This is a genomic window from Streptomyces sp. YGL11-2 (assembly GCF_050054615.1).
GTDB lineage: Bacteria > Actinomycetota > Actinomycetes > Streptomycetales > Streptomycetaceae > Streptomyces.
The window spans coordinates 19,847-123,690 of record NZ_JBNHIN010000024.1 but is presented as its reverse complement, the minus strand read 5'-3'; the positions used below and the strand labels follow the sequence as shown (position 1 = coordinate 123,690).

Below are 103,844 nucleotides of genomic sequence, written 5' to 3'. Positions count from 1 at the left end.
GGCCCCAGCGCAGCGGCCGCAGCTGCCGGGTGATCTCCCCGGTGTCACGCTCAACGCGCTCCAGGACCGACCACACGTCGTTGGTCGGAGCCACGTTCCAGTTCGGGGCGAGATCCTCGGCAGGGTCCCAGAAGGTGACGTCGAACATGCCCGCAAGATCCTGCGGGCGGCGGGTAGAGGCGTATCGGCCGCACATACCCCCACCCTGCCATGCGGCGGGCCGTCGGCGGCAGCACGCTCCGCGGAACGGTGTGTGGGCCGCGCGGAACGGCGTGTGGGCCGCCGTTGGCAAAAACTGGCGCAACCCGCATGGAGCGCCGCGCGGGGCCCTAACGTGGCGCCTCGTGAACATCCTGATCGTAGGCGGAAGCGGTTTCCTGGGCCGCGAGTTGGCCCGGCAGGCGCGGGCGGACGGGCACGCCGTGACGGCGACCTTCGCCACCCGCGCCGGTGACGTGCCCGGGATCCGCTGGCTGCCCTTGGACCTGCGTCGCGGGGAGGAGATCGCGCCGACGCTCAGGAAGGCCCGGCCGGACGTCGTCATCAATGCGGCGTACCGCAAGGCCGACTGGGCCACCACGGCCGACGGAGCGATCTGCCTGGCGATGGCCGCCGCGCAGCACGGAGCCCGGCTGGTGCACGTATCCAGTGACGCCGTCTTCTCCGGCTCCGACGTCCACTACGGCGAGTCCGCCCTGCCCGATCCGGTCACCCCCTATGGGGCCGCGAAGGCGGCGGCCGAGACCGCGATCCGCCTGTTCGCCCCGGCCGCCGTCATCGCTCGCACCTCGCTGATCATCGGCGACGGCGGCTCCGTGCACGAGGCGTTCGTCCACGATCTGGCCGCCGGGCGGCGCCATGGCGTGCTGTTCACCGATGACGTCCGGTGCCCCGTTCACGTCGCCGACCTCGCGCGGGCCGTTCTTGAGCTGACCGCCGCCGGCCGCGCGGGCGTCTGCCACCTCGCGGGGTCCGACGCCGTCAGCCGACATGAACTCGGTGTCCTGATCGCCGACCGCGATGGACTGGACGTCGCCATGCTGACCGCCGGAAGCCGCGCCGGCACCGGTTTCCCGGGGGCGCTGGACGTCCGCTTGGACAGCACTCGGACGCAACGCTCGTTGCGCACCACACTGCGCGGCGCGCGGGACTTCCTCCGTCGCGAGAGCTGACAGGCATCTTTCCCTTCCCACGAAACCGCCGAGTCGGCGCCAGCCGTCGTCGACCGACTGCTGGTCTCACAGGGGCAGGGTGCCCGGCTTTCCGGCGAGAGCCTTTCCGACGTACCGGTTGATGGCCGGAAGGCTCGTCGCCCTGAGCGCCGCGCGGCGGACGTGGAGCTGCCAGGCGGAGTGGGGGACGAACCAGCGGGCGGCGTTCCGTGCGGTGCGCTGCCGGTCCGCGACGACCGGCCGCCAGGACTGCTCGTAGTGGTCCAGTGCGGTCTCGATGGTGGGATCCCGGTCGAGGCGTTGGGCCAGGAGGTAGGCGCCGGCGATGGGCAGGGAGGCGCCTTGGCCGGCGAGGAGGGAGACCGCCTGGCAGGCGTCGCCGACGAGGGTGACATGGCCGCGGCTCCAGGACGGCAGGTCGATCTGTGCGACCTGGTCGTAGTAGACATGGTCGGCGGCCGGGCATCGATCGAGTGCCTGTGGGGTGATCCAGCCGAGGCCGTCGTAGTGGCGCAGGAGTGCGGCGCGCGGGTCGGGCGGCAGCGTGGGGTCGGGGGTGCGGTGCACGGTGAAGACAGCGACCTGTCCGTCGCACAGACGGTAGAACCCGATCTGTCGGCCGGTGGATTCCGTCAGGCAGAACCTGTCCCCGATCCGGTCGTGGGCTTCCGGGGCATCGAAGGTGAACGCGGCCGTGTGGAAGCCGAGATGGCGCAGGAACCGTTCTTCTGCTCCTTCGCCGAAGCGGCGGACGAGCCCGCCGTACCCACCCTCGGGCACGATGCCCATCCCCTGGGCCGGGCCGACAGCGCCCACCGCTGACACGGCGAGAACCCACCGGCCGTCGGCGACTCCGACGCCGGTGGCTCTCCACTCATTGCGCCGGTGAGCCGCCAGGCCGGAGGCCGAACGCCGTGGCCACCCGCTCGGCGAGATCGCCCTCGGTCATGGTGGTGTCGACCTCGATGGTGCGCAGTCGAAGCCGCTCGGCCTCCCGCTGGAGTCGGTTGGTGAACATGCGGTCGCGTTCGGCCATGTTGCTGTTGGCCTTGTCCGGATCGCTCGTCTTCGCGGTGAACCCTCCCCCATGCATGGCCCGGCTCCGGATGACTGCCTGGCGGAACCGAGGCGTGGGCAGGAGCCAGACGGCCTGGCCGGGGACGGTGAGCAGAGGTTCCACGAGATGCGGCAGGAGCCGGAAGCCCTCGACGACGACGCAGGGCTCCTGCGGTAGTTGGAGGAGGTCTTCCAGGATCAGAGCGAAGCCCTCGCCCCGGAACCAGTGGAACGTTTCCAGCATGGTCTCGGGAGATCGGTTCACCCATCGCTCGTCCAGGTCCATGGCGATGAACTCGTGTAGGAACGGGGCCTCTTCAGGGGTGGTCCGGCGTGCGTGATCCCCCATCACGTCGTCGGTCGCGTAGAGATGCCAGCCGTACCGATCCGCAAGTCGGCGGGCCGTCGTCGACTTGCCCGCACCACTGCCGCCACCGATCCAGTGGACATGCCGCAGCCGCTGGGCCGGCCGCACCGCGCCCCCGTGGCCGCCGTCACCGTCGTTCACCGCGCGACTCCCTCCGCCGTCGACCGCGCCAAACGGAACGAGGTTCCGTATCACTAGCCGAACATTGTTTCGCTTTGCCTGGATGTCAGGTCGAAGCCGGCAAGCAGCCGGCCGGCGCCCGGCGGGCCGGACGTGCCGAGCCCGCCGCGGGTGCCGCCTGCGATGTCTTCGCTGTGATCCTGGCGGAGATCTCCGCGGCCGTCGACCTCGCCTCCGGCGGTCGGCTCGACTTCACCGCCGGCCCGGACCGGCGGTGCGGACCCGCCCGGTATGCCGTTGCCGCTGTCGTCGTCGCCGGACGCCCCCTGCCGCGCGCGCACGACTGGCAGTCGCCATCCGGCCCGAGGATGCTTGAGGTGTGGTACAGCGCGACAGAGCGGGAGCGGGGACGTGAGGGCGCTGGGCGCGGTGCGCGCCACCGTCGGACGCTGGTGTCTGCGCCACCTTCAGCTGCTCCCCGTCCTCCTGCTGGCCGGAGGCGCCCTGGTTGACTACCTCACCCCTCCGCATGTCAGTGCGGAAGCCTTCTACTCGGCGGCGCCGATGACCGCTGCCGCGCTGCTGTCACTGCGCGCGACCGTCCTGGCGGGCATCGGAGCCTGTGTCACCGACATGGTGCTGCTCGCCCACTTCGGCTTCCTGTGGGATTCCGGTGGGCTGAGCGAGCTGGCGGCGGTCGTGACCGTCTCGGGCCTGGCCGTCGTCGTCAACCGCCTCATGTACTACAGCTACGTACGGCTGCAATCCGCACGCAGGATCGCGCTGGCCGCGCAGCGCGCCGTGTTGCCGCAGCCGCCGGCCTCGATCGGGCCGCTGCGGATCGCGGTGCGCTACCAGGCGGCCGTGAAGGACGCACAGATCGGTGGGGACTTCTACAGCGCGCAGGACACTCCGTACGGCGTGCGCTGTCTGGTCGGCGACGTACGGGGCAAGGGGCTGGACGCGGTCAAGGCGGTGGCGGTGGCCATGGGGGTGTTCCGGGAGGCCGCCGAGGAGGAACCCACGCTCGTCGGGGTCGCGGCCCGGCTGGAGCGGTCACTGCTGCGGGAGAGAGAGCGGCGGACGGGGCCCGAGCGGACCGAGGGGTTCGTCACCGGCGTGCTGGTCGAGATCCGGCCCTGCGACGACGAACTGCGGCTGGTCAACCGCGGCCACCCCGCGCCACTGCTGCTGCACGCCGGACGGGTGCACAGCGCGGAACCGTCCGAGCCGGCGCTTCCCCTGGGGCTGGCGGAGCTGGCAGCCGGCCAGGACCGGGTCGACACGGTGCCCTTCCCCTCAGGGGCCACTCTCCTGCTGTACACCGACGGCCTGAACGAGGCGCGCAACCGCGCCGGAGACTTCTACGACCCGGCAACCGGGCTGACCGGCGGCGAGTTCGCCGGGCCGGATGCGCTGCTCGACGCCCTGCTCTCCGAAGTGAACCACCACACCGGTGGCCGCAGCAGCGATGACATGGCGCTGCTCGCGGTCACCCGTGCACCGGCCGCGCCGGGCGACGAGCCTGGACGATGGACCGTGAACGGTGCGACGTGACGCCCGTACGCCTGCTGCGTCAGCCCGCCTTCGTCAGCCCTGCGCGGGGTGCTCCCGTTGTCTGCCCTCCGCTACAGGCGGAAGGTCTGCGTCCGGGACAGTGACGGGTCGCCGGGCCGTACGTGCAGTTCGCCGCGGTCGGGGAACATCACGACGGCCGCCACGGTGCGCTCGGCGCGGATGTCGCCGCGGTCGGGGACGCAGATCGGCGGCTGCGCCATGAGGGCGAAGTGCTCCTCCGCGCCGGCGTCGGACGGCAGTTCGTCCAGTCCGGCGGTGGCCGCCTTCAGTCTGCGTACCGAGGAGTTACGGGCGAAGACGTTGATCTCGTCGCCCGGCGCGAAGTCGGGGTGCAGGAAGTGGTTGGTGTGGACGGCGTGGGGTCGGGCCGGGTCGTCGCGCTCGATGACCCGGAGGTCGTCGCCGAGGATCTCGACGCAGAGCGCTCGCCGCCGGTCGCACAGCACGATGGTCCGGGAGCTGGCGAGCGGGAGGTTGCGCAGGATCTCCAGGGCTTCGGTGACATCCCGTGCGGTGTCCAGCAGGTGGCGGATGGCGAGGTAGGGCGGTACGCCGGGGTGCCAGTCACCGCCCAGGACCAGGTTGAGCCCCACGGCGAGGCCGTCGCTGTTCAGGCCGAGGTAGCCGAGCAGGCCGCCGAAGCTGAGCACCAGCGAGCGACGGGGTGAGGCGGTGCGGGCGATCTCCAGGACGCCGAGGTGGTCGTCCAGGTTGCCGTTGAGGTCGACGGTCTGGGAGAGGACCGGGACGGTGTGCCCGGTGCGGGCGTAGGTCGTGCAGTCGCCGGCGGTCGGGATCCGGTGGTAGCCCATGATCTCGCGGCGCAGTTGCAGCAGCCATGCCTCGTCCTGGGTGATCCCGGCACCCGCCGCGAGCCCCGCGACCTCCGCCGCCTGGTCCGGCAGGGCCGCCGCGACCGCCGCCCGGTAGGCGGCGATCGACGGCAGCAGCCCCTCCCAGCCGACCGGCTCCTGCAGGACCTTGTTCAGGCGGCAGAGCGAGTCGTTGAGGAAGGCGCGCAGCGGACCGGCGAGGGCCTCGCCGTGGGCGCGGCCGACGGCGAACGGGTCGCCGGACGCGCGGACGAGAGGGATGCCCCCGCCCCCGGTCATCCGACGGCGTCCAGCTGGGTGACCTTCGGCTTGGTGGCCAACTCCTGCTTCACCCGCGGCCATTCGGCGCGCAGGACGCTGTAGAAGATGGCGTCGCGGCGGCGTCCGCCGGGCATGAAGTTGAAGCTGCGCAGGGTGCCTTCCTCTACGGCTCCGATGTTGCGCAGGCCGCGGCGGGCCTGGGTGTTGAGGATGTCGGTCTTGAACTCGACGCGTTCCGCGTGCAGTTGCTCGAAGGCGTGCTGCAGCAGGAGGTACTTCGCCCAGCGGTTGATGCCCTGGCCGCGGAAGTCGCGGCCCAGCCACGACCAGCCGATCTCCAGCCGGGCGTCGGCCTCGGCCATGTTGCCGTAGCTCATGCTGCCCGCGACCCGGCCGTCGGCCTTGTCGATGATGACGAAGACGACGCGCCGGCCGGCCGCCTGGTCGGCGAGGCAGGCGTCGAAGAACTTCTCGAAGTCGGCGTCGGTCTCCACCGCGGAGACGAAGTAGCGCCAGATGTCCGGGTCCATGGCGATCGCCCGGACGGGCTCGCGGTCCGCTTCGGTGACCGGCCGCACCAGGAGGTGTGCGTTCTCCAGGACCGCTGCTGCGTGCTGTGCCCAGGCCATGGTCAAGCCGCCTTGTTGGTGTGTCGGGTCAGGGACTCGGCGACGCTGCGCAGGGTGCGCATCTCGGCGAGGTCGTGCTCGGTGAAGTGCGCGAGATCGGTGTCGGTAGCCTCGCACACCTCGGTCAGGAAGAGGACCTTGTTGAGCGAGGTCAGGCCGTAGATGCCGGCCATGTCGGCGTCGAGGTCGAGTGCGTCGGGGGCGACGGGCGGGTTGAGCACCGCGGAGAGGTGTTCCCTGGTGGCGTTTTCGATGTCAGACCGCATGGATGCCTTCCTTGCTGTCGTGGATCCCGGCCCGGTGTGCGGCGAGGATCTGCTGGCGCCTGGGCTTGTACTGCGAGGTGAGCAGGCCGTTGTCGATGCTGAACGGGGTGGTGGCGACGACGACCCGGCCGATCCGCTGGTCGGCGGTCAACGAGGCGTTGGTGAGGGCGAGTTGGGTGACGATGGCGTCCCGGTCGGCGGGCACCGAGGACGGTGAGACGACGGCGACCAGCTCGGTCTGCGCCGGGCAGTAGAGCACGCACTCGGCGATGGCCGGGCTGGTGCGCATGCTCTCCTCGATCGGCCGGACGATGACCTTCTTGCCGTTGTCCAGGACGATGACGTCGTCGGCGCGTCCGCGGATGAAGAGGAAGCCGTCCGCGTCGAGATGGCCGAGGTCGCCGGTGCGCACGGTGCCGTCAGGGCCGAAGATCCGCTCGGAGTCGCCGGGGGCCGCGTACGCGTAGTGGTCGTTGACGGGGTGGTCGCTGCGGACGGTGATGACACCGTCCTCGTCCAGCAGCACCTGCTTGCCGGGCAGGACCTGTCCGACGCTGCCCTCCCGGTTGGCGCCGGGGTGGTTCTTGGTGACGATGCAGGTCTCGTTGAGCCCGTAGCCCTCGTAGATCGGCAGGCTGGCCTCGGTGAAGAACCGCAGCATGCTGGTGTCGGCGGGCGCGGATCCGGTCCACAGGTAGCGGATGCGGTCGCCGAACATGCGGCGTGCCGCCTCCGGGACGGTCTGGGTGCCGTCCGCGCGGCGTACCCGTGCCTCGATCTGCCGCTTGGCCGTTTCGAAGAAGGCGGGGACGCCCATGACGACGGTCGGCCGGGTGCGGCGCAGTGCGGCGAACGCGGCCTCGTAAGTGCTGATGGTGACGTCGTGGCCGTGGAGGAGCGCCGAGTAGACCCAGTAGCGCTGCTGGAGCAGGGACAGCGGCAGGAAGACGAACAGGTCGTCCCCCGGCTTGTGTTCGAAGATCTCCTGGACCGCGGCGAGCGAGCCGTCGATGCTGCCGACGGTGGCGCCGAGGCCCTTGGGGGTGCCGGTGCTGCCGGAGGTGAACTTGACGGTGGTGACCTCGCGCGGCGCCCAGTGGACGGGGGGCAGCGGCTCGGTGCCGGGGGCCTCCGGCTCTTCGGCGAGGGCCCGGACCTCGCCGATCGGCACGGCCCGGGGGTCGTCGGCGGGCCGGTCGGTGAAGAGGACGGTGACGTCGTAGCGGCTGATGAGCCCGTCGTCGGGATCGAACTTGCCGGGTTCGAAGCCGGCGGTCTCGGCCTTCAGACGCAGCGCCGCGAGGTCGAGCAGCACCCACTCCAGGCAGTTGGCGGCCAGGATGCCGATCCGGTCGCCGGGTCCGATGCCGCGGGCGCGCAGCCGCCGGGCGAGGCGGCCGGCGCGCTCGTACAGCTCCGGGAGCCCGAGGGTTTCGGTGCCGTCGAGGCGGGCGAAGGAGATCTGCCCGCCGAGCGGTGCGGTGGATACGAGGTGGTTGATCGCGGAGTGGTCGCTCACGGTGTCTCCTCGTCCGTGGTCAGGGCCGCGGCCATGGCCCGGACGGTGTCCATGTCCGCGAAGACGTCGAGCGGGATGGTGACCCCGAAGCGCTTGCGGACGGCGGTCAGGATGCGGGCGGCGGCGATGGAGTCGCCGCCGAGGGCGCCCAGGCTGTCGTCGAGGCCGACCCGGGTGCCGCGCAGCACCCCGGACCAGATGTCGACGAGGGCCTTCTCGGTGTCGGTGGTGGGTTCGCCGCCGCTGGGGGCGCCGGCGGCGGGGGCGGCCTCCTCGACGGCGACGTCGGCGAGTTGTGCCCGGTCGACCTTGCCGTTCTTCGTCAGCGGCAGGCGCTCGTGCCAGACCACGGCGGTGGGCACCATGTAGTCGGGCAGGTCCCGGCGGAGGGCGTCGCGCAGTTCGGCCACCGCGGGCCGTGCCTCGCCGGCCGCCACCAGGTGGGCCACCAGCCGGTCGCCGCGGGCCCCGGGGCGACCGGCGACCACGGCCTTGGCGACCGCGTCGAGGGCGACCAGCCGGGTCTCGACCTCGCCGGCCTCGATGCGGTAGCCGTTGACCTTGATCTGGAAGTCGCTGCGGCCGAGGATCGCGATGTCGCCGCTGGGCAGGTAGCGGCCCAGATCGCCGGTGCGGTAGAGGCGTTCACCGCGCCGGACGTCGTGGACGAAGCGTTCGGCGGTGCGCCGGGTGTCGCCCCAGTAGCCGCGGGCCAGGCCGGTGCCGGCCGCGCAGATCTCGCCGGTGACCCAGTCGGGACAGTCCAGGCCGTCCCGGTCGAGTACGTAGGCGCGGTTGTTGGCGTTGGGGCGGCCGTAGGGGATGGACTCGCCGCCGTCCTCCTCGGGCGCCACCGGGTGCAGGATGTTCCAGATCGTCGTCTCGGTGGGGCCGCCCAGCGAGACGACGTCCAGGCCGGGCTTGAGGCGGCGCAGCGCGTCCGGCAGGGCCGGCGGGATGCGGTCGCCGCTCATCATGACCAGGCGCAGCGCCGGCGGGGCGGTGGCGTCGGCGACGGCCTGGTCGTGCATCAGGGACACGATGGCGGGCACCGAGTTCCACACCGTCACCCCGGCGCCGCGGCACAGCTCCAGCCAGTGGGCGGGGTCGACGGCCTTGTCGCGGTCGGGCATCACCAGGGCCGCGCCGACCGACAGGGCGCCGAAGACGTCCCAGACGGACAGGTCGAAGTTGAAGGCGCTGATGGCGAAGAACCGGTCCCGGGGGGCGATGCCGAACCGCTTGTGGCAGTCGGCGACGACGTTGGCGACGCTGCGGTGGCTGACCATGACGCCCTTGGGCTCGCCCGTGGTGCCGGAGGTGTAGAGGACGTAGGCGAGGTCGTCGGGGGCGGAGCCGGGCAGCCGTTGCGGGAGGTCCGCGGCGGTGTCGGCGGGTGCGGTGACGTCCAGGCGCAGCACCTCGCATGCGCCGTCGGGGTCCTGCCAGTCCGTGTTGGTGAGGACCCGGCGCACCCGGCCGTCGCGCAGCATGTACTTCTGCCGTTCGGCGGGCAGGGACGCGTCGACGGGCAGGTAGGCGCCGCCGGCCAGCACGGCGGCGAGGATGCCGACGATCTGCTCCGGGCCGCGGTGCATCACCAGGCCGACCAGTTCGTCCCGGCCGACGCCGCCCGCGCGCAGCCAGCGGGCGGCCGCGGCTGCGCGGCGGAGGAGTTCGCCGTAGCCGATCCGCCGGTCCGCGGTGATCAGGGCGGGCGCGTCGGGGGTGCACGCGGCCTGCGCGGCGAACGCGTCGCCGAGCATCTCCTCCGGCAGGGGGGTGGCGGTGTCGTTGGCTTCGCGGCGCCGCTCGTGCTGGGCCGCGGGCAGCAGGTCGAAGGTGTTGCGCTGCCAGGCGGCCTCGTCGACGAGGATGCCGAGGAGGGTGCGGTAGCCGTGGGCGAGGTCGTCCAGCAGCCCTTCGGGGAACAGCTCGTCCACGCCGTCGAGTTGGACGACGAGGCCGCCGTGCTGCTCCATCGCGAAGGCGTTGAGCCACACCTGCGGGGTCTGGCTGACGGTGAAGACCTCCGGTCCGAACAGTTCCAGCGCGGAGCCGTCGGCCTCGCCGCCGGCGAGGCCGAGGGCGCTGTTGAACGTGAACGGCATCCGGGCGCCCGCCACTCCCCCGCGCCGCCGGGCCAGTTCCTGCATGACGTCGCTGCCGGAGAAGTGCCGGTGGTCCAGGTCGCGGCGCAACCGGGTCTGCAGGGCGCGGGCGCGCTCTTCGAAGCTGCGGCCGCGGTCGACCTCGGCCTCGACGAGCAGGGTGTCGGAGAAGTTGCCGATGGCCTGGAAGATCCGCGGGTGGAGCGGCGGGCGGTTGGCGACGGTGGTGTTGATGGTGAACCGCGGCCCGGCCCCCCAGGTGGCGAGTGTCTCGGCGTAGGCGGCGAGCAGCAGCGCGGAGGGGGTGAGGCCGGCGAAGGAGGCGCGTTCCTTGAGGGCGGTCCACTCCCGCTCCCCCAGGCGCACCGCCCGCTGCGAGAAACGGGTGCGGGTGAGCGCCGCCGGGCTGGTGCGCAGCGGCAGGTCGGGGTGCGGGGGGAGGTCGTCGATGCGGGAGAGCCAGTAGTCGCGCGAGCGGAGGGCCGGGGCCCGGTCGCGGCCGGCTGCCAGGGCGGCGACGTACTCCTCGTACGACAGCTCCTCGGGTGCCTCCTCGCCGGCGCCCTCGCGGTAGCGGCGCCACCATTCCCGGAAGAACAGGAACATGCTGATCCCGTCCATGACCAGTCCGTCGTGGCTGACGTGGAGCACCATCCGGTCGTCGGCGAGGAGGGTGACCTCGGCGGCGAGCAGCGGCATGTGGTCCGCGGCGAGCACCCGGTGGGAGCGTTCCGCGCGCAGGTCGTGGCGGATCCGCTGCTGCTCCTCGGGGGTCTCGCCCCGCAGGTCGAGACGGGGGATGCGGGGCCGGTACTGGCGGAACTCGGTGACCTGGCGGTCGTCGCCGACGAAGCGGGAGCGCAGCGCGCTGTGCGCGTCCACGACGGCTTCCAGCGCGGACTCCAGCCGGTCGACGTCCCAGGCGCCTTCGATCTCGTGGTAGACGTGGCTGGCCACGTCACCGATCTCGAAGATGCCGCTGCGGCCCAGCAGATAGGCGCGCTGCAGGGGGGTGAGGGGGAAGCCCGGGCCGTGCCGCTCCTCCTCGGCGAGGTGAGCGATCAGCTCCTGCTTCACGTTCTTGATACGGGCGATGAACTGGGGGTCCATGCGCTCGCGGCCCCCCTGGAGCCGCAGGTCGTTTCCGGACAGCGAGACGGACAGACCGCGGCTCTCTATCTCGCGCAGCACTTCGCGGTAGCTCATCGGTCCTCCACTTCGGCGAGGGCGGCCAGTGCGGCGTCCTCGGCGCGCTCCTCGATCGTCGAGGCGAGCGTGGCGACGTCCTGGCTGCCGAGGAGTTCCTCGACGCTGATGTCCACGTCGAGGGCGTCGAGGATCTGGTACTGGAGGGTGACGGCCTGCAGCGAACTGGTGCCCAGCTGGGTGAGGTTGCGGTCGCGGACCGCTTCGTCGTCGGAGAGCTGGAGCACGGTGCGCACCAGGCCGCTCAGCCACGGCACGAGCTGCGGGCCGGCGTGGGCGGGGCGGGGCGCGGGCGCCGCGGAAGGCCGGAAGAACACCGCGTCGGCGAGGCCGATCCGGCGGCCGGGGGCGACGAGTTCGACGGTCCGCGGCCAGACGGACGGCTCGGGCAGGCCGAGGGCTTCGGCGAGCCGGGCGGCGAAGCGGGGCATGACGGGGGCGGCGGCGTGGGCGAGGAGGCGCGCCGCGGCCAGTTCCAGGGCGATGGCGGTACGGGCCTCGTTCTCCCAGCCGGGGGTCTCGGCGACCAGGGCTTCCTGGCGAGTGAAGCGGAGGGTGTCGGTGACGATGCCGTCGAGTTCGGCGGCGGCCTGGTTGAGGGAGAAGGCGTCGGAGCTGAGGGCGCCGGTGACCGCGGCGAGCCGGGCGCCGAGCCGGCCCAGGAAGGCGGAGTGCTCCGGGGTCCAGTTCCCGGCGTCGGGGGCGGTGCCGTCGTGGCGCTTGGCGACGCGGGCGCCGAGGTCGTTCAGCCAGTCCTGCCACGTTCCGATCAGGGTGTCGTTGAGGGTGGTCTCGTAGACGGCGCGCTGGAAGTTGGTGCGGGTGCCTTCGGGGCGGGTGGCGGCCAGGAAGTAGCGCACCGCGTCGACGGAGTCGGGGCCGAGGATCTCCTTGCCCCAGATGGCGTGGCGCCGGCTGGTGGAGAACTTGCTGCCTTCGAGGAGGTAGAACTCGTTGACGTGGTAGTCGATGTCGGGGGTCCAGTGGGGGAACGCCAGTCGGTACAGGGCCGGGTAGAGCACCGCGTGGTAGAAGCTGTTGTCGTAGCCGAAGAAGTGGACGATCTTCCAGTCCTGGTCGGGTGCGGCGGCCCGCCAGTCCTCGCCCAGGCGGGCGCCGAGTGACTGGATGCCGTGCAGGAAGCCGTAGGACATCTCCGGCCACACCCAGATGGCCTGGCCGTCGACGTCCGTCTCGGCCGGCGGGACGCCCCAGTCGGACGGGTGGCTGAGGGGGATGTCCAGGGCCGGGCGGCTGAAAAGACGGTCGGCGAGTTCCCGCAGCCGGGCCGGGACCCGGCCGAGGTGGTGGTGGGCGGCGATGTCGTCGCGGAGGGAGTGCAGCGGCAGTGTCCAGCGGGCCAGGGGGGCGCGGCGGGGCGCGGCCGCCGAGTGGGCGGAGACCGGTTCGGCGAGGTCGGTGACGGTGTTGGGCTCGCCGCACTCCTCGCAGATGTTGCCGCTGGTGCCCGAACCGCAGCCGGGGCAGCCGCCCCTGACGTCCACCTCGTACAGGTACTGGCCGCTCTCCGCGTCGAAGAGGGCGTCCGCCTCGGTGGCCCGTACGGTGCCGGAGGCGACCACGCGGGAGAAGTAGTCCTGGAGACCGAGGCGGTAGGCCGGGTCGTGGTGGGTGGCGGTGTACTGGTCGGGGGTGATGTCCATCAGCGCGAGCGTCGCGGCGATCTCGGCGCTGTAGTGGGCGGCGGTCTCGGCGGGTTCGCGGCCCTCGGCTGCGGCGGCGGCCGGGACGTAGCTCTGGTAGTCGTCGCTGCCGGTCAGGTGCCAGGCGGCGGTGCCGTTCATCCGCTGGTGGCGGACGAAGGCGTCGGCGCCGAGGTAGGGGCCGGAGAGGTGGCCGAGGTGCAGGTCGCCGTTGGGGGTGGGCGGGGTGGAGAAGACGAAGACCGGGCGGTTGCCGAAGGTCTTGCGCCTGGTGTTCCGTGCGGAGACCAGGGCGCGTCCGGCGTCGCGCCAGTACTGGGTGAGGAAGACCAGGTCCTGGTCGCCGGTGTTCCGCAGGACGTGGGACTCGAAGGGCTCGAAGAGCGCCACGGTGCCGGGGGCGGCCGGGTGGCGGTGTCCGTCGACGAGGAACTCGCCGCGGCCGGCGACGATCACGAACATCTCGGTCTCGTCGTGCTGGTGGCTGTCGGAGGCCCGGCCCGGGGCCACCCGGCCCCAGCCGGCGCCGGTGCCCAGGCCCTCGATGCTGCTCATGTCGATGCCGAACGCCTCGGAGAGGGCCGTGCTGTCGTAGGTGTTGATGATCACGCCGCGTCCTTTCGCTGGGACGGAAGGGGGAGGAGATCCGCGGCCGCCGCCGCGATGGCCGGGGCGAGCCGGTAGCCGGAACCGTTGGCGGCACCGGCGAAGACCACCCGCCGGTCCTCGGTGACCGCGCGGATCAGCGGTTCGTGGTCGGGTCCGTAGGCGTCGCAGAAGACCCGGCCGGAGGCGCAGTGCTCGACCAGTTGGGGCGCGTAGCGGAGGAGGGTGGCGAGCGCCGCGTCCCGGTCGGCGGGGGTGAGGGCGGCGGGGACGGTGTCGGGGTCGACGTCCCACTCCTGGCAGGTGTAGCTGAACAGCCAGTGGCCGCGCTCGTGGTACGGCAGCAGGAAGGCGTCCTCTTCCTGGAAGACGACGGCACGGTCGTCGGGGCCGGGCGGCACTTCGATGTGCAGGGCCACCACCTTCTTCACCCGGGCACCGAGCGGGGCGAGGAGGTCCCGCCAGGCCGGGGCGGCGAGCCAGGGGCCGGGGGCGAGGACGGTGTGCCCGGCGAGGAGGGTGTCGCCGGTGCCGAGGGCCAGGCGGACGCCGGCCGCCTCGGGGGTCACCGCGGTGACCTCGACCCCTTCGCGGAACTCCGCGGTGCGGCGCAGGTCGCGGGCGAGGTGCTGGGTCAGCGCATGGACGTCCGCGTACTGGCAGCCGTCGCCTTCCCAGGCACCCATGCCCTCGGGTAACTGCCGGACAACCGGGGGAAGTTCGGTGACGGGCCGCAGTCTGGCCTCGGGCAGATAGGTACGCAGCAGCCGTAACCGGTCCGGTTCGGGGGCGATGACGGTCATCGGCAGGCGGTGGATGGGGACTTCGGGGCGGGCCGCCCGGAGGTCGGCGTACCACTGCTGGCTGTACGCCGCCATGCGGCGGACCCGCGGCGAGGCACCGCGCGGGAAGTGCAGGCCGGCCGAGCGCCGAGTGGCGCCGCTGCCGATCGCGTCCCGCTCGACCAGGACCACGTCGGCCTCCGGGGCGCGGGCGAGAATCTCCCGGGCGATCTGGCAGCCGAGCACGCCGGCCCCGATCACCGCGTAGTCGGTGCGCCGGGTGGCCATCACGCCCCCCACGGAACGTTCACGCGGGTCTTGGTACCCCACTCGATGAAGGACGCGAGCTGGTCGACGGTGCGGGCGCCGCGGAGCCGGTCGGCGATGCGCTGGCTGCGCCAGGCGTTCAGGCTGAGGTTGGGGTCGGCGAGGCCGCGCTGGGCGCGGGCGGCGTTCTGCACGAAGACGCTGCGGTCGGCCGGGCCGTCCCAGCGCACCGCGAAGTCCTCGTCGATGCGCAGCTCGTCGCCGTCGCGCTCCAGGCGGTCCGCGATCGGGGCGAGGAAGTCCATGGCGGCGGGCCGGAATCCGGTGGCCCAGACGATGACGTCGGTGTCGAAGTGCTCCAGGGAATCGGGCTCGTCGTTGTGGCGGACGCTGAGGTCCCAGCCGCCGGCCGATCCGGCCTCGACCCCGGTCACCTCGCGGTTGGCGTACAGCTCGACGAGGTCGGGGTTGCCGTCCACGAAGCGGTGGAGGTAGATCCGCTGGTAGATCTCGCGCAGGGTGGACTCGGAGATGCCGTCGCTGCTGAGGACGTGGTGGGCGTTGAACGCGGCCCGCGCCTGGGGGCTCAGTCGGTAGAAGTAGTCGGAGTGGCAGGGCATGTAGAAGTCGTTGGTGAACGGCGAGTCGTCGATCGGGAAGAAGTTGCGGCGCCGGGATATCCACGAGACGCGGCGCGGCAGTTCGGCTCCCGGGCGTGAGATCAGGTCCGAGAACGCCTCCGCGCCGGACTGTCCGCCGCCCACCACGACGACGCGTTTGCCGCCGAGGTCCTTGGCGGCGTGCACGAAGTCGTTGACGTGGAACTGGGTGGCGCCGAGGTGGTCGCGGCCCTGCGGCGGGACCCAGGACTGGTTGCCGACGCCGATGACGACGTTGTCGGCGGTGACGGTGCGGTCGTCGGTGCGGACGGTGAAGACGTCGTCGAAGCCGATCTCCTGGACGGTCTCGCCGAAGACGATGTTCTTGTTGCGGCGGCTGGCCCAGGCAAGGTAGTTGCGGAACTCCAGCCGCGGTACGTCCTCGAACCGGGCGTTGAGGTAGTGGTACACCCGGCCCTGGTCGTGGAGGTAGGCCAGGAACGAGAACGGGGACGTGGGGTCGGAGAGACTGACCAGGTCCTTGAACATGGAGACCTGGAGGGTGGTTCCGGGTATCTGCTGGCCGTCGTGCCAGCCGAAGGACTCCTTGCGGTCGATGAAGAGGTTGTCCACCTCCGGGTAGCCGTGCAGCAGTGACGCCAGACTCAGGTTCGCCGGTCCCACGCCGACTCCCACGCAGCGGTAATGCGCGGTGCCGGGACTGGTGTGCTCGTGCCCCATTGTTCGGACCTCTCCTTCGGGCGGGTGCCGGCGGTTGCCGGCTCGGGTCGTGCCGGATAGGGGATGCGCGGGGGAAAGTGCGGAGGTGCGGTGGGTCGGGCCGTTGAACAGGCGGCCGGGCGGGATCGCCGCCGGCCGTCGCACGAGCCGGCCGCCGGTTGCCCGTAGCGGGCGGCCGGCTCGGGGTCGCGGCGGCCGTGCCGGTGGTCACCGGGGGGCGGCACGGCGTCGTGAGCGGTGTGGTGGCCGGGACCTGTCCGGTGGGTCATGGCCGGGTCCGACCCACCGGACAGGGACTAGAGCACCGGGATGCGGGCGTTGGCAAGCGGGCGGTAGGTCGGCTGGGCGGGGAGCTTCGCCAAGACGGCGCCGGCGGTGAGCAGTTCGGTCAGGACGGCGGCTGCCACGGTGACGGCCAGGGACTCCCCCGGGCAGCGGTGGGCGGCGGCGCCGAAGGTGAAGACGGCGGGGTTCTGGCGGCCGGGCCGGAAGGCGTGCGGGTCGGGGTTGACCGCCGGGTCGCGGTTGGCGGCGGCGAGCACCACCAGCACCGGCTCGCCCGGCGCGATCTCGGCGCCCTCGTGGCGGAAGGGTTCGGCCGCGAAGCGGCGGGTGTTCTGGACCGGTGCGTCGTGCCGTGCGACCTCCCGGACCAGTGCTTCGGCCGCGGCGCGGGTGGCCGGTGGCTCGACCCCGCGGGCCAGCGCCAGCAGGGAGTTGCCGAGGAGTCCGGCCGTGGCGTCGAACGTCTGGGACAGGAAGCCCACCGCGTTGGCCAGCAGGGCCGCCGTACGGGGCCAGGAGGCGCGCTGTGCGGCCCGCACCAGCTCGGCGAGGAGCCCAGTGCCGTCCTCGCCCTTCTCGATGCCCGGGCCGAGCAGTTCACGGAGCCGGGCGGCGGCCCGGGATGCCGCCCGGTACTGCTCCGGGCCGGCCGAGGCGGGGATGCACTGGACGAAGTCGCCCGTCAGCCGGGCGGCTTCGGCGTCCAGTCCCCGGTCCAGCCCGCACAGCGCCGCCACGACGCGGGCCGGGACGGCGAACATCAGCTCCTCGTAGGGCGGACGGCCGCCGGCCGCCAGGCACTCACGGGTGCGTTCGGCGGCCAGGCGGGCGGTGTGCGCCGGGTCGAGGTGGCCCAGCGCCTCGACGACCACGGACTTCAGGCGCTGTTGGAGCGGGCCGTCGGTCATCCGCACCAGGTCGCCGAAGACGTCGCCGGCCGGGGTGCCGACGATCCCGCCGGGCACCGGTTCGGCCGCCGGGCGCACCCGCAGGCGGTCGGCGGCCAGCACGGCTCGCACCGCCGCCGCATCGCACGCCACCCAGGCGCCCAGGCCCGCGTCGAAGGCCAGGGGACGCTCGGCCACGAGCGTCGCGTAGTAGGGGTACGGGTCCGGCAGCCGGACCGCTTCGATCACTGTGGTCACCCGGGGGCTCCTTGCTCGGTGGAACGGTCGAACGGTGAGACGTGGAACGGTGGTCATTGGGGGGAGGTGCCGTGGCGGTCCCTCAGACGTCGTGGCGGGCGCGGTCCGCGCGCCGTATGTCGAGAGTGCCGGCGATGGTCAGCCGCATGACCTCCGACGTTCCCTCGTAGATGCGCAGCGAGCGGATCTGCCGGTACAGCCGCTCGGTCACGCTGTCCTTGACGAGGCCCGACGCACCGAGGAGTTGGACGGCGGTGTCGACGATGCGCTGGGCCTCTTCGGTGGCGTAGAGCTTGGCGATGTTGGAGTGGCGGGCGAAGCGCGGGGCGCCACGGTCGGCCTCCCAGGCGGCCCGCGCCACCAGCAGGGCGGCGGCGTTCAGTTGGACGTCCATATCGGCCAGGGTGACCTTCGTCAGCTGCTGGTCGATGAGCGGGCCGCCGCCGATCCGCCGCGTGCGGGCCCGCGCCAGGGCGGTGTCGGCGGCGCGGCGGGCGAATCCGAGTGCCGCGGCGCCGACGGTCATCCGGAAGCGTTCGAGCAGGTCCATGGCGATGACGAAGCCCTTGCCCGGCTTGCCCAGTACGGCTTCCCGGGGCACCCGGCAGTCCTCGAAGGCGAGATGGGCGAACGAGCGGGGAGCCACCGCGCCCAGCCGGTCCCGGACCCGCACGCCGGGGGTGTCGGCGGGCACGAGGAAGGCCGTCAGCCCGAGCGGGCCGGGGCCTTCGCCGGTGCGGGCGATGACGACGTACACCTCGGCGACGGTGCCGTTGGCGATCCATGCCTTGTGCCCGTTCAGGACGTAGCCGCCGCCGTCGGTGCGGTCGGCTCGCAGTCCGACGGCCGCGATGTCCGACCCCGCCTCCTCCTCGGAGACCGCGAAGGCGCCGACCAGCGAGCCGGTGGCCATCCGCGGCAGGTAGTGCCGCCGCTGTTCGTCGCTGCCGAAGCGGAGGAGCGGGGTCGCCGCCAGTGCCTGGATGGAGAAGGCGAAGTCGGCCAGGTCCTCGGCGTAGGCCAGCGCTTCGCGCATCAGGCACAGGGAGCGGAGGTCGCCGGGGACCGGGCCGGGCTCGGCGGCCGGGTCCAGGAAGGAGAGCCAGCCGTCCGCGCCCAACTGCCGTACCAGGCACAGTCCGACCTTGTCCGGGTCGTCGTCGCGGATCTCCGCCCACTGCGCGGTCCGCTGGTCGCACCAGGCTCCGAAGGTGTCGGCGAGGCGGCGGTGCGCGTCGTCGTAGAACGGGAGGTCGAGGATGTCGGGGTCGAAGCTCGTGAGGGGTTCCAAGGCGGGTCTCCGTGCGGGCGGGAGGGCGGGTGGCGGCGGGGCAGGGTCAGATGACGAGGTCGACGTCGTCGGCCCGGTCGGCCGGGAGCGGCGCGGGCGGGGGCGGGGGCCACTCCCGGGCCGCTTTCACGAGCTGGTGCTCGATGAAGTAGGCGAAGGAGGCGTAGCCGCGCCAGATGCGCCGCCATTCGCGCTGGACGGCCTCCTCGCCGGAGCTGCGCCGCACCTCGTCGAGGTAGGAGACGATGATGTCGGCCGACTGCCGGGCGTGGCCGGCCGAGAAGTTGTCGATCGACAGGTGCGCCTCTTCGTAGGACACGTCGAAGTGGTGCCGGCGCAGCTTCTGTATCTCGTGCAGCCGCATCTCCCCCAGGCCGAACATCTCGATGCCCAGGTTGTAGCCGAGGATCTCGTTGTAGAGCGTGTCGGGGAACAGCGACAGGCACACCTGGTGGATGGAGAAGCCGTAGAGCCCGTCGGGGAGGTCGCCCTGGTCGCGGAATTCGTCCTGGCGGATGTGCGGCAGATGGATGTCCATGCTGGCGAGTACGTGGTGGATGAGCGTGATGTGGTTCTTGGCGATGTCGCCGCGGCCCATCTCGTCGGCGTAGATGGCGAAGAGCATGGCGTCGCTCTGCCGGTGGTTGCGGCCGAGGTTGCCGACGCGGTGGGCCCAGCTGCCGTCGATGAGGCTGCCGAGCGCGTAGGTGGACTGGTGGAAGACGACCTCGTCGCGGTCGGGGATCTCGGTGAGCGGCTGGTAGGGGTCGACGAGCTTGTCCCAGTAGATCCGGTCGACGCGCTCCATCAGCGCCTCGGGGGTGTAGTCGAAGTACTCGGCGTCGGTGAGTCTGCCGCCGGCGCCGTGGGTGAAGAGGAGTTCCGCCTCGGCGAGGCCGACCTCGGCCCGGTCCCTGGCCGCGGCCAGGATGTGCGGGAAGTGCTCGACGTTGACGATGCGGTGGAAGAACTCGCGGTCGTCCAGTGCGCTGTCGGCGGTGCGCAGCACCACGTCGTCGGGTGCGGTGGTCCGCAGTGCGCGGGCCCAGTGCTCGGCGCTCAGGTCGCCGGCCGTGTTGGGGGCGAAGTCGAGGTCCGCCGGCTCGCCGGCGGCGATCGCCTCGGCCCACGCCGTGAACGTGGCCGCCTCGCGCTCGTCGAAGATGCCGAACATGGGACCGCCGAATTTGATGGACCGCAGGAATCGGCAGCTGCCGTCCCCGCGCACCTTCAGCTGCCGGGACTCGCGCAGCGCGGCGACGAAGGCGGCCAGGTCGGGAGTGTCCCCGTCGAGCCAGTCCGACAGCCGTCGGTCTCCCATGCGGACGCTGCGGTGCTGCCGGCCGGCGAACGGCGCGTGCCGGGCGACGATCTGCGCGACCTTGGCGTCGAGAGTCAGGCCGTCGTGCCAGGCGGCCAACTCGCCGAGCATGCCGATGTGTTCGGTCTCCAGCCGCAGCATCAGCGCGACGGCGGCGAGCAGCCGGCGCCGGTCCTCGGGGCCGGTCGGCGAGTCCTCGGTGAAGGCGAGGTACTCGGTGAGGACGGCACGCACCTCGGTTTCCGGCAGCAGCGGCTCGGTGCCGAGGAGGAGGTCGTCGATGCCCAGTGCGAACACGGCGTAGTGCACGCCGATCAGTTCCGGCAGGAAGGACGCGGGGAGCCGGGAGAGCGCGAGCGGGAAGGTGGCGTGCAGGGCGGTCAGCGGCCGGGCCTCGGTGCGGGCGAGGAAGTCCGCGGCCTCGATCTCGGGCAGGTGGACGCCGAGTTCCACCAGGGCCCGCCGGCGCCTGGCGAGCAGGCCGCGCTGCGGGATGCCCTCGCCCTGAAGTCGGAAGTGCTGCCTGAAGAGGCGGTTGACGATGACGGAGGGCTGGGTGGCGGCCTGCGAGACGGTGTCCAGCCAGCAGCCGGCGAGCAGCGCGAGGGGCGCGCGCTGGCGCAGGACGAGGTCGCGGGTCTCGGTGCCGGCGGTGCGCAGCGCGGTGACGGCCGGTTCGAGGGCGCGGCGGGTCTCGCGGACCTGGGCGGCGATCGCCTCGGCGTCGGTGCCCGGCTGCGGCTCGGCGGTGGTGAGGAACGCCGCCAGGACCCGGCGGGCTGTGAGGAACGTGGTCTCGCTCTCCTGGTCGGCGAGGAGCCGCCGGAAGAGGTCGGCGGGCTCACCTTCGAGGACCGCCGTCGCCTCCTCGGCGGCGTACGGACTGAAGTGGAAGGGGGCGCGGGGCAGGGAGGTGGTCCGGTCCGGCAGGGGGAAGGCGGTGCGGGGGTTCATCGGGGCTCCCGGGTTGCGGTGGCCGCGGGCGCGGCGGGCGGAGCGGCGGGCAGCTTGCGCAGCAGGATCCCGACCCGTACTCCCGGGACGCTGGCCGCCAGGAGGTAGTGGCCGCCGTCCCGCAGCCCGCCACAAGCGGCGCGGTCGGCGAGGTTGATGAGCGGATCGGCGGCGAAGCAGTGGCCGAAGCGCGTGATGTTGTCGAGGAACAACTGCGTCGCGGAGAACCCGGCCTGGCGCTCTTTCAGGACAACGACGGGGCGGTGGAGGTTGAGGTGGAGCACTCCGTCGATGTCGCCGATCTTCATGTCGGCGGACCCGAGGATCCGTTCGTTGACCTCGCGGGCGAGGTCCACGCTGATCTCGTGCGTCCACTCCAGGGACCGCGTCTCCTGGGCCGACGCCCCGGCGACGATCTCGTAGGCGTCCGGCCCCTGGGGCTCGGCGCTCACCAGGGCGGCGGCGGCCCCGTCGCTGAACAGGGCGAAGCTCTCCATCCGCGTGGCTTCGTCGGTGATCCGGTCGGTGGTGACGACCAGCACTGTGCGGTGGTGTCCGGCGGCCACCAGCGCCTGTGCGGTACGCAGACCGACCAGGAGGTTGGTGCAGCGGTTGAGCGAGACGCCGGTGAAGGCGGCGTTCGCCAGGCCGATCCCGTCCAGCACGGTCTGCACGAATCCGCCGTGGGTGCGCGGCCCGCCGGGGAAGCGGGTGGAGCACAGCACCAGGCAGTCCACGGACGACGGGGCGGTCCCGGCGGCGTCGAGCGTCGCCCGGCCGCTGCGCACGGCCAGGGTCTCCAGGCTCTCGGCCGTGCGCCGGACGCTGCCCCAGCCCCACAGGGATGCCTGGGGTGGCATGCCGAACTCGCGGGCTTTGCGGGGCAGGTCCTCGATGGAGGTGTGGTCGGCCTCGGACTCGCCGAGGACATAGCGGGGGGCCGACAGGTATACCGGGGTCGCGTTCACGGTGCGGGTTCACTCTCCGGGTCGGCTGGGTGGGCCGGCGCCAGCAGGGCGTTGGCCTCGGGGTACGGAAGGGCGTCCGCGCCGAAGCCGAAGGTGCCGTGCTCGCGGATCTCCGTCGCCGCGCGGACGACGGCGCCGAGCGCGGCGCGGGACAGTGCCGAGCCGACGCTGATCCGGCGTACGCCCAGGGCGCCGAGTTCGGCCACGGACAGCCGCAGCGCGGGCGAGCCCATCAGGACGTTGACCGGGCGGGTGACGGCGGAGCACACCGCGCGGATCGCGTCGGCGTCGGGGAGGGCGGGCGCGTAGAGCACGTCGGCGCCGGCCGCCTCGTACGCCTGCAGTCGCCGGATGGTGTCCGGCAGGTCGGGCCGCCCCTGGAAGAAGTTCTCGGCGCGGGCGGTGACCGTGAAGGGGAAGTCGAGTTCCCTGGCGGCGGCGACGGCCGCGGCCACCCGCTCCACCGCCTCCTCCAGGGGCCGTACGGGGTCCTCGTCCCGGCCGGTGGAGTCCTCCACCGACCCGCCGACCAGGCCCGCCGCGGCGGCGTGCCGGATGGTCTCGGCGACGTCCTCCGGCGTGTCGCCGAATCCGCTCTCCAGGTCGGCGGTGACCGGCAGTGGGGTCGCGGCGACGATCGCCTCGGCGTTGGCGAGGAGTTCCGCGCGGCTGACGAGGTTCGCCCCGTCGGACCGGCCGAGGGCGTAGGAGAGGCCCGCGCCCGTGGTGGCGAGCGCGCGGAAGCCGTGCTGGGTCAGGATCCGGGCGGTGCCCGCGTCCCAGGGGTTGGCGACGACGAACGGCTCGGAACCCTCGTGCAGTGTGCGGAAGGTGACGGCACGTCGGTACTGGTCGGTGGCGGAGGTGCGCATGGTGGTGTTTCCCCTCTGCGGTGCTCTTGAGGTCGGCGTCGGTACTGCTCAGATAACCTCAATGTGGGTGCGCGCAAGAGGATTTGCGCCATGTTCCGCACGGACGAGCGGGCGCAGCAGGTCGGTGACGGCGCCGGGCCTGCCGTCGAAGTAGAAGTGGCCGCCCTCGGCCCAGTGCCGGACCGGTTCGCCGGCGCATTCGCGCGCCCACGGTTCGAGGCCGGCTTCCTTGACGTGGGGGTCGTCGACGCCGTTGACGAGGGTGACGGGGACGTCCAGCGGGGCGGCGGGCCGGTAGGTGTACCCGGCGACCATGCTGAAGTCCGCCTTCAGGTGCGGGAGCAGCAGTTCCTGCAGCGCCTCGTCGGCGACGACTTCGGGCGGCAGCCCGCCGAAGAAGCCAACGGCCTCGGTGAACGCGCGCCCCTCCAGCCGGGCGGCCGCCACCACGCGCCGGGTGGGCAGCAGAGAGGGGGCGGAGCAGCCGGAGGCGACGAGGTGGCGGAAGTCCGGGAGGGCGCCGATGCGGCGGGCGACCTCGAAGGCGAGGACCGCGCCGAAGCTGTGCCCGAAGAGGACGAACGGGCGGTCGGCGGTCTCGGCGATCGCCGCCGCGGCCCGCTCGGCGAGCTCCGGCACGTCGACGGCGGCGGTTTCCTTGTAACGGGGGCCGCGGCCCGGGGGGCAGACCGCGACGATCTCCGCGTCGTCCCCCATGTCGTGCTGCCAGCTCAGGAAGGAACGGGGGTTGCCGCCCGCGTGGGGGAAGCAATAGACGCGGGCCGCACGCTCGGGGCCTTGCGCGTCGCGGAGGAACCAGGGGGAGGAAGTCACTGGGAATTCACCGATCTCTCGGGCCGCCGGCTGATCATGCAGCTGATCGGGAAGGGGCCGCATTCCAGCCGACATCGGCCAGCGTGACGGTTCCGGACGGCGCCCGGGAGACGGAGTGCGAGAGTGCGCCGACACCCGGCACACTCATCAGAACACTCGCGGCCACGGCGAATCCGATGGGAAGTACGGAGGAGGGACGTCCGGACACCCTGAAGCGTAAGGAATTCTTCCGCATTTTGGCATGCCTCTCGTATCAAGTGCGTGTCTGCGACTGGGGAAACGGGTCCCGTGACGGGGCGGAGTAGCTGCCCCTCACTGCCCGGTAAGGCGAGTGCGGATCGCGTTCTCGCCTGCCCTCTCAATCTCCCTTGCCTCCGGCCCAGATTGAAGATCTAAGATGGTTCAGGTTTCCGCACTGCGAGAAACCGAAGGCACTATGCCAGTAGAAATCGCCTTATAGCGGATACTCGGAGGCGGGATCATGGATTCGACCGACCGTGTAAATGGCGAGAAATCAGGACAGAAGCCCGCAGGGGTGGCAGAACGCCTGGAGGGGCTGGAGACCGAGCTCCGCATCATGGCCGAGCAGCTGAATACGCTCTCCCGGCTTGCCGTGGAATGCCTCGTCGACATCGACCCGGACGAGGAAGGAACCGTTCCGGAAGAACCCCGGCTCTGCTACCTCCACGGGCTGGATGCCATCAACATCGCGATCGAGGAGGCACTGGGCGGCGCACGCAGGGAAATCCTGACGGCACAACCCGACGGACCGCGTCCCGGACCGGTTCTGGATCAGGCGCTGAATTCCGTTCGCCGGCACATCGAGGCAGGAGTTTCCATGCGCACGCTGTATCAGCACACCACACGCTTCGACGCGGCCACCAAAAAATACGTGCGGGCGGTCACCGAATACGGAGTCCGGGTGCGCACACTGGCGGAATTCTTCGACCGCCTCATCATCGTCGACGACACCGTGGCATTCATATCCGCCAACGAGAGCCGCACCGATGGCTTGGCCATAAGAGAGCCGGCGATCGTGCAGTTCCTCAAGGACACGTTCGAGCGCTCCTGGGACCGCGCGAAGTCCTTCCCGTTCGTCCCGTTACATGCCGCGAAGGCGGCGGACGACGTCATACCGTCGTTACGCGAATCGATCAGCAGGCTGCTCGTCGCCGGCTACTCGGACAAGCGGATCGCGCGCCGGCTCGGCATCAGCGAACGGTCGCTGCAGGCGCATATCGCCGCGATGAAGCAGGAGTTGGGGGCGAACACCCGGGCCCAGCTCGGCTACCTGCTGGGCCGCAACGAGACCACCCTCGTGCTGTAGCCGTCCTGCCACGAGCCCCGCCGGACGGCTCGGTCCGCGGGGCCGGAGGTACCCGCGGCGGGGCCGGAGCGGTGCGCCCGGCACCCCTCGGCTCCCGCCGCTGCGACGGCGCCGCGCGTCAGCCGGTGGTCTCCGTCGAGGGCACCGGTGCGTCGCCCGCCGCCGGACGGTCCGCGTCGGACGCCGTCGGCTGCGGAGCGGGCCTGCCGCGCAGTCGGGAGACCGCGACCCCGCTCAGGCAGATCAGACCGCCGAGCAGTGTGACCCACCCGGGCACCTCGTCCAGGGCGGCCCAGGAGATGACGATGACGACCGCGGGCACCGCGTAAGTGGTCGCCCCCATCTTGCCCGCGGTGGTCCGCGAGAGCGCGTAGGCCCAGGTGCTGAAGGCGAGTGCGGTCGGGAACAGGCCCAGGTAGACGACGTTGAGCGTCGCCGAGAGCGGAGCCTTGGACAGCTGCGAGATCAGCTGCCCGCTGAACGGCAGGCAGGCGACGGCGCCAATGAGGCAGCCGAACGTCGTCACCTGGATCGGTGTCGCATGCCGCAGCGCCGGCTTCTGCGACACGACCCCGGCTCCGTACGTCACGGCCGCCAGCAGGCACAGCAGTACGCCGAGGACCGAGGACGAGCCGCCGCTGGACGTCGAGAGCCCGACCACGCCCGCGCCGACGAACGACACGGCCATGCCCACCAGCAGCAGACGCGGGAATCCCTCCTTGAGCAGCCAGCCGCCCAGCAGCGCGATCACGATCGGTCCGATGTTGACGACCATGGCGGCGGTGCCGGCATCGACCTTCTGCTCACCCCAGTTCAACGCCACCATGTAACACCCGAACCAGAGCACCCCGGAGCAGATGATCCCGGGCCATGCCTGCCGCGGCGGTAAACCGCCCCGCCGCACCACGAACACGACCAGCAGCGCCACGGCACCGGTCAAAAGCCGGCCCAACGCCAGGGCGCCGGGCCCGAAATGACTCGCCGACGCACGAATGGCGACAAAGGCCGAAGCCCAGAGCAAGACCGTGACCGAGGCGGCAATAAGGGCGGGAAGGTCAATACGGGAATGTTCCGTCGAACGATTCATACTGCCAATCCAATCACTCGCAAGTGCACTGCGTCTTCTGGAAGTTGTGGCACGTGCGCCGGTTGAGGGGCCATATTTCGGGGCAACCGGGCGACCCGACAACCGCCTTCCGGGCGGGCAGCGCGCCACTTTCCCGCCCCAGCCCTCCCCTCCCCATTCCCTTGCTGTCAGGGCCCCTTGCACCATCCGACCGGGAATCGGCGTGGCCGACGGCGGACATCGGCCGACACCCGCTCGCCCCCAGGGCAGCCGCAGCGCAGGCACGCACCGCCCGTGTTGCCGCGCCGCGAGAGCGTCGTAGGACACGACCCGTCAAGGGTGCGGGGCCGCTCCCCCGCACTCCGCCGTACCGCCCCGATGCGCTCGCCACGCGCGGGACGCCGATACCTTGCCACACCCCGGCAATCCACCGGAAGGGTGATCGCGGCCAGTTCCGGCGGACGAGGCGGACGACGGCGAGTGGGCGGCACGTGAGTCCGTGCCGCCCACCGGCCAGGGGCCGCAAGTAACCTTCCCTCAGAGGCGGTTCAGCGCCGGACCGCTACGGCCGGGCCCGTCCGGCGCGGACGCTCAGCAGCCGTGCCGGTCCTCCGTCAGTTCGCCCTGGGCCGTGGCCAGCGTCCGGTCGTAGCAGGAACCCGGGCCGTGGAGGCGGTAGCGCTCGCGGGAGACGCCGGTGGCGTGCCGCTGTTCGCGGGGCACGTTCTGGTGGTACGCGGCGTCGCCCGTGTAGGTGTCGTCCAGCCACGACCAGTCGGTGCGCCGTCCGCCCCGCAGCGTGGCGATGTCCGCGCGGTCACCCATGGTCATGGTCGTCCGCAGCCGGTTGCCGGAGTCCACGGTCGTCGCACCGTCCATGGTGTAGGTGCGCCGGGTGCGGGTCGTGGTCGCGGGTCCCCCGCCGCGAACGGTCACCGCCTCGTCGTCGTTCCAGCGCGCTCGGAGCGCGTCGGCGGATTCGTCCGCGTTCCAGCGGTGCACGGAGTCACCGGCGAGCCTGCGGGTGACCGTCGTCGTGACCCGGCCGTGCGAGGTGTCGACGTATCCCGACACCGTGAGGGAGTGCCCGCCCTCGGCCGTCAACCGGCGCTCGGCGCCCGGCTGGTACGCCGTCTTGTCGACGAGGTCGCCCGGCCGGCTGGTGACGAGCGCACCGGTCACCTGCGCCGCCCCGGCGTCCTGCCAGACGAGGATGTTGGTGGGGGTGCTCCAGCCGCTCTGCCCTGCGGGCAGGCCGGTGACCGACACCGCGATCCGGTGCGGGCGCCCGTCGTTCAGCTGCCCGGCGAAGGGGGTGAGGTCGTACTGCACCGGCCGGACGTCGAAGGCGCGCGGGCCCGGGATCACGTACCAGAGGAAGGGGTTGGACCAGCCGCCCGTCCACACGGTGGGGAACGGGGCCGCGATACCGGCGAGCCTGCCGTCCACCGTCACCTGCACCTCGCGGTACGGGCCGTCCTTGGCCTTGCACGAGTACGGTACCGCGGCCGGCACCGTCAGGTACCAGAACTCCTCGCAGCCGCCGCCCGATCCGGTGGCGTACACCTCGGCGACGATCCGTTCGCTGTTGCGCGGTGTGGTCAACTGCCCCTCGTCGGACGGGCCGTTGCTGTGGGCGCCCTGGAGGGTGAGTACCTTGTCGGGGGTGCGGGCCTCCTTCGCCGTTCCCCACGCCGCGTAGAAGGTCAGCGTCGCCTTGACCTTGATGACGCCGGTGTACGTCCCGTCCACGGTGTTGCCGATGAGCATCTCGACGGGCTGCCGCTCGCGGAGCGTGGCGGCGTATCGGGTGACGTCCTTCTCCACCTTCCAGGTGACGCCCTGGGGCGAGGGTTCCGGTGTCGACGTGCGCAGGACCTCCACGCCGCCGATGTGGAGATATCCGAGGCGGTCGAACTGCCGCCCGGCCACGGACCCTTGGAGTTTCAGGACGACCTTGTTCCAGCGGTGCCCGCACGGTCCGGTCCTTGCGGGCGGTATGTAGGTTCCCTTGTAGGGCGTGTAGTCGCGGAATGCGGTGTCGGCGACCGTCACCTGGCACGACGGTGTGTCCGGGACGGACACCGGCGGACCGGCGGTGACCGGATCGTGCCAGTGGGTACCGAATTCGGTGGGCGGCTCCGCTGCGAGGGCCGGGCTCGCGCCCAGCACCAGGCCGGCGACAGCGGCGCACACGGTGAGAAGCACTCGTCTCATGGGTCAGGAGTGAAGCGCTTCGTACTGCCGTGCACCAGTGCCCGGTTGGCCTGATCCGCCGCCCGGCGCGGGAATCCGGTCGACTTGGCTCCGCCGGTGACGCGACGCCGGCACGCCCCTCTCCCCCTCCCCCGATGACGGGCGGAGCGGGCGGAGCCCGCGAAGCGCTGCACGCCCGGACAGCCACTGGCACACTCGGATGGATCGTGATCACCAACCGCCGACGGAGGACGAGTTGAGCAATGACACCCCGCGCGAACGCGACCGTCTGGAAGCCATCCAGCGCAACGTCGACGCGTTCACCACCGGCATCCTTGACGGCCTCCCCCTCCAGACGTCCTGGGACTGCCTGGAACTGGGCGCGGGCGCCGGCTCCATCGCGTACTGGCTCGCCGAGCGCTGCCCGGACGGCCGGGTCGTCGCCGTCGACCTCGACACCCGTCACCTCGACGCCGGCCGGGCCCCGAACCTGGAGATCCAGGAAGCCGACATCACACACGACGCCTACGCGCCCGGCGGCTTCGACCTCATCCACGCCCGTTACCTCTACTGCCATCTGCCGGCCCGCGACGCGATGGTGGAACGGGCCGCCCGCTGGCTCGCCCCCGGCGGCTGGCTGGTCATCGAAGAGCCGTACCACCTCCCCGCGGAGACCTCCCCCTTCCCCGCGGTGCAGCGACTCCTGGCCGCGTATCAGCGCAGGTACCGCGACCACGGGGTCGATATGACCTGGGCGCGCGGCCTGCCCGCCCACCTCGCCCGCAGCGGACTGAGCGAGGTGTCCTTCACCGGGAACCTCGGCTGTATGGGAGGACTCGACAAGGACCGCTGGCGTCCCCTCATCGCCCAGGCGGCCCCCGCGCTGCTCGCCGAGGGCCTCGTCACCGAGGCCGACCTGAACGAGTTCGCCGGTCTGCTGGACGATCCCGCGTTCATCGACATCCCCCAGGTCACCGTCTCCGCCTGGGGGCGCCGCCCGTCACGGGTTCCGGACGCGGAGGCGCCAGTCGACAACGCCGTTTGCCGTCACGGCCGGTGACCACGGGTGGCCACCGGCCGTCCGGCGCACGGGAGAAGGTCAGTCCTCGTTCCCGGCCTCGCCCTTGCGGTGGGTGTTCAGGCACAGCGCCCAGCCGTCGGTGTAACTGTTCGGCGCGGGCGATCCCCCGGCGTGGGCGGCGGCTGTCCAGTAGGCCGGCCCGGCGGCGCCGTCGCGGACCGGGTTTCCCGCGGAGTCGCTGGGGAAGCTGCCGTTGAGGTGGGGGCCTCCCGAGCCCGTCTTCGTGAAGTCGGTCGTCGTCACCCCGCCTCCACTGATGGCCGCTCCCCCACTGATCAGGCTGCCGTCTTCGCGGCGGCAGCCGACGGTCACGGTCTGCCCCGTGGCGGCCCCGTCGGGCCCGCTCACCTCCCGGAAGTGGACCGTCGTGACCGCGTGGCGGACGTTGTCGTGCCCGGCGGTGCAGATCGCGTAGGCGTAGGTGGCGTTGTTCATGTCGCGGCCGCCGCCGATCCCGCCGACGGCCGTCCAGGAGTCGGGGTTGGTCTCACCGTCCGCCGCGGCCTTCTTTCCGAAGTCGTGTGCGGCGTTGTTGAAGGTGGGGAAGCCGGCGATGGGCTTGAGGCTGCCCACGCTCGCCGGGGTGGTGCGGGCGCCGCCGCCGAGCAGGACGGTGCCGGTCGGGCAGGTCGCCGTGACCAGCCGGTCCGACAGGCCGGTCGAGGGACCGGCGGTCTTGTTCATGACCACCTGGGTGTGCCGGATCCGGTGGCCCTGGACGCACATCGCGTAGGGGGTGGTGGAGAACGCGGGGCTGCTGTGGCTCCCGCTCCCGCCGAACGCGAGCCAGTGGGTCACGTCGTGACCGACGACGCCGGGTGTGCCGGTGTACTCGGTGGTGCCGTCGGGACTGGGGGCGATGCCCATCACGTGGTTGCCGTTGGAGTCCGGGCCGGTGCCGATGGCCTGGTCGACGCCGCCGCCGGTGATCAGACCGTGGGCGCAGTCCGCGTGGGACGCGACCCCGGTGAAGGCGGTCGCCGGGCCGACGGTGGCCCCGGGAGTCCGCACGGTGATGCCGGCGGATTCGGCGTCCGCGGTTCCCGGCACCGTGACGACCAGCGCGGCGCCCAGGACCGCCGCCGCCCGCGCGGCGGAGCGCAGCGAGTTGTTGTGCCTCATGGGTTGTTCCTCTCCGAAGTCAGCTGTGAAGTCAGCTGTCAGACACCGTCGTTGGCGCACAGCGCCCAGGCGTCGGTGTGGGTCCCGGCCGATGCCATGCCGCCGGTGTGCCCGAAGGCCGTCCAGTACGCCGCCGTGGTGGTCCCGTCCGAGACCGGGTTGCCCGCGGAGTCGCTGGGGAAGCTGCCGTTGAGGTGGTCGCCGCCGGAACCCGGACCGGTGAAGTCGGTGGTCGTCACGTTGCCTCCACTGATGGCGGCACCGCCGCTGACCATGTTCCCGTCGGTGCCGCAGCCGACGGTCGCCGTCTGGCCGGTGCTTGCCGTGGTCGGGCCGGCCACCTCGGTGTTGTGGACCTTCACCGTGACACCGCTGACGTTGATCCCCGTACCGCTGCAAATGGCGTACGCGTACGTCTCGTTGGAGGTGTTGCCGGAGCCGGCGTCCCACCCGACGGCGGTCCAGGAGTCGGGGTTGGTCTCACCGTCCGCCGCGGCCTTCTTACCGAAGTCATGCGCGGCGTTGTTGAAGGTGGGGAAGCTCCCGATCGCCTTGAAGTTCCCGACACTGGCCGGGGTGGTCCGGACACCGCCGCCGAGCAGGACCGTGTTGGTCGGACAGGTCGCCGTGACGAGGCCGACCGTCGAGGCGGTGGTGGGCGCGTTGACCTTGTTCATCACCACCTGGGTGTGATTGATCAGGTTGCTGCTGAAACACATGGCGTAGGGGGTGGTGGAGTACGCGGGGTCGAGCCTGCCCCCGGTTCCGCCGATGCCGAGCCAGTGCGCCGCATCGGTGCCGACGACGCCGGGTGTGCCGGTGTACTCGGTGGTGCCGTCGGAGCTGGGCGCGCTGCCCATCACGTGGTTGCCGTCCGCGCTGCCGTTTGTCTGGTCGATCCCACCGCCGGAGGCGAGGCCGCTGGCGCAGTCCGCGTGTGTCGATATCTCGGAGTCGATGGCGGTGGGTCCGCTGGTGGCTCCGGGGGTCTTCACGGTCACGGCAACGGTGTTGGCGTACGCGGTTCCTGACACCGTCACGGTCAGCAGGGCCCCCAGGACCAGCGCCTTCCCCATGGCGGAGCGCAGCTGGATTCTCTTCCTCATCGGAGTCTCCCTCCTTTGTCGCCGACCTGGCGAACGAGCGCACACTCTGCCGCAGATGTGAGGTGGAAGTCTCCTGTCGCATGGCACAAGCGAGGGGATTGCCGTCTGTGCGAGGGCACATCAGGCGGCGCTGCGCCTCCCGGGGCGCCGTGCGCGCCCGCACGGCGCAACCCCCGGCGAAGGAGGCGAAGGACGATCTTGCCCCCCGCTACCGACGACGATGCACAGAAGGTGGCCGCACCCCTCCGCCAGGACACTGGCCCCATGACGACGAACCGAGCCCTGTCCTTCGACACCGCCGCCGCCCAGTACGCCGCCAACCGCCCCTCCTATCCCCCGGCCCTCCTCGACGCGCTGGAGGAGACGACGGGCAGGTCCCTGAACGGAGCCCGGATCGCGGACATCGGCGCCGGCACGGGGATCGCCACCGCCCTGCTGTACGACCGCGGCGCGCAGGTCATCGCCGTCGAACCCGGCCCCGGCATGGCAGCCGAACTCCACCGCGCCCTCCCCGACATCCCCCTCGTCCGGGGCGACGGCAACCGCCTCCCGCTGGCCACCGCCTCCCTCGACCTCATCACCTACGCACAGTCCTGGCACTGGACGGACCCCGCCAAGGCCCTCCCGGAAGCCCGCCGCGCGCTGCGCCCCGGCGGCGCACTCGCGCTGTGGTGGAACGGCGCCGACCACGCCGTCGGCTGGATCGCCGAACAGGACACCCGCCTGCGCACCTTCTTCGGCGCGAACGACAGCGCCCACGGCGCGGCCGACCACTCGCCGCAGACCCCTCAGGGTCTCGACGTCGCGCAGCGCACCCTCCACTGGTCCCGCCGCGTCCCCCTCACCACCCACCTCGCCAACCTCGCCAGCCACTCCGCCTTCCTGGTCCGCGGCATGGCCAGCGCCGACGCCTTCCTCACCGACGAGCGCGCCCGCCTCTCCGCCCTCTTCCCCGACGGCACGATCGAGGAGAGTTACGTGGTGCGCCTGACGGTCGCGGTCTTGTGAACACCTTTCTGAACACCCCTGATTCAAAGGGTGGTTGATGAGACTGCGGCAGACTGTGGCTGCGGCACACGCGGTGCGTACGCGAACGGGGTCCTGCCGGGCAGGGGCGATGCGCGGGACGGCTAGGCGGTGAGGTCGTCGACGGTGGGGGCGACGGTGCCGAACAGGTCGCCGATGGTGGTCAGCGCAGCCGACTGGAGGGTGGCGGCGGGTAGTACGGTGCCGTCGGGCGCGGTCAGTGGTCGGGTGGCGGTGGCCTCGGCGACGACGGTGGGGCGGTAGCCGAGGGTGAAGGCGCCCTGGGCGGTGAAGGTGACGCACATGTGAGTCATGAAGCCGGCCAGCACCAGTTCCTCGCCCGCGCCCAGCTCACGCAGCGTCTTCTCCAGGCCGGTGGCGTGGAACGCGTTGGGGAACTGCTTGACCACGACGGGTTCGCCGTCGACGGGGGCGACTTCGGTGCTGATGGCGCCGCTCTCGGCGCGGATGTCGTAGGGCGTGTTCTCGCCGCCGTCGTTGACGATGTGGATGACCGGAGTGCCCGCGGCCCGGGCGGCGGCCAGCAGCCGGGCCCCGGCCGCGAGCGCCGGCTCGGCGCCTTCGAGCGCCATCACGCCGGTGCGGTAGGCGTTCTGGAAGTCGATCATGATGAGGGTGGTGTCGGCGAGCCGGGGCAGCCGGCTGTCGAGGCCGATCACGTCACGCAGGGTTGCGGATGCGGTCATGGCGGAGCTCCTTGTGAGCAGGGGTGAGGGCGGGCACCACTCGGCTGGACGGCGCGGCCGTACGACTGGGCAGTGCCCGGGAGACGAGGAAACGGGGGACCGAGGAAAGGGGAAACAGGAAATCGGGGAAACGGGGAAACGGGGAAACGGGCAGAGGTTCAGCCGGTGGCACGGAAGCGGCGGCGGTAGGCCGCCGGGGTGGTGCCGATCTGCTTGCGCAGCGCCCGGTGGAGGGTTTCCACCGAGCCGAATCCGCAGGCGGCGGCGACCTGTTCAAGGGGCCGGTCGGTGCTCTCCAGCAGGCGGCGGGCCGCCTCCACCCGGGCGGCCTCGACGTACGCGGCCGGGGTGGTGCCGGTTTCCTGGCGGAAGACCCGGGCGAAATGGCGCTCGCTCAGGCACATCCGCTCCGCGAGGGCCGCCGCGGACAGTTCGCCGTCCAGGTGCTCGGCGATGAACATCCGCAGATCGTCGATGTCCCGGCGTGTGGTGGGGGGTTGGCTCAGCGGGACGGAGAACTGGCTCTGCCCTCCCTGGCGCTTGAGGTACATGACCAGCTGCCGGGCCACCGCCAACGCGACCTGCTCGCCCAGGTCCTCGGCCACCAGTGCCAACGCCAGGTCCATACAGGCACTGATACCGGCCCCGGTCCACACCTTCCCGCACCGCACGAAGATCGGATCGGGATCCACCGTCACCGCCGGGTGGTCGGCCGCCAGCTGCGCGGCCGTCGACCAGTGGGTGGTGGCAGTCCTGCCGTCCAGCAGCCCGGCCGCGGCCAGCAGATGGGCGCCCACACACACCGACGCCACCCGCCGGGCCAACGGCGCGGCCGTCTTCAGCCACGCCACCACGTCACGGTCGATCCGGGCGACCGGCCCGCCGGGGTGCAGATCCACCGCGCCAGGCACCAGCAGCGTGTCCAGCACACCATCGACCTCGGCGAACGAGAGGTCCGCGACCAGCCGCACACCCGCCGACGTGGTGACCACGCCGGGGGTCCGGCCCGCCAGCTCCACGCGATAGCCCGCCCGGCCGCCGGTCTCCCGGTTGGCCAGCGCGAACACCTCGGCCGGACCGGTGACATCGAGCAGGTCGACATCGGGAAAGACCGCGATGACGACGCGGCGGGTTGTGGACATGCCCCCATCCTCACTCCGCACGCGCAGGACCACAATGACGGCGTTCTGTCACATCCGGACAGGGACGACGGCCTTGAACCTCACGTGGCGTCAGGCGGCATGGTTGGCACATGGCCTTCGAACAGACATGGAAGGTCGGGGCGCTCGCCACGGCGAGTGGACTGACCGTTCGTACCTTGCACCACTGGGACCGGATCGGGCTGCTCAACCCGTCGCGCCGTACGGTCTCCGGGCATCGCGAGTACACCGAGCAGGATGTGATCCGCCTCTACCAGGTACTCGCCCTGCGTCGCCTGGGGTTGGGACTGGAGTCCATCGCCACCTGCCTGGACGCGGGTGTCGACCCGGTGCGGCTGGTGGGCAAGCACCTGTCCGACGTGGAGGCGGCCATCGCCTCGCTGGATGCTCTGCGGCAGCGGTTGACCCACATCCACCGTGAACTGAGCCACGCACGCGAGCCGGGGACTTCCGCGCTGATCAGCGTGCTCCAGGCCATGCGCGGTACCGGCTCGGCGGCCGACCAGGCACTGCGGCGCCACGTCGACGACGACCAACTCCAGGCGCTGCAGGACCGGGCCGGCGCGCTCGGCCCCGCCGCCCACTACCTCCTGGAGATCGAGTGGCCGGAGCTGTACCGCCGGGCCGAGGCCCTCCGCGTGGCGGGGACGGATCCGGCCGCGCCGGAGGTGCAGAAGATCGTGGCCCGCATGGACGAACTCAGCGCGATGTTCACCGGGGGCGACGGCACCCTCACGGCCGCGGTGCGCTCCGCCTGGCAGCACGAGCCGGCCGCGATGTCCGCAGACCCCACCGCGCCGGCCGATGCCTGGCAGGACCTGACCACCTACCTCGACCGCGCCCGCTCGGCCTCATAACCCCGTCCCCGTACCGTTTCGTCCCTTCCCCGAGGAGCAGCCATGCCCCGCACCGTCCACCTCCGCATTTCCCTCTACGCCGCGCTGCCCGCCCTCCTGCCGGCCCTGGTCGTCCTCTCCACCATGGCGATTGCCGGCCTGGTCCCCTGGACGGTCCCCCCGTCCGTGGCCCTGGCCCTGGCCGTCCAGTCGCTGGTCACGTTCATCCGCCTCGGGCGCATCCCCGACACCACTGCCGGCGCGAGTCGCCGGGCGTGACGCACAACTGCAGCGCAGGGCTCACCGCCGGGCCCACGAGAAGCCACCCTCCTGCTCCGCTCTGCTCAACCCTTTACTCGGCAGCCGATGGTTCCGCTTGAGGCGTCGAATCTGTGGGCCTTGGGGTGCTTTGCCGTTCCGTCCTGCATGCGGTCAACGCTTGTCCAGGCGCTCCCACGCCGCCGAGGGCCGACCGGACCACAGAGGAGGAGTCCGGGAAGCCCAAAGAAGGTGAAGTGCCGGGCACACCAGTCCGCAGCACGCACAACTCACCCAATCGACACCGATGTTGAGGACTGCGGCGCCAACCGCTCGCACACGGCCGGGACGCACCCGAGCGGCACCAAGGCGGCGCGGCGCAGCCCGTCGCACCGCGCGAATTGCCCCACCGGAACGGGCAGGGATTGCACCGCTCACCGGGTCTTTTCGCTCCTAGAGTCGTACTCACCACGACAGCGACAGCGACAGTGGCATCGGACCGAGAGGACCCACACCATGAGCAGCGACAACATCACGAACGCCGCCAACGCCGGCTTCGACACCGTTCTCACGCGCGGAGCGAACGCCGAAACCGCCAGCGACCCCAGCAGCGTCATGACGCTGCTGGCGGATTCCGACACCACCGGCGGGCTGCTGACCAGCTACCGCTCCACCTTCGCCAGGGGTGCGGTCGGCGCGCCCGCTCACTTCCACACCCGCGCCGCCGAACTGTTCTACGTCATCGACGGCGCCCTGCGAGTGCTGGTGGACGAGGAGATCACCGTGCTGAACGCCGGGGACTTCCTTCTCGTGCCCCCGAACACCCCGCACGCCTTCGCCGCCGCTCCCGGGCACGAGGCCGACGTCCTGTTCGCCTTCACGCCCGGCCTGGCGCGCTTCGACTACCTCCGGCTGCTGGGCCGGGTCATGCGCGGTGAGGCGAGCCCCCAGGAAATCAAGGACTCCTCCGAGCGGTTCGACAACCACTATGTCGACAGCCCGGTCTGGCGCAACGCACTCAACGCCACGCACTGATCCATCGTGCCGAAGCCGATGTCGAAGCCGAATCCGAAGCTGCGGCCCGCGGGCGGGACATCCCACATTCCCTAGTCCAGTGGCTTCCGCCCCCAGGCGGAGATCAACGGTGCCGTCGCGGTGTCGAGGCGCCCGGACCCGATGTTCGCCAGATGCTCCGCGATCTCCTCGCCGGTCGCCAGCCCGCTCTCGATCAGCCGATCGCGGATCTGCCGCACGGTCGCGGCCTCCAGCACGCTCCCGGCCGGAGAGGTGATGGGGAAGTACGCGTCCGCCTCGACAGCGGCCAGTCCCGCCGTACGCAGCAGCCTGGGAAGCGTGCGCCCGAAGGCGAGTTGCGCGCCCCGTTCCGCGAGCAGCGCGCGAAAGCCGCGCCGGATGCGGTTGGCGAGCTCCTGCTCGGGGCCGTACTCATCGGGGCAGGCCAGCGGCTGCAGCGCCGGATCGGCATCCTCCACCAGCAGCCACCCGCCGGGCCGCAGGGCCCGCACCATGGCCCGCAGCGCGGCCTCGCGCTGCGGCACGTGCACCAGGACGAGCCGCGCGTGCACCAGGTCGAACGGCCCCTGCGGCGGCTCGTCGGCGGCCACGTCGTGCCGTACCACCTCGTACGGCGCCCCGGCACGCGGCATCCACGACGTATCGAGATCGGTGGCCAGCACCCGGCCCTGCTCGCCGACCCGCTCGGCCAGCCACCCGGGGATGCTCGGGCCGCCCGCCCCGACCTCCCAGCAGCTCCACCCGTCCGCGATCCCCAGCGCCCGCAGCCGCCGGAACGTCCCCGGATCGAACAACTCCGCCAACGCCGCGAACCGCTCCCCGGCCTCGGCTTGTTGGTTGTCGAGCAGATACCTCTTGCCGTGCGCTTCGGCCGCTTCATAGTCCGTCACCGCCCGAAAGTAACAGGGCGATCCACGGACCGCGGAGAGGGGACCGGCGCACCGCCCGACGTCCCCTATGGACCCGGCCTGAGGTGCCGATGCAAGAAAATTTTTGCCATACCGGCAATTTTACCGTTTATGAAATCTTGCCCCCTCGGCAAGATTCGCTCTACGCTGCACACATGGCACCTGAAGACGAGGCCCGCACGGCCGAGCAGCCCGGACTCCGCGAGCGCAAGAAACGGGAAACCCGGGTCGCGCTGAGCCAGGCCGCGATCCGGCTCTGCGTCCTGCACGGCTGGGCCGATGTGACGGTTGATCAGATCGCTACCGAGGCCAACGTCTCCGTCCGCACGTTCCGCAACTACTTCGGCGGCAAGGCCGAGGCGATCGCCGCCAGCCACCTGGAGCGGATGCTCCGGGTCGCCGACGACCTGCTCGCCCGCCCGGCCGGCGAACCGCTCTGGGACGCGCTGCTGCACGCCCTCCTGGGCCAGTTCGCGCCCTCGGGCAACTCCGCGCCGCAGAACGACCGTTGGCGCGAGGGGGTGCGGTTGATGCTGGCCGAACCCGCGCTGGCCGGTGAGATCGTCAAGGCCAACGCCGCCGCCCAGCAGGAGTTGGCCAGGGCCGTCGCGCGACGCACCGGCACCGACGCCGAACGCGACGTCTACCCGAAGCTGGTCGCGGCCGTGGTCGCGGCCGGCAGCGGGGTGGCCGTCGAGCACAGCCTGCGCGCCGACGAAACCGCGCCGCTCGGCGCGGTCCTGGCCCAGGTCTTCGAGCAGCTCGCCGCCGGACTGCCCGTCCCGTAGCGCCTGTCCGGCAGGTCGGGCCCAGGCGAAGAACGGCGACCGGCTCGCTTCGGTGCCGCCCTTTCCGTTCGCACCGTTCGCACCGTTCGCACCAAGGAGACATGACCGTGATATCCGACGTGATCATCGTGGGAGGCGGCCCGAACGGGCTGATGCTGGCCTGCGAACTGAGCCTGGCCGGCATCCGCCCGATCGTGCTGGAGCAGCTCCCGCGGCCCAGCACCGAGCCGAAGGCCAACGGCCTGCTCGGCCAGGTGGTGCGACTGGCCGACCACCGCGGCCTGCACGCGCCGCTCAGCGGCAGCCCGGAGCCTCCGCAGCCGAACTCCGCGTACTTCATGTTCGCTGCCATGGGTCTCAACCTCGGCCTGCTGGACGCCAGTCCGGTCTATGCCCTGGCCGCCCCGCAGCACCGGATCGTCGAGGTCCTGGAGGAGCGTGCCCGCGCACTCGGCGTCGACCTGCGGCGTGGGCACCGGGTCGGCGCCGTCGCGCAGGACGCGGACGCCGTCACCCTCGACGTCACCGGCTCCGACGGCGACCGGCGACTCCGCGCCCGCTACGTGATCGGAGCGGACGGCGCGCACAGCGTGATCCGCAAGCTCTCCGGGATCGGATTCCCCGGTGTCAGCTACGACCGCCGCACCAACCGCACCGCCCACGCCACCGTCCCGGCCGACTGGGTCGACCCCGTCAGCGGCGCCCTCACCCTTCCCGGCCACGGGCCGGTCCTGCCCTTCCTGCCCCACCGCACCGAGCAGGGCGGCTTCTCCTACGCGCCGTTCCCCGGCCGGCCGCCGCTGGTCAGTACCACCGAGTGGGACCAGCCCGCGACGGACGAGCCGATGACCCTGGCCGAAATGGAGTCAAGTGTCCGCCGGGTACTGGGTGTCGACCTGCCGCTCGGCCCGCCGGACGGAGCGGGCCCGCATGTGCTGCGACGGCTGGCCGGCGGCAACACCCGGGTCGCCGACCGGTTCCGCGACCGCCGGGTCTTCCTGGTCGGTGACGCCGCCCACGTCTACGCCTCCGGCGGCGGCCCCGGGCTGAACCTCGGTCTGCAGGACGCCGCCAACCTGGGCTGGAAGCTCGCCGCCGCGCTGCACGACACCGCTCCGCCCGGCCTGCTCGACAGCTACGACACCGAGCGCCGCCAGGCTGCCCGCCGCATGGTCCTCAACGCCGAGGCCCAGTCCGCGCTCACCGCGCCGGGGACCGACACCACCGCCCTGCGTGAACTCTTCGGCGAGCTGCTGACCCGCAAGGAGGTCGTCCAGCACCTCGCCGACCTCACCGCGGGCACCGATGTGCGGCATGAGATGGGCGTCACCGATCCCCACTCCGCAGTGGGCTATTTCGCACCGGAGTTGGAGTTGATCACGGAGACGGGGAAGGTCCGGGTGGCCGAACTCTCCCGTGGCGCCCGGCCGTTGCTGATCGATCTGACCGAGGATCACTCGCTGTCGGGAGCACTGACGGCGCGGCAGGACGCCATCGACCTCGTCACCGCACACGGCGGCCCGGCCGACATCACCGGCCTGCTGATCCGCCCCGACGGCTACGTGGCCTGGGCCTGCGGCTCACCCCGCCCGGACCAGGCCGAGTTGACCGAGCTGCGGGCGGCCGTCCAGCGCTGGTTCACGGCCTGAACCGCAACCGCCCCGCGTCGCCGGCCCCGGAAGCCCGGCGACGCGGGCGCGGATCCGGTCCGCCCGGGGCGGCCGGCGCCGGGACGGGCAGAGCTGGCGCGCGAGCCTCCCGCCACCTCGGTCCCTTCCTCTCCGTACTAGTGCACCGCCCGCCTGACCGCCCGCCTGCCCCGACTCGCGCTGTCACAGTGCGCCACAGGTCCGCGGTACACCCATCGTGCGGCTCCCACACACCAGGGCACTAGTGCACCACCCGCACAAGTCCCCTGCGCAGCAGCGGATTTACGCTTGCCTAGTACGCGTTTACGCCGTACATTCACTGCCCATGAGGAACACCGACATACTCATCTCCGGTGCCGGCATCGCCGGCACCGCGCTGGCGTACTGGCTGCGCAGGGCCGGCTTCACCGTCACGGTCGTGGAGCGCGCACCACAACCACGGCCGGGTGGCCAGACCGTGGATCTGCGGGGCGCCGGCCGCACCGTGGTCACGCGCATGGGGCTGATGGACCGGGCGCGGGCACTGAGCGTCGATCAGCGCGGCCTGGCATGCGTCGACGCGTCCGGCCGCATCACCGCCCAGTTGCCGGCGGACAGCTTCGGCGGCGAGGGAATCGTCTCCGAGATCGAGATCCTGCGCGGCGACCTCGGACGCCTGCTCTATGACGCCACGGTGCCGGAGACCGAGTACGTCTTCGATGACACCATCACCGGGCTCGACCAGGACGACGACGGGGTCACCGTCACCTTCGAGAAGACCGGCCCACGCCGGTTCGGGCTGGTCGTCGGTGCGGACGGGCTGCACTCGGTCGTACGGTCCCTGGCCTTCGGGCCGGAGTCGGAGCAGGTCCGCCCGTTGGGCGTCTACACGGCGTGGTTCACCGCCGTCGAGGAGCTGGAGCTCGACGGCTGGTACCAGATGTACAACGTGCCCGGTGGGCTCGTCGCCTCGGCTCGGCCCGGCCGTCGAGCCGGCGAGGTCAAGGCCGGCCTCAGCTTCCGGTCGGCACCGATCGCCTACGACCGCCGCGACATCGCGGCGCAACAGGACATGCTGGCCCGACGCTTCGCCGGGGCCGGATGGGAAGTGCCGCGGCTGCTGCGGGCGATGCGCACCGCGTCGGACTTCTTCTTCGACTCCATGGGCCAGGTGCACCTCGACAGCTGGGCTCGCGGCCGGGTGGTGCTGCTCGGCGACGCCGGCTACTGCCCCACGCCACTCACCGGCCTCGGTACCAGCCTGGCCCTGGTCGGCGCGTACGTGCTGGCGGGTGAACTGTCCTCGGCCGACGGCGATCACCGCATCGCCTTCCGGAACTACGACGCGACCATGCGCCCCTATGTCGACCAGGCCCAGCAGTTGCCGCCCGGAGGCGCCGCGGGATACGCGCCCTCCAGCGCACTCGCCATCCGGTTGCGGGGCCTGTCGATGCGCTCGATGACGCGCTGGCCGATGCGGAATCTGCTCGCCGCGCAGTTCGCCAAGGCCGGAGACATCGCGCTGCCGGACTACGGCCTTCATGCGGTCGGGGAACAGCCGGCGTCATCTGCCGGGACGGGGCGCTGAATCACAACGTTCCGCCTGAGTCGCCCGCTTGACGATCGGTCCGGTCAGCCACCACCGCGTTCGGCCATGTCGTCCTCCAGGGCGTCCAGCCGGTTGATCACCTCGACCACACCGTCGACGCTCTCGCACAGGCGCACCGCGACGGGGACCAGGCTCCTGCGCTCCAGGGCGCCGCTGAGCGTCACCGTGCCCTCGGCGACGTCGACCGTGACGGCGGAGGGGGCGACGCCCAGTGTGCGGGTCAGTACGTCCTCCAGGATCTCTTCCTGGATCGCGCGGTCCCGCCGCAGGAAGAGCTGGACGAGGTCGCGGCGGCTGATCACGCCGATGAGCCGGCCGGATTCGTCGACCACCGGCAGCCGCTTGACCCGCTTCTCCTCCATCGTCCTGGCCGCCCGCACGGCGCTCCACTCGGGCCGCGCCACCACGGCAGGGCTCGTCATGATCGCACCGGCGGTGGTGCGTCCCCGCTCCTCGGACGGCCGGCGCAGCAGATCGGCCTCGGAGACGACTCCCACCGGCCGCTCGTCCTCGTCGATGACCGGAACCGCGCTGATGTCGTACTCATGGAGCAGACGCGCGATCTCCCGGAACGGGGTGCCCCGCTGGGCGACGACGGCGTTGGGGGTCATCAGATCGGCGACGCTGCGATGCCGCATGCGGTCCAGTCCCTTCTCGACGGGTTCAGTGCGTACGAGCCTGTCGCGTCCGGTTGCCCGCAGGCAGGGCCGGGTGGCCCTCGGCGGAGCCGTCGGTGGTCCCGGCATGCCGGCGGTCCCGGTCGGCCGTCGGGTCGGTTCCGGCCCGTCGACTGCTCGGTCGCGGGAAGGACGCACGTCTGCGCTTCGTCCGCACCGTCATGATATGTGCGGTATTGGAGGGGTGGCAGCCGGGCCCAGGGGGAGTGCGGAAGGCCGGGGCGATACCGCGGGTCAGCGGGCCTCGGAACCGAACGGGGCCCGGGGGAAGGTCACGGTGAACTCGGTGTGCCCGGGGCGGCTGTTCATCACGACCCGTCCGCCGTGCGCGGTGACCACCGCGTCGACGATGGCCAGCCCCAGACCGGTGCCCCCCGCCGCCCGTGAGCGACTGTGGTCGACCCGCACGAAGCGGCCGAAGACTTCGTGCTGGACCTCGTCGGGCACGCCGGGGCCGTCGTCGGCCACCGTCAGCCGGGTCCCCTGGTGGTCGGCGTCCAGCCGCACCGTCACGGCGGTCCCCGGTGGGGTGTGCATACGGGCGTTGGCGAGAAGGTTGCCGACGACCTGGTGCAGGCGGTGGTCGTCGCCCACGACCGTCACCGCCGTCTCGGGGAGGTCGAGCAGCCACCGGTGCCGGGGGCCGGCCGCCCGCGCGTCGTCGGCCGCGTCGATCACCAGTCGCGTCAGATCCACCGGCTGGCGCTCCAGGGCGCGGCCGGCGTCGAGACGGGCGAGCAGCAGCAGATCGTCCACGAGGCGGCTCATCCGCTCCGACTCCGACTGGATCCGCTCCAGGGAGCGCCGGACCTCGCCGGGCACCGGCCCCTTGTGGCGGAGGGCGAGTTCCGCATGGCCGCGGACGTTGGCCACCGGGGTCCGCAGCTCATGGCTGGCGTCGGCGGCGAAGTGCCGCAGCCGTTCCTCGCTCGCCTGGCGACGTTCCAGGGCGTTGCCCACGTGACCGAGCATCCGGTTGAGGGAGGTGCCGACCTGCCCGACCTCGGTGTGCGGTTCGGCCACCGGCACGGGCTCCGGCATCGCGACCTCGCCACTGGCCAGCGGCAGTTCGGCCACGCTCGCGGCCGTGGTCGTCACGCGGCGCAGCGGACGCAGCGACAGCCGTACCCACAGGGCGCCCAGGACTCCGGTCACCACGAGGGCGCCGCCGAAGACCGCCGCCTCGACCGCCTCCAGCTGGTGCACCGTCTCCTCGACGGGGCGCAGGGGCAGGCCCGTGATCAGGACGTCGCCGTCGTCGCCCAGGACCGCGTTGACGCGGTAACGCCCCAGTGTGGACAACCGGATGCTGTGTCCGGAGCCGTCGGACGGAAGGGCGGCCAGCGCCCGGCGGTCGTCAGCGGCCAGCGGCACCGCGGCATCCGTCCGGTCCCGTACGACGGCCGCCTGGGTCGGGGTGTCGCGCAGCAGCCGGGCGCCGAAGGTGCCCTCGGACTGGCCGCGGGTGTCCGGCTGGTTGTCGGCGTCCGGTTTGGCCTCGTGTTCCAGGCTCGCCGCGAACCGGCCTGCGGACGCGGCGAGCTGCTGGTCCAGGCGGCTCACCAGGAACCGTTCGAGCGCGACGACCGTGGTGACGCCGACCGCCAGGCAGGCCAGCGCCAGGAGCGTGACCAGGCCGGCGGTGAGCTGGCTGCGCAGGGTGCGGGGGACGAGCCGGATCACGCGGGCTCCGGCTTGAGGACGTATCCGACGCCGCGGACCGTGTGGATCATCGGGGTCCGGCCGGCGTCGATCTTCTTGCGCAGATAGCTGATGTACAGCTCGACGACGTGTGCCCGGCCGCCGAAGTCGTAGGACCAGACCCGGTCGAGGATCTGCGCCTTGGACAGCACCCGCCGGGGGTTGCGCATCAGGAACCGGAGCAGCTCGAACTCGGTGCGGGACAGCTCGATCAGTTCACCGCCGCGGACGACCTCCCTGGCCTCCTCGTCCATGACGAGGTCCCCGACGACCAGCTGGTCGCCGTGCGGCTCGTGCGCCATCCCGGCCCGGCGCAGCAGACCGCGCAGCCGTGCCGCCACCTCTTCCAGGCTGAACGGTTTGGTCACATAGTCGTCGCCGCCCGCGGTGATGCCGGCGATCCGATCCTCGACGGCGTCACGTGCGGTGAGGAAGAGGACACAGACCGTCTTCAACTCCTTGCGCAGCAGGTGCAGCACCTGGAGGCCGTCGATGTCGGGCAGCATCCAGTCCAGGACGACGGCGTGCGGGCGGAAGGTCCTGGCCACCGCGAGCGCGGAGGCGCCGTCGGCGGCGCTGCGGACCTCCCAGCCCTCGCCCGCCAGGGCTCCGGAGAGCACCTCGGTGACGTCCGGCTCGTCGTCGACCACCAGGACGCGCAGCGGCGAGCCGTCGGCGCTGTGCAGCGGGGCAGGGGTGCGGTGCGTGTGCATGGTGCCTCCAGCATCCCCCGCCCAGGGGCGTGCGCGGGTATGAGCCAGCTCTCAGTTTCCTGTGAATCCCGAGGTGGGGGCGCCGCTCAGAGGATCTTCAGAAGTTGCGCTGCGACGCTGGCGCGGACCCCGGAAGGGAGGTCCCATGAGCACCATCTCGCACACCCGCCGCGATGCCCCCGGCAGCGCCCCGCCCCGCCGGCTGCCGCCCCTGGCGCCGCTGCTGGCCCAGGGCGCCGTCTGGGCCGGTGCCGCCGGTGTCCTGGCCCTGTGGTGGACGGGCACGGCGTCCGTGGTGGGTCCGGCGGGGTGGCTCACCGGCGCCGGCCGGATCACCGGACTGCTGGCCGGCTACGCCTGCGCGGTGCTCGTCGCGCTGATGGCCCGCGTTCCGCTGCTCGACCACACCCTGGGCACCGACCGCCTCGCGCGCTGGCACGCCATGGCCGGGCGCTACACCATCTCGCTGGTGCTGGCACACGCCCTGATGATCACCTGGGGCTACGCCCTCACCGCGCGGGGCGGTGTACTGCACGAGACGGCCACCCTCGTCTTCACCTACCCGGACATGCTCAAGGCCACCGCGGGCTTCCTGCTGCTGATCGTCACCGGTGTCGTCTCGGCGCGCGCCGCCCGCCGACGGATGAGCTACGAAACCTGGCACTACCTCCACTTCGCCACCTACCTGGCCATCTTCCTCGCCTTCGGCCACCAGCTCTCCAACGGCGCCGACTTCGTGGGCCGGCGGCCGGCCCAGCTCGGCTGGTACGCCCTGTACGGGGCGGTGGCAGCGCTGATCGTCTGGTACCGCTTCGTGGTCCCGGTACGACGGGCCCGGCGCCACCGGCTCCGGGTCACCGAGGTCCGCCCCGAGGCCCCGGGCGTGGTGTCGATACTCCTCACCGGGGAGCGACTGGCCGAACTCGGCGCCCGGCCGGGCCAGTTCTTCCGCTGGCGGTTCCTGGCACCGGGCCTGTGGTGGACCGCCAACCCCTACTCGCTCTCCGCACCGCCGCTCCCCCACCAGCTGCGCATCACGGTCAAGGAGGCCGGCGGGCACAGCGCGGCCCTGGCCCGGCTGCGGCCCGGCACCCGGGTGTGGGCCGAAGGCCCCTACGGCGCGTTCACCGAGGCGCGCCGCCGGTCGGCGAAGGTGCTGCTGCTCGGCGGCGGCGTGGGCATCACCCCGCTGCGTACGCTCTTCGAAACCCTCCCCGGCGAGGTCACGCTCATCTACCGGGCACGGCGCCCGGAAGACCTCGCCCTGCGCGCCGAGCTCGATGCGATCGCCGCCGCTCGCGGCACGGCCGTCCACTACTTCGTCGACGAACCGGTCGCGTACTCCGCACCGCTGACCGCCCGCGCACTGAAGTCCCTGGTCCCCGACCTGGCCGCGCACGAGGTGTATCTGTGCGGTCCGCCCGGCATGACCAGCGCTGCCCGACGGGCCCTGCGCGGGGCCGGTGTGCCCCAACACCGCATCCACCACGAGTCGTTCGCGTTCTGAGGAGCCACTGTGCGCCGAGCCGTTCTGACCGCAGCGTCGACCAGCGCACTGGTCGTCCTGCTGCTGTCCCTCAAGCCGCACCAGCCCGCCGGCCTGACCGGTGACCTGGCCCAGGGGGGCAGCGCACCGTCCCCGGCGCCCACCGGCCGTGCGACCCAGGGCAGCCACCCGGCGAGCGGCAAACACCCGGCCAGCGGCACCTTCACCGGCGCCCCGGTCGACACCCGCTACGGCACCGTGCAGGTCGCCGCCACCGTCAACGTGGGCCGGCTGACCGCCGTCAAGGTGCTGCAGGCCCCGTCCGACAACGGCCGTGACCAGGAGATCGCCGCCTACGCCCTGCCGCGCCTGACGCAGGAGGCGCTGAGCGCACACGGCGCCGCCATCGACGCGGTGTCCGGCGCCAGTTACACCAGCGCCGGCTACATCCGGTCGCTGCAGAGCGCCCTGGACAAGGCCGGTGCCTGAACCCCGGCACGGGCTGCGCCACGTCGAGCGGGCCATGGGCACCGTCTTCTCGTTCGACATCCGCGACCCCCGCACCCCCGCCATCGACTCCGCCCTGGGCGACGCCGTCGCTTGGCTGCACCACGTCGACGAGGTCTTCTCGACCTACCGGGCCGACAGCCCCGTCAGCCGGCTCGCGCGCGGCGAGATCGGACTCGACGAGTGCCCCGCGGAGGTCCGCGAGGTCCTCGACCTCTGTGAGCGGGTGGAGCGGACCAGCGGCGGCTGGTTCAGCACCACCGCGAACGGCAGCCTCGACCCGACCGGGCTGGTCAAAGGCTGGGCGGTCGAACGCGCCGCGCAGATCCTGCGGGCCGCCGGTGCCCGGCACAGCTGCGTGAACGGCGGCGGCGACCTCCGGCTCAGCGGAGCGGCGGCCCCCGGTGTGCCCTGGCGCATCGGGATCGCCCACCCGCACCGGCCGGGCGAGCTGTGCACCGTCGTCACCGGACGCGACCTGGCCGTCGCTACCTCGGGCACCGCCGAACGCGGGGCCCACATCCTCGATCCGCACACCGGCACCCCCGCGACCCGTCTCGCCTCGGTCACCGTCGTCGGCCCCGACCTCACCACGACCGACGCCTACGCCACGGCGGCCTTCGCCATGGGCCCCGGCGCCCGGGACTGGCTGGAAGGGCTCGACGGTCACGAGGGTTTCGCGGTCGCGCCGGACGGCGGGACCTGGCACACCCGCGGGTTCCCGGGAACGCCGGGCGCGGCCCGGTAGCCGCCACCGTCACAGCGAGCACCACCATGGGCTCCCGGATCGGCGCCGGGGACGAGGGACGGTGGGAGGGGCGGGGCCCTACTCGCCCGGGGCGAGGGTGTCCGCGACGATGCGCGCCGCGGCGGCGATCGGCGCGTTGTCCACCGGAGCGTTCCGGGTGGCCTTCGTCGACAGTACGGCCAGCACGATCGGTGTCTTCCGGGTCGTCCAGGCGACGCCGATGTCGTGGGCGCTCGCGTAGTCGCCGGTACCCGTCTTGTCCGCGACGACCCAGTCCCGCGGCAGCCCGGCGCGGAACCGTTCCTCGCTGGTGGTGTTGCCCTTCATCCAGGTGACCAGTTGCTCGCGATCGGCGTCGGCCAGTGCGCGCCCCACCGTCAGCCGCTCGCAACTGCCGCCGATCGCCTCGGGGGTGGTGGTGTCGCGCGGGTCGCCAGGGAGGGCGGAGTTCAGGTCGGGCTCCCAGCGGTCCAGACGGCTGACCCGGTCGCCGATCGAACGGAAGAAACGCGTGAGGCCGGCCGGTCCCCCGATCTGGCGCAGCAGGAGGTTCCCCGCCGCGTTGTCGCTGTACTGGATCGCCGCGGCGCACAGGTCGCCCACCGCCATGCCGGTGTCCACGTGCTGTGCGGTCTTCGGGGAGTTCGGCAGGATGTCCGCGGGCGGGTAGTGGATCACCTTGTCCAGCGGCGCGCAGCGTGCCTGGTCCCGCAGGACCGCGGCGGCGGCGAACGCCTTGAAGGTCGAGCACATCGCGAACCGCTCCTGCGCGCGGTAGGCGACGGCCTTCCCGGTGCGGACGTTGCGGGCGTACACACCGAGGCGGATCGCGTACCGCCGCTCCAGCTCACGCAACTCGCGTTCAGCGGCCCTCTGTTGGGGGACGGAGGCGGCCGAGGCCGCCTCCGACGTCGCGGCGGTGGTGAGCAGGGCGGTGGACACCGCGAGGCCGGTCTTCAGAAGGCCGCGCCGCGGCAGAGGGGTGGCACTGGTCATGTGCGGAGGTCTCCCGTACTCGTCGTCAGTTCCCCGAAGCTCCGGCTCCGCGGAGCTTCGACGGGGACAGCGAAACAGCCGGACTCCATCCATGTCCAAGAGTGAACTTTGAAGGACTCATAACTTCTTGATATGACTGCTGCGTGGACCTGCTCGCGCATCTGGAGGCGTACGTCGCGGCCGTCGACGAGGCGAGCTTCTCGCGCGCGGCCGAGCGGCTCGGGATCGCCCAGCCGCTCCTCAGCCGGCGCATCAAGACGCTGGAGGAGCACTTCGGCGGCCAGCTCTTCGACCGCTCGCGGCGCCAGGTCGAGACCACCGAGCTCGGCCATCTCCTCCTGCCCTACGCCCAGGACGTGCTGGACCGGGCCCAGCGGCTGGGGCACGTCGCCCGGTCCGCGCGGCAGTCGGCGGTGCACGCCGTCGGCGTGCCTGCGGACTGCGGGCCTGCCGCACTGGCGCGGATCATCCGAGCCGGAGCCGAGCGCGACGTCACGCTCGCCGTGCGGGAGCTACCTCCGGACGAGCGCGTAGCGGGTCTGGCCGACACCTCGCTGGCGTATGCGCTGGTACGCGTCGCCCCGGAGAACGCCGCGCTGCGCGTGCCGCTCGGCCTGGCGTCCGCCCCACCGCAGCCACCGGACGGTGCCGCCGCCGGCCCGCCCGAGGCGCACCGGCGGACTCGTCGGCGGGCGATCCATCTGGAGGATCTGCGGCCCCGGCGCGGCGGCGGTGCGCTGCGCGAGCGGCGGGCCGCCATGCCGATCCTCACCACGGCCGAGGATCAACTTCCGGCCGCACAGGACCGGTTGCGTCGCGCTGTCGCGCGGGCCGGGTTGCCGGAAGGCACGGTCCGACCGGCCGGGCCGACGGCGACCGCCCTCGCCGAGACGCTCGCCGGACAGGTGACGCTGCTGTGCACCGAGCCGTTCGCGCGGCGGCACGGCGCGAACTGGGCGCCGTTGGACGACGCCTCGCTGCACCGCGGGTACGACACCGGCGCGGCACGTCGCCCCGGGGCCGCGGCGCACGTACCGGGCTGGCTGGTCCCCCTGTTCGCCGCCGCGGTCGGCGCCGCCGCGACCGTCCCCACCACGGCATCCGTGGCCGCGGGCGAGGACGCCCCGTCCCGACTGGCGGCGCGCGGATGAGCGCCGCCCCCGCCCACCGCCCCGTCTACGTCGCCGACGACGTGGACCTCCTCGGTGTCGCCGAGACGATCGCCGCCGACTGGGCCGCCCTCGGCGTCCGCGGATCGTTCCTCGCCCGCCACCTCGACACCGGCGAGCAACTCGGCTTCGCCGTCGACGAACCGGTACCGCTCGCCTCGGTGGTCAAGGTCCCGCTCGCCCTCGTCGTCCTGGACCGAATCGCGACCGGGGAGCTGGACGCGGCGCGGCCCGTGACCGTCGACCCGTCCACGAGCAGTGTCGGACCCACCGGGCTGGCGGCGTTCCGCCACCCGGCCACCGTCGCCGTCGGCGACCTCCTCCATCTGATGCTCTCGGTGAGCGACAACGCCGCCGCCGACGCGTTGCTGGACCTCGTCCCGGTGACGGACGTCGACGCCCGCCTGCGCGCCTGGGGGTGCTCCGGCATCCGGATGCGGCACCGGCTCCACCGCATGTACGAATGCGCCGCCGGCGCCGTGGGCAACGACTTCTCGCTCGCCCTGGAGTTGGCCATCCGTGACGACCACTCGGGGCGGCACACCATCGAGACGCTGGACCCCGCGCACGCCAACCTCGGCACCGCCGCGGCTCTGGTCGACCTCCTGCGACGCGTGTGGCAGGACGGCGTCGCCCACCCCGAAGCAACCGCGGAACTACGCCGGTTGATGGGACATCAGGTCTTCACGCAGCGGCTGGCGAGCGAACTGCGCGCGGACACGCTCCGGTGGCACGGCAAGACGGGCACCTTCCTGCACCTGCGGCACGAGATCGGCGTGGTGGAGACGTCCGGCGGCGACCGGGTCGCGATGGCGGCGCTCACCCGCTCCGACCGCCGGGCCAACCTGGCACCCGACATCGACCTCGCCGTCGGCACGAGCGCACGACACGCTTTCGAGGCCCTGCGCCACTGACCGCCGCGGCAACTGACCACCCCGGCACGGGCATCCGGCCACGCCGCACAGCCCGCGGCACCCTCACCACCCACCATGGCAAAGTAGCCCGTATGTCCCTCTCCACCACTCGCACCCGAAGACACCTCGGCGCTCTGCTCCTCCTCAGCGCCGCCATACCCCTGACCGCCTGCGGTCAGCAGCGCGTGGCCGCCCGCACCCCCGGCACACCCCACAACTCCAGCTCCTCCGCTTCCGGCGCTTCCGCTTCCGGCTCCTCCCCTTACGTGGAACCCGGAGCCCACGACGGAGCCCCGCACTACCGCGAGAACAACGCCGGCCGCCAACCCCGCGACATGTCCCCCGGCAGCAAAGCCGACGCCCAGCGGGAAGCGGACCGCATCGACCCCGTACTCAAAAGTCTCTGGAAACAGGGGAAATGGGACCCCGGCAGCGTCCGCTCGGCGCTGCTCGCACTCGGGTACAAGGAGCAGCGCACCAGCCCCAAGGGGGAGCGGCTCGGCGGGCAGCTGGACGTGCGGAGCATGGAACCGCGCTTCAAGGACGACCACTACGTCACGCCCCCAGGCGCCCGCATCGGCCTCCGCGTCCACCAGGACGCCTGCGTCACCGCATTCGTGCAGAAGACCAACTACCAGGTCCAGGTCAACGGGCCGTACCTGGAATCCGGCTGCTTCGAACCACCCTTCGCGCACTGACGACGACATACACAGAAGACTGGCCGATCACACCGCGCGCTGTCAGGTCATCCGCACACTCCCGGCCGAACCCCCAGCCGACCTCCCAGCCAAACATCCAGCCGAACTGACCTGTGATCTCCCCGGGTTCACCGACGACCGGGACCCACGCACTCCGCGGCACACCACCCACCCCGACCGCCCCGACCATCCCGACCGTCCGGCCGTGGCCCCGCGGTCATCGCCCCGGGCGGCGTTCCAGGGCGACGGCCTTACGGGCGTAACGGCCGGGGGTGATGCCCACATGCCGTTTGAAGTGGCGGGTGAGGTGCGACTGGTCGTGGAATCCGACGGCGGTCGCCACCTCCGCGGGCGGCCGGCCGTCGAGGAGCAGCCGTCGGGCCCGGTCGATACGGCGGGCCATCACGTACTGATGGGGAGCGATCCCGAACGCGCCGCTGAAAGTCCTTACGAGGTGCGCAGGATGGGCGTGGACCAGCTTCGCCGCCTCCTCCAGCGTGAAGCCGTGGAGCAGCCGTTCGTCGAGGAGATCCCGCAGGCTGTCGGCCAGTCCGCGGCCGGTCCCGGGAGGACGGGTGACGAGCCGGGGCCGCAGATGACCGCGCAGCCGTTCGCCGATCAGGGCCAGGCGGCTCTCCGCTTCCAGCTCGTCGCCCGCGTGCGCCAGGGCCGTGTGCAGCTGTCCGACGCGGCGGCGTAGGAGCGGATCCGCCAGGTCGGGGCCGTCTACTGCGGGGCCGATGAAGCTCTCGTCCAGCTGGGTCAGGTCCAGATAGAGCACCCGCTTGCGAAAGCCCTGCGAAGTGGCGGGTGAGCCGTTGTGCGGCACCTGCGGCGGAAGCAGGGAGACCGTGTCGTGCGGGGTGCCGCGCTCGCGGTGGTTCAGGTCGTAGCGCACCGCGCCGTCGTCGACGATCAGCAAGGTCCACACGTCGTGGACGTGCATCGGGTACGCGTGGTCGGTGAAGTGGGCATGGAAGACCTCCACGACACCCGGCACCCGCGGGCGCCACGCGGAGATCTCCTGCCGACTGTCCATGCAAGGAACGTACAAGACGGTCCGGCGGCGCGATCGGCAGGCTCGGGGGTATGACGACAGAGATCAGTCCCGTACGTTTCGACACCAAGATCGCCGTTCTGCTGCGCGAGGACCTGGCGCCCTGGCAGCGGCTGAACGTGACCGCCTTCCTGGTCAGCGGGCTCGGCACGCAGCTTCCCGAAGTGATCGGCGAACCCTATGCCGACGCCGACGGCACCACGTACCTGCCGATGTTCCGCCAGCCGGTCCTGACCTTCGAGGGGACGAAGGAGACCCTGACCGCCGCACACGGCCGCGCCCTGTCCCGCGCGCTTCCCCGATCGGTGTTCACCTCCGACCTCTTCGCCACCGGCAACGACCGTGACAACCGCGCGGCCGTACGGGCCGTACCGAAGGACCAGTTGGACCTGGTTGGGCTTGCCGTGTACGGACCGCGCAACGCGGTCGACAAGGTGCTCAAGGGCGCCCGTATGCACCCTTGAGCACCGTGGGCCCGCGCCGCAACGTGCCCGCTGAACCCGAACCCGGACCCGGACTCGGACCCCGATCCCGGTCAACCCCCGCGGAGCCAGGGGCGGTTAACCAACGATCCGAACACGCTCGGCGCGCAGATCGTCCTCGTCCTCTCCGACCACTACGTAGGTGACCCTGAGTCCCTCCGTAAGGAAGGTACCGTCCTCCAGGTCCTCGCTCCTGACCCGTGCTTCGCGGCCGTCGTCACCTGTGGTGTAGCCATACCCCATGGCCTGGTTGAACCACCTGACCGTACCGCTGACCCGAACACTCATGCCCGTTGCCTCCTCCGGCGCCATCCACCGCGGGCACAGGGAACTCCGCGAGGCCGCGCGTCCCGCACCGCGGTCAAGACAGCTCTACCCCGGGATGCGTGGCGCGGACCGTGCCCGTCGCAGAGCTCCCGGCACGGCTCAGCTCCGTATCCGATTGGCGAGCAGCGTGCCCCCGGTGGCCAGGACCAGTCCGCCGAGCGTGAGCGGTCCCATCCGTTGGTGGAGCAGAAAGGCCGCGAAAGCCGCGGTGACCATGGGCACCAGATAGAACAGACTGCTGACCTGACTGGTGCCGTGCCGTTGCAACAACGCGTACAACAGCCCCACTCCGACGATAGAGTTGATGATCGCGGCCCACATCAGCGCCGGCCAGTAGTCGGCCGTGAAGGTCACGTCGAAGCCCTCGGCGAGCAGCGCGGGAAGCAGCGTCGCGACCGCAGCGGCCAGCAGCTGTACGGCATTACCGGACACCGGCTCCATCCCGCGGCAGAACCGCTTCTGGTAGACGGTGCCGGCGGAGATGCCCGCCAGGGCGAGCGCGAGAAGGCCGAGCTCGGCCAGATGGCCGCCGTCGAGGTGGAGGTTCTCGCTCACCGCGAGCGCCACCCCGCCCAGTCCGAGCACCAGCCCCACATACTGACCGCGGCTGACGCGCTCATGGAGGACCGGCACGGCCAACAGGCCGACGAGCGCGGGCCGCGGGGGGGGGAGCGTACCGGCTCCGTACACCCTGACCCGGTACGCAGGGAGGGCACCGCGGGTGCGGCTGCCTGCATGCGTCCTTCGCCTCGGAAGCATCGGAACCAGAGGCACTGGACGCTACAGGAAGGCTGTGTTCCCTCCTCGACGTCCACTCCTCGACGTTCACCCCTCGACGAGGGTGGCGAAGGCCGTGCACAGCAGGCGGACGCTTCGCCGGAACTTCTCGTCCTGGCTCAGCCGGGGCATCCGCTCGATGACCAGCGGGAAACGTGCGCGCAGGTCGGCATAGACCTCGGCGGTGACGTCCGGAGCCGGGGAGTCGCCGCCTTCCTGGAGTACGAAGCCGGTGACATGGCTGAGCAGGGCGTCGGCCGCGATCCCGCACTGCGCGGTGGGTACACCGGCGTCGAGGAGGGTCCGCAGAAGGCGCTCCATCAGGGACAGCGCGCCCGGACTCAGCGTCCTGGGACTCTCGGCCAACAACAAGGCGCCGCCCGGATGCTGTTGGATGCTGCGGCGCAGCGCCTCGGCCTGGGCTTCGACTTCGTCCCGCCAGGTCGCCTGGGCCGGCAGCGCGGCCAAGGCGGTGGTACCGCCGTCGTACGCCTGCCGGCAGACGCGGTCGGCCATCAACGCCAGCAACTCGTCCTTGCCCCGCACGTGGTAGTAGAGGCTGCCCGCGTGCGTGCCGAGTCGATCGGCCACCTGGCGCATGGAGAGGCCGTGGTAGCCGACCTTGGCGAAGGTGGCCATGCCGGCATCGACGATCCGCTCCTTGGTCAGCTTCATGCCCACCACCGTACAACGACATTCCAACACCGTTCAAAATCTGTGCTAACCTCCCCTCGTCGATTTCGAACAGTGTTGGAAACGGGGGACGGACATGGGGGAAGTACTGTTCAACGCGACCACGGCCGCGCTGATGGTGATGATGGTCAACAGCGGCCTCGGGGCGGTCGGGCGCGACTCGCTGCGCGGGCGCCCGATCCCGTGGGTCGCGGTTGGCCTGACCGCGCTGGCGATCGGCGGCGTGGCGCTCCAGCTGACCTGGTCGGGTGCGATGGCCGCACTCGACAACGATCCCGCCAAGTCCGGCTGGTGGAGGGTGTTCACCTCGGTCTTCATGCAGAACGGCGGCGTCGCCGGCGCGGCCTGGAACATCGCCACCCTCGCCGCCGTGGCCGCGCTCGCGCAGTGGCTCTGGGGTGGCCCGCTGACGGCGGCCTTCTTCCTGGCCGGCATCCTCCTGCCGGAGCGGCTCGACACTTTGCTCGGCCTGGGCGACGGCCCCAGTACCGACCCCCGGAATTTCGCGGGCAGTTCCGGCGCCACCTACTTCCTCGGCGCCACCCTGGCACTGGCCCTCCTGGGACACACCCGGACCACGAAGGAGCGGATCCTCTCGCTCAGCGTCCCGGCGCTCGGGCTGGTGATGTGGATTCTCCAGGAGAACGGCCACGGGCTGGTTGCCGTGTACGGATTCGCACTCGGCGCTTTGGCCTGGGCCGTACGCCGCAGGGTGTCACGCCCGGCCACCGACGCAGGACAGTAATCCGCTGCGAGGGCACGAAGTCGATCCTCATGGCTGGCGGAACCGGAGCGTCGAGGCACGCCCCCTACGCGGGCGCCAAGCCCCTCACGGCCCCCGTACCCGAAGGTCCGCCCGCCCGCCGGTATCCGTGCGCGCTGTGACTGGGTGCAGTCGGCGCACACAGGTATCCGAGGAGCCGGGACACCTGAGAGACAACGTCGGGACGACGACCTTCCTACGACCTCAAGCCCGTAGAGGCGGCATCGGTTCGCGTCCGCCCCAGGAAGAGGCTCGTGACCACCCGCACGTGCGCACATCCGCCGTGTTCGTCCACGATGCGGGTCATCGCGTCGAAGACCTGATTCCGAGGCTGGGACGGCAGCGCCCGGTAGCCGCTGTAGGAGGCGAGCAGGCCGATGAGTGTGGACGTGGACCGTTCGTGCACGGCGGTGTAGAGGCGGTGGTCCGGGTCGACGAAGCCGGTCGCCGTCATCTCGCGCCACTGGCGGGATTCGGGGCCCCGCCGCGCGGGACGCGGGCGGGGATCGAGGAGGGTGTCCTGCGGTATCTCGATGCCGAGTCGGGTGTGCGCGGCGGTCAGCCGGTCCGCCAGTTCGCCGCACTGGAGAATCCAGTGGTTCCAGAAGAGGGCGATCGCTCCCCCGGGAGAGAGCACAGCCTGTGCTCTGGCCCAGCGCACGGCCGGGTCGACCCAGTGCCACGCCTGGGCGCAGTACAGCAACCCGAAGCGTCGCGCCGGATGCCAGGTTTCGAAGTCGGCGACCTCGATACTGACGCTGCCGTCGGGCAGTTCCGCGCAGCGACGCCGCAGCACCCGGGCCATCCGGGCATCCGGTTCGACGCAGGTCACCGGTACGCCGGACCGCGCGAAGGCGAGCGTCGCCTTGCCCGTTCCGGCACCCACCTCCAGCGCCGGCAGACGTGTGTTGAGGGCCGCGAAGTCCAGGACATCGTCGATGAGTTGACGGGGGTAGCCGGGCCTGGCCGAGTCGTACTGCTCGGCATCGTCGCCGAAAATCTGGCGGCGCGACGACGCCGGCGCCGGGTCGTTACTGGGAGTCCCGTACGGCATGGGCGACACCGTAGGCGATGCGACCGTCGGCCGGGAGGGCGCCTGCCGCGAGTCGGCCATTCTCCGACTTCGGCACAGGCCGGCTTCGAGGTATGTTCACCCCGGTATGCGGCACTTCGGACGTCCATGACCCGACGGACCGCGAACGCCCCCGCCCGTGCATGTGCGCCAACGCGCAACGCAGCATCGACACCCTGCTCAGCGCGGCGGCGGAGGTGTGCACAAAAGGGCACAAGCGTGGGACCACCTCAGGGCCGGGCAGCGGTAAATCGTTCCCTCGCCACCCACAAGAAGGACACTTGGCGTATCGGCGAACAAGCAGGGGAAAGTTGCCGCCTGGAATGCCAACTGCCTTACCTCAGGGAGTAGTTAGTGCGTCGAAGTCGAATCGCCGCCGTCATCCTCGGAACCTTCGCGTTCTTCGGGATCCTCGCCACACCAGCCCAGGCGTCACCCAAACCTGTCGTCGATCAAACCTTCGGCGTCGTCGGCGCGATCTGGGGCGGCATCATGCCGAAGAGCACCACCGACAGTGCCGTAACCGGCGCTCTTCAAGCCAACGGATCATCGCAAGGGTCCACTCGCTGAACAGCGGCTGACGCAATGGCCCGCGCGTGGTGTTCGTCGTTCCGGTCCGCGGCATGGCCGGCCGTCAGATCACCAACCCATCAGCGGGCTGTCCGAAACCCCGGCCGCCGTTGCGAAGACCGGCGGCCGGGGTGCGGACGGCGTCCCGGGGAGTGGGCGGGGGGTCTGAACACCAGCCGTCCCCGACAAGTCAGTGACGGCGCGGAAGATATCCAGCGTCACACATGACAGAACCCGTAAGCGATTGCTTCTTGACGTACAGGTACCGGTGGAGCGTCCAACGGGCCCTCCCGCGTCACCACTAATTACTCGGAATCAAGATTCCTCGAAACTTGGCCCCGTTCGGCGCGAACGGACCACAGTGGCGTGAAGTCGGGCGTTCACAGGTCAGCGCACCCTCGTCGCCGACCGCGCCGCGATCGGCGACGAGGGCAACAGCCGACGAGAGCCAACAGCCACAGAGCCTCCGCTACTCCGAGCCGTCCCCATCGCCCGTGGCGCGGCTGGCCAGTCGTTCGTATCGCTGCCTGGCGGCTTGCGGAGTGCCGAGTCCGAGTCCGAACGCAATCTCCTGCCAGGTCATGCCACGACCCCGCGCCATCTGGAGCAATCCGGTCTCCAGTTCGTCCAACTCCCCCCGGACCAGCGGGACAAGACTCAAGGCAGCGGTGACGTCGGCCCGGTCCACCTCCGGTTCGCCGTCATCCATCCGCGCGGCCCCGCTGAGCAGGAACGACACGAGCCGGACGGCCTCGTGCGGCCCGATCACCGAAGGATGAACCTGCCGGCGGCGTTGCTCGTCGGTGGCCGCATGCCGCTCGGCGATGCGCGTCAGCGACGCGTAGACGCGGTGCGCTCGCGCCTGCTCCGGCTGCGGGGGCGTGAAGGGGTCGGTGTGCTGCTCAGAAGTCGACGGCATGAGATGAGGATGCGGGAGCGCACGAACTGATGTCAACTCACCGTGTTGAACAATCCGTTCACCTACCGCCGCTCCATCGGGCAGTACGGTCTTGCGCCGGGCCTGCGGTAGCGGCTCCGGTCGGGGCACTCTCCGCCGCACCCCGATTGCGCATGGTTACCACCGCGCGCATGAGCTTGGATCCCAACGGCAGCCGCATGGTGGGAAATTGAGCCGGGCGCAGGGCATGCAAGCGGGAAGATTGCCGCCAGCCGCCCGAGCGCGCTCACGCACACCGACCAGCCGGGAAGCACACTCTTCGGCCCGCACAAAGACACCACCGTGCAGGCACCGGCGGCCACCCCCGCCCCGCCACCCCGGGGAACGGCATTCCGCAACCCCGCCTCACGTACTGCGGCTGATACCAATGAGGCCATCAGGAGTGCGGGTTATCCGATAAGCGTGGTGTATCCAGGCCGCGGCAGTCGTGAAACTCAGCGTGTCACTGAGGAGTTGGGACATATTCCGCATTAGTTTTCATAGGCGTACGAAGCCGATCAACCTCTGATCGCTTCCGATCGATCTACCGGAGATGAAATGCGCAAGCTTCGTAAGGCCGCTGTTGTGATCGCCGTACTGGGCAGCGTTGGCCTCCTCGGCGCCGGCCCCGCAATCGCCCATGGCGGAAGCCAGGGCGGAAACTCCTCCTTCTCCAGTGACGGTGAGGATGGCAGGAAGGGAGGCGGGAAGGATGGGCTCTTCGACGTCTCCCAGGGCACTCAGTGCCGCTCGCACGACCTGAACATCGACGTCCTCGGTGCGGTCGGCGTCCTCGACGGCGCGCTGGGCAACGCGCTCAACGGTGAGGGCGCCTCGGGTGCGCAGCAGACCAGACTGGGCTCCACCATGGGCTGCAACAACAGCGCCTTCCAGAAGTAAGGGCAGAGGATCCCGGTGCCTGGCTCCCGGCCAGGCACCGGGGCTCACACCGAAGTCCGCCCCTAGGCGCGTTGGCGTACGCCCGTAAGCGAGATGCCGGTTCGGCTTCATCGGCGTGGAATGGTGCGGATGGAACCCCACCTCGTGACCGACGAGCGACTGCGCCGCGTCCTGGATGATCTGATCCGCCGAGAACCGCTGTTCCACCGCCCCGAGTTCGGAACGACCAGGGCTGATTTTGCGGCCATGACGGCGTCGGACTTCTGGGAGACCGGGGCATCGGAGCAGCGCTACGACCGTGCGTACGTACTCGATGCCCTGGAAGAACGTCATCAGGATCCGCCGGTTGAGGAGTGGGAGACCTCCGAGTTCTCCTGCCGTGAACTGGCGGCGGATGTCTATCTGTTGACCTATACGTTGGTCCTCGACGGTCGGATGTCTCGGCGGGCGACGATCTGGCAGCAGGATCCGGACGGCTGGAAGGTCGTCTACCACCAGGGGACTGTCGTCCAGGGCTCGTGAGCCGGCGCCCTGCGGAGCCGATCAGGTCGTGGTCGGCGGTGGTGGGTGGGGATGGGTGCGTGGGCACTGGGTTGGGGCCGTGCGATGGCGCGCCGATCTGTGTCGCATGCCGGCAGCGGGGAACCCCATCCGGTCCCCGTCCCTCTCATTCGTCGTCGAGAGGCTCGCCCAGCTTCTCGGCGAGTTGGAAGAGGGCGGGCAGGGCGCCCAAGATCGCGGCACGCTCGGTGTCGTCGAGAGCGGAGAGTGCGGCATCCATGCGGCGTTCATGGGCAGCGGTCCAGGCAGCGAGTTGGTCACGCCCCGCGTCGGTGAGGGTGACGGCGGAGGCGCGGCGATCAGCGAGGTCGACGTCCCGGGCGACCAGTCCCGCGGTGATCATCTGACCGATCAGCCCGCTCACGGTGCTGGATGCCAGGCGCTGTCGGGCAGCGAGGTCACTGATCCGGGCGGGCGAGTGCTCGCCCAGTACCTGCAACAGCTCCACCTGGGCCATGGGCAGCGCTTCCCACGGATAGTCGGTGCGGATCGAGGCGCGCAGCGCGCGGCGCAGCCGTGTGATGGCCTCGGTGAGCAGACGGGCGTCCGGCGCCTCGCCGGTGGGCCGGGGCGGCGGGACCTCGGAGCGGGGCTGCGCTGACATGCGGCAAGCGTAGCCGGACCAGGGCGCGGTCCTGCCTGCCGTGTCCTGCGCCTGGTTGCGATCACGCGGGACGCCCGCACCGCAAAAGGTTCGGTGTCCGATGTATCGTCGTACGGGTCCTCCCCGGCCCCGCGCCGGGTCCCGTGCGCGCAAGAACGGTCGTGACCATGAACCTGGCGTACCTGCCCAGCCCGTCCCAGGGGGTGTGGCATATCGGGCCGGTGCCGATCCGCGCGTATGCGCTGTGCATCCTGGCCGGCATCTTCGTTGCCGTCTGGCTCACCGGGCGCCGTTGGGAGGCCCGGGGCGGTCATCGGGATGACATCGCCGACATCGCGGTCTGGGCGGTGCCCTTCGGGGTCCTCGGCGGCCGTCTGTATCACGTGGTCACCGACCCGGAGCTGTACTTCGCCGCCGGCCGGCAGCCGATCCACGCCCTGTACATCTGGGACGGCGGTCTGGGCATTCCCGGTGCGGTGGCGCTCGGCGCGGTGGGTGCCTGGCTGGGTTGCCGGCGTCGGGGCATCCGGCTGGCCGACTTCGCCGACGCCGCGGCCCCCGGTCTGGTGCTGGCCCAGGCGATCGGCCGCTGGGGCAACTACTTCAACCAGGAGCTGTACGGCCGCCCCACCCACCTTCCGTGGGCGCTGTACATCGACCCGGCGCACCGCCCGGCCGACAGCCCCACGATCGCCCTCTACCACCCGACCTTTCTGTACGAGTCCCTGTGGGACCTGGGCGTGATGGCGCTGCTGCTGTGGCTCTCGGCCCGCTACCACCATCGACTCCGGCGCGGCCGGCTGTTCGCCTGCTACGTGCTCGCCTACACCACAGGACGTGCCTGGATCGAGGCGCTGCGCATCGATCACGCCAACCACTTCCTGGGCCTGCGCCTGAACGACTACGTCTCCCTCGCGCTGTTCCTCGGTGCGCTGGTCTATCTCATCGCCACCCGTCGTCCGAAGCCGGGCGACGACGCCTCGCAGCCATATGCCGTGGAGGTGAAGGAAGAAGCCGTGCCGGTGGCCACCGCTGCGCCCGACAGGGAAGGCCAGTAGCAGAGGCGAGGGGCGCGCCGGACGCCGGCGCAGCCGCAGCCGCATCGGGCCGGCCGCACATCGCACAACCCACCTGATCAGGTCGGGCTCCGGCTTGCCGGCGTTGCCGTGTGGGGTACGGGGCTGAAACGCCTGCGCCTCACGGTCGGGGCGTGCTCCCGTGGGTCATCGCGCGCGTTGTGTTGCGGCACGGTCGGAGTCCGGTCCCAGCCGTGCCGAGGCGACTGCGACGGCCGACACTCCCACGAGGATCAGCGCGGACCACCGTGCTCCGGCTGCGGTCCCGCCGCCGGCCGCCAGATGCAGGGCGAGGGTGACCAGCGCGACACCCAGTGCGGTGCCCAGGCCGCGGGTCATGTTGACCAGGCCGCCTCCCGTACCGGAGGAGTGCGCGGGTATGGCCTCCATGATCATGGTGTTGTTGGCCGGGGTGAAGGTGCCCAGCCCCAGTCCGGCCATTGCCAGTATCGGTACCAGTGCGGCGGTGGTCAGCGGGGCCACCGCGAGCGCGGCCATCGCGAGGCTGAACACGCCGGCCCCCACCAGGCACCGTTTCGCGTCCGTGAGGGAGTGCGGCAGCAGCCGGTCGCCGCCGGTGGCGGCCAGCGCGAACCCGGCCGGCAACGCCGTGAGAACCGCTCCCGCGGCCAGGTCCGAGGAGCCCTGTGCCGTCATGACGACCGGCACGAGCACCAGCGGCCCGAACAGCACCAGATAGCCGCTCAGCGCCCCGGCCAGCCCGAACGCCACGGCCGGTACCCGTAGCAGATCAAGGTTCAGCAGCGGCGCGGCGGCCAGGCGCTGACGGCGGACGAAGCCCCAGCCCGCGCCGGCGGCCACGGCGAACAGCAGCGCCACCGCCCAGGCCGGTACGGGGAGTCCGGAGGCCGCCGACACTCCCAGCAGTGCGCTGGTGGTCGCCACCGCCAGCAGTCCCAGACCGGCCCAGTCGAAGCGTGCGACGCGGGTGCGGGCCCGCGTCCGGGGCAGCAGGTAGTGCCCGCCCACCAGGGCGATCAACCCGATCGGCACGTTCACCCCGAACACCCAGCGCCAGCCCAACGTGGACACCAGCGCGCCGCCCACGGTCGGCCCCAGCGCCAGCCCCAGCGCCTGCGCTGCTGCCTGGACGCCGAGCGCGCGACGCATCCGCGCACGTGGCGCACTGGTCGCCACCAGCGCCACACTGTTGGCCTGCATCATGGCCGCCCCGGCCGCCTGCACGACGCGGCAGACGACCAGCATGACCAGGGACGGGGCCACCCCGCACGCCGCGGATGCCAGCGTGAACACGGCGAACCCGTACAGGTACATCAGCTTGCGGCCGTGCGCGTCCGCCAGTCGTCCGGCCGGGACCAGCAAGGCCACCAAGGTCAGCAGATACGCCAGCGAAACCCACTCCACCGCCGCCAGGGACGCATGGAACTCGGTGCGCAGGCTTCCGTAGGTCAGCGTGACGATGCTGGCGTCCAGCTGTCCCATGAACGCCCCGAAGCACACCGCGGCCACCGCGAACCGCCATGCGTTCGGTCGCGTACGTATGCCGTCCGGGCGGGCACGCTCGGTCGTGAGCACGGCCGACCACCGCCTCCTGGACGGGCGCGGAGTCATACGAGTGGCCATGAATCCAGATTACATCGGATACCGAAATGTTTTGCCACCGTCCCATATCAGTGGGACCGCCCGCGGGCAGCCGTCCTCGGCCAGGGAGCTCAGCGACGACGCCCTGACCTGATTCAGCCCGGCGGTTCGTGGTCAAGCCGCGTCAGCTCCGCCTCGCTCAGCTTGAGTTTCGCGGCCTGGGCCGAGTCGTTGATGGAGGCCGGGCGACTGGCTCCCGGCACCGGGATCACGGCTGGGGAGCGGGTGAGCAGCCAGGCCAGGGCGATCTGCTGCGGGCTGACGCCGCGCTCGGCCGCGATGCGGTGGAAAGCGGTGCCCGTGGAGGTCGGGCCGGAGGGTCCATCGAGGGAACTGCGGGAGATGCCACCGAGGGGGCTCCAGGGGAGGAACGCCAAGCCCAGCTCGGTGCTCAGCCGCAGCTGGGGCTCGCTGTCGCGGACGGCGGACGAGTACTGGTTCTGAACGGAGACGAGTCCGTCGCCGAGGATTGCGTGCGCCTGGCGGATCTGGGTGGTGGTGACGTTGGAGATGCCGGCGGCTCGGATCGTGCCGGCATCGAGGAGTCCGCGCAGGGCGCCGACGGACTCCGCCCAGGGCACGGCCGGGTCCGGCTTGTGCAGCTGGTACAGGCCGATCGCGTCGACGCCCAGCCGCTTGGCGGAGGCTTCGGCAGCGTGCTTGAGATGTCCGGGGGTGCCGGTCACGGTCCAGCTGCCGTCGCCGGGCCGGCCGCGGCCGCCCTTGGTGGCGATCAGGACGCCGGAGGTGTCGCCGCCGTAGCGGGCCAGGGCGCGGGCGATCAGCAGCTCGTTGTGGCCCACCTCGTCGGCGTGCCAGTGGTAGCTGTCGGCGGTGTCGAGGAGCGTGACGCCGGCGTCGAGGGCGGCGTGGACGGTGGCGATGGCCCGCCTCTCGTCCGGGCGGTGCTCGATGGACAGCGGCATGGCACCCAGGCCGATGGCGCTGACGGTGGTGTCTCCGATGGTGCGGAACTGCATGGCGGTTCGTGTTCCTCAGGCGGCGGGGGTGGCGGATACGGCGAGGGCTTCGGCGACGGCGCCGGGCAGCCAGTCGATGGCGCGGGAGAAAGCCCAACCCAGTTTCTTTGCACGGGTGTTGCTCATGGCGTAGTGGCGGTCGAAGGAGAACGGCGAAGCCGTCCCGCCCGCGGCGACCACCCGGTAGACGGGCTCCCGGCCGGCCTGTGCGGCGACGATCGCGGCGAGGTCGCGTACGTCGAGCGGGCCGTCGGAGCAGGCGTTGACCGGACCGGTGAAGTCCGTGGCGGTGGCCGCCCACAGCAGCAGGTCCGCCAACTCCTCGTAGTGGATGAACACCGTCGGCAGCGCTCTCTCGTGCACAGTGATCTCTTCGCCCTGGCGGACGTGTTCGACGTAGTGCGCCAGCCGGCCGGTGAACTCCTGCGCGCCGCCGAGCACGTGCGCGCTGCGCACGGAGGCGAACGCGAAGCTGCCGGCGCGGGTGAAGACGGCCTCCGCCTGGCGCTTGCCCTCGGCGTAGTGGGCCTCCAGGTATGCCTCGTCGTGCCAGGGCAGGTCCATGGCCACCAGCCAGGTGGCCGGGTCCACGCTGTCCTCGGGCACCGGGGTGCCCGCCGGCACGGCCGGCAGCGCGGCGGTCGCCGGGTCGTAGACCTCGATCGTGGAGGTCATGACGTAGCGCCGGGTGCGGCCGGCGAAGACGCGGGCGGCGATCGCGGCCTGCACGGGGGTGTAGCAGACCTGATCGACCACCACGTCGAAGGTGCGAGAGCCGAGCGCGGCAAGGAGAGTTGCCTCGTCGTTGCGGTCGACAACGAGCTGCTCGACACCGGCGGGCGGCCGGGTGGAGCCGCGGTTGATCACCGTGACCTGGTGGCCGATGGCCTGCAGGCGCTCGACCAGGAGCTTTCCGAAGTACCGGCTTCCGCCGATGACGCAGATCCTTTGCATGCCCCCACCCTGGATGCCTATCGTCATCAGCAGAAGTGGCGGCTTACTGGAAACACCTTAAGGAATACTGTTGATCGATGTGCAGCGGCTCCGCGTCCTGCGGGCGGTGGCGGACCACGGCAGCTTCAGCAAGGCGGCCGCGGCTCTCCGCCTCACCCCCTCCGCCGTCTCCCAGCACGTAGCGGTGTTGGAACGCAGCCTCGGTGCCCAGGTCGTGGCACGCAGCACGCGCGGGGTCACCCTCACTCAGGCCGGCCAGATCATGGTGGGGGCCGCCGAGTCCGTCGCCGCCGAGCTCGAACAGGCGAAGCAGCAGGTCGATCGGCTCAGCACGGGCCGCGTACAACTCACCGTTGCCACCTTCACCAGCGGCGGCAGGCACCTGCTGCCCGACGCTCTGCGCCGGTTCATGGCAACCGAGCCCCGCGCCCTGCTCCACGTCAGGGAGGGCGAGCCCGAGGACACCCTGCCCCTTGTCCGCCAAGGCGCTGTCGACCTCGCCCTGGCCTACCACTTCGACGGCCCGCTCCCCGTGGGGCAGGGCCCGAGTTCCCGCCTGCAGTGGACCGCGCTCCTGGAAGATCCGTTGTACGTCGTCATGCCGGAGGGGCATCGGCTCGCCGACCGCGAGTCGCTCGACATGGCCGAGCTGGCAGCCGAGCCCTGGGTGCTCGGATGCCTCAAGACCGAGGCATACCTGCGCCGTTACGCCGAGCGCGCAGGCTTCGAACCGGAAGTACGCGGCACCACCACCGACTACTTCTTCGCCCGCTCGCTCGTCGCCGCGGGAATGGGAATCTCCCTGATCCCTGCCATCGCGCTCGTCCCGACGGTGCCGGGTCTGCGCGCCGTCCCGATCGAGCCGCCGACTCCGACCCGGCACATCGGCGTTGCCACGATCGGCCGCCGTCGCGACCGCCCGCACATCACGACGTTCATCCAGGCCCTCCGCGAGCAGGCGACGGGTCATCAGTCGCATCGCTAGACGCATCACCCGGGCCCGGGAGCGGGCGCCGAAGATCGCTTGCGGGTCGTCCCGAACTGCCTCCTGGAGGGAGGAGGGAGGCAGTTGCGTTCAGGCGCCCATGAGTTGGGCGAACCGCCGGCTGTCGATGTTGCCTCCTGAGGCGATGAGTCCGATCCTGCGCGGCGGGTTGGGGACACGTCCGGCGATGAGGGCGGCCAGGGCCGTGGCGCCGCTGGGTTCGAGGACGATCTTCAGGCGTTCGAAGGCGAACCTCATGGCGTCGCGGATGTCGTCATCGCTGACCAGGGCGATGTCGTCGACCAGGAGCTGGTTGACGACGAAGGTGATCTCGCCGGGTGTGGAGATGGCCTGCCCGTCGGCGATGGTGCGGGGAACGGGGATCTCGATGCGTTCGCCCGCTTCGAGGGAGCGTTTGGTGTCGTCGGCGCCGACCGGCTCCACGCCGACGACCTGGATGCCGGGGTGCAGTGTCTTGGCGGTGGTGGCGCTGCCGGCGATGAGACCGCCGCCGCCGACTGGCACGAGCAGGGCATCGAGTTCGCCGGTCTCCTCGAAGAGTTCGAGGGCCGCGGTGCCCTGGCCGGCGATGACATGCGGGTGGTCGTAGGGAGGGATCAGTGCCAGGCCGCGGTCTTCGGCCAGGGCCTGCCCGAGCGCCGTACGGTCTTGGGTGTAGCGGTCGTAGGTGACAACTTCCGCACCGTATCCGGCTGTTGCCTCCCTCTTGGACCGGGGGGCGTCCTCGGGCATCAGTACGACGACACGGGTACCCAGTTCCCGGGCGGCCAGGGCGGTGGCCTGGGCGTGGTTGCCGGAGGAGTAGGCGGCGATGCCCTTGGCCAACTGCTCGGGGGACAGCTGGGCCACGGCGTTGTAGGCGCCGCGGAACTTGAAGGCACCGGCGCGCTGGAAGTTCTCGCACTTGATGAACACCTCAGATCCCACCAGGGAGTTGAGGGTGCGTGAGGTGAGCACGGGGGTGCGGTGGGCGATGCCCTTCAGGCGCGTTGCGGCCGCACGGACGTCGTCGAAGGTAACGGGCAGGTCGGCAGGCACGGTGCGTCCTCGCGTTGGGGGTGTGGGGGTCGGGGTCGGACGGCGGTCCGGCAGGTGGGCAGGCTCCTTCACCTGGTGTAGTTGTAGACGGTCGCCCGGGACACGCCGAGCAGGTCCGCGATGGTCTGTGCGGCGTCGCGCGAGTCGAAGTAGCCGTCCCGGTGCAGCTGTTGCACGAGCGCCTTCTTGTCCGCCCGGCTCAGCGACCTGGGGGGTGCGGCGCGCTCCGCGGAGAGGGCCTCGACCGCCTCGCGCAGCTCGCGTGCGTTGCGGTCCCGCAGCGACTCCAGGGGGTGTTCGCGGTGTGGGGTCTCCGTGGCCACGAGGTTCGACAGCGCGAGCGTCACCGGTGACAACACAGACACATCGAGGTTCAGGCAGAGTGCCGCGATGTACTCGCCCGCGGCGTTCTTGATGCCGATCGAGGTGCTCTTCGCGGGGCGGCCGTCGGGGAACCGGTTGGGGTAGTTCTGAACGACGCTCGGGTACTGCGGATCGTGGATGCGTTGCAGACCCAACTCCGTTACGGAATCGCCTATCTGGCGTCCTGACAGATTGTTCTCGATCGCCCTGACGGCACACTCGGGGTTGCGCAGGTCGTGCAGGACCACCTCGCACAGCCCGGGAAACATCCGCCCCAGAGCGACGGCGATCTTCTCGGCTTCCCGGATGAGATGCTCGTCGGCGTCTGCGGCGGCATAGGCCCCGGCATCGGGCAGGGGGGCGGAATCGGCATCGGATGCGGCGTCGAAGCTCTCGTTGCGCCCCTCGCTTCCTGCGACGTGGCCCACGCGGTTCCTCCCGTCGGCTCCGATGCGGCGAAATCCGCAGCGTGCGGAGGCGTATCGCCTCCACGGAGCTTGGATTATCTGTCCATGTCTGGACAGCGAGGCTAATCACGTGAACGGTCGTTGTCCAGGGCCGACGGCCACAATCCGGCGATCGCCGTCCGGTCGCGCGAACCCGACTGTTCGGTGGGCGAGTTCAGCCAAACCGTCTGACGGAGGGGGCGAAGACGGGGCGGCATGTCGCCCGTCTTCGGCGGCCGGCCTGCGACTTCGGCTCGATGCGAGGGCGACCTCACGTACCAGGAACCGCCGAGTCGAGTCGGCGGTACGCCGGTCAGCCACGGTGCTCCTGCGCGCCCTGCGGTTGCTGGGCCGTTGGGGTGGTACCGCGGTGCGATCAATGTCATCCGGGTTTCCGCGATCACGTCGGGCGATATCGCTCCCCATGGAAACACCCCCTACAGGAAGGCATCTCATGCGTATCCGCACCGCTGTGGCCGCCGCCGCCATGGCCGCCATCGCCGTCCTCGGCACGGCAGGTACTGCCGCCGCCGACGGCGAACCGGGCGACATGTCCGGCACCGTGGGAATGGGCGACGACACCGCCACTGGGGCGGGCAACCCGCCGGCCATGGGGTCGGAGAACTTCACGGCCAGCAATCCCCGCTCGTTGTTCGGCCTGGGCTCTGACCAGCAGAAGCACCGCTGACCTGGTCAACGGCGACCTGGGCGGCCCGGCACCGAAGCCGACTCATGGGATTCGCCCCGGTCGGCTCGCGTCACCCAGGGCCCGGCGAGGCACCGATGCCGCCGGGCCCTGGCCGAAGACTTCGGGCGGTGCGGGTCTTGCGGCCGAGTACGTGGCGAGCCGGCGAGGCCGGCCGCCCTCGATGCGTGAGACCTAGGGTCTGCCCGATGGGTCAGGGTCGGACAGCCCCTGATCGAGAGTCAGCGGGCGGACGGTGAGGATCTGCTCGGCGTGACCGACGGGGCCGTTGATGTCGTGCAGGACGCTGCTGGTGAGCCCCTGTCCGGAAGGGCCGAAGGTGACGGTGGTATCCAGTCCGGTCCAGGGGCCTGCAGGTTGGCGGTGCAGGTGGATCGTCAGGTCGAGGTTGGGGAACATCCACTCGGTGGGGTCTTGCTGGACGGCTATGCCGTTGGCGGTGTCCACGAGGGCGATGCACGAGGCGAGTGCGCTGCGGGGTTCGCCGGCCACCAGGTCGAGTGGGGTGGAAATCCAGACTGTCGCACGGCCCTTGCGGGACGGTGGCGTCCGTCGGACGTCGATGGATGAGACATAGCCGCCGCTCCACAGGTCGTTCATCGTCCACGGCTCCAGGGTTTCGGGAGCGGGAAGGCGTTCGTGGGGGCTGTCGGCCACGGCCGAGGTGTCGAGGGAGGCAAGGAGCCAGGCGCGGGCGCGGACGACCGGTCGGTCGTCGATAAGCAGGACGGCTTCGAGGAGTTCAATGGTGCGGCCGGGGCGGATCGTTGCGACCCTGACCTCGCACTCGTCCAGGGCGACACGACCCAGGATGTCAAAGCTGATCCGCGCCGGCGTCAGGCTGTTGCCGGGGCGTTGGGCGAGGTGGCGGTCGATGACGTGGACGATGAGGCCGGCGACCGGACCGAAGTGCTGCTCGTCGGCGTTCCATACGCCCCCCACATGGGCCGTGGGCTTGTAGCGCTGCTCGCCCGTGCGCTCGTAGTAGCTGTCGCGCGCGGCGGTGCCGGTAGTCACAGGACGTTCTCCTCCGACGGAACAGGCGGTTGAGTGCGACGGGTGGGGTGGCTGTGTCCCTGCCCGTGATCCGGATCGTAGGTGGCTGGACGATCTGCGGACGACGGCCGTGATGCATCCCACAACCGGTCACGGCATGGCGGGTCGGGACAACTCCCGCACATACCCGTACGGCTCGTCAGTGCCTGGGGACGCAGCCGGTGAAAAGGCCCGTCCTGCTGCGGGGCGAGGGAGATGATGGACCCATGACGAGTGGGGACATAGCCGTGGTGACGGGTGCCAACCAAGGGATCGGGCGGGAGGTGGCCCGCCAACTCGCCGCTGCGGGAGCGGTGGTGTACCTCGGAGCACGGGATCCGGAACGGGGCCGTGACGTCGCGCGCGAGCTGTCCGCCGGTGCGGGCGACGTGCGGTTCGCGGCCCTCGACGTGACGGACCAGTCCCAGGTCGACGCCCTGGCACAGCGGGTCGAGGCCGAATGCGGCAGGCTTGACGTGCTGGTCAACAACGCAGGCATCGGCGGCACCCGCCCCGCCGTGGAGGAGACCACCGCCGACGACTTCACCGACGTCATGGATGTCAATCTCCTCGGCGCGGTCCGAACCACCCACGCCCTGCTGCCGCTTCTGCACAAGTCGCAGCGCCCGCGCATCGTCAACGTGACGAGCGGCCGGGGATCGTTCACCGTCAACGACGACCCCGAGCGCATGGAGTCCCAACTGCACGGACTGGTCTACCCGGTCTCGAAGGCGGCCCTCAACATGCTCACCTACCAATACGCCCGTGCGCTGCCGGGCTTTCTGATCAACGCGGTCGATCCCGGCTTCACGGCGACGGCGCTCAATGACCACACCGGCACCAGTACGCCCGCGCAGAGCGCCGCGACGATCGTGCGAATCGCCCTGGCGGACGACGGGCCCAGCGGACGGCTCTTCGACGCGACCGGCGAGGTGGGCTGGTAGGACCGGGACGCTCCCCAGTCGACCGGCGCCCACGGTTCACGGCTGGTTCCGTGTCACAGTCCGGCGCCTTGAAGGCCGCCGGACTGTGACGATCGGTTGCGGCAATCGGCGATGACCTGACGGCTTACCGTGTCACCGACTGCTCACGCATCTGACGACGTCTCACGGCATCCTGCGCCGCGGCACGCCATCTCACTGTGTGAAGGCGGCGGTGCCGTTCGGGGTGCCGAGGCCGGTCGGGCCGTCGTATCCGGTGCCCGCGGTGCAGAGGTACGACGGCGAGCAGGTGCCGTTGGCGCCGGATGTGACGTCGTTCAGGGCCGAGGCGTGGGAGTACGGGTACGAGGCCGGCATGTCGGACGAGCCCGGGGTACCCGCGAGGGCGTAGACGCCGGCGATGAACGGGGACGACGCGCTGGTGCCGCCGTAGACGTTCCAGCCGCTGGCCTGGTAGGTGTCGTAGACCGCGAGGCCGGTGGCCGGGTCGGCGACCGAGGCGACGTCCGCGACGGTGCGGTTGCTGCAGCCGGTGTCCTGCTGCCAGGACGGCTTGGCGTCGTACTGGGAGCAGCCGGAGCCGGCGCCGTTACCACCCGCGCTGGAGCCCCAGACGGTCTCGGTCCAGCCGCGGGCGCTGCTGTCCTGCTGGAGTGAGGTGCCGCCGACGGCGGTGACGTACTGCGAGGCCGCCGGGTACTCGACGCCGTAGCCGCTGTCACCGGAGCTGACCGTGATGGCGACGCCCGGGTGGTTGAAGTACTTCTCGTCGGACGTGGGGTCGGTCGAGTCCTCGGAGCCGCCGTAGCTGTTGGAGACGTACTTGGCGCCCATGGTGACCGCACGGTTCACCGCAGTCCCCAGGTCGTCCATGCTGGCGCTGTTCGCCTCGACCAGCAGGATGTGGCACGACGGGCAGGCCGCGCTCACCATGTCCACGTCGAGGGATATCTCGCCGGCCCAACCCGCGTCCGGGGCCGGGTAGTTGCTGCCGCCGTCCTGGTCGACCTTCTGGAAACACCCGTTGGCGGTGCTGCACTCGGGCAGCCCGTACTGGGAGCGGTAGGCCGCCAGGTCCTGTTCGGCGTTGGGGTCGTCGTTCGCGTCGACGATCGCCACGGTCTGGCCGCTGCCGCCCGACTGGGGCAGGTTGTACGCGCTCTGCAGGTCGCTGGGGCCGTAGCCGGCGGGGGCGGCGTCCGGCCCCAGGGACAGCGGCTGTTTGACGTCTGTGCGGGCCACCGCGTTGCAGGCCATGTAGCCGGGCTGCGACGGGCGCGCGCACAACTGGCGGATGTGGACCTTGGCGTGGGCCGCGGACACGGTGGGGGACGCATGGGTTGCCGGCGCCACCGCGGCACTGGACGGGCTGGCGGCGATCACGCCGCCGATGACGAGGGTTGTCGCCGACAGCAGGACCGGGACTGCGCGGTGCGCCAGTCCTCTCGTGCGGTCGGATCTGCCCTTTCGCAGAGAACGCATGGGAACGACCTCCGTAGGGGGAAGGGCCGGCAGCCGGGACTCCGGGGACATCTGCAAGGTCACGTTCTCAAGAACTGTCAAGAACATGACATATCGATGACACGCAGATGTGACGTTGCATCAGGGATGCGCCAAGCTGCCGGTGATGAGTTGCGCACGTGCACTCAGTGATGCCACCCCTGTCAGTGGTGGCTTTATTGAAAAGTAGTGAACCCTGCGTCAAGGAGAAACCGGGCTACGGCAAAGGATTTCCCTGGGTCCGCGGAAGGGCTTCGCCGCGAAGGCCACGCCGAACACGAGCCTCAACTGCCCATCAGATGGAGGCGATCGTTGCCCTTGCCGGCCGCGGAATCGTCGAGTAAGGCCGGACGGAATCCGCCCGTCCCACCACCTCATCGCCCCGCGCCGCCTCGCGGACACGGACGGATCAGAGCGCGAACGCGGACGGATCGGAGCCGCGTGGAGATCCGTCGATCCGCCGCCTGCCCGCAGGCCACAGGCCGACCGCAGGTATAACGCAGGCATGCAATCAAAGCCCAGTCTGTCGCTGACCGCCCTCGGTCTGCTCCTTGCGGCAGGCATACTCACCCTGGCGACCTGGCTGATGTCCTTCGCCTGGAGTTCGTTCACCTATCACGCGGCCCTGGCCGGCACCCCCGGCACCCTCACCGCCGCGCACTGCTTCACGGCCGGCAGCGGCAAGAGCACCCATCGCGAGTGCACCGGCACCTTCATCGCGCGGAACGGCGGATACACCGACACCTCGGCGCACGTCTACGAAGTCCGGGGCACCGGCGGCGGTCCGGTAAGGCTGCAGCTCCGGTCCGACGGCGGGTACACCCAACCCGATCCGCCGAGGGCCGCGATTGTTCTTGCGGTCGCCCTCGGCATCGTGAGCGGCACGGCCCTGCTGCTGCTCTTCCTGTGCGCGATGCCCCGGCGGGTCTCCGTCGAGAAGGGCGTACCGCTACGGGCCAACCCCCAACCGTGGGGTTCGCTGCTGCTGGTCCTCAGCAGGCTGTCCGCGGGCGCAGCCATCGCGGCGGCCGTCTCCTTCGCCCTGTTCTTCGTGCTGCTGATCGCCGGGCTGATCTTCTGAGGGGTCGGCGCACTTCATCCGCGGCGCCCCAACTCCCGTTCGGCGACCGTGCGGAAGTCGTGCGGCGGCCGGCCGGTGAGGCGTTGGACGACCTCGGTGGTACGGTCCTCGGCCCCCTCGACGATGGCACGGTCCATGCCGGCAAAGGCACACTCTTCCGGGCCTTCGGCGACCGCACCGGGCTGATCCGCGCCCTGTACGAGGCCCGGCTCGCGCGAGCAACTGGGGTCACAGCTGGCGCACTTCATCTCCAGAATCCTGAACTCCGCCCCGAAGCGGGGGGCCACCGCTCACTGACCAGGATTCCGCTCGACCGCGGCGTGGCCGGCAGATGGCTCGCCGGTCGCGGCGTCCGGCACGGCTACGCCGCCGCCTGGTCGGCGACTGGCCAACTCCCCGACGAGATCGCCGAGATGTGCGTGAGGGATGCCCGGAACGAACAGGAAGAATGATCCGAAGCGTTGGTCGTCATCGAGAGGTGGGACGCGTGTCGCCGAGGACGAGATCAGTCTGGCAGTGGGGGTACATCGCGTGTCTGTGGGCGTTGATCTTTGCCGCATCACACTTCTACTGGGCCGTCGGCGGCGACGTGGGGTTGAGCGTCTCCGCCGGACCGCAACTCGCCACCGTGCGCCCGCTCTGGTTCGTCCTGGCGGGTCTGTGGGGTGTGGGGGCTCTCTGCCTGGTCGGCGCCTCGCTGGCATGGCTGCTCGCCCGGTCGCGTCCGCGCGGGGTGGCGAGGCGAGTCCTGAAGTGCCTGGGCTGGGGGGTCAGCCTCGTCCTGCTGGCCAGGGGCGTCGCTGTTGAGTTCCTGCTGCTGACAGACGTGACACACCTGGACAGCAGCGTGAGCGCGGGGCAACGCTTCTGGACCCTGGCGCTGTGGAACCCCTGGTTCATCGTAGGCGGGCTGGCCTTCGGCATGGCCGCACTCAAAGCCGACCGCCGCGATCCCTCCCCGTCGCCTCAGACCGGTCCGCGCTAGGACCGTCCGATGGGCCAGCCCTGTCGGGATGCGCTGGACGGAGCCTCGCCGCCAAGCCCCGCATTGGGCCCGCTATGCGACATCTTCGACGGGTTTCGTTCAGAAGCACACATATTCAACGCTTCCGATGCATTCAGCGGCGAACGATCAAGGACTGGTCACGGCAGGGGTGGAGCCTGCAGGATCCCCCCACCGTCTGCGGACCACTGGCCACGACGATCACGAACCGTCGTCCCGTTACCGAACCCGGCGGGCGGATCCCGTCTCGGAATGCCGGTCCGCAACCGGAAGAGGGCGCCGTTGATGGCGGTGTGGCGATCACTGAACCGCCCGCCCCAGGCGCTTCGGTAGGTGCGACTCCAGCCGAACCCACTCATCAGCAGACATATCGCCCCAGCCCGCGGCGAATCGACCGATCTCCTGAAGGGCCAGTCACCTCACCCGTCGGACACACCCTGGACGTGGTGCCGCGATGACCCCTTTGAGCTGCGATTGCGAGGGAATGGGAGCCATTAGTTTCACCAATGTTTACCTGCCGTACACCATAGTTGGGCCTACTGAGCCCAGCTTGTTCAGCTAAAACATCGGACAGGTGCTCACCCCCCACGTGCATCCCCTGTGTGGCCCCGCATGAAACCCCTCAAACCCTGTGCGTACCCCTGGAGAGACCGTGACCGTGCCCCTGCCGAGAACCGCCGTCCTCACCGGCGTCCTCGCCACCGCCGCCGCATTCGCCCTCAGCGCCTGTAGCTCGGGCTCCGACGCCTCGACCACCGCCGACGGACAGAGCGCGGCCACCGCGACCACGGCCGAGGCAGTCGGCGGCGTGGACGCCCTGGCCAAGGCGGCCCAGAAGGAGGGCACGCTGCATGCGATCGCGCTGCCCCGTGACTGGGCCAACTACGGCGCCGTGATCGACGGCTTCGAGAAGAAGTACGGCGTCAAGGTCGAGGTCGAGAACCCGAAGGGCGCCAGCCAGGACGAGATCAGCGCGGTCACCTCGCGCAAGGGCAAGAGCACCGCGCCCGACGTCCTCGACCTCGGCAACTCCTTCGCGCAGAGCGCCGCACAGCAGGGGCTGCTGGCGCCGTACATGGTCGCCGGTTTCAATGACATCCCCGACGACCAGAAGGACTCGATCGGCCGTTGGTCGAACGACTACGGCGGCTACATATCCTTCGGCTGCGATGCCAAGCGTGTGCAGACCTGCCCGACCAGTTTCAAGGACCTGCTCAAGCCGCAGTACAAGGGGCAGGTCGCGCTCAACGGCATCCCCGGCAAGTCGGGGTCGGCCTTCGGCGCCGTGTACGCGGCCTCCCTCGCCAGCGGTGGCTCCTTCGAAGACATCCAGCCCGGCATAGACTTCTTCGGCAAGCTGAAGAAGAACGGCAACTTCACGTCCGTCGCGTCGACCGAGGCCACCATCGAGAAGGGCCAGACGCCGATCAGCATCGACTGGGACTACCTCAACACCGGGTACACCGACCAGCTCAAGGCCAAGGGCCTCAACTGGACGGTCACGGTCCCCTCGGACGGCCAGTTCTCCCAGTACTACGCGCAGGCCATCAACAAGGAGGCGCCGCACCCTGCGGCCGCGCGCCTGTGGCAGGAGTACCTCTACAGCGCCGAGGGCCAGAACCTCAGGCTCAAGGGATACGCCCGCCCGGCTCTGATGGCCGCCATGGAGAAGGCCGGCACGCTCGACAAGGCCGCGGCGGCGAAGCTGCCGAAGGTCTCCGGCACGCCGACCTTCCCGACCGAGTCCCAGCAGAACAGTGCCGAGTTCGCCATCTCCCAGGGCTGGAGCCAGGCCGTCTCCGGATGACCGCGATGCGCGTCAGGGCCGACGTGGTGCCCGCCGCCTCCTCCCAGCGGCGGCACCGCGCGGCCGGCCGGCTCGCCAGCGACACACCGCACGACGTCAACCGCCCGTACCGCGAGAGTCGCTGAACTCCCGGACGACAGAGCCCCCGCCTCCGGCCAACCGATGCCGCGGGCGAGATCGACCGGGACATCACAGCCGACTCCACCCTGTGATCGTCACCGGCGGACAGCGGGCGGACTGCACCCGGTTGAGGGCCGTTGTGGACGGGATCCGGCGCCCACCTGGTGCGGGTGCCAAGCCCCGGGTCGCTCAGCGGAAGGGACCGTCGTCCGCGAAGGCGTGGGCGGCGAACCGCTTGCCCATCCGGCGGTACGCGGCGGCGTTGGGGTGCAGGCCGTCGGCCAGGTCGGCCACCTCGTCCGGGCCCAGCAACTCGCGTCCGTCGAGATAGTGCAGATGGGGATCGTGTACCTGCCGGACCGCCACGATCCGGGCCAGCTCGGCGCGGACCACTGTCAGCGACAACGCCCCGGCGGCCGTATCGGCCGGGTCGCCCAGAGCTGTGAACCTGCCATCCGGGCCCATCGCCGCCGGCCCGGGAGTCTCCTCGAACGCCGGGCAGCTCACCGGGGACATCAGCAGCAGCGGGGTGTCCGGATGCCCGTCCCTGATCGTGTCCAGGAACCCGTGCACCGCCGGGCCGAACGTCCGCAGCCGGAAAGCGGCCAGGCTCACGATGTTGACGCCTAGCTTGAGGCTGAGCAGATCGGCGGGCATATCGCGGATCGTCCGGGCAACGTAGGGATCCAGCACCGCACCGCCCGCCTCGCTGAGGTTGATCACCTCCACTCCCCCGAGCGACGCCGCCACCACCGGCCAGGTGCCGGTCGGGCCGTCGGCGTCGATGCAGTGGCTGATGGAACTGCCGTGGTGCACCCAGCGGCGCCGGCCGTCCGGCAACGGCGCCAGCACCTCGCCGTCCGCCCGCAACGCCACCAGTTCCGTGGGGGTTTGCTGCGGCAGCCACAGCTCGACGGTCTTCATCCCGGCCGGCAGCCCGGCGAACCGTACGGTCCCCGGCTCGCCCGGGATCAGCCGCTGCGCGGCCCCGGGCCCCGCCATCCGCAGCACGTTGCCCACCGGCGCCTGCTGCCGCCCGGCCGGGGCGCCGTCCACGAGGAGTTCCACCATCCCCGTCGGGCGGGGCTGCGGGTCGCTGTCCAGCTGCCCTGTGGAGGTGAGTACGTCGCACTCCACCTCACGCGCGTCGGTGCGGAACACCAAGCGGACTCCCGAAGGCATGACGGTGACCCCGTACACCGACGGGTCCTGGTACTGCTCCTTGGTCCACGCGGGCAGTCGGCGCGGCATCACCCCCGCCTGCGTGGTCTCCAGGTCCAGCGCACCCCGTAATTCCACCGGCCCGCCCACCAGCGGAACCTCTCGCATCGCCACCGTCACCACTCCTGCCCCCTCGTGGACTTGACGCGACGTCATACGTCACCACGTCCCTGGAGGAGCGAGCACGCCAACGCGCGTTGGAACGTCTCAAGCACGCCCCCCGGAACATCCTAAAGGTTGTCCCGTGATGGATCGCGGGTGGATCTCTGCGGTGGTGTCGGCCCGGTGTTGCTGTACGGGTGCCTCTGTGCGAGTGCCCCCGCATGTGCCCCTGAAGCCGGCCGTCCGCGACGGTCTCCGTACGGACGGCGGTGGTGCGACGGCCTGTGGCGCGCGACGTCACTCAGCAGCGGTGTGGGTAGCCGCGTGCGTAGCCGCGTGCGTGTTGAGCAGGCGGCCTGAGCTTGCGACGACTGGGGCCCGTTGTGGGGAGGGCGGCGCGAAAGGCTCTTGCGCCGGGACGCCGCGCTGTAGTCCGCTGCTCGTCATGAGGAGCATGAGGAAGCGGAGCCTTGCCACGCTGATCGGCGCCCTTGTCGCGGGCTCCCTCTGTGCGGGCGCACCGAATCCACGCGCGGCGGCGGCCGAATCCGGTGTCGGCGGTTCGCCGCAGACCGGTGTGCAGCCGGGTCCGGGAAGCGATCTCGACACGGTGACGATCCCGGAATTACAGGCCCGCATGGCGAACGGTTCACTGACCTCGACGGCGCTGACCGCTGCCTACCTGCGGCGGATCAAGGCCATCAACCCGAAGATCAACGCAGTGTTGCACACCGACCCGACGGCGCTGGACCAGGCGTCCTCCAGCGACGCCAGGCACCGTCGTGGTGACATCCGCGGCCCGCTCGACGGCATCCCGGTCCTGCTCAAGGACAACGTGGAGGCCCGCGGTCTGCCCACGACGGCCGGGTCGCTGGCGCTGGCCGGCAGCCCGCCGGAGCGCGACGCCGCCCTGGTGACCCGTCTGCGGGAGGCGGGGGCGGTGATCCTCGGCAAGACCAATCTGTCCGAGTGGGCGAACTTCCGTGCGGCGAAGCCGACTTCAGGATGGTCGGCGGTGGGCGGGCAGACCCACAATCCCTACGTACTCGACCGGAACCCCTGCGGGTCCTCGGCCGGGTCGGCCGCCGCGCTGGCCGCGTCCTTGACGCAGGTGGCGATCGGTACCGAGACGGACGGCTCCATCGTGTGCCCGGCCGGGATGAACGGGGTGGTCGGGCACAAGCCCAGCCTGGGCCTTGTCAGCCGAGCCGGGGTGGTTCCGATCTCCGCCGAGCAGGACACCGCGGGCGCCATGGCCCGCAACGTGGTCGACACCGCGCTCACCCGTGCGGTGCTCAGCGGCGACGACACCACACCTTCCGATCAACACCCCTCATTCCTCGACCAGTTGACGAATCCCAGGAGTCTGCACGGCAAGCGGATCGGCCTGTGGCGGCTGCCCTCGCTGGGACCGGAGGTGGATGCCGTGATGACCCGTACCGCGCAGCAGCTGCGTCGCGCGGGCGCCGAGGTGGTCGAGGTGACTCCCCCGTACCAGAAGCGTCTGGCCGAGCTCGAATTCCCCGCGCTGCTCAGCGAGTTCCACCGGGACATCGACGCCTACCTCGCCACCCGCCACGGGCCGCGGAACCTCGCCGGGCTGATCGCCTTCAACCGCAGCCACCCGGCGGAGCGGACCTGCTTCGCCGGCCAGGAGCTGTTCGAGAAGGCCCTCGCCGCACCACCCACCACCGATCCCGAATACCGGGCCGTGCGTGCCCAGTTGAAGGACCTCGCGCGGCGTTCCATCGACGAGACCATGGCCGCCCACCGGCTGGACGCCATCGCCGCACCGACGAACCCGCCCGCCTGGACGACCGACTGCGCGCGGGGCGACGACGACATCGTCCCGTCCTCGACCCCGGCGGCCGTGGCCGGATACCCGTCGCTGTCGGTGCCCGCCGGGTCCGTGAAAGGGCTGCCTGTGGGACTGCTGCTGATGGCCGGTGACCACCAGGACGGCGAACTCCTGTCACTGGGAGCCGCGGTGGAGCACCGGCTTCATGCCTGGCGAGCACCGCGCTACCTGCCGTCGGTGGGGCGCGACGGCACCCGGTAGTGCTCGCGATGGGGCCGGAGGCGGTCAGGTGGCCCGCCCGCCTCCGGCGGTTCCCACGGCATCCGAAGACCCTGTACGCGCGCCACCGGGAATGATCCAATAAGGGATGACATCGTTCTGGGTAGGAAAGCGTGTCCGGCTGCGCGGAATCGAGCCCGGCGACGCGTTGGCGTTCCAGCGTCTCGCCGAAGATGAGGAGCGTCTGGGAGATCTGTTGAACCCGCCCCGATCCGGCGAGAGTTATCGGACCTGGGCGGAGAAGCAGGCATCCGCCCATCCGGACAGTGACCGCTTCCAACTGGCGGTCGAAGCCGTCGCTACGGGGGACGTCGTCGGTGGCGTCGGTTCCCATCACGCCGACCCGCGTTCGGGCTGGTTCGAGTACGGCGTCACCATCGGCGCCGAGCATCGCCGCGGGGGCTATGCGGCGGAAGCGGCTGTGCTGCTGCTCCGGTACATGTTCGCCGAGCACCGCTACCACAGGTGCCAGGTACGGATCTTCGCGCACAACGAGGCGTCGTTGGCCCTCCATCGGCGGCTCGGATTCGTCGAGGAGGGCCGTCTGCGTGAGCATGCGTTCCTCGCCGGACGCCACCGTGACGTCGTCATGATGGGCATGCTCGCCGACGAGTTCGCCCAGCTGCACTCGATGACGACCTGACGGTTCGTGGCCGCTGGCCACCGGCCACCTGCGGCCCGGGGGCGGCACCGCGATGCCGCCCCCGGCCAGGTGTCAGCTGACGCGCAGGGTCAGCGCGGCGGTGTGGAGCTTGCCGCCGGTCTGGAACTGCAGGAACAGTCGCCAGTTGCCGGACTTGGGCAGCATGGTCTGGAACGACAGCTCCGGCCCGCCCTTGTCTCCGTTGACCTTGGTCTGCGGGTGCAGGTGCGCGAACGCCCCGTCGCCCTCGTGGAAGGCGGTCAGGTGCGCGTACGTCTCAAGGTAGGGCTGGAGGTCGGTGACCGGTTTGCCGTCCTTGCTGATGGCCACCGTCATCGGGTGGGTCATACCGGCCATCAGGTCCCCCTTGACCGTGGCGGTGTAGCCGTCCGCCTCGGCGCTGGTGGCAGCCCCGGGGAGCGGTGTCGGCTTGGCGTCGCCGGGGACGGTGACGGTACGGCTGAGCACGAAGTCCTTGCCCTTGCCCGGTCCGTTGTCGGGGGTGAAGGAGGCGAACATCCGCCAGGTGCCGGGTCGCAGGGCAGCGAGGTCGGCGGTCCAGGTGCCGTCGGCGGCCATGGCGGGGTGGACGTGCTGGAAGCCGGTCAGGTCCGAGCGGATCGCGTAGAAGTGCATCCGCTTGGTCTGGTCCACGGCGAAGCCGGTGACGGGCTTGCCGTCCGGAGACGTGATCGTGAACCGGTATGCGGAGTCCTTGCCTGCGGGCAGTTCGCCCGCGCCGGACGACAGCTTGTAACCGTCCTTGGCGTCGGCCAGGCCGTCGCCCATGCTGCCGTGGTCCATACCGGGCATCGAGCCGTGGTCCATACCGCCAGGGGTCGCGGAGGACGACGCCGACGCCTTCGCGCCGCGGTCCTTGGCCGCCGTGGACGAGCCGGACGCGTCCTTCGACGAGCCGCAGGCGGCCAGGGTCAGCGCGAGCACGGTCGCGGTGGCGGCCACCGCGAGACCGCGGCGGCGCAGGGTGGGACGAGAGGTGAACGACATCACGGAAAACCTTCGGGAAGTGCGCGCCGCACCGGCGCGCGGAGGATCAGGACGCGTGGCCCGCGGCCCGTACGACGGGCTCGGGCAAGGTCCTGTCACGTCCGCGCTGTGCACACCCGAAGGAGCAGGGCCCGGCCGCCGGTCGGCGGACCGCGCCGTCCAGCGGTCCCGGCCGTCGGACGCCGCCACATCAGCGCCCACCCGAAGAGGACCGTCAGGACCCCGACCGCCAGGAGCCACACGGTCGGCAGCACGCTCCGGTCTCGGGCAGGGGTCGCGACGCAGAAGGAACCGGGGTCGCCGAGCATGGACGTCAGCCCGGGATGCGCCACAGGCAAGGACGACGATGCGGAGGGCATCGCCGGAGCCATCTCGGCTGCCGGGGAGTGCCCGGCCCGAGCGGTCTGGGCGTGGTGCATGGGTGCGGGCGCCGTCACCGGTGCATGGCAACCCGCGGCGGCGGTCGGGGAACCGTGCATGAGGAACAGCCCGAACAGCACCGCGCACACCGCCGACAGCCGGGCCGAAGCCCACCTGGGCGACCGCGCACTGTTCACCGCTGCCCCTTTTCCTCGTCGATCGACCCGGCGCACAGCCGGACGGAGTCCTCACGGCATCCGGCGTCCCTCGACGGGAGCATACCCCTACCTGGTATCCGCGGTCGGTGACGGGGGCCACCACACCATGCTCCTCACCGCCTGCCGGTACAGCCCCTGACCCCTGTCCCCCGTCACGCTGCTCCTGAAGTACCCGCACCCGAGAACCGGGGCGCCGCGGTCCTGCCGCCGATTCCCCTCAGCCGTAGGAGGGGAGGGAAGGGGTGCAGTCGAGCGGCCCGGCACACCGCGCCCGACCCCTCCGCAACACCCGTCCACGGCAGCTCAGTCGGAGAAGTCATGGGTGAGCCAGACGTTGCCGTCGGGGGTCCGGTGGACGGCGATGCCGACGTGGGTGAAGGTGCTACTGAGGATGTTCTGGCGATGACCGTCGTTCGGCGGCTTCTCGGCGAGCATGGCCTGGGTGAGGTTGACGGCGGCGGTGGCGATCTGCTGGGCGTCCGGTCCGGCCGTCGCCTGGCCGATGTTCTCGCCGGCGGCGCCCCAGTGCACACCCGCCGCGGTCTCCCGGTCTCCCAACGCGGCTTCACCCGGGCACTGGTGGGACATGCCGCACCCGTTGCCCATCGTCGTGTTGTGCCCGGTGGCACTGCGGGTGAGACCGGTGGTGAGCGTGTAGGGCGGCAGGCCGTGGGCGGCTCGTGCGGTGTTCATCACGGCGAGAACCTGTGCGACCGCGTCGGAGGCGGGGGCCGGGTGCGGGGCCGGTGTGCTGGTCCGGGACGGTGCGGGGTGCGACGGGGTGGGGGCGGCAGTTCGGGGCTTGGCGGCCGGGGTCCGGCTCGGGTGTGCGGTGGGGTGGGGGGTGGCCGAGGGCGAGGGGGTGAGAAGTGGCGCGTCGGCAAGGGGTGCCGACTGCACCCTTACCGGCTGGGAGGCGGCGGCGGTCGTCCTCGGCGCGCTGTTCGGGGAGCCGATCGCCACGGATATGACGGTGGCCGCAGCCGTCGCCGCGGCGCCCCCGGCGAGGAGATGAGCCCCTCGCGGGCGCATCGGTGGGCGGCGATGGCTGCCGAGCCGCCTGCCACCGCGGCCGGTGGAACGGTGTGCCGCGGTCGGCGTCATGGTGCCGCCGTCACCGCCGGGAACGACCGCCTGGGCCACCGGGGCGAACGCCACCGTACTGTGGCCGGCTTGGGCCGCCCACCAGGCGAGCGCCGCGGTCGGCGGTACCAGCCCGCAGCCCACCAGCAGACTCTGCGCGGGTATCAGGTTGCTTCGGTGGCCCGAACAGGCCGCGCAGTCGCGGGTATGCCGCGCGATGCGCTTGCGCCACAGGGCGGTGGGGACTCCGTCCCAACGGGCGAGCAGGGGATGGAGCTGCGGACAGCGGGGCTCCGCCAGCAGGGCGCGGACCACCACCCGGGCGGCTTCCAACTGCGCCTTCATCCGCTGCACCCGCACCGCGACGAACGGCGCCGGCAGTTCCAGGGCGGCGGCGACCTCCGCCCGGGTCAGCTCACCGGCCGCCTCCAGCCACCACAGTGACAGCAGGGCGCGGTCGTCCTCGTCCAGCCACCGGGTCGCCTCGGCCGCTTCCCGGCGCTGCCCGGAAAGTCCCAGCCGGATGATGGTCAGGTCGACGAAGTCCGCACCGGGATCGACCAGGCCGGCCATCTCGTCGACCCCGGTATCGCAGGCCGACGCCTGTTTGCTGCGCCAGTGCCGGCGTATCTGGTTCATCGTGACGGCGACCAGCCACGACCGGAACCGGTGCGGGTCCCGCACATCGGCCAGGTTGCCCAGGACCCGCAGCAGGGTCTCCTGCACCACGTCGTCGGCGTCGGCGTGGCCGTGCAGCGCCCGTCCCACGATGTTGTACACGAGCGGCAGATACCCGGCGATCAGTTCGTCCCGCGCCCTCTGGTCCCCCGCCTGCGCAGCCGTGATGACCGCGGCTTCCCGTTCGGGTGTCATGTCCGTCCTCTTTCTCTGCGGCTACGGGTCTGCATGCCTTCGATACCTGGGAGACCCTGTCAGGACGGCCCGGATAACAGAAACCCGGAGAGTTTTTTCCGGGGCCCGATCGGAGCCCACGACGATTCCCGCTATTCCGGTACATCAGCGCCACATCACCGCTGTTGTCAGATCATTCGGGACATCCCTCAGGATTGCCGTACGCGACCGGCGAGGAAGCGGCGAACCAGGTCCGCGCTCACGAGGCCGACGCCCCGGCGAGAAGCCCTCGCACCCCCGCCGCAACTTCTCCCCTTACGCAGCCTTTTGAAGCACGCGGGGCACCAACCCATCAGCGACCAAGGCCACTTGGACTTGCTCTCGGCTCTCGGCTCCGCTAACTTCCTCTGCTCATTGGACATGCCTTCGAAAGCGTCCATTTCGCAAGCGCCGCGGAAGCCCTGAATTCTTCCTGCGGCGCCCCGGATATCCCTCCCCCACGCGCATTTCGGGGTTCCCGGCACACCGCCCCCGCCGGCCGACCGCCGGCATACCCACCCTGCCCAGGCCCTCGGCCGGCAGCAGGGCCCGTCTTTCCATGCCATCGGCACCGGGACACCGTCCCGGCCTGCCCAGGCGGACGCCACCGGGCGCCCGCCGCCGACATCCGGCAACCAGACACCACAGGAGGACATCAATGCGTCGCGCTTCCCACAAATGGAAGTCCCTCAGCGGTACCTCGCGCGTCACCATCGCCCTGGCCACTGCCGGCGCGATCGCGGCCGTGACCGTCGGGGTCTCCTCGGCGAGCACCGTCGGGCCGGACCACGACCGGGCCCCCGCCCCGGCGCCACAGGACGCGAGAGGGAAGACCCACCCGTTCGGCCTCGGCGCTCTGCCGTCCGACTCGACGTGGCGCACGACCGCGCTGAACCGGACCGTGGAGCCGAACCTGTCGGCCATGGCCCCCCGCCCGAAGGCCGACCCGACCAAGTCCAGCAGGAAGGAGCACGCCCTCCCCGCCCGTGTCGATCTCACCAAGTACGCGGCCAAGCCCGGCAATCAGGGCCAGGTCGGGTCCTGTGTCGCCTGGGCCATCGACTACTCGGCCTACAGCATCCTCGAACACGAACAGGGCATCACCGGCAGCCCCCAGGCGCCCATGTACACCTACGCCCAGATAGTCAGGGGGCAGAACGTCGGCACCTCCCCGCAGCAGCACTTCCGCATCGCCACCTCACAGGGCGTCGACTCCAAGTCCCATTACTGGCAGGGAGACTTCGACTACACCGCCCAGCCGACGGACGGCGAGAAGCACAACGCGTCGAAGTGGAAGCTGTCCGGCTACACCCCGCTCCACACGGGCAGCCGGATCAAGGCCGAGGTGCAGGCGGCCCTCGCCCAGGGGGAGCCGGTGGTCATCTCGATCCCGGTGTACAACAGCTTCTTCTCCCTCACCGCGCGCGAAGCCGCCTCCTACACGTACTCCCCAACCGCCGGTGAGCCGTTCGCCGGTGGCCACGAGGTCACCATCGTCGGCTACGGCAGCCAGGGCGTCCGAGTGGAGAACTCCTGGGGCACCAACTGGGGCGACCGCGGATACGTCAACCTGTCCTGGGACTTCCTGGCCGGGCAGGTGCGGGAGGCCAACGCCGTCGGCAAGCTCATCAAGAAGTAGAAGGAGCGGCCGACTGGCGGCGAGGCGACCCGTCAGGGGGCGAGACGGGGGAAGAGGGCTTCGGCGTTGCCGTGGTTGATGGCGGTGCGCCGGCGGCTCCGAGCTCGTCCAGGGCACGGGCGGCCTCCTCCAGGGCGCCGTCCACGTCGGGCAGCGGGAGCGTGGCGAAGAAGCCGTAGCGGGAGGGGCGGTCCCTGACGATCTCTGCGGCGTAGTCGTGGACCTTGCGGGCCCACATGCGGGCCTCGGTGTCGTCGCCGAGATGGGTTCCGGGGGTGGAGACCGACAGCACGGCGGCCCGGATGCCCTGGCCGTCCATGAAGGCGAGGTCGGTGTCGACGTCCCAGGTGGGGATGGGCAGGCCGCCGGCGGTCTCGCCGCGGGAGAGCAGCCAGTCGCGGTAGTCCGGCGGAACGATGTGGTGGTGGGTGTCGATGCGTCCTGCCGCGAACATGGTGAACCTCGCTAATATTTAGCAAGCTAACTCTTAGCTTGCCGCTACCGTTGCCCCATGACCTCACGACAGCCAAGCGGTCCCACCCCGGCTGATCGGGCCGCCGACCGGCTGCCACAGGCGGATGACCCGCAGTTCCAGGCGTTCACCCGGGCCGTACACGACCTGCTCGGTGCGGTACGACGCACCCGCGGCCGACTGGCCGGTCAGGGGCGGCCCGCCCTGTCGCTCTCCCAGATCCAGCTGCTGGAGGCGCTCGCCGACCACGGCGGCCTCGGCGTCGGCGAACTGGCCGAGCGCGCGGGCGTCACCGCGCCCACCGCGACCCGCATGCTCAAACAGCTCGAACGCGACGGCATCGTCACCCGCACCCGCACCACCGGCGACGAACGCCGCGTTCGGGTCGCGCTCACCGACACCGGCGCCGCCCTTCTCTCCGAACACCGCACCCGCCTGCGCGAACGCCAGCTCCGCGCCTTCCGCGAACTCGCCCCGGACCAGCGCGCGGCGATCACCGAACTCACCCACCGCCTCACCCAGCTCGTCGACGACATGTGACCTCGCCGACCACGCCGTACGGCGACACTCCAACGTTCGCAGCCGACATTCCAAGGCGGACGTTCAAACACGGACGTTCAAAGGCGCACGACGACGAGGGCGATGTCGTCGCGGGCTCCCCCGGCAACACCGAGCCTCGCGAGCAGAGCGTCTGCCAGACGCTCGGGGCTGAGCCGGCTCATGGAAGCCAGCGCCTCGGTGAGCCGGACCAGCCCGGTGTCGATGTCCTCGTCACGGCGCTCGATCAGGCCGTCGGTATACAGGACGAGGGTGTCGCCGGCGTGGTAAGCGGTGCCCGCCTGCGGGCGGGGCACATGCTCCGGCCGCGCACCCAACGGCGGGTCGGTGGCCTGGTCCAGCAGCCGGCAGCCTCCCCGCGCGCGCAGCAGGACGGGAGGCGGGTGGCCGGCGCTGGAATAGACGATCAGCTTCAAGCGGGTGTCGATCAAAGCGGTGACCGCGGTGGCCGCCAGGGCCCCGTCCACCGAGCGGGCGTACAGTCCCAGCACCTCCAGCGCCTGCGCGGGCCCGGTCACCGCCCGGCTGGCGGCCGACAGCGCGCTGCGCAGCATGCCCATGACGGTGGCGGCCTCCAGGCCATGGCCGACCACATCGCCGACGGCGACCGTGAACCGCCCGTCGACCAGGTCGACGGTGTCGTACCAGTCACCGCACACGTTCAGCGAGCCGACCGCCGGCAGATAGCGCACCGCGACATCCTGGTGCCGGGCGAGATCCGGGGAGTGCAGCATCGCCTCCTGCAAGGTGACGGCGACCTGCCGCTCCCTGGCATGCGCGGCCCGCAGTTCGTCGTTGAGACGCTGCAGCTCACGGGCCCGCAGATACAGCTCGGCCTCCATGCTCTGCGCACGCTCGGCCAAGTGGTCACCCGGGTGAAACCGCCGCGCGTGGACGAACGGGGTGACGTCCTCGACCCGGTGGATGATGTACGCCACCCGCCCGTCCGATCCGCGAACCGGCGTGTTGACCGGGGACCACCAGCGTTCCTCAAACACCCCGGGCCGGTGGGGCACCGGGATGTCGTAGCGCTGCATCGCCATGGTGTCCGGCTCCCCGGTGGCCAGCACCCGTTCCAGGGAGGCGCCGAGGTTGCGCACCCCGTCCGCCATGGGGTCCGCCGGGTTGTCCGGGAACGCGGTGAACAGGTGCAGCCCCACCAGTTCCTCACGAGAGCGGCCGGTGGCCCGGCAGTACGCGTCGTTCACGTCCACGACCACCAGATCCGTCCCCATCACCAGGTACGGACTCGGCGTCGCGGCGAACAGCGCCCTGTAGTCGAGCTCCGGCCTCACGTTCCAGCCTCCTCGGCCGGGGAAGCCCCCGCCATTCCCACGCTACGCACCGCGGGCCTGCCCTGCGCGCTGCGCCCCCACCACGGCACCGCACCGGTGCCCCGCCCGTCCCCGCACCGGAACCCCTGCGCAACCAGCCGTCACGCAGCGCGCGCATGCCCGGAGCCGCCCCTTCACCCCGCGAGCAGCCCGGCGATGACCACGTACGAGGGCCGGGGCTCGGCCACCGGATCCGAAGTCGGTCCCCCACCTGCCCTTGACCTGCGGCAAGTGCGGTGACGTGACAAACGAAAAGGTCCCTGCTCGCGAAGAACAGAGACCTTGTCTGGAGCGCCTGGCCGGCCTTGCACCTGCATCTCCCACCGGTTGGTGGACGTCTTTCCTTGGACCACAGACGCGCGACTCCCGTCCGCAGGAACGTAGTTCACCCGCGGAACCGAAGTTACGCCGTGATCATATCCCACCGGCGGGGCAGCTGCTTCCCGCACCTTCCGGAGCCGCGGGCGGGACGACGGACACGCTCAAACGCGTCCCGATCGACGTCCCTTGGTGGCCGCCCACAGGCAGCGGGACGGCAGTGTCGTTGGAGCCGCGGCCGGTGGTCACGGCACGAGCCCAGCAACACCGGGGCCCGGCAACGCTCTTCTCCTGCCCGGCCCAGCCGCCCACAGTCGACCGGGGCAGTCCATTCGGAGCCGAACTCACCGACGCGCGCCCGCAGATCGCAGCGGAGCGCTTCAGAGAAATTCGTCGTACGGTCGCCACCCGAAGAGAGGGCGTCGATGCGTGGAAAGGCCCCGCCCTTCCTTCGGCAGGAACGCTGTGGGAAGGGCGGGGCTGTAGCGGTTTCCCTTACTTGCCGTGGCTCCCGCCACCGCCCTTGCCCTTGGCGTGGTCCCCGCCGGCGTGGTCCCCGCCGGCGTTCTCGCTGCCGCCCTCATCCCCGCCGCTTCTGAAGACCCAGGAGTCGGAGTCCTGGGCCACCTGCTCGTGCATGTGCTGGTTGCCGACACCCATCAGGTCGCCCGAGTGATCGCCGTCATCGGCGGCGGCGATGCCGGCGGACCCCATCAGGGCGGCCGAACACAGGACTGCAGCGGCGAGAGCGGTACGCATGCGCATTTTTAGCTCCGATTATCGGTTCAGACGATAGGACGTGGGAATTCATGCCACCGATCCCGGTGAGTCAGTCCACGAATCACCCGCTCGGAGGTTCGGCCGGCCCCGCGCTCCGTATTCGCCTCGACAGCCCATAGGAGGCCGTCGAAACCACCGACCGGCCGTGCCCTGGCTGGCTGACACTCCGTCTGCCCGCTATCTTGCCTGGCGTATTGACGGAATTCGCTGGAACCGCACTCAGGCGAGTCCGGTGTATCCAGCAATTCCGGCGAGCCTGGTGTATGGGGTGTGTCAGGGGCGCCAGCGAGAGGCGTAACCGTCCCGCAGCGGTCCGCCGACCAGGTCCAGAACGTGCTCGGCGGCTGCCGAAAGCGGGGCGGGGTCGGCACGTTCGGCCACGGCCTGATGGCCGTCCAGAAGGGCTTTCCCCAGCGCCGGGTCCGCGTGCAGGAGGCGGCGGGGCAGCCATTTGCCGATGCCTGTCCAGGAATTGTGGTGGGCCGTGAGCAGGTGCGCCGCCTCACGCAAGGTGAAATCGGCGAGTGAGAGCTGTTCTTACCGATTGGCCGCGGGGGTATCAGCCAAGTCGTCGATGTAGCAGGTGAGTACGTAGCGGGATCGCTCCCGTTCCGCCGGGGTGAGCGGCGGCGGGCCGGACGCGAGCACCGCTCGGGCTCTTTCGCACGTACGGGACACGTGGCCGTGGGGGTCCGTCAAGGGCAGCCCCTGGCCGTAGATGAACAGGACCGTTCCCCGGCGGCGGGCTCTGTCCCAGGCGAAGAATTCCGTTACGTCGGCAAGGGTGTTGAGGAACAGCTCGGCCAGGCGGCCCTCGTGGCGTATCACCTCGCGACGACTGGTGTCCGAGTCCGGCAGGAGGATGGCCACGTCCAGATCGCTTGCCTCGGTGGCACGCCCTTCGGCGGCCGAGCCGCCGAGCAGGGCGCCCAGAGCGTGCGGGAAGCGCGTGGAGACCAGGCGCAGAGCTTGAGCAGCGGGATTGGCGTGATCATTCATGGATGCTCATCGTGCCAGCCGGGGTGTGCGCATTCCAGTGGTGCAAGGAGCGCAGTCGCCGAATCAACGAACGTCGCCCCGGAGGCGTGCACGCGGCTTTTCGCCAGCGCAGCACGCCGGGAAGAATGGGGGCAACTCCTCTTCCTGGGTGTGGTGTTGGTGACTCGCCGAGAGGCGAAGGGGGTGGTGGATCGGGGCGTCTTCTTTACGCACCGGTCCCCTCGGTCGGCTCGCTCTCCTCCTCAGGCAGTCAGTTCCGTTTGGGCTGCGGCCGTGGTGACGGGTTCGTGTCGGATGTACCACTCGGTGGAAAGGAGTCGCTGCCGGGCATGGGCGGGAAGGGCGGCGATCAGGCCGGGGAGGGCTCCGCGCGTCACCTCGGTGCGGTGGGCCAGGACGGCGGCGAGCTTGCGTTCCAGCCAGGGGCCGACGTCCACGGTGGCGGTGACCCGCTCGTCCGGGACGGTGTACATCGGCTTGCCGGTGCGGGCCAGGTCGCTCAGCGCCGGTACGGACGAGTGCGGGTGCGTGGCCAGATAGACGGCGCTCGGCTGCCAGGGGGCGCCGGTGTCGGGGTAGAGGCGCTCCAGCCCGGACGCCTGGACGGCGAGCAGGGTGACCCGGTGGGTGTGCACATGGTCGGGGTGGCCGGTCAGTCCACCGTAGGCGTCATGGGTGACGACGATCTCCGGGCGGAATTCCCGGAGATGCGCCACCAGCCGTCGGACCGCCTCGTCGAGCGGCGCTTCGCAGAGCCGGGTGCTGCCGGGGGCGGACTGTGGTGCGCGGGCGTCGGCGTAGCCCAGCATGCGTGGGGTGCCGGCACCGAGGATGCGGAGCGCCTCGGCCAGTTCGGCGGCGCGAGGCGTGTCCGCGGCCCAGGTTGCCGTGACCACTGCGGTGCGGGCGCCCGCGGCGGCGTGCCGGGCGAGCACGCCGCCCGCCGCCAGTGACTCGTCGTCCGGGTGGGCGAACACCGCGAGCAGGCTCGGCGTATCTCCGGCGGATGTGGCGTCGTCCGCTGTCACGTTGTCTGCCTCCCAGTTGACTGCGGCCACGTCGGCTTGTGGCATGGCGAGGTGATTCTGACTGACGACGCGGGTTCGTCGCGGTGTGGTTCCGTGAGGACGCTCACACTGATTTCTTCTGGCTGATGTCGACCGAGAGCCCGCTGCCGGGCGTATGCCCGGTGAAGCGAGAGATCCGGGAGTGGCTGTTGACCGTCGAGGAGTTCGAAGAGTTCTACGCCCAGACGGTCGCGCGGCTCACGGGGCAGTTGTACGTGATGCTCGGCGACCTCCACGAGGCGCAGGACGTGGTACAGGAGGCGTTCGTCAGGGGGTGGAGCCGGCGTCGGCAGCTCGACCGGGACGGCCGGCCCGAGGCGTGGATCCGCACCGTCGCCTGGCGGCTGGCGGTCAGCCGGTGGCGGTTCCGGCGCCGGTCGGCCGATGCCTGGAAGCGAAGTGGCGCCCCGCCGCATGTCGAGGGGCCGGGACCGGAGCAGGTGGCGCTGGTGGAGTCGTTGCGGGAGCTGCCGGCGCAGCAGCGGCGGATCTTGACCCTGCACTACCTGTGCGATCTGACGGTTGATCAGGTTGCTGGTGAGACGGGGCTTTCGGCGAGCACCGTCAAGACGCATCTGAGTCGCGGGCGGTCGGCACTCGCCCACCGCCTGCAGGACCCGCGTATCGAGGAGGCCACCGGTGACTGAGCACCAGGACCCGTTGCGGTCCCTGTTCCGGCAAGCCGCCCGGGTGGGGCAGGCCCACAGCGCCGCGGCGCCGGTCGCGTACATCGCCGAGCGGGCCAGGCGAGGCCGGCGGCGGCAGATCGCCGACCTGGCCGTGGCGGCGTGCCTGGTCCTGGGTGGCGGGGTGGCGACCGCGGTCGCGCTGCTGCCCGACCGGCCGGCGCCGCATGTTCCGGCGACCAGCCCGTCGCCGAGCCGGCCGATGCCGGCTCCCACGTCCCAGGCTCCGGTGGTGCCGCCCCCCGGGAGGGAGACGACGGGGGCCGCACCGAACACGGGGCCGTCGGGCGGTTCCTCCGCTCCGGCCGGGGAGCCCCCGGTGCGTACGGCGCCGCCTTCCGCGCGCAGCACGGAGCCCGGGTCCACCACCGCACCGCCCTGATCAGGCGCACGCCCCTGTGACCCGGCGGGTGGCCGCCGGGCGATGACGCCTGCCCCCACACACCCCGAGGAGTCCCTGTGTCCACTCTGCCGCCCGGTCTGCGGGAGCGCATACCCGACGTCCCACCGCCCCCGGTGCCACCGCGGCCGCGTCCCGTGCGCCGGCGCCCGACCGGGGTGGCGCTCCGCGTACGCCGGGATCTCCTCGGACGGTCGGCCCCGCGCCCGAGCCAGGCCGACCGGGAGGTGCTGTGGCTGTACCTGCTGACCCGAACAAGTATCTGGATCACGGCGTACTGCGTCCGCTGGCTGTTCCCTTCGGAACCGGGCACCCGCGACCCGGGCCCGGTCCTGGCCTCCTTCGCACGCTGGGACTGGGACCACTTCCGCCACATCGCGAGCGAGGGCTACTTCCCCGGGCAGGCGGGTCCGTGGCAGGCGGGCTGGGACAACCGAGAGGCGTTCTTCCCCGGCTTTCCGCTGCTGCTGCGCGTGGTCCATGTCGCCGTACCGGGCTGGACGACGGCCGGGCTGCTGATCTCCCTGGCCGCCGGAGCGGTTGCCGTGGTGGCCCTGGCCCGTATCACCCGGCTTCATCTGCCGGATGCGGGGGCGGGGCGGCGGGCCGTGCTGTTCTTCCTGGTGTCCCCGTGCGCGGTCTTCCTGGCCGTCGGCTATACGGAGTCCCTGTTCCTCGCCTTCGCGCTGCCTGCCTGGCTCGCGGCCCGGCGCGGCAGTTGGCCCCTGGCCACCACGCTGGCCGCGCTGGCGACGACGGTGCGGGTCAGCGGTCTGTTCCTCGCCGCCGCGCTCGCGTGGGAGTTCTTCCTTTCCGCCCGTGGCCGGCGGGAGCTGCGGGCGCTGCCGTGGCTCGCCCTGCCCGCGCTGCCGGCCTTCGTCTACGGCTGGTATCTGCACGCCCGCACCGGTGACTGGTGGGCGTGGAAGCACGCCGAGGAACGGGGCTGGTACCGGACCTTCCACACTCCGTGGGATGCCTGGGGCCACACCTGGCACGACGCGTTCGGCCATGTCCAGACGACCGGGTACGCGTTCATGTTCCGGGCCGAACTCGCCGCAATGGTCGTCGGCTTGCTACTGGTCGGTCTGCTGGTCCGGCAACGCCGTTGGCCCGAAGCCCTGTACGTCGGCCTCAGCCTCTGGGCGCTGGGAACCTCGTACTGGTACCTGTCCATTCCGCGCGCCACCCTGCTGTGGTGGCCGCTGTGGATCGCGCTGGCGGCCCGGAGCCTGCGCAGGCCGCGGTTCCGCGCCGTCTACCTCTGCCTGGTCACGCCGCTGACCGCGGTCTTCGCGGTGACGTTCCTATCGGGACGCTGGGCCGGGTGAAGGGTCGGCGGGGGCGGCATCGGGGCGGTTCGGCAAGGGCGGGGCCGCGGGGTGGCCCGCGGGGGACCTCGTTGGCCGGGGCCGCCGGGTGGAGCGATATAACAGCGGTATGGTGCGACAAGCGAAGAATGAGGGCGATCCGGTTCCGGCGGACCGGCCGGCGGAGGACCTGCACGAGACCGTTGACGAGGTCACCGCCGCCGTCATGACGGCGTCCCGTCTGTTCGTCGCGCTCTCCGCGCGGGCGCTCGCCGAGAGCGAGCCGGCGCTGACGCTGCCGCAACTGCGCACCCTGGTGGTCCTGCACGGCGAGGGCCCGGTGAAACTCGCCGCGCTGGCTGCCGCGCTGGACGTGAACCCGTCCACGGCGATGCGCATGGTCGACAAGCTGGAAGCCGCCGGACTGATGGACCGTCAGATCAACCCCGACAACCGCCGTGAGGTCGTCCTGCGTCTGCGGCCGGCCGGCCGGCGGCTGGTGGAGAAGGTCATGGCTCACCGGCACCAGGAAATCCAGGCGATCGTCGGCCGCCTTCCCGCCGGCCGGCGGGCCGAGCTGGTGCGGGGGCTGCGCGCGCTGACCGAGGCCGCCGGGGAACAGGCCGTGGATTCACTGACCCCATCGCCGTAGGGCTCGTCCGGCCCTGACCCAACGGGCAGGCCCTGGGCGCGCGGACGGCGCCCCCGCCCGGCCGGTTACCGGGCGGGGCGCCGGGGCGGCTCATGCCGGGACGGTGTCCGGGCTGCGGCGGCGCTGGCCCGGGATGAGGCGCTGCCGGTGGTGCTCCTCGGTCAGGTCGTGGCGCCGTGCGTGCAGCAGGTGGTGCAGGGCGATGGTCCCCACCACCTGGGCGTCGGGTCCGTGGCTGACGACCGGGGCTTCGGTGACGCCGTGTTCGGCGAAGAGGTAGGCGGCTCGGCGCAGGGTGTCGTCGGGCCGCAGGATCACCGGGGACGGTTCGCAGACGTCCGCGAGCGTGGTCCGGCCGTGCGCGGCGGCGTCCTCGGACGTCGCCTCAAGGAGCCGGTCGCGGGTGACGACCATGCCCGGCATCCCGTCGTCGGTGAGGACGGGGACGAGCCGCTGCCCGCCGCCGGCGGTGTCCGCCGCCTCCTTGGTGAGCCTGAGCGCCGCCTCCAGGCTTTCCCGGCCCGCGAGGAGGAGGGGCCGGCGTTCCATGACCTCTTCGACGAAGAACGTCTCCAGGGGGTCGGTGGAGTACTCCCTGGTCAGGTGCAGTCCGCGGCGGGCGATCTTCTCGGTGAGCACCGAGCGCTTCAGCAGCAGGGCCGACAGGGCGTAGGCGGCGGTGGAGGAGATCAGCAGTGGCAGTACCGCGCCCCAGGCATGGGTGAGTTCAAGGGTGAAGACCACTCCGGTCAGCGGTGACCGCATCACGCCGCCCACCACGGCTGCCAGCCCCATCATCGCCCAGAAGCCGGGGATGACGTGCGGGAAGAGCAGCCCTTCGGCCGCTCCGACCGCCCCGCCGATCATGAACACCGGGGCGAGCACGCCGCCGGAGGTGCCGGAGCCGAGCGAGAGCGACCAGATCAGGGTCTTGACGACCAGGATGCCGACGATCAGCGACACCGTGGCGTGCCCGGTCAGCAGCTGTTCGATGACGTCGTAGCCGACACCGAGGGCGCGCGGCTCGACCAGTCCGCCCAGGCCGATGACCGCCCCGCCGATGGCGGGCCACCACATCCAGTGGAAGGGCAGCCGGGCGAATCCGTCCTCGGCGCGGTAGACCAGCCAGGTCGCGGCCACCGCCAGGGCGCCGCCGAGGAGGCCGGCGACCGCGCAGAGCACGTCGACGGTGGGGGCGGCGTGCAGACCGGAGGCGGAGACCGGGAAGATCGGGGCGGTGCCCAGGAGGAAGCCGCGCACCACCGTGCTGACGGCGACCGCCGCGACGACCGGGACGAAGCTGCGCGGGCGCCACTCGAACAACAGCAGTTCCACGGCGAGCAGCACGGCGGCCAGCGGCGAGTTGAACGTCGCCGCCATGCCGGCCGCCGCGCCGGAGACCAGCAGGGTCTTACGCTCGTCGGCGCTCAGCCGCAGGCCCTGCGCCAGGATCGATCCGATCGCGCCACCGGTCATGATGATCGGCCCTTCGGCGCCGAACGGGCCGCCGGTGCCGATGCTGATCGCCGCCGACACCGGCTTGAGCACGGCCACCCGCGGCGCGACCCGGCTGCCGCCGGTCAGGATCGCCTCGATCGCCTCCGGCATGCCGTGGCCGCGGATCTTCTCGGACCCGTAGCGCGCCATGAGGCCGACCACCAGCCCGCCGGCCACCGGCGCGCCCAGCACCAGCCACCACGGCCGGTGCTCCAGGCCCGGCGCGACCAGCGAGGTGGACCATCGCTGATAGAAGACGATGTTGGTGACCAGGCCGATCAGCCGCAGCAGCGCCAGTGCCGCGACCGCCCCGGCCCCGCCGACGAGCAGTGCCCAGCCGCAGATCAGCAGCATCCTCGGCTGGACCGTGAAATCGCCGAGGTGGGCGCCTCGGTGCGTCTTCTTCGTCTTGCGCACCCCGTTCACCGCAGCCGTCCGCCGGCTCGCGGGGCATCTGTCAGACCTGCTCGGCCGCCCGGCCACGGGCATGTCCGTATGTTTTCCATATTGGAAGTATTGCAGTGCGCAATAGTCCGGGCGAGGCGGCGTCCAGCACGTGGACGGATCGCCGGATGGCTCCGGGGGGCGGACGGCACGCGCCGGAGCGCGCCGGCACGCGCCCCACCGGAGGCGGGGCCGAAATCTGACACCCTTTCACCGGCTCGAAGTGTATGCGCACCGCAAGTATTGCAAAGAGCAAGAAAAACTACGTATAACGTTCATCAACTCTGCCGTGACGGTGCGCTCTTGACGGCGCGGCGTGGTGAAGCTGGTCGCAGTGGAACGCGACCGCCACGGCACGGGGGCCGGTGCGGTCGGCGCCGCTACCCGCATACCGTGAAAGGAGCAACGGTGGTGGTAGGACGCGGTGCCCGTAAGGAAGCGGAACGTGTTGCGGCGGTGGCCGCGGAGCAGCTGCTGCGGGCCGGAACGACACTGCGGCGGTCGGTGACGACCCCCGACCTGCGGGCCGTGTACCGCACCGACCAGAGCGTCAATGACGCCCCCTACCGCGAGCGCTGGGCGCACGACCGCGTCGTGCGCTCCACGCACGGGGTGAACTGCACCGGTTCCTGCTCGTGGAAGGTGTACGTCAAGGACGGCGTGATCACCTGGGAGACACAGGAGACGGACTACCCGTCGGTGGGCCCGGACCGGCCGGAGTACGAACCGCGCGGCTGCCCGCGGGGAGCCTCGTTCTCCTGGTACACCTACTCGCCGACCCGGGTGCGCTACCCGCATGTGCGCGGGGTCCTCCTGGAGCTCTACCGCGAGGCGCGCGACCGGCTGGGCGACCCGGTGGCCGCCTGGGCCGAGATCACCGGCGACCCCGCCAAGCGGCGCCGCTACCAGTCGGCCCGCGGCAAGGGCGGCCTGGTGCGGATCGGCTGGCAGGAGGCGCTGGAGATCGCCGCCGCCGCCCATGTCCACACCATCGCGGCGTACGGCCCGGACCGGGTCGCCGGCTTCTCCCCGATCCCCGCCATGTCGATGGCCTCGCACGCCGTCGGAGCGCGCTTCATGTCGCTGATCGGCGCGCCGATGCTCTCCTTCTACGACTGGTACGCGGACCTGCCCATCGCCTCGCCGCAGGTCTTCGGCGACCAGACGGACGTACCGGAGTCCGGCGACTGGTGGGACGCGGCCTACCTGATGCTGTGGGGGTCGAACGTCCCGGTGACCCGCACCCCGGACGCGCACTGGATGGCCGAGGCCCGCTACCGGGGCCAGAAGGTGGTGGTGGTCTCCCCGGACTACGCGGACGCGACCAAGTTCGCCGACGAGTGGCTGCATCCGCACCCCGGCACCGACGGTGCGCTGGCGATGGCCATGGGGCAGGTGATCCTCACCGAGTGCTTCGTGCGGCGCCAGGTCCCGTACTTCACCGAGTACGTCAAGCAGTTCACCGATCTGCCGTTCCTGGTCGAACTGGCCGAGCAGGACGGGGAGTTGGTACCGGGGAAGTTCCTGACCGCGGCGGATCTGGGACTGGATGCGGACGACGGGGCGGCGGCGTCCTGGAAGCCGGTGCTGCTCGACGCCGCCTCCGAACGGCCCGTCGTGCCCAACGGCACCCTCGGCGACCGCTGGTCCAAGGGCGGACTGGGCCGCTGGAACCTGGACCTGAACGGGGTGGAGCCCGCCCTGACCTTCCTCCGGGAGGGCGGGGACTGCGCCCGCGTACTGCTGCCGCGCTTCGACGACACCGGCGCCCTGCGGCGCGGGGTCCCGGTGCGGGAGATCGGCGGGCGTCGGGTGACCACCGTCTTCGACCTGCTGCTGGCCCAGTACGGCGTCCGCCGCCCGGGGCTGCCGGGCGACTGGCCCGAGGGCTACGACGACGCAGTGCATCCGTACACCCCTTCCTGGCAGGAGACGATCACCTCGGTTCCCGCGGGCGCGGTGGTGCGCGCGGCGCGGGAGTTCGCGCACACCGCGGAGAAGACCCGCGGGCGCTGCATGATCGTCATGGGGGCGGGGACCAACCACTGGTTCCACTCCGACACCATCTACCGTTCCTTCCTCACCCTGCTCCTGCTCACCGGCTGCCAGGGCGTCAACGGCGGCGGCTGGGCCCACTACGTCGGCCAGGAGAAGGTCCGCCCGTACGCCGGCTGGCAGCAGTTGCAGTCCGCCGCGGACTGGGTGCGCCCGTCGCGGCAGGTGGCCGGCACCCCCTACTGGTATCTGCACACCGACCAGTGGCGGTACGACGGGCAGGACGCCGGCACACTGGCCGCGCCGACCGCGCGCGGCGCGCTCGCCGGCCGGCACACCGCCGACCTCGTCGCCCAGTCGATGCGGCTGGGGTGGATGCCGTCCGCCCCCACCTTCACCGCCAACCCGCTCGACCTCGGTCGGCGGGTGCACGCGTCGGGGCACGAGCCCGGCGAGTGGGTGGCCGCCGAACTCGCGGCAGGACGCCTGGAGTTCGCGTTCGAGGACCCCGACGACCCGGCCAACTGGCCGCGGGTGCTCACCGTGTGGCGGGCCAATCTGATCGGCTCCTCGGCGAAGGGCAACGAGTTCTTCCTGCGCCATCTGCTGGGGGCGAACGACAACGCACGTGCGCAGGAGGCACCGGACGGGAGCCGGCCGCACGATCTCACCTGGCACGACGAGGCGCCGCGCGGCAAGCTGGACCTGCTGCTGGCCCTGGACTTCCGGATGACCTCGACCACGCTGATGGCCGACCTCGTGCTGCCCGCCGCCACCTGGTACGAGAAGCACGATCTGTCCAGTACGGACATGCACCCCTATGTGCACGCCTTCTCCCCCGCGATCAGCCCGCCCTGGCAGGCGCGCACCGACTTCGAGATCTTCCACGGACTCGCGGAGAAATTCAGCGAGTTGGCGGCGAACCGGCTGGAGACCGCCTACGACCTGGTGGCCGTACCGCCGCAGCACGACACCCCGGGGGAGACCGCGCAGCCCGGCGGTACCGTTCGGGACTGGCGGGACGGCGCGCGCCCGGAGCCGGGCGGCAACCTTCCCCACTTCGCCGTCGTCAAGCGGGACTACACCGCCGTCGCCGAGAAGCTGGCGGCGTTCGGCCCGCTCGCCGAGGAACACGGCATGACGGTCAAGGGCATCACCGTCCACCCCGTGCCGGAGGCCCGCTGGCTCGCCGAGCGCTGCGGCACCGTCGCGGCCGGACCCGCCCACGGCCGGCCGCTCCTGGACACCGATGTGAAGCTGTGCGAGGCGATCCTGGCGCTGTCCGGCACCACCAACGGGCGCCTGGCGGCCGAGGGGTTCGACCGGCTCGCCGAACGCTGCGGGCCCGGCGCCGGGTTCGCCGCGCTCGCCGAATCGGTCCGCGAGCGCAGGGTGGTCTACTCCGACACCCAGGACCGGCCCGTGCAGGTCGGCACCAGCTTCGAATGGTCCGGCAAGGAAGCCCCGGACCGCCGCTACGCCCCCTTCACCGTCAACACCGAGCACCGCAAGCCCTGGCACACCCTTACCGGGCGCCAGCACTTCTATCTCGACCACGACTGGATGGCCGAACTCGGCGAACAACTCCCGGTCTACCGGCCCCCGTTGGACATGACGGCGGTACAGGGTGCCACCCCGGCCGACGACGGCGCCCGTTCGGTGACCGTCCGCTATCTCACGCCGCACTCGAAGTGGTCGATCCACTCCGAGTACCAGGAGAACCTCCTCATGCAGACCCTGGCCCGCGGCGGGCCGGTCATCTGGATGAGCGTGGCCGACGCCGAGGCCATCGGGGCCGCGGACAACGACTGGATCGAGGCGGTCAACCCCAACGGCGTGGTGACCGCACGAGCCGTGGTCTCGCACCGTATGCCGCCCGGCACGGTGTTCATGTACCACGTCCAGGAACGCCTGGTGAACGTCCCGCGCACCCAGGCGACCGGCCGCCGCGGCGGGGTGCACAACGCCCTGACCCGCCTGCTGATCAAGCCCACCCACCTCATCGGCGGCTACGGACAGCTGTCCTTCGCCCCCAACTACTACGGACCCACCGGCAATCAGCGGGACGCCGTCACCGTGATCCGCCGGCGCACCCAGCACGTGGAGTACTGACATGCCCCGTCGCACCACCACCATCGGGCGCTGCATGGCGCAGATCGCGATGGTCATGAACCTCGACAAGTGCATCGGCTGCCACACCTGCTCGGTCACCTGCAAACAGACCTGGACCAACCGGCAGGGCACCGAGTACGCGTGGTTCAACAACGTCGAGACCCGCCCCGGCCAGGGCTACCCCCGCGGCCACGAGGACCAGGACAAGTGGCGGGGCGGCTGGCGCCTCGACGGCCGGGGCCGCCTCGTCCCACGCACCGGCGGCCGGGCCCGCCGCCTGGCCCGGCTCTTCGCCAACCCCGAACTCCCCTCGCTCGACGACTACTACGAGCCCTGGACCTACGACTACGAGACGCTGATCTCCGCACCGCTGGGCGACGACCTGCCGACCGCCCGCCCCCGCTCGCTGATCGACGGCCGGCCCACCGCGGTGACCTGGGGCCCCAACTGGGACGACGACCTTGGCGGCGGCCCCGAGCACCTGGCCGGCGACCCCGTACTGCGCCGGATGAACGACCAGGTGAAGCTGGAGTACGAGCAGGCGTTCATGTTCTACCTGCCGCGGATCTGCGAGCACTGCCTGAACCCGGCCTGTGTCGCGGTCTGCCCGTCCGGCGCCCTCTACAAGCGCATCGAGGACGGCATCGTCCTGGTCGACCAGGACCGCTGCCGCGGCTGGCGGATGTGCGTCAGCGGCTGCCCGTACAAGAAGGTGTACTTCAATCACAGCACCGGCAAGGCCGAGAAGTGCACCCTGTGCTACCCGCGCATCGAGGCGGGCGAGCCCACCGTCTGCTCGGAGACCTGCGTCGGCCGGCTGCGCTACCTCGGCGTCATCCTCTACGACGCCGACAGGGCCGGCGAGGCCGCCGCGGTCCCCGACGAGCAGGACCTCTACGAGGCCCAGCTCGGCTGCTTCCTCGACCCCGACGACCCCGAAGTCGTCCGCGCCGCCGAGGAGTCGGGCATCCCGCACGACTGGATCACCGCCGCCCGCCACTCCCCCGTGCGCGACCTCATCACCCGCTACCGGGTCGCGCTGCCCCTCCATCCCGAGTACCGCACCCTGCCCATGGTCTGGTACGTCCCCCCGCTCTCCCCCGTCGTCGACGCACTGACCCGCAGCGGCCACGACGGCGAGGACCCGGCCAACCTCTTCGGCGCCATCGACACACTGCGCATCCCCCTCGACTACCTTGCCGGGCTCTTCACCGCCGGGGACCGCGGACCGGTCGAGGCCGCGCTGTGCCGGCTGGCCGCGATGCGCGCGCACATGCGCCGGATCAACCTCGGCGAGGAGCGGGACCCGGCCATCGCCCGCGGTGTCGGGATGGACGAGCACTCCATCGAAGCCATGTACCGGCTGCTGGCACTCGCCAAGCACGAGGAGCGGTACGTCATTCCCACCGGCTACACCACCGAAGCGGGCCGGGACGACGCCGGCGGCGGGTGCAGCCTCGACGGGCACGGCGGTCCGGGCATGTACGACCCGGACGCCTTCCACGCCGCGCCGGCACGGGCCACCGAGGCGCCCGCGAGCCGGCTGCGCGGCCGGGTCAACCTGCTGAACTGGAACGGCCGCGGACGCCCGAGCGGTCTCTTCCCGCCGCACGGCACAGCGGACGGCCCTCGGTGATCCGCCATCGGGCCCTGCACCAGGCCGCGGCCCTGCTCCTCTCCTACCCCGGCCCGGCCTGGCCGCGACACGTCGCCGAGGTCACCGCCGCACTGACCCGACTCAACTGCCCTGAAGGCGAGTTGCTGCTCGACTTCTGCCGCGCGACGGCACCGGTCCCGCCCCTGGACCTGGCGGCGCGCTATGTCACCACCTTCGACCGCACCCGACGCCGCACCCTCCATCTCACCCACTACACCGACGGCGACACCCGCCGCCGCGGCGCCTCCCTGGCCGCGCTCAAGGCGCACTACCGGGCGGCCGGCTGGGAGCCCGACGCCGGCGAACTGCCCGACTTCCTCCCCGCTCTGCTCGAATTCGCCGCCCGCTGCCCCCGGGCAGGCACCCCCCTGCTCCACCAGTACCGCGGCGCCCTGGACCTCCTCTCCCAGGCGCTCGACGACTACCGCAGCCCCTACGTCCACGTCCTGCGCGGCATCCAGCGCACGCTGCCCGCCGCCCCGCCGCCCACGCCCGTACCGGACGCCCCCGCCCCCGTTCCCTTCCCGATGCACCACACCCTGGGCGACGAAGGAGTCCGCCGGTGACCACGCACGTACAGATCGCCCTGTGGGGCGTCCTGCCCTACCTGACCCTGACCGTCCTCGTCGCCGGCACCATGTGGCGCTACCGCTACGACCGCTTCGGCTTCACCACCCGCTCCAGCCAGCTGCACGAGTCCCGGCTGCTGGGCATCGGCGGACCGCTCTTCCACTACTCCCTGCTCTTGGTCGCCGGCGGCCACGTCATGGGCCTCCTCGTGCCCGAATGGATCACCCAGCGCCTCCGCGTCAGCGAGACGACGTACCACGCCGTCGCCCTCACCGTGGGCGGTGCGGCCGGCGTCGCGGCCGTCGGCGGACTCGGCATCCTCCTCTGGCGCCGGCTGCGGGTGGCGGCGGTCCGCCAGGCGACCAGCCGCAGCGACCGCGTGGTCTACCCACTGCTGACGGTCGTCCTCCTGGCCGGGCTCACCGCCACCGCCTCCTCGGTGGCCAACCCCTACGACTACCGGCTCGGCGTCTCCGTGTGGTTCCGCAGCCTCTTCGAACTGGACCCCGACGTCCCGGCGATGGCGCACGCCCCGCTCGTGTACCAGCTCCACGCCCTGCTCGCCATGGCCCTCTTCGCGCTCTGGCCTTTCAGCCGGCTCGTGCACGCCTTCACCGTGCCCGTCGGCTACCTGGTCCGGCCGTACATCGTCTACCGCTCACACGCCCGGGCCACGCCGTACAGGCAACCGGCCACCGCCCGCCCGTACCCGAGGAAGCCCGCCGAACGGCACCGGCGCGCCGGCCTGCCACGCTGACCCGGCGGCCCGCTTGACCGTCCCACCCCGCCCCCTGAACAGTGCGCCCCGCCCGCCCTACGCGAGCGGGTCCTCGACCAGAGCGCCTATCCGCCGCACCTCGTCGAACGGGTCCACGGCCAGCTCCCCCGCCGCGTGCGTCAGGGCCCGCAACGCCGGGACGAGAACGGCCCGTTGCGCGGCGGGCAGCCGGCAGACCAGCGCGCGGATCCGGCCCCGGCGGTGTGCGAGGACCCGCTCCACCAGGGCCCGCCCCTCCTCCGTGAGCCGCAGCACCACCTCGCGGCGGTTGTCGGGATTCGGCCGCCGGTCCACCAGCCCGGCGGCCTCCAACCGCACCACCATCCGCATCGCGGTGGACGGATTGACGCCCAACGTGGCCGCCATGGCGGCGAGTTTGAGCGGTTCACAGCTCTCCAGCACCACCAGGGCGCGTAGTTGCGGCAGCGTCATCGAGTCGTCGATCGACGCGAGGGAGCGCGCCGAGACGGCGACCAGAAGACGCGATGCCGCCATGACGGCAACGGTCACCTCCTCGGCCTCCTGATCGAGATCGGTCAGCTCGGCGGCCGGGTGAGCGGAGTCCCGCGGTGCGGTTTCGTCATGCGGCATGGGGACCGTTATACCTGCCGTCCGCTGAGGTGCCCCGCCCTGCGGCGGAATCGGCGGACGGGATCCACCGGCCCCCAACCCGCTTCCGCGCCCGTCGCGTTCCGACATGCAGGCTGGTTCAGTGCCGTTGTCAGTCCGGCTCCCTGGACGCGGTGCTCCAGGGACGCAGGAAGCGTCGGACCCGGCAACGGACCTCCGAGGTGGCTCAGGCCCGCGGCGCCGCCGGGGTCCGTATACCGAAGAGGGGGATGCCGCGGCCGGACTGGAAGGCGCGGCTGCGGCGGACGGTGAGGGCCGCCACCACGCCGAGGATCGCGAAGGACTGGAACCTGCCGATCACCGGCACCAGATCGACGGGCAGGGTGAGTGCCTCCAGGATGCTCAGCGCGGCGTCGAGCAGTTGGGAGCCGCCCCAGAGCAGTGTCAGCCCGCGCAGCGCGGCCTGGAAGTCCGGCCGGTCGTCCCAGGCGCGCTCCGCCTCCTCCTGGCCGGCCGGATCGCGCAGTCGGCGCGCGAAGTGGAAGGGGAAGGGCCGCGACGCGAACAGCGAACCCAGGATCCAGAGGCCCAGGGCGGCGGGGACGCCCGCGTCCTTCACCAGCAGTACGCGCGGACTGCCGCTGATCACAGTGGTCGCCGCCGATACCGCGAGCAGCACGACCATCACGAGGTCGAACACCTCGACGCGGCGGCGGACCACGGCGGTGCCCAGTGCGTGCGCGGCCGGGATCGCGCTGCTCAGCAGCAGTGCCTGCCACTGGGCGATGTCCTGGGCCCGCAGCGCGTAGTACATCGCGAGTGGCAGCAGGATGTTGATACCGAGTGGGACGAACAGCGCGCGCCACCTGTTCGTCGAACCACGCGCCATGGCGGCTTCCATGAGGACCCCCGGGGGTAGGTGGCCGGGCATTCCGGCGCTTCGTCGACCTGCATCGACGTTAGGAGTCGAGCGGGTGGAGAGGCATCGGCTCCAGGGCCGGTCCTGAGGGGCCGTTCTCCACCTCGTCTCCACCGTCGGGTTGACGTCCCACGGGTTGACCCGGTGGGCGCG

The 103,844-nt window shown here is 71.2% G+C and carries 99 protein-coding genes and 1 pseudogene; 42 read left to right on the top strand and 58 right to left on the bottom strand.

Going from position 1 to position 103,844, the window contains the following annotated elements:
* Nucleotides 1-196 (bottom strand): SOS response-associated peptidase family protein (locus ACO1BR_RS25830; protein WP_426797488.1); only part of this gene is annotated, 196 nt, incomplete at its 3' end.
* A 148-nt stretch (nucleotides 197-344) separates the two neighbouring features.
* Here ACO1BR_RS25830 and ACO1BR_RS25825 point away from each other — a divergent pair.
* Nucleotides 345-1,172, top strand: a complete 828-nt coding sequence (locus tag ACO1BR_RS25825) for an SDR family oxidoreductase (RefSeq protein ID WP_426797487.1) — start codon at nucleotides 345-347, stop codon at nucleotides 1,170-1,172.
* Nucleotides 1,173-1,238: 66 nt separating this feature from the next.
* On the opposite strand, the gene ACO1BR_RS25820 is transcribed toward ACO1BR_RS25825, so the two are convergent.
* The 3 genes from ACO1BR_RS25820 to ACO1BR_RS25810 form a co-directional block, all read right to left on the bottom strand.
* Entirely contained in the window at nucleotides 1,239-1,952 is a 714-nt protein-coding gene (locus ACO1BR_RS25820; RefSeq protein ID WP_426797486.1) for a hypothetical protein, read from the bottom strand.
* Nucleotides 1,953-2,046: 94 nt separating this feature from the next.
* Nucleotides 2,047-2,736 carry a hypothetical protein gene (locus ACO1BR_RS25815; RefSeq protein ID WP_426797485.1) on the bottom strand — a complete coding sequence of 230 codons (690 nt, stop codon included), beginning with the start codon at nucleotides 2,734-2,736 and terminating at the stop codon, nucleotides 2,047-2,049.
* Nucleotides 2,737-2,789: 53 nt separating this feature from the next.
* On the bottom strand, nucleotides 2,790-3,056 hold the full coding sequence (locus ACO1BR_RS25810; protein ID WP_426797484.1) for a hypothetical protein: 267 nt from the start codon (nucleotides 3,054-3,056) through the stop codon (nucleotides 2,790-2,792).
* 70 nt (nucleotides 3,057-3,126) lie between these two features.
* On the opposite strand from ACO1BR_RS25810, the gene ACO1BR_RS25805 reads away from it, so the two are divergent.
* Nucleotides 3,127-4,272, top strand: a complete 1,146-nt coding sequence (locus ACO1BR_RS25805) for a PP2C family protein-serine/threonine phosphatase (protein WP_426797483.1) — start codon at nucleotides 3,127-3,129, stop codon at nucleotides 4,270-4,272.
* Between the two features lie 71 nt (nucleotides 4,273-4,343).
* Here the strand turns inward: ACO1BR_RS25805 and ACO1BR_RS25800 are convergent, their stop codons facing one another.
* From ACO1BR_RS25800 to ACO1BR_RS25735, 14 genes are all read right to left on the bottom strand, one after another.
* Entirely contained in the window at nucleotides 4,344-5,405 is a 1,062-nt protein-coding gene (locus ACO1BR_RS25800; RefSeq protein ID WP_426797482.1) for a C45 family autoproteolytic acyltransferase/hydolase, read from the bottom strand.
* Nucleotides 5,402-6,016 (bottom strand): GNAT family N-acetyltransferase, encoded by a 615-nt coding sequence (locus tag ACO1BR_RS25795; protein ID WP_426797481.1) that lies wholly within the window; start codon nucleotides 6,014-6,016, stop codon nucleotides 5,402-5,404. Before ACO1BR_RS25795 ends, ACO1BR_RS25800 begins: the two co-directional genes overlap by 4 nt.
* A gap of 2 nt (nucleotides 6,017-6,018) precedes the next feature.
* Nucleotides 6,019-6,282 carry an acyl carrier protein gene (locus ACO1BR_RS25790; RefSeq protein ID WP_159505499.1) on the bottom strand — a complete coding sequence of 88 codons (264 nt, stop codon included), beginning with the start codon at nucleotides 6,280-6,282 and terminating at the stop codon, nucleotides 6,019-6,021.
* On the bottom strand, nucleotides 6,272-7,801 hold the full coding sequence (locus tag ACO1BR_RS25785) for an AMP-binding protein (RefSeq protein WP_426797480.1): 1,530 nt from the start codon (nucleotides 7,799-7,801) through the stop codon (nucleotides 6,272-6,274). The genes ACO1BR_RS25790 and ACO1BR_RS25785 overlap by 11 nt, the downstream gene beginning before the upstream one ends.
* Nucleotides 7,798-11,118 (bottom strand): non-ribosomal peptide synthetase, encoded by a 3,321-nt coding sequence (locus ACO1BR_RS25780; protein ID WP_426797479.1) that lies wholly within the window; start codon nucleotides 11,116-11,118, stop codon nucleotides 7,798-7,800. Before ACO1BR_RS25780 ends, ACO1BR_RS25785 begins: the two co-directional genes overlap by 4 nt.
* The gene (locus ACO1BR_RS25775) at nucleotides 11,115-13,391 is read right to left on the bottom strand and encodes a class I tRNA ligase family protein (protein WP_426797478.1); all 2,277 of its coding nucleotides are present in this window, start codon (nucleotides 13,389-13,391) and stop codon (nucleotides 11,115-11,117) included. Before ACO1BR_RS25775 ends, ACO1BR_RS25780 begins: the two co-directional genes overlap by 4 nt.
* Nucleotides 13,388-14,458 carry an NAD(P)/FAD-dependent oxidoreductase gene (locus ACO1BR_RS25770; protein WP_426797477.1) on the bottom strand — a complete coding sequence of 357 codons (1,071 nt, stop codon included), beginning with the start codon at nucleotides 14,456-14,458 and terminating at the stop codon, nucleotides 13,388-13,390. The genes ACO1BR_RS25775 and ACO1BR_RS25770 overlap by 4 nt, the downstream gene beginning before the upstream one ends.
* Complete coding sequence (locus tag ACO1BR_RS25765; RefSeq protein WP_426797476.1) at nucleotides 14,458-15,777, bottom strand: lysine N(6)-hydroxylase/L-ornithine N(5)-oxygenase family protein; 1,320 nt, start codon at nucleotides 15,775-15,777, stop codon at nucleotides 14,458-14,460. The genes ACO1BR_RS25770 and ACO1BR_RS25765 overlap by 1 nt, the downstream gene beginning before the upstream one ends.
* 296 nt (nucleotides 15,778-16,073) lie before the next feature.
* Nucleotides 16,074-17,207, bottom strand: a complete 1,134-nt coding sequence (locus ACO1BR_RS25760; protein WP_426797475.1) for a cytochrome P450 — start codon at nucleotides 17,205-17,207, stop codon at nucleotides 16,074-16,076.
* 82 nt (nucleotides 17,208-17,289) lie between these two features.
* Nucleotides 17,290-18,498: an acyl-CoA dehydrogenase family protein gene (locus ACO1BR_RS25755; RefSeq protein ID WP_426797474.1), complete on the bottom strand. Its 1,209-nt coding sequence runs from the start codon at nucleotides 18,496-18,498 to the stop codon at nucleotides 17,290-17,292.
* Nucleotides 18,499-18,544: 46 nt separating this feature from the next.
* On the bottom strand, nucleotides 18,545-20,773 hold the full coding sequence (locus ACO1BR_RS25750; protein ID WP_426797473.1) for an iron-containing redox enzyme family protein: 2,229 nt from the start codon (nucleotides 20,771-20,773) through the stop codon (nucleotides 18,545-18,547).
* Nucleotides 20,770-21,741 carry a 3-oxoacyl-ACP synthase gene (locus ACO1BR_RS25745; protein WP_426797472.1) on the bottom strand — a complete coding sequence of 324 codons (972 nt, stop codon included), beginning with the start codon at nucleotides 21,739-21,741 and terminating at the stop codon, nucleotides 20,770-20,772. Before ACO1BR_RS25745 ends, ACO1BR_RS25750 begins: the two co-directional genes overlap by 4 nt.
* A complete protein-coding gene (locus ACO1BR_RS25740) occupies nucleotides 21,738-22,613 on the bottom strand; it encodes an isocitrate lyase/PEP mutase family protein (protein ID WP_426797471.1) in 876 nt (291 codons plus the stop codon). Before ACO1BR_RS25740 ends, ACO1BR_RS25745 begins: the two co-directional genes overlap by 4 nt.
* A gap of 48 nt (nucleotides 22,614-22,661) precedes the next feature.
* A complete protein-coding gene (locus ACO1BR_RS25735) occupies nucleotides 22,662-23,447 on the bottom strand; it encodes a thioesterase II family protein (RefSeq protein WP_426797470.1) in 786 nt (261 codons plus the stop codon).
* Nucleotides 23,448-23,928: 481 nt separating this feature from the next.
* On the opposite strand from ACO1BR_RS25735, the gene ACO1BR_RS25730 reads away from it, so the two are divergent.
* Complete coding sequence (locus ACO1BR_RS25730; protein ID WP_426797469.1) at nucleotides 23,929-24,774, top strand: LuxR C-terminal-related transcriptional regulator; 846 nt, start codon at nucleotides 23,929-23,931, stop codon at nucleotides 24,772-24,774.
* 118 nt (nucleotides 24,775-24,892) lie between these two features.
* On the opposite strand, the gene ACO1BR_RS25725 is transcribed toward ACO1BR_RS25730, so the two are convergent.
* Both ACO1BR_RS25725 and ACO1BR_RS25720 read right to left on the bottom strand, forming a co-directional pair.
* Nucleotides 24,893-25,861 (bottom strand): DMT family transporter, encoded by a 969-nt coding sequence (locus ACO1BR_RS25725; protein WP_426797468.1) that lies wholly within the window; start codon nucleotides 25,859-25,861, stop codon nucleotides 24,893-24,895.
* A gap of 570 nt (nucleotides 25,862-26,431) precedes the next feature.
* Entirely contained in the window at nucleotides 26,432-28,057 is a 1,626-nt protein-coding gene (locus ACO1BR_RS25720) for a peptide-N4-asparagine amidase (protein ID WP_426797467.1), read from the bottom strand.
* A 235-nt stretch (nucleotides 28,058-28,292) separates the two neighbouring features.
* Here ACO1BR_RS25720 and ACO1BR_RS25715 point away from each other — a divergent pair, with 235 nt between their 5' ends.
* The gene (locus ACO1BR_RS25715) at nucleotides 28,293-29,096 is read left to right on the top strand and encodes a class I SAM-dependent methyltransferase (RefSeq protein ID WP_426797466.1); all 804 of its coding nucleotides are present in this window, start codon (nucleotides 28,293-28,295) and stop codon (nucleotides 29,094-29,096) included.
* A gap of 39 nt (nucleotides 29,097-29,135) precedes the next feature.
* Here ACO1BR_RS25715 and ACO1BR_RS25710 read toward each other — a convergent pair whose 3' ends face one another.
* Nucleotides 29,136-30,239 (bottom strand): hypothetical protein, encoded by a 1,104-nt coding sequence (locus ACO1BR_RS25710; RefSeq protein ID WP_426797465.1) that lies wholly within the window; start codon nucleotides 30,237-30,239, stop codon nucleotides 29,136-29,138.
* A gap of 38 nt (nucleotides 30,240-30,277) precedes the next feature.
* Nucleotides 30,278-31,345 carry a hypothetical protein gene (locus ACO1BR_RS25705; RefSeq protein WP_426797464.1) on the bottom strand — a complete coding sequence of 356 codons (1,068 nt, stop codon included), beginning with the start codon at nucleotides 31,343-31,345 and terminating at the stop codon, nucleotides 30,278-30,280.
* 264 nt (nucleotides 31,346-31,609) lie between these two features.
* On the opposite strand from ACO1BR_RS25705, the gene ACO1BR_RS25700 reads away from it, so the two are divergent.
* Complete coding sequence (locus ACO1BR_RS25700) at nucleotides 31,610-32,353, top strand: class I SAM-dependent methyltransferase (protein ID WP_426797463.1); 744 nt, start codon at nucleotides 31,610-31,612, stop codon at nucleotides 32,351-32,353.
* 122 nt (nucleotides 32,354-32,475) lie between these two features.
* On the opposite strand, the gene ACO1BR_RS25695 is transcribed toward ACO1BR_RS25700, so the two are convergent.
* Both ACO1BR_RS25695 and ACO1BR_RS25690 read right to left on the bottom strand, forming a co-directional pair.
* Nucleotides 32,476-33,078 (bottom strand): isochorismatase family protein, encoded by a 603-nt coding sequence (locus ACO1BR_RS25695; protein WP_426797462.1) that lies wholly within the window; start codon nucleotides 33,076-33,078, stop codon nucleotides 32,476-32,478.
* A gap of 158 nt (nucleotides 33,079-33,236) precedes the next feature.
* On the bottom strand, nucleotides 33,237-34,220 hold the full coding sequence (locus tag ACO1BR_RS25690) for a GlxA family transcriptional regulator (protein ID WP_426797461.1): 984 nt from the start codon (nucleotides 34,218-34,220) through the stop codon (nucleotides 33,237-33,239).
* 110 nt (nucleotides 34,221-34,330) lie between these two features.
* Between ACO1BR_RS25690 and ACO1BR_RS25685 the strand changes: the two genes are divergently transcribed.
* The 3 genes from ACO1BR_RS25685 (at nucleotide 34,331) to ACO1BR_RS25675 (ending at nucleotide 36,367) form a co-directional block, all read left to right on the top strand.
* On the top strand, nucleotides 34,331-35,095 hold the full coding sequence (locus ACO1BR_RS25685; RefSeq protein ID WP_426797460.1) for a MerR family transcriptional regulator: 765 nt from the start codon (nucleotides 34,331-34,333) through the stop codon (nucleotides 35,093-35,095).
* Between the two features lie 42 nt (nucleotides 35,096-35,137).
* Entirely contained in the window at nucleotides 35,138-35,353 is a 216-nt protein-coding gene (locus tag ACO1BR_RS25680) for a hypothetical protein (protein ID WP_426797459.1), read from the top strand.
* A gap of 495 nt (nucleotides 35,354-35,848) precedes the next feature.
* Complete coding sequence (locus tag ACO1BR_RS25675) at nucleotides 35,849-36,367, top strand: cupin domain-containing protein (RefSeq protein WP_426797458.1); 519 nt, start codon at nucleotides 35,849-35,851, stop codon at nucleotides 36,365-36,367.
* A gap of 71 nt (nucleotides 36,368-36,438) precedes the next feature.
* Here the strand turns inward: ACO1BR_RS25675 and ACO1BR_RS25670 are convergent, their stop codons facing one another.
* Entirely contained in the window at nucleotides 36,439-37,257 is an 819-nt protein-coding gene (locus tag ACO1BR_RS25670; RefSeq protein ID WP_426797457.1) for a class I SAM-dependent methyltransferase, read from the bottom strand.
* A gap of 173 nt (nucleotides 37,258-37,430) precedes the next feature.
* Here ACO1BR_RS25670 and ACO1BR_RS25665 point away from each other — a divergent pair, with 173 nt between their 5' ends.
* From ACO1BR_RS25665 to ACO1BR_RS25655, 3 genes are all read left to right on the top strand, one after another.
* Nucleotides 37,431-38,063, top strand: coding sequence for a TetR family transcriptional regulator (locus ACO1BR_RS25665; RefSeq protein ID WP_426797456.1), 633 nt, complete (start codon nucleotides 37,431-37,433; stop codon nucleotides 38,061-38,063).
* A 101-nt stretch (nucleotides 38,064-38,164) separates the two neighbouring features.
* Nucleotides 38,165-39,712, top strand: coding sequence for an FAD-dependent monooxygenase (locus ACO1BR_RS25660; protein ID WP_426797455.1), 1,548 nt, complete (start codon nucleotides 38,165-38,167; stop codon nucleotides 39,710-39,712).
* A gap of 325 nt (nucleotides 39,713-40,037) precedes the next feature.
* On the top strand, nucleotides 40,038-41,279 hold the full coding sequence (locus tag ACO1BR_RS25655; protein ID WP_426797454.1) for an FAD-dependent oxidoreductase: 1,242 nt from the start codon (nucleotides 40,038-40,040) through the stop codon (nucleotides 41,277-41,279).
* 44 nt (nucleotides 41,280-41,323) lie between these two features.
* Here the strand turns inward: ACO1BR_RS25655 and ACO1BR_RS25650 are convergent, their stop codons facing one another.
* The 3 genes from ACO1BR_RS25650 to ACO1BR_RS25640 all read right to left on the bottom strand — a co-directional run bounded on the left by ACO1BR_RS25650 (nucleotide 41,324) and on the right by ACO1BR_RS25640 (nucleotide 44,391).
* Complete coding sequence (locus tag ACO1BR_RS25650; protein ID WP_159505476.1) at nucleotides 41,324-41,938, bottom strand: CBS domain-containing protein; 615 nt, start codon at nucleotides 41,936-41,938, stop codon at nucleotides 41,324-41,326.
* A 273-nt stretch (nucleotides 41,939-42,211) separates the two neighbouring features.
* Nucleotides 42,212-43,660, bottom strand: a complete 1,449-nt coding sequence (locus ACO1BR_RS25645) for an ATP-binding protein (RefSeq protein WP_426797453.1) — start codon at nucleotides 43,658-43,660, stop codon at nucleotides 42,212-42,214.
* Entirely contained in the window at nucleotides 43,657-44,391 is a 735-nt protein-coding gene (locus tag ACO1BR_RS25640) for a response regulator transcription factor (RefSeq protein WP_426797452.1), read from the bottom strand. The genes ACO1BR_RS25645 and ACO1BR_RS25640 overlap by 4 nt, the downstream gene beginning before the upstream one ends.
* Before the next feature lie 145 nt (nucleotides 44,392-44,536).
* On the opposite strand from ACO1BR_RS25640, the gene ACO1BR_RS25635 reads away from it, so the two are divergent.
* Genes ACO1BR_RS25635 through ACO1BR_RS25625 form a run of 3 tightly spaced genes read left to right on the top strand, consistent with a single transcriptional unit; the run spans nucleotide 44,537 to nucleotide 47,132 of the window.
* Complete coding sequence (locus ACO1BR_RS25635) at nucleotides 44,537-45,898, top strand: ferredoxin reductase family protein (RefSeq protein ID WP_426797451.1); 1,362 nt, start codon at nucleotides 44,537-44,539, stop codon at nucleotides 45,896-45,898.
* Between the two features lie 9 nt (nucleotides 45,899-45,907).
* On the top strand, nucleotides 45,908-46,366 hold the full coding sequence (locus ACO1BR_RS25630; RefSeq protein ID WP_426797450.1) for an FMN-binding protein: 459 nt from the start codon (nucleotides 45,908-45,910) through the stop codon (nucleotides 46,364-46,366).
* 34 nt (nucleotides 46,367-46,400) lie between these two features.
* A complete protein-coding gene (locus ACO1BR_RS25625; RefSeq protein ID WP_426797493.1) occupies nucleotides 46,401-47,132 on the top strand; it encodes an FAD:protein FMN transferase in 732 nt (243 codons plus the stop codon).
* 78 nt (nucleotides 47,133-47,210) lie between these two features.
* On the opposite strand, the gene bla is transcribed toward ACO1BR_RS25625, so the two are convergent.
* Nucleotides 47,211-48,128 (bottom strand): class A beta-lactamase, encoded by a 918-nt coding sequence (gene bla / locus ACO1BR_RS25620; RefSeq protein WP_426797449.1) that lies wholly within the window; start codon nucleotides 48,126-48,128, stop codon nucleotides 47,211-47,213.
* 143 nt (nucleotides 48,129-48,271) lie between these two features.
* Between bla and ACO1BR_RS25615 the strand changes: the two genes are divergently transcribed.
* From ACO1BR_RS25615 to ACO1BR_RS25605, 3 genes are all read left to right on the top strand, one after another.
* Nucleotides 48,272-49,279, top strand: coding sequence for a LysR family transcriptional regulator (locus ACO1BR_RS25615; RefSeq protein ID WP_426797448.1), 1,008 nt, complete (start codon nucleotides 48,272-48,274; stop codon nucleotides 49,277-49,279).
* A complete protein-coding gene (locus tag ACO1BR_RS25610) occupies nucleotides 49,276-50,211 on the top strand; it encodes a serine hydrolase (protein ID WP_426797447.1) in 936 nt (311 codons plus the stop codon). Before ACO1BR_RS25615 ends, ACO1BR_RS25610 begins: the two co-directional genes overlap by 4 nt.
* A 92-nt stretch (nucleotides 50,212-50,303) precedes the next feature.
* On the top strand, nucleotides 50,304-50,909 hold the full coding sequence (locus ACO1BR_RS25605) for a hypothetical protein (protein ID WP_426797446.1): 606 nt from the start codon (nucleotides 50,304-50,306) through the stop codon (nucleotides 50,907-50,909).
* A gap of 217 nt (nucleotides 50,910-51,126) precedes the next feature.
* Here ACO1BR_RS25605 and ACO1BR_RS25600 read toward each other — a convergent pair whose 3' ends face one another.
* Nucleotides 51,127-51,948, bottom strand: coding sequence for an AraC family transcriptional regulator (locus ACO1BR_RS25600; RefSeq protein WP_426797445.1), 822 nt, complete (start codon nucleotides 51,946-51,948; stop codon nucleotides 51,127-51,129).
* A 50-nt stretch (nucleotides 51,949-51,998) separates the two neighbouring features.
* Between ACO1BR_RS25600 and ACO1BR_RS25595 the strand changes: the two genes are divergently transcribed.
* A complete protein-coding gene (locus ACO1BR_RS25595; RefSeq protein WP_426797444.1) occupies nucleotides 51,999-52,430 on the top strand; it encodes a DUF2000 family protein in 432 nt (143 codons plus the stop codon).
* 96 nt (nucleotides 52,431-52,526) lie between these two features.
* Here the strand turns inward: ACO1BR_RS25595 and ACO1BR_RS25590 are convergent, their stop codons facing one another.
* The 3 genes from ACO1BR_RS25590 to ACO1BR_RS25580 all read right to left on the bottom strand — a co-directional run bounded on the left by ACO1BR_RS25590 (nucleotide 52,527) and on the right by ACO1BR_RS25580 (nucleotide 54,227).
* A complete protein-coding gene (locus tag ACO1BR_RS25590) occupies nucleotides 52,527-52,736 on the bottom strand; it encodes a cold-shock protein (RefSeq protein ID WP_159505464.1) in 210 nt (69 codons plus the stop codon).
* 138 nt (nucleotides 52,737-52,874) lie between these two features.
* Nucleotides 52,875-53,408 (bottom strand): DMT family transporter, encoded by a 534-nt coding sequence (locus ACO1BR_RS25585; RefSeq protein WP_426797443.1) that lies wholly within the window; start codon nucleotides 53,406-53,408, stop codon nucleotides 52,875-52,877.
* Between the two features lie 192 nt (nucleotides 53,409-53,600).
* Entirely contained in the window at nucleotides 53,601-54,227 is a 627-nt protein-coding gene (locus ACO1BR_RS25580) for a TetR/AcrR family transcriptional regulator (RefSeq protein ID WP_426797442.1), read from the bottom strand.
* Nucleotides 54,228-54,321: 94 nt separating this feature from the next.
* Here ACO1BR_RS25580 and ACO1BR_RS25575 point away from each other — a divergent pair, with 94 nt between their 5' ends.
* Entirely contained in the window at nucleotides 54,322-54,990 is a 669-nt protein-coding gene (locus ACO1BR_RS25575) for a hypothetical protein (RefSeq protein WP_426797441.1), read from the top strand.
* A gap of 214 nt (nucleotides 54,991-55,204) precedes the next feature.
* Here ACO1BR_RS25575 and ACO1BR_RS25570 read toward each other — a convergent pair whose 3' ends face one another.
* Nucleotides 55,205-56,062 (bottom strand): class I SAM-dependent methyltransferase, encoded by an 858-nt coding sequence (locus tag ACO1BR_RS25570; protein WP_426797440.1) that lies wholly within the window; start codon nucleotides 56,060-56,062, stop codon nucleotides 55,205-55,207.
* A 372-nt stretch (nucleotides 56,063-56,434) separates the two neighbouring features.
* Between ACO1BR_RS25570 and ACO1BR_RS25565 the strand changes: the two genes are divergently transcribed.
* Nucleotides 56,435-56,650, top strand: a complete 216-nt coding sequence (locus ACO1BR_RS25565; RefSeq protein WP_426797439.1) for a hypothetical protein — start codon at nucleotides 56,435-56,437, stop codon at nucleotides 56,648-56,650.
* Nucleotides 56,651-57,119: 469 nt separating this feature from the next.
* Here the strand turns inward: ACO1BR_RS25565 and ACO1BR_RS25560 are convergent, their stop codons facing one another.
* Complete coding sequence (locus ACO1BR_RS25560; protein WP_426797438.1) at nucleotides 57,120-57,569, bottom strand: DNA-binding protein; 450 nt, start codon at nucleotides 57,567-57,569, stop codon at nucleotides 57,120-57,122.
* Between the two features lie 576 nt (nucleotides 57,570-58,145).
* On the opposite strand from ACO1BR_RS25560, the gene ACO1BR_RS25555 reads away from it, so the two are divergent.
* Nucleotides 58,146-58,487 (top strand): hypothetical protein, encoded by a 342-nt coding sequence (locus ACO1BR_RS25555; protein ID WP_159505456.1) that lies wholly within the window; start codon nucleotides 58,146-58,148, stop codon nucleotides 58,485-58,487.
* A 129-nt stretch (nucleotides 58,488-58,616) separates the two neighbouring features.
* Nucleotides 58,617-59,009, top strand: a complete 393-nt coding sequence (locus ACO1BR_RS25550) for a DUF4440 domain-containing protein (protein ID WP_426797437.1) — start codon at nucleotides 58,617-58,619, stop codon at nucleotides 59,007-59,009.
* A gap of 145 nt (nucleotides 59,010-59,154) precedes the next feature.
* Here the strand turns inward: ACO1BR_RS25550 and ACO1BR_RS25545 are convergent, their stop codons facing one another.
* The gene (locus tag ACO1BR_RS25545) at nucleotides 59,155-59,652 is read right to left on the bottom strand and encodes a MarR family winged helix-turn-helix transcriptional regulator (protein WP_426797436.1); all 498 of its coding nucleotides are present in this window, start codon (nucleotides 59,650-59,652) and stop codon (nucleotides 59,155-59,157) included.
* Nucleotides 59,653-59,819: 167 nt separating this feature from the next.
* Between ACO1BR_RS25545 and lgt the strand changes: the two genes are divergently transcribed.
* Nucleotides 59,820-60,710, top strand: a complete 891-nt coding sequence (gene lgt / locus ACO1BR_RS25540) for a prolipoprotein diacylglyceryl transferase (RefSeq protein WP_426797435.1) — start codon at nucleotides 59,820-59,822, stop codon at nucleotides 60,708-60,710.
* A 165-nt stretch (nucleotides 60,711-60,875) separates the two neighbouring features.
* On the opposite strand, the gene ACO1BR_RS25535 is transcribed toward lgt, so the two are convergent.
* From ACO1BR_RS25535 to ACO1BR_RS25525, 3 genes are all read right to left on the bottom strand, one after another.
* Complete coding sequence (locus tag ACO1BR_RS25535; protein ID WP_426797434.1) at nucleotides 60,876-62,285, bottom strand: MFS transporter; 1,410 nt, start codon at nucleotides 62,283-62,285, stop codon at nucleotides 60,876-60,878.
* Nucleotides 62,286-62,446: 161 nt separating this feature from the next.
* Nucleotides 62,447-63,331: an aldo/keto reductase gene (locus ACO1BR_RS25530; RefSeq protein WP_426797433.1), complete on the bottom strand. Its 885-nt coding sequence runs from the start codon at nucleotides 63,329-63,331 to the stop codon at nucleotides 62,447-62,449.
* Nucleotides 63,332-63,346: 15 nt separating this feature from the next.
* Nucleotides 63,347-64,285 (bottom strand): NAD-dependent epimerase/dehydratase family protein, encoded by a 939-nt coding sequence (locus ACO1BR_RS25525; RefSeq protein WP_426797432.1) that lies wholly within the window; start codon nucleotides 64,283-64,285, stop codon nucleotides 63,347-63,349.
* 70 nt (nucleotides 64,286-64,355) lie between these two features.
* Between ACO1BR_RS25525 and ACO1BR_RS25520 the strand changes: the two genes are divergently transcribed.
* Nucleotides 64,356-65,270, top strand: a complete 915-nt coding sequence (locus ACO1BR_RS25520) for a LysR family transcriptional regulator (RefSeq protein WP_426797431.1) — start codon at nucleotides 64,356-64,358, stop codon at nucleotides 65,268-65,270.
* Between the two features lie 90 nt (nucleotides 65,271-65,360).
* Here ACO1BR_RS25520 and ACO1BR_RS25515 read toward each other — a convergent pair whose 3' ends face one another.
* A complete protein-coding gene (locus tag ACO1BR_RS25515) occupies nucleotides 65,361-66,329 on the bottom strand; it encodes a threo-3-hydroxy-L-aspartate ammonia-lyase (protein ID WP_426797430.1) in 969 nt (322 codons plus the stop codon).
* A 68-nt stretch (nucleotides 66,330-66,397) separates the two neighbouring features.
* A complete protein-coding gene (locus ACO1BR_RS25510) occupies nucleotides 66,398-67,048 on the bottom strand; it encodes a helix-turn-helix transcriptional regulator (RefSeq protein ID WP_426797492.1) in 651 nt (216 codons plus the stop codon).
* Between the two features lie 544 nt (nucleotides 67,049-67,592).
* Here ACO1BR_RS25510 and ACO1BR_RS25505 point away from each other — a divergent pair.
* Nucleotides 67,593-67,826, top strand: coding sequence for a hypothetical protein (locus ACO1BR_RS25505; protein ID WP_426797429.1), 234 nt, complete (start codon nucleotides 67,593-67,595; stop codon nucleotides 67,824-67,826).
* 192 nt (nucleotides 67,827-68,018) lie between these two features.
* Here the strand turns inward: ACO1BR_RS25505 and ACO1BR_RS25500 are convergent, their stop codons facing one another.
* A complete protein-coding gene (locus ACO1BR_RS25500; RefSeq protein ID WP_426797428.1) occupies nucleotides 68,019-68,861 on the bottom strand; it encodes a thioesterase family protein in 843 nt (280 codons plus the stop codon).
* Nucleotides 68,862-69,106: 245 nt separating this feature from the next.
* On the opposite strand from ACO1BR_RS25500, the gene ACO1BR_RS25495 reads away from it, so the two are divergent.
* Nucleotides 69,107-69,823 carry an SDR family NAD(P)-dependent oxidoreductase gene (locus ACO1BR_RS25495; RefSeq protein WP_426797427.1) on the top strand — a complete coding sequence of 239 codons (717 nt, stop codon included), beginning with the start codon at nucleotides 69,107-69,109 and terminating at the stop codon, nucleotides 69,821-69,823.
* A gap of 192 nt (nucleotides 69,824-70,015) precedes the next feature.
* Here the strand turns inward: ACO1BR_RS25495 and ACO1BR_RS25490 are convergent, their stop codons facing one another.
* Nucleotides 70,016-71,302, bottom strand: a complete 1,287-nt coding sequence (locus ACO1BR_RS25490; RefSeq protein WP_426797426.1) for a S53 family peptidase — start codon at nucleotides 71,300-71,302, stop codon at nucleotides 70,016-70,018.
* Between the two features lie 523 nt (nucleotides 71,303-71,825).
* Between ACO1BR_RS25490 and ACO1BR_RS25485 the strand changes: the two genes are divergently transcribed.
* On the top strand, nucleotides 71,826-72,401 hold the full coding sequence (locus ACO1BR_RS25485) for a hypothetical protein (protein ID WP_426797425.1): 576 nt from the start codon (nucleotides 71,826-71,828) through the stop codon (nucleotides 72,399-72,401).
* Nucleotides 72,402-72,415: 14 nt separating this feature from the next.
* Here ACO1BR_RS25485 and ACO1BR_RS25480 read toward each other — a convergent pair.
* Nucleotides 72,416-72,544 (bottom strand): annotated as a pseudogene (locus ACO1BR_RS25480) (ergot alkaloid biosynthesis protein); the annotation flags it as partial.
* Nucleotides 72,545-72,945: 401 nt separating this feature from the next.
* Here ACO1BR_RS25480 and ACO1BR_RS25475 point away from each other — a divergent pair.
* Nucleotides 72,946-73,386 carry a DUF3995 domain-containing protein gene (locus ACO1BR_RS25475; protein WP_426797424.1) on the top strand — a complete coding sequence of 147 codons (441 nt, stop codon included), beginning with the start codon at nucleotides 72,946-72,948 and terminating at the stop codon, nucleotides 73,384-73,386.
* A gap of 158 nt (nucleotides 73,387-73,544) precedes the next feature.
* On the opposite strand, the gene ACO1BR_RS25470 is transcribed toward ACO1BR_RS25475, so the two are convergent.
* Nucleotides 73,545-73,763 (bottom strand): transposase, encoded by a 219-nt coding sequence (locus ACO1BR_RS25470; RefSeq protein WP_426797423.1) that lies wholly within the window; start codon nucleotides 73,761-73,763, stop codon nucleotides 73,545-73,547.
* A gap of 293 nt (nucleotides 73,764-74,056) precedes the next feature.
* On the opposite strand from ACO1BR_RS25470, the gene ACO1BR_RS25465 reads away from it, so the two are divergent.
* Nucleotides 74,057-75,211 carry an ABC transporter substrate-binding protein gene (locus ACO1BR_RS25465; RefSeq protein ID WP_426797422.1) on the top strand — a complete coding sequence of 385 codons (1,155 nt, stop codon included), beginning with the start codon at nucleotides 74,057-74,059 and terminating at the stop codon, nucleotides 75,209-75,211.
* Nucleotides 75,208-75,336 carry a hypothetical protein gene (locus ACO1BR_RS25460; RefSeq protein ID WP_426797421.1) on the top strand — a complete coding sequence of 43 codons (129 nt, stop codon included), beginning with the start codon at nucleotides 75,208-75,210 and terminating at the stop codon, nucleotides 75,334-75,336. The genes ACO1BR_RS25465 and ACO1BR_RS25460 overlap by 4 nt, the downstream gene beginning before the upstream one ends.
* Before the next feature lie 184 nt (nucleotides 75,337-75,520).
* Here ACO1BR_RS25460 and ACO1BR_RS25455 read toward each other — a convergent pair whose 3' ends face one another.
* Nucleotides 75,521-76,660: a lipase gene (locus ACO1BR_RS25455; protein ID WP_426797491.1), complete on the bottom strand. Its 1,140-nt coding sequence runs from the start codon at nucleotides 76,658-76,660 to the stop codon at nucleotides 75,521-75,523.
* Between the two features lie 448 nt (nucleotides 76,661-77,108).
* Here ACO1BR_RS25455 and ACO1BR_RS25450 point away from each other — a divergent pair, with 448 nt between their 5' ends.
* Nucleotides 77,109-78,713, top strand: coding sequence for an amidase (locus tag ACO1BR_RS25450; RefSeq protein ID WP_426797420.1), 1,605 nt, complete (start codon nucleotides 77,109-77,111; stop codon nucleotides 78,711-78,713).
* A gap of 106 nt (nucleotides 78,714-78,819) precedes the next feature.
* Nucleotides 78,820-79,374 (top strand): GNAT family N-acetyltransferase, encoded by a 555-nt coding sequence (locus ACO1BR_RS25445; protein ID WP_426797419.1) that lies wholly within the window; start codon nucleotides 78,820-78,822, stop codon nucleotides 79,372-79,374.
* A gap of 72 nt (nucleotides 79,375-79,446) precedes the next feature.
* Here ACO1BR_RS25445 and ACO1BR_RS25440 read toward each other — a convergent pair whose 3' ends face one another.
* From ACO1BR_RS25440 to ACO1BR_RS25430, 3 genes are all read right to left on the bottom strand, one after another.
* Nucleotides 79,447-80,382, bottom strand: a complete 936-nt coding sequence (locus ACO1BR_RS25440; protein WP_426797418.1) for a hypothetical protein — start codon at nucleotides 80,380-80,382, stop codon at nucleotides 79,447-79,449.
* A gap of 95 nt (nucleotides 80,383-80,477) precedes the next feature.
* Nucleotides 80,478-80,939 carry a hypothetical protein gene (locus ACO1BR_RS25435; protein ID WP_426797417.1) on the bottom strand — a complete coding sequence of 154 codons (462 nt, stop codon included), beginning with the start codon at nucleotides 80,937-80,939 and terminating at the stop codon, nucleotides 80,478-80,480.
* 324 nt (nucleotides 80,940-81,263) lie between these two features.
* The gene (locus ACO1BR_RS25430) at nucleotides 81,264-82,916 is read right to left on the bottom strand and encodes a sigma-70 family RNA polymerase sigma factor (protein WP_426797416.1); all 1,653 of its coding nucleotides are present in this window, start codon (nucleotides 82,914-82,916) and stop codon (nucleotides 81,264-81,266) included.
* A 676-nt stretch (nucleotides 82,917-83,592) separates the two neighbouring features.
* On the opposite strand from ACO1BR_RS25430, the gene ACO1BR_RS25425 reads away from it, so the two are divergent.
* On the top strand, nucleotides 83,593-84,573 hold the full coding sequence (locus ACO1BR_RS25425) for a C1 family peptidase (protein WP_426797415.1): 981 nt from the start codon (nucleotides 83,593-83,595) through the stop codon (nucleotides 84,571-84,573).
* Here the strand turns inward: ACO1BR_RS25425 and ACO1BR_RS25420 are convergent.
* The gene (locus ACO1BR_RS25420; RefSeq protein WP_426797414.1) at nucleotides 84,563-85,027 is read right to left on the bottom strand and encodes an amidohydrolase family protein; all 465 of its coding nucleotides are present in this window, start codon (nucleotides 85,025-85,027) and stop codon (nucleotides 84,563-84,565) included. The two genes, ACO1BR_RS25425 and ACO1BR_RS25420, sit on opposite strands and share 11 nt — an antisense overlap.
* Nucleotides 85,028-85,084: 57 nt before the next feature.
* On the opposite strand from ACO1BR_RS25420, the gene ACO1BR_RS25415 reads away from it, so the two are divergent.
* Entirely contained in the window at nucleotides 85,085-85,585 is a 501-nt protein-coding gene (locus tag ACO1BR_RS25415) for a MarR family winged helix-turn-helix transcriptional regulator (protein ID WP_426797413.1), read from the top strand.
* Nucleotides 85,586-85,662: 77 nt separating this feature from the next.
* On the opposite strand, the gene ACO1BR_RS25410 is transcribed toward ACO1BR_RS25415, so the two are convergent.
* The 5 genes from ACO1BR_RS25410 to ACO1BR_RS25390 all read right to left on the bottom strand — a co-directional run bounded on the left by ACO1BR_RS25410 (nucleotide 85,663) and on the right by ACO1BR_RS25390 (nucleotide 90,107).
* On the bottom strand, nucleotides 85,663-86,898 hold the full coding sequence (locus tag ACO1BR_RS25410) for a SpoIIE family protein phosphatase (protein WP_426797412.1): 1,236 nt from the start codon (nucleotides 86,896-86,898) through the stop codon (nucleotides 85,663-85,665).
* 852 nt (nucleotides 86,899-87,750) lie between these two features.
* Complete coding sequence (locus ACO1BR_RS25405; RefSeq protein WP_426797411.1) at nucleotides 87,751-88,020, bottom strand: hypothetical protein; 270 nt, start codon at nucleotides 88,018-88,020, stop codon at nucleotides 87,751-87,753.
* Between the two features lie 288 nt (nucleotides 88,021-88,308).
* Nucleotides 88,309-88,545: a hypothetical protein gene (locus ACO1BR_RS25400; protein ID WP_426797410.1), complete on the bottom strand. Its 237-nt coding sequence runs from the start codon at nucleotides 88,543-88,545 to the stop codon at nucleotides 88,309-88,311.
* A 27-nt stretch (nucleotides 88,546-88,572) separates the two neighbouring features.
* On the bottom strand, nucleotides 88,573-89,034 hold the full coding sequence (locus ACO1BR_RS25395) for a nucleotidyltransferase domain-containing protein (RefSeq protein WP_426797409.1): 462 nt from the start codon (nucleotides 89,032-89,034) through the stop codon (nucleotides 88,573-88,575).
* A 242-nt stretch (nucleotides 89,035-89,276) separates the two neighbouring features.
* Complete coding sequence (locus ACO1BR_RS25390; protein ID WP_426797408.1) at nucleotides 89,277-90,107, bottom strand: PIG-L family deacetylase; 831 nt, start codon at nucleotides 90,105-90,107, stop codon at nucleotides 89,277-89,279.
* 143 nt (nucleotides 90,108-90,250) lie between these two features.
* Between ACO1BR_RS25390 and ACO1BR_RS25385 the strand changes: the two genes are divergently transcribed.
* From ACO1BR_RS25385 to ACO1BR_RS25370, 4 genes are all read left to right on the top strand, one after another.
* Complete coding sequence (locus tag ACO1BR_RS25385; protein ID WP_159505432.1) at nucleotides 90,251-90,748, top strand: SigE family RNA polymerase sigma factor; 498 nt, start codon at nucleotides 90,251-90,253, stop codon at nucleotides 90,746-90,748.
* Nucleotides 90,741-91,169: a hypothetical protein gene (locus tag ACO1BR_RS25380; protein ID WP_426797407.1), complete on the top strand. Its 429-nt coding sequence runs from the start codon at nucleotides 90,741-90,743 to the stop codon at nucleotides 91,167-91,169. Before ACO1BR_RS25385 ends, ACO1BR_RS25380 begins: the two co-directional genes overlap by 8 nt.
* Nucleotides 91,170-91,246: 77 nt before the next feature.
* Nucleotides 91,247-92,518 carry a mannosyltransferase family protein gene (locus ACO1BR_RS25375; RefSeq protein ID WP_426797406.1) on the top strand — a complete coding sequence of 424 codons (1,272 nt, stop codon included), beginning with the start codon at nucleotides 91,247-91,249 and terminating at the stop codon, nucleotides 92,516-92,518.
* A 109-nt stretch (nucleotides 92,519-92,627) separates the two neighbouring features.
* Entirely contained in the window at nucleotides 92,628-93,149 is a 522-nt protein-coding gene (locus ACO1BR_RS25370) for a MarR family winged helix-turn-helix transcriptional regulator (protein WP_426797405.1), read from the top strand.
* Between the two features lie 90 nt (nucleotides 93,150-93,239).
* Here ACO1BR_RS25370 and ACO1BR_RS25365 read toward each other — a convergent pair whose 3' ends face one another.
* Complete coding sequence (locus ACO1BR_RS25365; protein ID WP_426797404.1) at nucleotides 93,240-95,063, bottom strand: chloride channel protein; 1,824 nt, start codon at nucleotides 95,061-95,063, stop codon at nucleotides 93,240-93,242.
* A 438-nt stretch (nucleotides 95,064-95,501) separates the two neighbouring features.
* Here ACO1BR_RS25365 and ACO1BR_RS25360 point away from each other — a divergent pair, with 438 nt between their 5' ends.
* Genes ACO1BR_RS25360 through narI form a run of 4 tightly spaced genes read left to right on the top strand, consistent with a single transcriptional unit; the run spans nucleotide 95,502 to nucleotide 102,181 of the window.
* The gene (locus ACO1BR_RS25360; protein ID WP_426797490.1) at nucleotides 95,502-99,197 is read left to right on the top strand and encodes a nitrate reductase subunit alpha; all 3,696 of its coding nucleotides are present in this window, start codon (nucleotides 95,502-95,504) and stop codon (nucleotides 99,195-99,197) included.
* Between the two features lies 1 nt (nucleotide 99,198).
* Nucleotides 99,199-100,833: a nitrate reductase subunit beta gene (narH, locus tag ACO1BR_RS25355; RefSeq protein ID WP_426797403.1), complete on the top strand. Its 1,635-nt coding sequence runs from the start codon at nucleotides 99,199-99,201 to the stop codon at nucleotides 100,831-100,833.
* Nucleotides 100,830-101,420: a nitrate reductase molybdenum cofactor assembly chaperone gene (narJ, locus tag ACO1BR_RS25350; RefSeq protein WP_426797402.1), complete on the top strand. Its 591-nt coding sequence runs from the start codon at nucleotides 100,830-100,832 to the stop codon at nucleotides 101,418-101,420. The genes narH and narJ overlap by 4 nt, the downstream gene beginning before the upstream one ends.
* Complete coding sequence (gene narI / locus ACO1BR_RS25345) at nucleotides 101,417-102,181, top strand: respiratory nitrate reductase subunit gamma (protein ID WP_426797401.1); 765 nt, start codon at nucleotides 101,417-101,419, stop codon at nucleotides 102,179-102,181. Before narJ ends, narI begins: the two co-directional genes overlap by 4 nt.
* A gap of 57 nt (nucleotides 102,182-102,238) precedes the next feature.
* On the opposite strand, the gene ACO1BR_RS25340 is transcribed toward narI, so the two are convergent.
* Together ACO1BR_RS25340 and ACO1BR_RS25335 are read right to left on the bottom strand one after the other, a co-directional pair.
* Nucleotides 102,239-102,793: a MarR family winged helix-turn-helix transcriptional regulator gene (locus ACO1BR_RS25340; protein ID WP_426797400.1), complete on the bottom strand. Its 555-nt coding sequence runs from the start codon at nucleotides 102,791-102,793 to the stop codon at nucleotides 102,239-102,241.
* 205 nt (nucleotides 102,794-102,998) lie between these two features.
* Nucleotides 102,999-103,661, bottom strand: a complete 663-nt coding sequence (locus ACO1BR_RS25335) for a VC0807 family protein (protein WP_426797399.1) — start codon at nucleotides 103,659-103,661, stop codon at nucleotides 102,999-103,001.
* Nucleotides 103,662-103,844: the final 183 nt, after the last annotated feature.

What these genes read in the sequence shown, in the direction of transcription:
- ACO1BR_RS25795 (WP_426797481.1), bottom strand. Translation starts at nt 6,016, where the DNA reads ATGGCCTGGGCACAGCACGCAGCAGCGGTCCTGGAGAACGCACACCTC.
- ACO1BR_RS25525 (WP_426797432.1), bottom strand. Translation starts at nt 64,285, where the DNA reads ATGCAAAGGATCTGCGTCATCGGCGGAAGCCGGTACTTCGGAAAGCTC.
- ACO1BR_RS25680 (WP_426797459.1), top strand. Translation starts at nt 35,138, where the DNA reads ATGCCCCGCACCGTCCACCTCCGCATTTCCCTCTACGCCGCGCTGCCC.
- ACO1BR_RS25750 (WP_426797473.1), bottom strand. Translation starts at nt 20,773, where the DNA reads ATGAACCCCCGCACCGCCTTCCCCCTGCCGGACCGGACCACCTCCCTG.
- bla (WP_426797449.1), bottom strand. Translation starts at nt 48,128, where the DNA reads ATGACCAGTGCCACCCCTCTGCCGCGGCGCGGCCTTCTGAAGACCGGC.
- ACO1BR_RS25505 (WP_426797429.1), top strand. Translation starts at nt 67,593, where the DNA reads ATGCGTATCCGCACCGCTGTGGCCGCCGCCGCCATGGCCGCCATCGCC.
- ACO1BR_RS25560 (WP_426797438.1), bottom strand. Translation starts at nt 57,569, where the DNA reads ATGCCGTCGACTTCTGAGCAGCACACCGACCCCTTCACGCCCCCGCAG.
- ACO1BR_RS25740 (WP_426797471.1), bottom strand. Translation starts at nt 22,613, where the DNA reads ATGCGCACCTCCGCCACCGACCAGTACCGACGTGCCGTCACCTTCCGC.
- ACO1BR_RS25675 (WP_426797458.1), top strand. Translation starts at nt 35,849, where the DNA reads ATGAGCAGCGACAACATCACGAACGCCGCCAACGCCGGCTTCGACACC.
- ACO1BR_RS25485 (WP_426797425.1), top strand. Translation starts at nt 71,826, where the DNA reads ATGCAATCAAAGCCCAGTCTGTCGCTGACCGCCCTCGGTCTGCTCCTT.
- ACO1BR_RS25790 (WP_159505499.1), bottom strand. Translation starts at nt 6,282, where the DNA reads ATGCGGTCTGACATCGAAAACGCCACCAGGGAACACCTCTCCGCGGTG.
- ACO1BR_RS25550 (WP_426797437.1), top strand. Translation starts at nt 58,617, where the DNA reads ATGGAACCCCACCTCGTGACCGACGAGCGACTGCGCCGCGTCCTGGAT.
- ACO1BR_RS25685 (WP_426797460.1), top strand. Translation starts at nt 34,331, where the DNA reads ATGGCCTTCGAACAGACATGGAAGGTCGGGGCGCTCGCCACGGCGAGT.
- lgt (WP_426797435.1), top strand. Translation starts at nt 59,820, where the DNA reads ATGAACCTGGCGTACCTGCCCAGCCCGTCCCAGGGGGTGTGGCATATC.
- ACO1BR_RS25450 (WP_426797420.1), top strand. Translation starts at nt 77,109, where the DNA reads ATGAGGAAGCGGAGCCTTGCCACGCTGATCGGCGCCCTTGTCGCGGGC.
- ACO1BR_RS25625 (WP_426797493.1), top strand. Translation starts at nt 46,401, where the DNA reads ATGGGCACCGTCTTCTCGTTCGACATCCGCGACCCCCGCACCCCCGCC.
- ACO1BR_RS25610 (WP_426797447.1), top strand. Translation starts at nt 49,276, where the DNA reads ATGAGCGCCGCCCCCGCCCACCGCCCCGTCTACGTCGCCGACGACGTG.
- ACO1BR_RS25495 (WP_426797427.1), top strand. Translation starts at nt 69,107, where the DNA reads ATGACGAGTGGGGACATAGCCGTGGTGACGGGTGCCAACCAAGGGATC.
- ACO1BR_RS25580 (WP_426797442.1), bottom strand. Translation starts at nt 54,227, where the DNA reads ATGAAGCTGACCAAGGAGCGGATCGTCGATGCCGGCATGGCCACCTTC.
- ACO1BR_RS25390 (WP_426797408.1), bottom strand. Translation starts at nt 90,107, where the DNA reads ATGCCACAAGCCGACGTGGCCGCAGTCAACTGGGAGGCAGACAACGTG.
- ACO1BR_RS25700 (WP_426797463.1), top strand. Translation starts at nt 31,610, where the DNA reads ATGACGACGAACCGAGCCCTGTCCTTCGACACCGCCGCCGCCCAGTAC.
- ACO1BR_RS25455 (WP_426797491.1), bottom strand. Translation starts at nt 76,660, where the DNA reads ATGCGAGAGGTTCCGCTGGTGGGCGGGCCGGTGGAATTACGGGGTGCG.
- ACO1BR_RS25405 (WP_426797411.1), bottom strand. Translation starts at nt 88,020, where the DNA reads ATGCGCATGCGTACCGCTCTCGCCGCTGCAGTCCTGTGTTCGGCCGCC.
- ACO1BR_RS25720 (WP_426797467.1), bottom strand. Translation starts at nt 28,057, where the DNA reads ATGAGACGAGTGCTTCTCACCGTGTGCGCCGCTGTCGCCGGCCTGGTG.
- ACO1BR_RS25695 (WP_426797462.1), bottom strand. Translation starts at nt 33,078, where the DNA reads ATGACCGCATCCGCAACCCTGCGTGACGTGATCGGCCTCGACAGCCGG.
- ACO1BR_RS25545 (WP_426797436.1), bottom strand. Translation starts at nt 59,652, where the DNA reads ATGTCAGCGCAGCCCCGCTCCGAGGTCCCGCCGCCCCGGCCCACCGGC.
- ACO1BR_RS25420 (WP_426797414.1), bottom strand. Translation starts at nt 85,027, where the DNA reads ATGTTCGCGGCAGGACGCATCGACACCCACCACCACATCGTTCCGCCG.
- ACO1BR_RS25340 (WP_426797400.1), bottom strand. Translation starts at nt 102,793, where the DNA reads ATGCCGCATGACGAAACCGCACCGCGGGACTCCGCTCACCCGGCCGCC.
- ACO1BR_RS25430 (WP_426797416.1), bottom strand. Translation starts at nt 82,916, where the DNA reads ATGACACCCGAACGGGAAGCCGCGGTCATCACGGCTGCGCAGGCGGGG.
- ACO1BR_RS25425 (WP_426797415.1), top strand. Translation starts at nt 83,593, where the DNA reads ATGCGTCGCGCTTCCCACAAATGGAAGTCCCTCAGCGGTACCTCGCGC.
- ACO1BR_RS25530 (WP_426797433.1), bottom strand. Translation starts at nt 63,331, where the DNA reads ATGCAGTTCCGCACCATCGGAGACACCACCGTCAGCGCCATCGGCCTG.
- ACO1BR_RS25445 (WP_426797419.1), top strand. Translation starts at nt 78,820, where the DNA reads ATGACATCGTTCTGGGTAGGAAAGCGTGTCCGGCTGCGCGGAATCGAG.
- ACO1BR_RS25725 (WP_426797468.1), bottom strand. Translation starts at nt 25,861, where the DNA reads ATGAATCGTTCGACGGAACATTCCCGTATTGACCTTCCCGCCCTTATT.
- ACO1BR_RS25665 (WP_426797456.1), top strand. Translation starts at nt 37,431, where the DNA reads ATGGCACCTGAAGACGAGGCCCGCACGGCCGAGCAGCCCGGACTCCGC.
- ACO1BR_RS25780 (WP_426797479.1), bottom strand. Translation starts at nt 11,118, where the DNA reads ATGAGCTACCGCGAAGTGCTGCGCGAGATAGAGAGCCGCGGTCTGTCC.
- ACO1BR_RS25690 (WP_426797461.1), bottom strand. Translation starts at nt 34,220, where the DNA reads ATGTCCACAACCCGCCGCGTCGTCATCGCGGTCTTTCCCGATGTCGAC.
- ACO1BR_RS25605 (WP_426797446.1), top strand. Translation starts at nt 50,304, where the DNA reads ATGTCCCTCTCCACCACTCGCACCCGAAGACACCTCGGCGCTCTGCTC.
- ACO1BR_RS25555 (WP_159505456.1), top strand. Translation starts at nt 58,146, where the DNA reads ATGCGCAAGCTTCGTAAGGCCGCTGTTGTGATCGCCGTACTGGGCAGC.
- ACO1BR_RS25655 (WP_426797454.1), top strand. Translation starts at nt 40,038, where the DNA reads ATGAGGAACACCGACATACTCATCTCCGGTGCCGGCATCGCCGGCACC.
- ACO1BR_RS25635 (WP_426797451.1), top strand. Translation starts at nt 44,537, where the DNA reads ATGAGCACCATCTCGCACACCCGCCGCGATGCCCCCGGCAGCGCCCCG.
- ACO1BR_RS25395 (WP_426797409.1), bottom strand. Translation starts at nt 89,034, where the DNA reads ATGAATGATCACGCCAATCCCGCTGCTCAAGCTCTGCGCCTGGTCTCC.
- ACO1BR_RS25710 (WP_426797465.1), bottom strand. Translation starts at nt 30,239, where the DNA reads ATGAGGCACAACAACTCGCTGCGCTCCGCCGCGCGGGCGGCGGCGGTC.
- ACO1BR_RS25590 (WP_159505464.1), bottom strand. Translation starts at nt 52,736, where the DNA reads ATGAGTGTTCGGGTCAGCGGTACGGTCAGGTGGTTCAACCAGGCCATG.
- ACO1BR_RS25470 (WP_426797423.1), bottom strand. Translation starts at nt 73,763, where the DNA reads ATGAGTGGGTTCGGCTGGAGTCGCACCTACCGAAGCGCCTGGGGCGGG.
- narH (WP_426797403.1), top strand. Translation starts at nt 99,199, where the DNA reads ATGCCCCGTCGCACCACCACCATCGGGCGCTGCATGGCGCAGATCGCG.
- ACO1BR_RS25370 (WP_426797405.1), top strand. Translation starts at nt 92,628, where the DNA reads ATGGTGCGACAAGCGAAGAATGAGGGCGATCCGGTTCCGGCGGACCGG.
- ACO1BR_RS25570 (WP_426797440.1), bottom strand. Translation starts at nt 56,062, where the DNA reads ATGCCGTACGGGACTCCCAGTAACGACCCGGCGCCGGCGTCGTCGCGC.
- ACO1BR_RS25765 (WP_426797476.1), bottom strand. Translation starts at nt 15,777, where the DNA reads ATGGGGCACGAGCACACCAGTCCCGGCACCGCGCATTACCGCTGCGTG.
- ACO1BR_RS25490 (WP_426797426.1), bottom strand. Translation starts at nt 71,302, where the DNA reads ATGCGTTCTCTGCGAAAGGGCAGATCCGACCGCACGAGAGGACTGGCG.
- ACO1BR_RS25770 (WP_426797477.1), bottom strand. Translation starts at nt 14,458, where the DNA reads ATGGCCACCCGGCGCACCGACTACGCGGTGATCGGGGCCGGCGTGCTC.
- ACO1BR_RS25650 (WP_159505476.1), bottom strand. Translation starts at nt 41,938, where the DNA reads ATGCGGCATCGCAGCGTCGCCGATCTGATGACCCCCAACGCCGTCGTC.
- ACO1BR_RS25575 (WP_426797441.1), top strand. Translation starts at nt 54,322, where the DNA reads ATGGGGGAAGTACTGTTCAACGCGACCACGGCCGCGCTGATGGTGATG.
- ACO1BR_RS25730 (WP_426797469.1), top strand. Translation starts at nt 23,929, where the DNA reads ATGGATTCGACCGACCGTGTAAATGGCGAGAAATCAGGACAGAAGCCC.
- ACO1BR_RS25640 (WP_426797452.1), bottom strand. Translation starts at nt 44,391, where the DNA reads ATGCACACGCACCGCACCCCTGCCCCGCTGCACAGCGCCGACGGCTCG.
- ACO1BR_RS25800 (WP_426797482.1), bottom strand. Translation starts at nt 5,405, where the DNA reads ATGACCGGGGGCGGGGGCATCCCTCTCGTCCGCGCGTCCGGCGACCCG.
- ACO1BR_RS25595 (WP_426797444.1), top strand. Translation starts at nt 51,999, where the DNA reads ATGACGACAGAGATCAGTCCCGTACGTTTCGACACCAAGATCGCCGTT.
- ACO1BR_RS25415 (WP_426797413.1), top strand. Translation starts at nt 85,085, where the DNA reads ATGACCTCACGACAGCCAAGCGGTCCCACCCCGGCTGATCGGGCCGCC.
- ACO1BR_RS25460 (WP_426797421.1), top strand. Translation starts at nt 75,208, where the DNA reads ATGACCGCGATGCGCGTCAGGGCCGACGTGGTGCCCGCCGCCTCCTCC.
- ACO1BR_RS25440 (WP_426797418.1), bottom strand. Translation starts at nt 80,382, where the DNA reads ATGTCGTTCACCTCTCGTCCCACCCTGCGCCGCCGCGGTCTCGCGGTG.
- ACO1BR_RS25335 (WP_426797399.1), bottom strand. Translation starts at nt 103,661, where the DNA reads ATGGCGCGTGGTTCGACGAACAGGTGGCGCGCGCTGTTCGTCCCACTC.
- ACO1BR_RS25705 (WP_426797464.1), bottom strand. Translation starts at nt 31,345, where the DNA reads ATGAGGAAGAGAATCCAGCTGCGCTCCGCCATGGGGAAGGCGCTGGTC.
- ACO1BR_RS25660 (WP_426797455.1), top strand. Translation starts at nt 38,165, where the DNA reads ATGACCGTGATATCCGACGTGATCATCGTGGGAGGCGGCCCGAACGGG.
- ACO1BR_RS25600 (WP_426797445.1), bottom strand. Translation starts at nt 51,948, where the DNA reads ATGGACAGTCGGCAGGAGATCTCCGCGTGGCGCCCGCGGGTGCCGGGT.